This is a genomic window from Microbacterium laevaniformans (assembly GCF_016907555.1).
GTDB lineage: Bacteria > Actinomycetota > Actinomycetes > Actinomycetales > Microbacteriaceae > Microbacterium > Microbacterium laevaniformans.
In genome coordinates this window covers 2838564-2953906 of record NZ_JAFBCE010000001.1, presented here as the reverse complement: position 1 = coordinate 2953906, position 115343 = coordinate 2838564, and the positions used below count along the sequence as shown (strand labels likewise).

Here is a 115343-nt window from a genome sequence, read left to right as displayed (position 1 = left end):
TGCCGGAGAGCGCGCGGCGGCGGTCGCGCACGCCGTCGGGAGATCGGCGGGCGGCGGCGGGGAAAGACACAGTCATAGCGGGAATCGGCTCCTGTGCGATGCCTGACCGCACGATCAGCTGTGATTCTAGGGTCCTCGCGCTGTGGGCATCCCGTGACCGGCCGCGATCGCCGCGATCCGTCGCGTCGCCGATTGCCGCGAACCGCGCCGGCGTGCGTGAGGATGGGTTGCTGTGGAGCCCACCCTGAACCCCGACCCCGCCCTCATCGCCGCGCTGCGCAGCGACCTGAGCGCTGCCGGCTACCGCGCCGACGCCGTGCGCTCGGTCTGGGGCCCGGTCGCCGACACCGCCGTCGGCCACGGCCTGCACGGACCCGCCCTGGCGGCCCTGGCCCCGCGCACCGATGCGCTCGCCACTCTCGCGCGCCTGCTGTTCCTCGGGGTAAGGACCGACCGTGACGCCGTCGCACGCGCGCTGCCGACGCTCGGGGCGCACGGGCTGGTCAACCTCGGCTTCGCGCGCATCGACGGGGATGCCGTGGTGCCGTCGGTGCTCGTGCGTCCTCAGGACGCGGCGGGTGCGTCGCACGACACGGTCCGCTGGTGGATCGCGAGCGACCTCGACGAGGCCGCACTGGGCGGAGCGCTGCCCACGGGCCACGTCCTGGGTGTGGGGGGCGCCTCCCTCACCCTTGCCGGTCTGCAGCTGACGACGCCGGCCCGCCGGGTCCTCGACGTCGGCACGGGCTGCGGCATCCAGGCCCTGCGCGCCCACCTCGCCCTGTCGGACCCGTCCGCCCCGCACACCGGGGCGCCGACGGATGCCGAGGCGCCGATCGTCGCCACGGACGTCTCCGGCCGTGCGCTCCTGTTCACCCGCATCAACGCGCTCCTCAACGACGCGGAGGGTATCGAGACCCGCCTCGGCAGTCTCTTCGAACCCGTCGCGGGTGAGCAGTTCGACCGCGTCGTGTCGAACCCGCCGTTCGTCATCACGCCGCGCGTCGCGGGCGTGCCGGAGTACGAGTACCGCGACGCCGGATACGCCGGCGACGACCTCGTCGCGGCGTTCGTGTCGGGGGTCGGCGCGGTGCTCGCACCCGGCGGCACCGCGCAGCTGCTGGGCAAGTGGGAGTACCGCGCGGGCCAGGATGGGCTGCAGCGCGTGCGCGAGTGGGTCGCCGCCTCACCGGTGCCGCTGGAGGCCTGGGTGATCGAGCGGGAGCGCCTCGACCCTCTCGCCTACGCCGAACTCTGGGTACGCGACGGCGGCACCGCGCCGGGGACGGCGGGCTACGGCGCGCTCGTCGACGCGTGGCTCGCCGACTTCGCCGCCCGCGAGGTCGATGCGGTCGGGTTCGGCTACCTGCTGCTGCGGCGCCCGGCATCCGCGATTCCCGCGCTGGCCCGCTACGAGCGCATCACGCACCCGTTGCCCGAGGACGGCGCCCTCGGTGCGCACCTGGGCGCCGCGCTCGCCGCCTTCGATGCTCTCGAGGAGTTCGACGACGCGGCCCTCGCCGCCGCCCGCACGATCGTCGCCGACGACGTCACCGAGGCGCGTCATCATCTGCCCGGCGCCGAAGCCCCGAGCGTCATCGAACTGCGCCAGGGCGGCGGTCTCGGGCGCACCCTCGAGGTCGACCCCGCCCTCGCCGCTCTCGTCGGGGCCTCCGACGGTGAGCTCACCGTCGGCCAGCTCTCCGATGCGATCGCGGAGCTGCTCGAAGTGGATGCCGCGGCCCTGCGCGCCGATCTGCTGCCGCGGGTGCGCGAGCTCGTCTTCATCGGGATGCTGCGGCTGGCGTGACCCCGGGGGCGGCGAGGGTGCGCCGGTAGGCTGGAAACCATGCTCAACATGGCCGAAGGCCTCGACCGGCTCGGGTCGCTCGCGACCTCGCCGATCATGGCGACCCTCGGCGCCGCGTTCGCCCAGGCCGGGTTCGAACTGGCAATCGTCGGCGGTCCGGTGCGCGACGCGCTGCTGGGTCGCCCGACCCACGACCTCGACCTCACCACCAATGCCCGCCCCGACGACATCCTGCGGATCGTCAAGCCGCTCGCGACCGCGACGTGGGACATCGGTCGGGCGTTCGGCACGATCGGCGCAAAGATGCCGGGCCCGGCCGGCACCTCCGAGCAGGTCGAGATCACCACCTACCGCGCCGACAGCTACGACGGGCTCACACGCAAGCCCACCGTCGCGTTCGGCGACCGCCTGGAGGACGACCTCGCCCGCCGCGACTTCACGGTCGGCGCGATGGCACTGCGGCTGCCCGTGCCCGCCCTCGTCGACCCGACCGGCGGCGTCGAGGATCTCATCGCGGGCGTCCTGCGCACCCCGGGCGACCCCGACGTCAGCTTCGGCGACGATCCCCTCCGCATGCTGCGCGCCGCCCGGTTCGCCAGTCAGCTCGAGTTCGATGTCGCGCCGGCGACCCTCGAGGCCATGGAGCGCCTGCGCGCGACGATCGCGATCGTGAGCCCCGAGCGGGTGCAGGCCGAGCTCGTGAAGCTCCTCGCCACCGACGATCCGGTGCGCGGCATCCGCATCCTCGTCGAGACGGGGCTGATGGGCGAGATCCTCCCCGAGGTGCCCGCACTGCGCCTCGAAGTCGACGAGCACCATCACCACAAGGACGTCTACGAGCACTCGCTCACGGTCCTGCGCCAGGCCATCGAGCTGGAGCACGCCCGGCATCCGGGGGCGGCGCCCGATACGACGCTGCGCCTGGCCGCGCTGCTGCACGACATCGGCAAGCCCGCGACGCGCAAGCTCGAGCCGGGCGGCGGTGTCAGCTTCCACCACCACGACGTCAAGGGTGCGCGCCTGGCGCGCAAGCGCCTGCAGGCGCTGCGCTTCGACGGCGATACGATCGCCGCGGTCACGCAGCTCATCGAGCAGCACCTGCGCTTCTTCGGGTACGCCGAGGGCGCCTGGACCGACTCGGCGGTGCGGCGCTACGTGCGGGATGCCGGTGATCAGCTCGAGCGGCTCCACATCCTCACCCGCGCCGACGTGACCACCCGCAACGCGAAGAAGGCCACGCGGCTGCGCCGCGCGTACGACGACATCGAGTGGCGCATCGACGAGCTCGCCTCGCAGGAGGAGCTCGCCGCCATCCGTCCCGAGCTCGACGGCAACCGGATCCAGGAGATCCTCGGCATCCCGCCCGGCCGCGAGGTCGGCGAGGCGTACCGCTTCCTGCTGGAGGTGCGCCTGGACGAGGGCCCGATCGGCGCGGACGCCGCCGAGCAGCGCCTGCGTGCCTGGTGGGACGCCCGCTGACCCCTCTTCCCCTCCGCGAGCCGCCACGTTCGTGTCGAGCCGACATGCTCCGGCGCGTCGAATCTTGGCGGCTCGGGGCAATCTTGGCGGCTCGCGATCTAGACTGACGGCACCTCCTCACCGTCGAACGGAGTCGCCGTGCCCTCGCCGTGGTCATCGCGCCGCGAGGTCTCGCCAGAGACGTCGCGTCTGCTGATCGAGCGCGCGCACGAAGAGCTGGTCGGGGGCAACGTCGGCGATCCGCGGCTCGGTCAGATCCGCCCGCTCGTGCAGGACTCCTGGCGCCGCTCGCTCGCGCACCTCGTGGGTGCCGAGGGGCTTCCGCCGCTCGACCTCGGCGACGATGAGCTCGAGGCGTATCGGCGGGCGCATCCTCTTTCGGCGGCGATGGACATGATCCGCGCCCTGCTGCTGCCGGGTGGGGAGAGCGATTCGGGAGTCGTGGTCGCCGTGGGGGATGCCGTCGGACGCCTGTTATGGGTGGAGGGCGACCGCCGGGTGCGCAGCCTCACGGGAGACATGGGCTTCGTCGCGGGCGCGAACTGGTCGGAGGAGGCGGTGGGCACCTCGGCGCCCGGCACCGCGCTGGCCGTCGGACGCTCCGTGCAGATCCACGGTGCCGAGCACTACAACCGGCTCGTGCAGCCCTGGTCGTGCACGGCGGCGCTGGTCTACGACCCCGAGACGCGCCAGGTACTCGGCGTCATCGATGTCACGGGCGACAGCGATGCCGCCACACCGCAGGCGCAGCTGCTCGTCGACGCGACGGCGCGCGCCGTCGAATCCGAGCTGCTCGTCGGCAGGCTCCGCGCCCGCGCCCAACCTCCCGCGCCGCGGCGGACGCAGCGGCCCGCGGTGGCAGCGGCGACCGCGACGACGATGCTGCGCGTGCTCGGCCGCGACCGTGCGCTCCTCGACGTCGCCGGACCCGACAGCGCCACGGTGACCGAGTTGTCGGCCCGGCACGCCGAGATCCTCCTCATGCTCGCCGTGCATCGCGAGGGGCTGTCGGCCGAGCGGCTCGGACAGCTCGTCTACGGCGAGGATGCCGCGGAGGGAACGCTGAGGCCGGAACTCGTCCGCCTCCGCAAAGTGCTGGAGCGGGTCGCGCCGCACCTGGTCCCGGCATCCCGGCCCTACCGCCTCACCGCAGAGCTGCACACCGACGCCCACCAGGTGGTCGCGTTGCTCGGACGCGGCGCCCACCGGGTGGCGCTCGCCGCCTACCGCGGACGGGTGCTTCCCGACTCGGTCGCGCCGGGGGTGGAGGAGTTCCGCGACTCGGTGCGGCTCGCCCTGCGCGACGCACTGCTCACGGAGGCATCGGTCGACGTGCTGCTCGCCTACGCCGACACCGATGACGGAGCCGACGACGCCGAGGTCCTGCGTCTGGCCCTCGAGATGCTGCCGGCCCGCTCTCCCCGCCGCGCCGGTCTCGTCGCGCGGATCGAGAAGCTCGAGGCATGAGCGCCCGCGGCGCTCGGTGGCGGCGCTTGGTGGCGGCGCTCGTAACTCCGCCTGAGCGCGGGTGGTGGTGGGCTGGGGGCGCGGGGCGGTTGGTTGAGGCGGAGTTGCGCGCGGCGGCGTCCGACCCGACCCCGGCGCGACAGGGTCGGGCGAGGATGCCAGGATGGGCGCAGACGCCGTCACCGGCGCCGAGGGAGGATCGACATGACCGACGACGCGCCCACCCCCGACCTCGTGCGCCTCGCCGCCGTGCACGGCATCGCGACGGAGTACTGGTCGTTCTTCGGCGATCGGGTGCAGGTCCCGGCATCCACCCTCCGCGCGGTGCTCGCGGCCATGCGCGTCGACGCCTCGTCGGATGCCGCGGTCACGGCATCCCTCATCGCCGAGGAGGAGCGGGTGTGGCGTGAACTGCTGCCTGCCTCGTTCGTGACGCGCGCCGGCGTCGGCGTGCTGTGGGTGCACGTCTTCGACGGGCACGACGTGACCGTGACGGTGGCTCTCGAGGACGGGTCGGAGCGCGTGCTCACGATCCCCGAGCAGCGCCCGGCCGCGCGGCTGGTGGACGGCATCCTGCGGTGGCGGGTCGAGCTGCCGGTACCCGACGACCTGCCGCTGGGGTGGCACACCGTGCGTGCGGAGCAGCGCCCGTTCGGCGGCGCCGAGGCCGACCGCACGGCATCCGCTCCCTTCGTGATCACGCCCGATCGCCTCGGCGACCCGCCCGCCCGTGGCGGGCGTACGCGCGGCTGGGGCCTCATGGCGCAGCTGTACTCCGTCCGCTCCCGGGCATCGTGGGGCCTCGGCGACTTCGCCGATCTCGCCGACCTCGCGGCGATCGCGGGCGAGCGCGGCGCCGACTTCCTGCTGATCAACCCCGTGCACGCGGCGGAGGTGACCAGTCCGATCGAGCCGTCGCCGTACCGCCCCGCGACCCGCCGCTTCGTGGCCCCGCTGTACGTGCGTCCCGAAGACATCCGCGAGGTCGCCTACCTGACGCCCACCGAGCGCGCCGTCGTCGAGGCCGCCCGCGGCCCCGTCGCAGCGATGAACGACGACGCGGACCGCATCGATCGCGACGCGGTCTGGGCCGCGAAGCGACTCGGCCTCGACGCGATCTTCGCGGTGCCGCTGACGCCGTCGCGCCGCGCCGAGCTCGATGCCTTCGCCGCGCGCGAGGGACAGCCGCTGCAGGACTTCGCCCTGTGGTGCGCGCTCGAGGAGCACTACCTCGGTCGCGAGAGGCCGGCCGAGGTCGACGACATCCGCTCCCCGCTGGTCGCCGAGCTGCGCACGCGCCTGGCCGACCGGGTCGCGTTCCACGTGTGGCTGCAGTGGATCGCCGACCAGCAGGTCGCCGATGCGCAGGCCGCAGCCAAGGCGGCGGGCATGGCGATCGGTGTCATGCACGACCTGGCCGTCGGGGTGCACCCGCAGGGGTCGGACGCGTGGTCGCTGCGGGAGATGTACGCGACCGGCATGGCGGTCGGCGCGCCGCCCGACATGTACAACCAGCAGGGCCAGACCTGGAATCAGCCGCCGTGGCTGCCGCGCGCGCTCGCCGAGGCCGGGTACGCCCCGCTGCGCGACATGATCCGCACGCTCCTGCGCCACGCCGGCGCGCTGCGCATCGACCACGTGATCGGGCTGTTCCGCCTGTGGTGGATCCCCGAGGGGCTGAGTCCCGCCGCGGGCACGTACGTCCGCTACGACCACGAGGCGATGATCGGCGTGCTGCTGCTCGAGGCCGACCGCGCCGGGGCCGTGCTCATCGGCGAGGACCTCGGCAACGTCGAGCCGTGGGTGCGCGAGTACCTGTCGGCGCGCGGCGTGCTGGGCACCTCGGTGCTGTGGTTCGAGCGCGAGGGCGACGGCTTCCGTCCGCCGGAGCAGTACCGCCGATCGCTGCTGGCCACCGTCAACACGCACGACCTGCCCCCGACCGCGGGGTACCTGGCCGACGAGCACGTCGCCCTTCGCGCACGACTCGGTCTGCTGACGCGTACGGTCGAGGAGGAGCTGGCCGACGCGGATGCCGAGCGGGCGACCATGCTGGCACTGCTGCGGGAGCGCGGCCTGCTGGGCGCAGACCCGAGCGAGGCGGAGGTCATCGCGGCGCTGAACGTGCTGATCACGGCATCCCCCTCGCAGCTGCTCGGGGTGGCGCTGGTGGATGCCGTCGGGGAGCGCCGGGCGCAGAACCAGCCCGGAACCGACCGCGAGTACCCGAACTGGCAGATCCCGCTCGCGGGACCGGACGGTCGTGCCGTGCTGCTGGACGAGCTCGCGGACGACTCGCGGTTCGACGCGCTCACGCGCGCCGTCGACGCCCACCTCTGACGAGCGGCTGGGGCGCTGGCCGGGGACCGGGCCCCGGAGCGGTGGGCGCGAGGGTGCCGATGAGCACCCCGACCACGACGAGCGCGAGGCCGACGATCTGCGCGGGACCGAACGGCTCGTGCGCGACGACGACGCCCAGGAGCACACCGGTCACGGGATTGAGCAGCCCGATCACGCCGACGACCGCGCCGGGCAGCCGCGACAGCCCGGTGAACCACGCGGCGTAGGCGACCGCCGTGGCGACGAGGATGATGTACGCGAACCCGAGCAGCGCCGGTCCATCGAGGGGCGGCGGTGCACCCTCCACGATGATCGCGACCGGCGCCACGACGAGGGAGCCGGCGATGAGCTGCCACGCCGTCATCGTCAGGGGTGGCACGTCCGCTCCCCACCGCGTCGTCAGTACGAAGCCGAGCGATGAGGAGAGCATCGCCACGATGGATGCCGCGATGCCCCACCCGTCGGCATCCCCTCCGCCGGGCTGCAGCATGATGACCACGCCGACGATGCCGAGCGACGCGCCGAGCGCCGCCCGGAGCGCCGGCCGCTGCCGCAGCAGCACCCAGCTGAGCAGCAGCAGCGCCGCCGCCGAGGTGGACATGATCGTCGCGGCCAGACTCGTCGCGAGGCGCTGTGCGGCGACGTAGACGAGCACGTTGAGGCCCCCGACGGTGAGACCGCCGAGCACGACCGAGCGCCACCACCACGCGCCGCGCGGCAGTCGCCGGGTGACGAGCAGCACGAGAAGCCCCGCCGGCAGGCACCGGATGACCGCGCCCCACAGCGCCGCGTCGGGCGGCAGCACATGACGCGTCACGAAGTAGGTGCTCCCCCAGGCGACGGAGGCGATCGCCGTCACGAGAACCCATCGCAGCCTTTTATCTTCCACGGAAGAGAATATAGCTTCCGCGGAAGGTAAAGTCGACGGCGTGCAGGATCACGTCGACCTCGTCCAGGAGCAGTGGCGCCGCGAGCGTCCCGATCTCGATCCGTCGCCGCAGGGCGTGATCGGCCGTCTTCATCGTCTTGCCGCGGCGCTGACGGCGGAGCTGACCGCCGTCTACGCGCAGTTCGGGCTGAGCGAGGCGGAGTTCGACCTCCTGGCATCCCTTCGCCGCGCCGGTGCGCCGTACGAGCTGCCGGCGGGCGAACTGGCCGACCACACGATGGTCACCACCGGCGGGCTCACCAAGCGTGTCGACCGCCTGATCGAGCGCGGCCTCGTCGTCCGCACGGATGCCGAGGACGATCGCCGCCGGCGCCTCGTGCGCCTCACCCCCGAGGGCGTCGAGCTCATCGACCGCGCGTTCACGGCCCACCTCGCCAACGAGCACCGCCTTCTCGCGCTCCTGCACGCGGGCGACGCCGCCGCCCTGCGCGACGCCTCCCGCCGCTGGCTCGCCGCCCTCGGCCACGACTGACCCGGCATCCCGCCCCACCCCCACCCCCACCGCGAGAAACCACTCTCGCGCCGAGAAACACCCCACGCAGGGGTTTCTCGGCACGCAACGTGTTTCTCGCGGCGGATGCCGGGGCGCAAGCCACGCGGATGCCGCGGCGCCAGCCGCCCATGCAACGGGATGCAACGTTGCGGTGCGTACCGTCGGCGCATCCGAACGCGGCGGGGATGCCGCGGACCATGCACTGTCGAAGGAGACACCATGACCATCGTCGAAGAGGGCGTCTCGAGCGTCTACGCCGCTCCGGGCCAGCGCGGGGCGATCGCCGAGTACCGTCCGCGGTACGGGCACTACATCGGCGGCGAGTTCGTCGAACCGATCAAGGGCCAGTACTTCGAGAACATCACCCCCGTCACGGGCAAGCCGTTCACGGAGGTCGGCCGCGGTACCGCGGAAGACATCGACCGCGCCGTCGACGTCGCCTGGAAGGCGTTCGAGTCGTGGAAGAAGACCACCCCGGCCGACCGCGCGAACATCCTCAACAAGATCGCCGACCGCATCGAGGCGAACCTCGAGAAGATCGCCGTCGCCGAGACGTGGGAGAACGGCAAGCCGGTCCGTGAGACGCTCGCCGCCGACATCCCGCTGGCGATCGACCACTTCCGCTACTTCGCCGGCGTGCTGCGCGCCCAGGAGGGCACGCTCAGCCAGATCGACGAAGACACCGTCGCATATCACTTCCACGAACCGCTGGGTGTCGTCGGCCAGATCATCCCGTGGAACTTCCCGCTGCTGATGGCCACCTGGAAGCTCGCGCCCGCGCTCGCCGCCGGCAACTGCGTCGTGCTGAAGCCGGCTGAGCAGACCCCGGCATCCATCCTGTTCCTCTTCGACATCATCGGCGACCTGCTGCCGGCCGGTGTCGTGAACATCGTCAACGGGTTCGGTATCGAGGCGGGCGCGCCGCTCGCCCAGCACAAGCGCATCCGCAAGGTCGCGTTCACGGGAGAGACCACGACCGGTCGGCTGATCATGCAGTACGCGTCGCAGAACCTCATCCCGGTGACGCTGGAGCTCGGCGGCAAGAGCGCGAACATCTTCTTCGAGGACGTCGCCCGTCAGAAGGACGCCTACTACGACAAGGCGCTGGAGGGCTTCACGTTCTTCGCGCTGAACCAGGGCGAGGTCTGCACCTGCCCGTCGCGGGCGCTCATCCAGCGCTCGATCTACGACCAGTTCCTCGGCGACGGCCTCGAGCGCGTCGGCAAGATCATCCAGGGAAACCCCCTCGACCCCGCCACCATGATCGGTGCGCAGGCCTCGAACGACCAGCTCGAGAAGATCCTCAGCTACATCGAGATCGGCAAGGCCGAGGGCGCGAAGCTGCTCGCCGGCGGGGAGCGGGTGGACCTCGGCGGCGAGCTCAGCGGTGGCTACTACGTGGCACCGACGGTGTTCGAGGGACAGAACTCGATGCGCATCTTCCAGGAGGAGATCTTCGGTCCCGTCGTCTCGGTGACCAGCTTCGCCGGCTTCGACGACGCCATCCACACCGCCAACGACACCCTCTACGGCCTGGGTGCGGGCGTGTGGAGCCGGTCGGCCGACACGATGTACCGCGCCGGTCGCCGCATCGAGGCCGGTCGCGTGTGGACGAACACCTATCACCAGTACCCGGCGCACGCCGCGTTCGGCGGGTACAAGCAGTCGGGCATCGGCCGCGAGAACCACCTCAAGATGCTCGATCACTACCAGCAGACCAAGAACCTGCTCGTGTCCTACGCCGAAGGGCCGATGGGCTTCTTCTGAGTCGAGACACATCGGCGAGACACGACCTGCCGCCCCAGACGCCCGTGCGTTTCGGGCGGCAGGTCGTGTCTCGGCAGAGAAAGGGGTCGGTCATGACGGCCACACTCAGCAGGGTCGCGGTGACGGATGCCGCGGCATCCCTCCTGCGTCAGCTCACGGCGCAGCACGGCAAGCTCATGTTCCACCAGTCCGGCGGATGCTGCGACGGCAGCGCACCCATGTGCTACCCCGTCGGGATGTTCCTCACCGGGCCGTCGGACGTGAAACTCGGCGACCTCGACGTGGGGCTGGACGACCCCATCGAGGTCTTCATCTCCGCATCGCAGTTCGAGTACTGGAAGTACACGCACCTCACGATCGACGTCGTTCCGGGCCGCGGCGCGGGCTTCAGCGTCGAGGGGCCGACCGGCATGCGCTTCCTCATCCGCTCGCGGATGCTGGACGACGCCGAACTCGACCACTTCGGCCTGCGCTGACGGCGGCCCGCCGCCGCGCCGCGAACCGCCCCGCGAACCGCGAGACACCACGCGTGCACCGAGACACCGGTGCACAGCGCGTGTCTGGGTGCGCAGCGCGTGTCTCGCGGTGAGGGGGGAGGCGCCGGATGCCGCGGCTAGAGCCAGCCGTTCTCGTCGGCGACCCGCACGGCGTCGGCGCGGTTGCGGGCACCCGTCTTGCCGATCGCCATGGAGAGATGGTTGCGCACCGTGCCCTCGCTCAGGTGCAGCATCTGCGCGATGTCGGCGATCGAGCCGCCTGTCCGGGCCACCGCGAGCACATCGGTCTCGCGGGCCGTCAGGGGAGACTCGCCCTGCGCGAGCGAGTCGGCGGCGAGGGCGGGATCGACGACCCGCAGCCCCTGCGCCACCCGTCGGACGGCGTCGGCGAGCTGTGCCGCGGGCGTGTCCTTCACGACGAAGCCGGACGCTCCCGCCCGCATCGCACGCGTCAGATACCCCGGCCGCCCGAAGGTGGTCACGATGAGCGTCCGGCAGGTCGGCAGGGCGCTGCGCAGCGCGGATGCCGCCGCGATCCCGTCCATCCCCGGCATCTCGATGTCGAGCAGGGCGACGTCCGCAGCCGATCGCACGGCGGCATCCACGACCTCGTCACCGCGACCCACCTCGGCGACCACCTCGATGTCGGGTTCGAGACCGAGCAGGGCCGACAGGGCGCCGCGCACGAGTGCCTGATCGTCGGCGATGAGCAGGCGGATCACAGCGTCGCCTTCAGGAGGAACCCGCCGAGGTCGCTGCGCCCGATCGTGAGCCGGCCGCCGGCGCTCTCGACGCGCTCTCGGATGCCGACGAGCCCGTTGCCGCCGACGGCCTCGTCCGCCCTCGGTCCGACGCCGTCGTCGCAGATCGCGACGGCGCGAGCGGTCAGCTCGATGCGGCAGCGCGAGGCCTGCGCGTGCCGGATGACGTTCGTGACGCCCTCGCGCACGACCCATCCCGCGAGCTCCCGCCTGTCCGCCGGCAGCATGTCGGTCGAGCCGGGCAGCTGCGCCTCGATGCCCGCCGCCTCGAGCGCCGCCCGTGCCGCGGCAAGCTCACCGGAGATGCTGACTCCGCGGTAGCCGGCGACGGTGGCGCGCACATCGGTCAGCGCGCCGCGGGCGAGCTGCTCGACCTCGGCGATCTCCGTACGGGCGCGCTCGGGATCGACGTCGATGAGGCGCCCGGCCAGTTCGGTCTTGACGGTGATGACGGTGAGCGAGTGCCCGAGGATGTCGTGCAGATCGCGGGCGACCCGGCTGCGCTCGCGCTCGACCGCCATCGTCGCCATCTGATCGCGCGTCGCACGCAACTCGTTCATCGCGGCGATGTTGCGGGCGAAGGCGGCCATCATGGCGGAGATGGAGATGAGTATCGCGGGGATCCAGAGGATGTCCTCGTTCCAGCCGTTCAGCGCGACGCCGGCGAGGAGGGATGCCGCGCCGAGGGCGAACAGCAGCAGCCAGGTGAGGCGCAGCGGCAGCACCGCCATGCCCACCAGCACGCCGACGTACGTCCACAGGCCGCGCACCTCCCACCCCGCCCAGGGGAACAGCGAGAAGGAGAACACGAAGAGCGCGGCGGCTGGCAGCAGCCGATGCCGCGTCGCGCGGGGTGCCCACGCGAGCGGGGCGCCCACGAGGAACCCGACCGCGAAGACCGCCAGCAGCGTCAGCGGGACGATCGCCCGTACCGGCCCGTCGGCGGTGAGGATCGGGATGAAGGTGAGCAGCCAGATCATCGACAGCGCCGACCCCGTGTACCAGCGCACGGCGCCGCGCCCGGTGAGGATCCCCTTCACCGTGCGCGGCGACGTGCCGTCGGTCGGCTGGATGTTCCAGCGCGGTTCGCCGAAGTCGTGCGACGGGCCGCCGCCGGTGAGTGCGGTCACGGATCTCACTGTAGGACGCGCGGCTCACACGCGCTTCGTGTCGCGCCGGAACGCCCACGTCGTGCCGGCGACGAACAGCACGAGCCAGACGAGCGCGTTGACCAGCCACATCGCGTCGAAGCTCTCGCCGGTCAGCGGTGAGCGGACGAGCTCGCCGATGCCGTAGACGGGCGTGAACTTCGCGATCGTCTGCATGAAGTCGGGCATGCTGCTGAGCGGGTAGAACAGGCCGCCGAGGAACGACAGGAAGACGACGATCAGACTCGTCACCTGCGCGGCGTTCTCACTCGGCATGAGGTAGCCGACGAACAGCCCGAGGGTCGTGAAGACGGCGCTCGCGAGCACCCAGCCGACCAGTCCCGTGCCGATCCACTGCCCGGCGCTGAGCTGGATGCCGCTGATCGCGCCGGCCGCATATGTGGCGACGACCGCGAGAAGGCCCAGCACCATGCCCGCGATCATCTTGATGATGATGTTGACGAGCGGGTTCAGCGGGGTCAGCCGCAGCTGCCGGCTCCAGCCTTGCGTGCGTTCCAGGGCGACGGCCGCGCCGGTCTGCGTGGCCGACATCATGGCGCCGTACATCGCCATCGACACCATGATGTACGCCGCGACCGACACGCCGCCGTCGGCGACGGGCGTCGCCGTGAGCTGCTCGTCGCGGAGGGGAAGGCCGATGATGACGTACATCATGACGGGGAAGGCGATCGTGAAGAACAGCGTCCGGCGATTGCGCAGGCGCCGTCTGAGCTCGATGCCCAGATAGGTCAGATTGAAGCCGCCGAGCGGAGGGACGCGGCGGTCGAGGGTGACCCGGTCGGCCGACAGCGCGGACGTCGCGGAGGATGCGGTGCTCATGCGGAGGCTCCTTCGGAGGTGAGGGCGAGGAAGACGCTCTCGAGGTTCTGGGACGTGATCTCGACGTCGCGGGCCGCCGTCTCGGTGAGGAGGTGGCGGGCGACGGCATCCGAGTTCTTCGTGTGGATGCTGATGCGGTCGCCGGCGAACTCGACGTCGTCGACGCCGGGAAGGCCGGCGAGCCGCGCCGGGTCGGCGCCGGGCAGGGTGGCGCGGACGATGCGACCGGAGACGAGGTTCTTGATCTCGGCGGTGGAGCCGTCGGCGACGATGCGCCCGCGGCTCATCAGCACGATGCGGTCGGCGTACTCATCGGCCTCGTCGAGGTAATGCGTCGCGAACAGCACCGTGCGCCCGCGGGCGGCATCGGCGCGGATCGCGCTCCAGAAGGCGCGGCGCCCCTCGACGTCCATGCCGGTCGTGGGCTCGTCGAGGATCAGCAGTCCGGGGTCGCTGAGCAGCGCCATCGCGAAGCGCAGTCGCTGCTGCTGGCCGCCCGAGCACAGGCCGACCCGGCGGCTCCTCAGGTCGCTGATGCCCGCGCGCTGCATGACCTCCTCGATCGGACGCGTGTCGGCGAACAGGCTCGCCGTGAGCGCGAGCGTCTCGCGCACCGTGATGTCCTTCAGCAGGCCGCCGGTCTGCAACACCGCCGAGACGAGGCCGTGCGAGATGGCCGCGCGCGGGCTCTCGCCGAACACGCGCACCGCGCCCCCGTCGGGGTCCGACAGGCCCAGCAGCATGTCGATGGTCGTCGTCTTGCCGGCGCCGTTCGGGCCCAGGAAGGCGACGATCTCGCCCGGGCGCACCCGCAGATCGACGCTCTCCACCGCTCGGACACTGCCGAAGCTCTTGCGCAGGCCCGCGGCATCCACCGCGAGCAGTCCCTGGTTCTCATCCATGTCTCCGACTCTGCCCGCGCGCCGGCCTGTGCACCGCACACGGCCGTCACGACTGCGCCATGACATTCGTCACGGCCGAAAACTCGTCGGCGTACTCGCGTGACGAATGGTCGGTTTCGCACTCTCTACCGGTGGAGCGCAAGGAGGAGACATGACTGCTTCGGGAGGCGCGGCACTGCGGCGCGTGACGATCGTCGACCCACCGCGTGCCCGCAGGGCGCACGCGCGCGAGCTGTTGGCGGGCCGGCTGGGCATGCGCGTGGTCGCCCTCACCGCCGACGCCCCCGACCATGTCGTCCGGACGTTGATGGATGCCGGGGTGGAGGGCATCGTGTCCTCGCGGGAGTCCGAGGGTATCGTGCTGGCGGTCGTCGATGCGGTCCGCCGGGGTGCGCGCGCCCGGTCGCCCCATGCGCGCGCGAAGCTCGACGCGCTCGCCGTGCGCCCCGCTCTGAGCGCGCAGGAGGCCCGGCTCGTCATCCACACCAACTCGGAGCTCGCGCAGGCCGCGCGCGACGACGGCCTGCTCCCGCCGGAACACGCGAGCGCACGCGATCACTGACGCGGCGCGATGGACGCTCCTGCGCGAGAGACCCGCCTCAGGCGCGGTGGTCTCCGGTTTCATTCCTGTTACAAAAAGCGCGATCACGAGGCAGGCCGGCGATGTGCACGAAAGGATAGCGACCTGAGCTTCGCCTGTCCGGCGGGGCCGACCGACATACAGCAGAGGTACTCACATATGGCACTGCACTTCAGTTCGCCGGGCTCCGCCCGCGCCCGCACCGCTCTGGCAGCGGGCGCGCTCGCCGTCTCCGCGCTGCTCCTGGCCGGCTGCGCCGGCGGAGGGTCCACGGGCGGGTCGACCGATGGCGCGGCATCCGGGCCCATCATCATCGGCACGACCGACAAGGTCACCACGCTCGACCCGGCCGGCTCGTACGACAACGGCTCGCTCGCCGTGCAGACCCAGGTCTTCCCCTACCTGGTGAACACCGACTACAACTCCAACAAGGTCGTCCCCGACCTCGCCGAGTCCGCCGAGTTCACCTCACCCAACGAGTACACGGTGAAGCTGCCCGCGGGTCTGAAGTGGGCCAACGGCCACGACCTGACCTCCTCGGACGTCAAGTTCTCGTTCGACCGCAACCTGAAGATCGCCGACCCCAACGGCGCGTCGAGCCTGCTCTACAACCTTGACAGCGTCTCGACGCCGGATGCCACGACCGTCGTCTTCAAGCTCAAGACCGACAACGACCAGGTCTTCCCCTTCATCCTCACGTCCTTCCCCGGCGCGATCGTCGACGAAGAGGTGTTCTCGGCCGACGCCGTCACGCCCGACCAGGACATCGTGAAGGCCGACGCCTTCGGCGGCCCCTACTCGATCACGAAGTGGGACTTCAACAAGACGGTCGAGTTCACGCCCAACAAGAACTACAAGGGTCTGCTCGCCGCGCCGAGCAACTCGGGCGCCATCCTCAGCTACTTCGCCGAGTCGTCCAACCTGAAGCTGGCCGTCCAGCAGGGCGACGTCGACGTGGCCTACCGCAGCCTGTCGTCGACCGACGTGGCCGACCTGTCGGGCAACGACAAGGTCAAGGTCGTCGAGGGTCCGGGTGGCGAGATCCGCTACATCGTCTTCAACTTCAACACGCAGCCGTACGGTGCGACGACCGCAGAGGCCGACCCGGCCAAGGCGCTCGCCGTCCGCCAGGCGGTGGCCGATCTGATCGACCGCAAGACGATCTCCGACCAGGTCTACAAGGGCACCTACACCCCGCTCTACTCGTACGTTCCGGCCGGCTTCGCGGGCGCGACCGACGCCCTGAAGGGTCTCTACGGCGACGGCAACGGAGGCCCCAGCGCCGACAAGGCGAAGGCGGCGCTGGCCGCGGCCGGTGTGACGACTCCCGTCGCGCTGAGCCTGCAGTACAGCCCGGACCACTACGGTCCGTCGTCGGGTGACGAGTACGCGCTGGTGAAGCAGCAGCTCGAGAAGGACGGTCTGTTCACCGTCAACCTGCAGTCGACCGAGTGGGTGCAGTACTCCAAGGACCGCACCGCCGACGTCTACCCGGCCTACCAGCTCGGCTGGTTCCCGGACTACTCCGACGCCGACAACTACCTGACGCCGTTCTTCCTGGAGAAGAACTTCCTGGGCAACCACTACGTCAACCCGGAGGTCAACGACCTGATCCTCAAGCAGGCCGTCGAACCGGATGCCGCCACGCGCACGTCCGACATCGAGAAGATCCAGGACCTCGTGGCCAAGGACCTCTCGACCGTCCCGCTGCTGCAGGGCGCTCAGGTCGCGGTGACCGGTGCCGACGTGAAGGGCGTCACGCTCGACGCGTCGTTCAAGCTCCGTTTCGCTCCGATCACGAAGTAACGCGTTCCGGGCGTTTCGACTCGTCGCTGCGCTCCTCACTCAACGACCGGGGGAATCACACCCCCGGTCGTTGAGCGAGCGCAGCGAGTCGAAACGCCCGTCATCCGTAGAGTAGGCATCTATGACCAGCACCGCCACGGCATCCTCCGTCGCCGAGCCGCCTCCCGCGCTGGAGGTCCGCAAGACCGGATCCGGCTCAGCCCTGGGCCGGTACATCCTCATTCGGTTCCTGCTGATCTTCCCGACCGTGCTGATCCTCGTGACGCTGGTCTTCTTCCTCATCCGCCTCACCGGCGACCCGATCACCGCCGCCCTCGGCGGACGCCTGCCGGCCGATCAGCTGGCCGAGCGCATCCACGAGGCCGGCTATGACCGACCGATCCTCGTGCAGTACGTCGAGTACCTCGGCCGCATCTTCACCTTCGACTTCGGCACGACCATCACCGACAACCAGCCGGTCGTGCAGGTCATCGCCACCTACGGCACCGCGACCCTCGAGCTCGTGTTCTATTCGCTCGTGATCGCGTTCATCGTCGGCATCCCGCTGGGCATGGTCGCGGCGGCGCTGCGTGACCGCTGGCCCGACGCGCTGCTGCGCGTGAGCGCCATCCTCTTCTACGCGACGCCCGTCTTCTTCGCGGGCCTGGTCGCCAAGCTCGTCTTCGGCGTCTGGCTCGGTTGGCTGCCCATCTCCGGACGCGCGAGCGTACGCACCGAGCTCGCCATCGGCCGCAACGGCGGCACCGGCATCTATCTCATCGACGCGATCGCCTCCGGCAACCCCGCCTACGTGCAGGACGTGCTGCTGCACGCGGTACTCCCCGCCCTCACGCTGGGTCTGCTCACCGCCGGCATCTTCCTGCGGCTCGTCCGCACGAACGTCATCGGCACCTTCAACATGCCCTACATCGATGCGGCCCGTTCGCGGGGCGTGCGCGAGGGGCGACTCGTGCGCACGCACGCGTACAAGCCTGCGCTCATCCCGATCATCACGGTCATCGGCCTGCAGATCGCGCTCATGCTCGGCGGTGCCGTGCTGACCGAGACGACCTTCGAGTGGAAGGGTCTCGGCTTCCAGCTCGCCGCCTACCTCGGCTCGCGCGACTTCGTCGCCGTGCAGGGAATCGTCGCGATGATCGCGATCATCGTCGCGGTCACCAACTTCGTCGTCGACATCATCGCCGCGTTCATCGACCCTCGGGTCCGGTACTGAGGAGGGATGCCGACATGACCAAGCCTCGCCTCATCGACCGGATGCCGGTCGTCCACCAACTGCGCCAGAGCGTCGGCCTGCAGCGCGGCATGCTCGTCGCGGGCCTCGTGCTGACCGGTGTCTTCGTGGTGTGTGCGGTCTTCGCGCCGCTGCTCGCCCCGTACGGCTACGCGCAGTTGAGTGGCCCCGACGGCAACTTCGGCGCCCAGCAGCCGCCGAGCGCGGCGCACCTGCTCGGTACGACCGTCGGCGGCTACGACGTGCTGTCGCGCGTCATCTGGGGCGCGCAGACCGCGCTGATGGTCGTGATCGTGGCGATTGCGATGTCGGTGTTCCTCGGCATCCTGCTGGGTCTCGTCTCCGGCTACCTCGGCGGCTGGGTCGACCGCGCTCTGGTGGTCGTCGCCGACGCGATCTACGCGTTCCCGACGCTGCTGCTCGCGATCGTCGTGGCCATCGCGATCAACAACGGACAGTCCGGGCTGTGGCCCGGGATCATGGCGGCCGCGGCCTCCATCACCGTCGTGTTCATCCCGCAGTACTTCCGGGTCGTGCGCGCCGAGGTGGTGCGGGTCAAGACGGAGGCCTTCGTCGAATCGGCGAAGGTGATCGGTGCCTCGACGCCGCGCATCATGTTCCGCCACGTGCTGCGCAACTCCACGCGCACGTTGCCGCTGATCGTGACCCTCAATGCGTCGGAGGCCATCGCCACCCTCGCCGCTCTCGGCTTCCTCGGCTTCGGCATCCAGCCGACCGTGGCCGCCGAGTGGGGTTACGACCTCAACAAGTCGATCAGCGACGTCGCCGCGGGCATCTGGTGGACCGCGGTTCCCCCGGGGCTCGCGATCGTGCTGACGGTGCTGGGTATCACGCTGATCGGCGAGAGCCTCAACGACCTCGCCGACCCGCGCCTGCGCGCGCGGCGTCGCGCAGGGGCGGCGAAGAAGACACCGACACCGGCGGATGCCGTCGCGGCGAGCCAGCCGGCGTTCCGCGAGATGATGGGAGAGGTGGAGTGATGGCTGCGGCCTCTTCCGACGCACGCGCCGTCGACATCCGTGACCTGGACGTCACCTTCGCGACCGACGGTGGCGACGTGCACGCCGTGCGCGGTGTGAGCCTGGACGTGCGCCCCGGCGAGGTGCTCGCGATCGTCGGCGAGTCGGGCAGCGGCAAGACTGTCACCGCCCGCAGCATCCTGGGCCTGCTGCCCGAGACGGCGCTGACGCAGGGTGCCGTCGTGCTCGACGGCACCGATGTCATCGGCCTCGACCGCGAGGCGATGCGCCGGGTGCGCGGCACGAAGGCGGCGATGATCTTCCAGGAGCCCTCGACCGCCCTGAACCCTGTCTTCACCGTGGGGTGGCAGCTGGCCGAGGGTCTGCGTGCCCACGGGAAGTACTCGAAGAAGCAGGCGCGCGAGCGCGCGATCGAGATGCTCGGCCGTGTCGGCATCCCCGATCCCGAGCGGCGCGTCGACGACTACCCGCACCAGTTCTCCGGCGGGCAGAAGCAGCGCATCGTCATCGCCACGGCGCTGGCGCTCGATCCGACCGTGATCATCGCCGACGAGCCGACCACGGCGCTCGATGTCACGGTGCAGGCCGAGATCCTCGATCTGCTCCGGCGCCTGCGCGACGAAGACGGCACCGCGATCGTGCTGATCACGCACAACATGGGCGTCGTGGCCGACCTCGCCGACCGCGTCGCGGTCATGCTGAATGGCGAGGTCGTCGAGACGGCGCCCGCCCTGGAACTGTTCGCCGCCCCGCAGAACGACTACACGAAGCGGCTGCTGGCCGCCGTGCCGCGCCTGGAGATCGTCGACCGGCAGCTGCCGGCGGGAGTGGCCGAGGCGGCGCCGGTCGTGGTGGCGGAGGATCTCGTCATCGAGTACGCCGGGCGTCTGCGTCGTGCCGGCTTCCGTGCCGTCGACCACGTGAGCTTCTCGATCGCGCCGGGCGAGGTCGTGGGCCTGGTCGGCGAGAGCGGATCGGGAAAGACGACGATCGGCCGTGCGATCGCCGGGCTCACACCCGTGACCGGCGGCTCGCTGCGGGTGCTCGGGGTCGAGATGAACGGGGTCAAGGAGCGCACGTTCCGGCCCCACCGCAAGGACCTCGGGTTCGTGTTCCAGGATCCGGCGACGAGCTTCAACCCGCTGCTGACGATCGCGCAGAACGTCGCCGAGCCGTTGGTCGTGCACGGCGGCGCTCGGGATGCCGCGGATGCCCGCGACCGCGTCGATGAGCTGCTCGAGGCCGTGCAGCTGCCGAAGGCGTTCGGCGACCGGTTCCCGCACGAGCTGTCGGGCGGGCAGCGCCAGCGGGCATCGCTCGCCCGCGGTCTCGCCCTCGACCCGAAGCTGCTCATCGCCGACGAGCCCACGAGCGCGCTCGACGTGTCGGTGCAGGCTCGCGTGCTGGAACTGTTCGGTGAGCTGCAGGAGCGGTTCGGGTTCGCGACCCTGTTCATCACGCACGATCTCGCGGTGGTCGACATGCTCGCCCACCGGGTCGTGGTGCTGCACACGGGCACGATCGCCGAGACCGGACCGACCGCGCGGGTGCTCGGCGACCCCCAGGACGACTACACCCGCAAGCTCATCGCGTCGCTGCCGGTGCCCGATCCGGTGGAGCAGGCCGCGCGCCGCGAGGCCTGGCGCGCCGCCCGCGGCTGAGCTGCGCTGCGCCTGCGGGCTGCGGCCTGCGGCCTGCGGCCTGCGGGCTGCGCCACCGGAGGAGATTTCGCTCCGGGAGGATCGATCGGGCCACGGCATCCTCCCGACGTGAAATCTCCTCCCGAACAGCCGGCGTCCGGCGGACACCGCAGCGCGCTCGCGCTCGTGCAGGACACTCCGGCAGAGGTGGATGCCGCGTATGCCGCCCCCCGCCGTCGCCTGACCGGCGCCGCACACCGTTTCACGTGCAACGGCGGTCTCAGTTCGACAGGTTCTCGATGATCGACGCGAACACACCCAGCGGGCCGAACAGCATCAGCAGCAGTGCGGCGCCGATCACGATGATCGCGGCCCATGGCACCCGACGTCGCAGCCGGCGGCCCTCGGGTGCGACGCCGGGAGGTGGACCCAGGGATGCCGCGGGCGCCGCGAACGGCAGTGCCGCCGATCCCGCCGCGTCACGCGCGGGGACGGCCGCGCCGGTCGCCGGTGCGGCCAGGCGCTCGTCGCGCCAGCGCTCCCACTGTGCGAGCTTGTCCAGCAGCGCTGCGACGACGGAGAACAGCCAGGCCCAGGTGGCCGGGTCGAGCGTGGACGCCTCGCGCGGCGTGTAGAGGAAGAGCCAGTCGTCGACGATCTCGATGTCGAGGGCGGCAGCGTGGTCGACGAATCGCGCCATGATGTCGGGCGTGAAGAGGTAGAGCGCGTCGGCCTCGTAGCCGGACGGGCAGTAGAGCGTGAAGGTGCGGTCGAAGTCGCCCTCCAGACTCAGCCGCTGTGACCCGTCGAGCGCGGCCGGCAGGTTGGAGCCGAACAGGCTGTTGTTGCCGACGGCATCCAGCACGATGTTGGGCAGCGGGGTCGACAGCTTGACGGCGACGTAGCCCCACCGATGCGTCGACTCGTTCTTGCCCGAGCCCGTGCGGTACACATAATTGCCGAACTCCACGAAGCGCGGCCGCTCGCCGCGGACCACGTCGCTCGCGATGCGCCCGTGTCCGATGCCGAACACCATTCCCCGCAGCGGTGGGTTCGACACCGACGGGTACCAGGTCATCGCGTTGGCCCGCGCGAAGCGGTCGAGGCGCCACCACCGCTCCCCCGTGCGGGCGCCGAACATGCGCACCAGCGCGGTCGCGAGCACCGCGACCACACCGACGACCACGAGGATCGGCGCGATCATGAGGGGCGAGAACCCGCCCCCGGATGCCGTCATCATGCCGCCCACGACACCGATCACCGTCGACCCGAAGACGAAGAGCACGGCCACGACGGCGAGCACGGCGAAGACGGCCCGCGACGCGACGTTCGGCGCCGGTGCCCGTCCGCTCGCGCGCAGGTCGCGGACGTAGGCGCGCACGGTCGCCCGATCGGCAGGCTCGATGAGCGGTCGCGCGTCGAAGGCTGAGGATGCCGCGGGCGTGCTCATATCGCCACGCTACCCGGGCGAGCTTTCAGGGCGCCGTCAGGGCGTCCTCGTCGCGATAACGGCCTCGCAACTCTTTCTCGACGGCGACCCCCGGAAGGCCCACGCCCACCACGATCAGCCCCAGCAGGAGGGCGATCGCCCCGACGAGGTACGCCGCCCAGGCGCCGTCGACGAAGCTCAACCGCGCCGCCTCGAGGATCTGCGCCGCGTAGGCGGGGTTGTTGGCGGCCACGTGGGCGGCCGATGCGTACGACGCCTGCAGGGCGCGGGTGACGTCGTCGGAGACAGAGGCGGCCTCGGGAGAGGCGGCGATGAGGCCGGCGAACACGTGCGAGAACCCGCCGGCGAGCACGGCGCCGAGCAGCGCCTGCATCACGGCGCCGCCGAGGTCGGTCTGCAGATCGCTGGTCGCCGAGGCCATGCCCGCGCGGCGCACCGGGGTGCTGCTGGTCAGGGAGCGGGATGCCGCGGTCATCACGAACGAGGCTCCCCCGCCGACCAGGGCGAACGCGAGGCCGACGACGACCGGCGGTGTGGTCTCGTTCCATGCGAGCACCGTGCCGAAGGCGGCGATGAGCACGACGTAGCCGACGATCATCGCCGTTCGCGTGCCGCGTTCGACGAGGACCGCTGCCAGCGGTGCGCAGACGAGCAGCGCGATCGCGGCGGGGATGAGCGCGATGCCCGCCTGCAGCGCGTCGTAGCCGAGGATGTTCTGCAGGTACTGCTGGCCCACGAACATCGCCCCCACGAGCGCGCCGAAGGCGAGAGTTCCCGCGACGGCCGGCACCCAGAACAGGCGTCGCCGCGCGATCGACAGGTCGTAGAGGGGCGCGGCGACCCGCAGCTGGCGCGCCGCGAAGGCGGCGATCAGCACCGCCGCCGCGACGATCAGGCCCACCCCCACGCCCGTCTCCCCCGGGGCGAAGACGACGCCGAGACCGAGCACCAGCGCGGCCACGGCGATGACCGACAGGATGCCGCCGAGATGATCGACCGGCTCGTCGGACTCCGCCACGCCCCGCGGAATCGACCGTGCGGCGAGGAGCAGCGCCACGACGGCGACCGGCACGGGCAGCAGCAGGGCGAGGCGCCAGCCGAAGGCGACGACGAGCGCACCCGAGATCACCGAACCGGCGACCGTGGCCACGGCGCCGGTCGCCGTCCACAGGGCGATCGCGCGGACGCGCGCCGGCCCCTCGGCCCAGAGGGCGGTGATGAGGGCGAGCGTCGTCGGAAAGGCGCAGCCCGCAGCGATGCCGGTGAGCACGCGCGCTCCCATGAGGAACTCGATCGTCGGGGCGAGGCTTGCCGCGGTGCCGGCGATGAGCAGGCCGATCAGCCCGATGCACAGCAGTCGCACCCGGCCGTAGCGGTCGCCGAGGGCGCCGGCGTACAGCACGGTGATCGCGAGTCCGAGGCCCGTGCCGAGCGCGACGAGGTTGAGTGTCGTCTGGGGGGCGTCGAAGGTGCCGGCGATGTCGGGCAGGGCGACGCTGGCGCCGCCGGTGGTCAGATTGCAGACCGCTGCGGCCATCAGCAGCGCGGTCAGGACCGCGCCTGCGCGCGCGGGAACGTGCGTGCCCGGCATCCACCGTCCTTCCGTCGCCCCCGTCGTCCATGAGCGTAGCGGTCGTCGGGTAGACTGTTGTGGTTGCCCGTCTGCGTTCCGTTCCGGAACAACGCTCGGGCACGTGCATCAACCCTCCTGATGCCGGGAAATGCCCGGCATCCGTTCTAGTCCGAAGGAGGTGGGTTAGTGACGCACTCACACCAGTACGAGCTCATGGTCATCCTCGACCCCGAGATCGACGAGCGTCAGGTCGCCCCCAAGCTCGACGGGTTCCTCAAGGTGATCACCGCAGACGGTGGCTCCATCGAGAACGTCGACGTCTGGGGCAAGCGTCGCCTGGCGTACGAGATCCAGAAGAAGAACGAGGGCATCTACGCCGTCGTCAACTTCACCGCCACGAGCGAGGCCACGCAGGAGCTCGACCGTCAGCTCAAGCTGAACGAGCAGATCATGCGTACCAAGGTCCTGCGTGCCGAGGAGGCGATCGCTCAGGTCGCCGCCGAGAAGGAGCGCGCCGAGGCCAAGGCCGCCCGCAAGGCAGCGAAGGCGTAAGGACGATGGCCGGCGAGACCGTCATCACCGTCGTGGGAAACCTCACGGCAGACCCCGAGCTGCGCTACACGCAGAACGGCCTGCCCGTCGCGAACTTCACGATCGCGTCGACGCCGCGCAACTTCGACCGTCAGGCCAACGAGTGGAAGGACGGCGAAGCGCTGTTCCTCCGCGCGTCGGTGTGGCGCGAGTTCGCCGAGCACGTCGCCGGTTCGCTGACGAAGGGTTCCCGTGTCATCGCGACCGGTCGGTTGAAGCAGCGTTCCTACCAGGACCGCGAGGGCAACAACCGGACCGCGATCGAGCTGGAGGTCGACGAGATCGGCCCCTCGCTGCGGTATGCCACGGCTCAGGTCACGCGTGCCGCGTCCGGCGGAGGCAACTTCGGAGGCGGCCAGCAGTCGCGTCCGCAGCAGCAGGTGCAGCAGGAGGAGCCGTGGGCCACTCCCGGCTCTGCTGCCCCCGACGCCTGGAGCGCACCCGGCGCCTACGGCGACGACACTCCTTTCTGATCGTCGCCGCCGGGGGTTGAGCGAGGCCCGCAGGGCCGAGTCGACACCCTCACGCAGAAAATCTTGGATGCCTCGGCATCCGCACACACCTAAGGAAAACAATGGCTGGAAAGGCTACCGGCGATCGCCGTAAGCCGCGGAAGGGCGCGAAGAACGCCGCTCCCGCGAAGGCGATCCGCGTCGGCGTCATCGACTACAAGGACGTCGCAACGCTTCGCAAGTTCATCTCGGAGCGCGGCAAGATCCGCGCCCGTCGTATCACCGGTGTCTCGGTGCAGGAGCAGCGTCTGATCGCCAAGGCGATCAAGAACGCGCGCGAAATGGCGCTCCTGCCTTACGCCGGCGCTGGCCGCTAAGGAGCACCCATCATGGCAAAGCTGATTCTCACGAACGAGGTTGCCGGGCTCGGAAGCGCCGGCGACGTCATCGAGGTCAAGAACGGGTACGCCCGCAACTACCTCATCCCTCAGGGCTTCGCTGTGGCGTGGACCCGCGGTGGCGAGAAGCAGGTGGCGTCGATCCGCGCCGCCCGTGACGCCCGCGCGATCCACGACCACGAAGAGGCCGTCGCGCTCAAGGACACCCTCGAGTCGAACAAGGTCAAGCTGTCGGTCAAGGCCGGCAAGGAAGGCCGCCTCTTCGGTTCGGTCAAGACCGCCGATGTGGCCGACGCCGTCAAGGCTGCCGGTCTCGGCGAGCTCGACAAGCGCAAGATCCACATCACCGCGCCGATCAAGGCCGTCGGTGAGCACGAGGCGACCGTGCGTCTGCGCGACGACCTCACCGCTGTGATCACCCTCCAGGTGGTCGCCGCCAAGTAAGACCCGCCGGGTTTCCCGGTCGTTGAGCGAGGCGCGCAGCGCCTCGTCGAAACGCCGCACGGATGCCGTGACCTCCCCCAAGGTGAGGTCACGGCATCCGTCGTTTACGCCCTGACGGTGCGGGGGCCGGCGCCAGGCACGGTCGCCGGCCCCCGCCGCCGGGGGTCATTCGGTGCGGCTGCGGCGGCGTGCGGTGAGCATCACCCCCAGCGCGAGAGCGGCGAGCCCTGCCAGCAGCGGCAGCAGGTTGAGGATGCCGCCGGTCGTGACGAGCGCCTTCACCGGGCCGCTCGCGGCCACCATGCCGGTGACCTCGGTGCCGCCGGTGGTCGACGTGCCGGGGTTGTCCGGGTTACCGGGGTTGCCGGGGTTTCCGGGGTTTCCGGGGTTGCCGGGGTTGCCGGGGTTGCCGGGGGTGCCGGTGGTCGGCCCCGTCGTCGTGGCATCGCCGACGATCGCGACGGCGTTGCCGCCGAGCGTGATCGGCGCGGTGATCGGCAGGCCGAGCTGCGTGCCGCCGAGGATGCTGCCGGGTCCACTGGTGGTGGAACCGCCCGTGGTCGTGCCGGAGGTGCCGGCGGGGGCCGTGGTGGTGGCGTTGGTGCTGTCAGCGTCGCCGAGGACGGAGATGGCGTTGCCGCCGGCGGTGATCGGTGCGGTGATCGGGGCGAGCACCTGGGTGCCGCCGAGGATGCCGTCGGCGCCGTCGGTGGTGGCGCCGCCCGTCGATCCGTTGCCGGTGCCGGCGGGGGCCGTGGTGGTGGCCTTGGTGGTCTCGGCGTCGCCGAGGACCGAGATGGCGTTGCCGCCCACGGTCACCGGCACGGCGACGTTCACGACGCCCTGGGTGCCGCCCAGGATGCTGTCGGAGCCGCTCGTGGTGGGTGCGGGAGCCGCCGGTGCCGCCGGCGCCGCTGCGGGTGCCTCAGCCGGCTGCGAGGTCGCGGCATCCGTGCTCTCGGCGTCACCGAGGACGGAGACGGCGTTGCCGCCAAGCGTCACCGGGAGGACGACGTCGATGAGGGCCTGGGTGCCCGAGCCGGCGCCGTCGGAGCCGCTCGTCGACGCGTCACCGCCGCCGACCGAGATCGACGGGGTCGAGGTCTGCGCGTCGGTGCTGGTGGCGTCGCCGAGCACCGAGATGCCGTTGCCGGCGACCGTGACGGGCACCGCGACGGAGATGAGCCCCTGGGTGCCCGACAGCAGACCGTCGTCACCCGTTGTCTCGGCCGCCTGGGCGACCGTTGCGCCGAAGAGCGTGATGCCTCCGGCCAGGAGCGTGCCCCACAGGGCGCTCTTGAGGTTGGTGTTCATGATGATTTCTCTCCTGAGAGTGTTGGGGGGTGTGCGCGCACAGCGCGCGGGATCGTGCCGCTCGGAAGGCGGCCGAACCCCCGTCAGTCAGGGGAGACGTCGGTGGCGAACACCGGCGCGGGGAGGGCAGAGTCGTCCTCCGGTCGGCGTCGCAGCACCCAGGCGCGGTGTGCAGCGAACAGACCGAAGGCGAGCACAGCGCCCGCGCCGAACGAGAATCCAGCTCCGCTGGAGAAGAACGAGATGGCGTCCAGGGTGGGACCGAGAAGTCCCCAGCCGCCGGGAGCGCCGGGAGGGACGGACCCGTTTCGGGCAAGAGCCCCCGCACCCGGAACGAACGAACTGACAGCGGTGCCGAGCGACATCGCGGCCGCGTTCGCGGTCGTCGTGACACCGTGCATCGCCTGGTCCCAGGTCGCCGAGAGCACGGCCAGTGCCGCATCGGTCGGCTCGAGTGCGTCGGTGGACGGAGGGAGGGGGGATGCCGGGCCACCGACAGGGGGGACGACGACGCTCGTGATGGGGGTCACGAGTTCGCCGACGACCGGACGTGAGCTCACGGCGTCGGTGACGGGGGCCGCGGCATCCACGATGGGCTTCACCGCGCCGGTGACCGGCGCGAGAACGGGTGCGAGGGGGCTGACGATCTCGCCGACCGCCGAGCCGACGGGGGCGACGACCTGGCCGACCGGTGCGAGCGGCTCGAGGACGGGGGCGACGGAGTCGACGATGCCGCCCACCGGCCGAGCGACCCTCTCGACGACGGGGGCGACGGTCTCGGCGACGGGAGAGAGGATCTCTGCGACCGGGTCGAGGACGGGTGTGGTCACCTTCGAAAGCGTGCTGGAGACACCGCCCACGAGGGAGCCGAGGGGATTGTCGGTGTCGTCGGCGGCGTGGGCCGACGGACCGGAGAAGAGCGAGATGGCGAACCAGGCGAACGCGGCTCCGACGCCGAGCGCGCCCAGCATCGCCCATCGCCGTGTCGACTCGGTGGTCGATCGTCCGCGGCGCAGCGGGGGGACTGCGATTGTTGCCATGTTCACCTCCCACGACGACGATGTGTCGGGATGCCGGCGCACGCCGACACCCATGGAGTGCCTGGAACAGAGAAGATACGCCGATATATCACTCGCGTCCAGACCCCTGTCGCGAAACTTCCGACGCGCCGGGGCGGACATCTCGACTTGACAAGGGCGCATTCATCCCCATGGTTGTCCCCAACCCTCACCCACAGCGTCAACCTTCAAGCGGTACTTCAACCACATTGCGCATCCACAGGTTGTGAATCAGGAAAATCCTGGTCAGAGGATGTTTCTGTCAGTGAATCTTGAGGTTGCTCGGCGTGTTTCCACAGGTGCTGTGCACAGGGTGTCCGGCGTTTCGCGCACATCATCCACAGAGTTATCCACAGGCCTGTTTGCGACTGTCGGAACCCGTGCCTAACGTGACGTGTGGTCTCGCGGCGGGACCGGTCATCGAGCGTGTGAAGGGGGCTGCATGTCGATCGCGGACATCTCCGAGGATCGCTTCGGTGGACCCCTGGAGAGCCGCGGCCCCGAGCGCACGCCGCCGCACGACCTGCTCGCCGAACAGAGCACGCTGGGCGGCATGCTGCTGTCGAGCGACGCCGTCGCCGATGTGATCGAGGCGCTGCGCGGCACCGACTTCTACGTGCCCAAGCACGAGCTGATCTTCGAGGCGATCCTCTCGCTGTACTCGCACGGCGAGCCCACCGATGTCGTCGCCGTGACCGACGAACTCATCAAGACGGGTGACCTGCAGCGCTCGGGCGGTGCCGACTACCTGCACTCGCTGACTTCGATCGTGCCGACCGCGGCCAACGCCGCCTACTACGCATCGATCGTGCGCGAGCGGGCGCTGCTGCGAAGGCTGGTGGAGGCCGGCACCCGCATCGTGCAGATGGGCTACAACGGTCAGGGCGATGCCCTCGACCTGGTCAACAACGCGCAGGCGGAGATCTACTCGGTCACCGGCGCGGAGCAGGCCGAAGACTACGTGCCGCTGCAGATCGCGGTGGATGCCGCGGTCGAGGAGATCGAGGCGGCGCGCGGGCGTGACGGTCAGATGACCGGCATCCCGACCGGCTTCTCCGGGCTGGACCAGCTGACCAACGGTCTGCACCCGGGGCAGATGATCATCATCGCCGCGCGCCCCGCCATGGGTAAGTCGACGCTCGCGCTCGACTTCGCCCGCGCCGCGGCGATCAAGGCGCAGATGCCGACGATCTTCTTCTCGCTGGAGATGGGTCGCAGTGAGATCGCGATGCGTCTGATGAGCGCCGAGGGCGCGATTCCCCTGCAGAGCATGCGCAAGGGCACGCTCGACTCCCGCGACTGGACGACGATCGCGGCGACCCGCGGTCGCATCAACGACGCGCCGCTCTATATCGACGACAGCCCGAACATGACGCTCGTGGAGATCCGCGCGAAGTGCCGCAAGCTCAAGCAGCGCGTGGGTCTGAAGATGGTGGTCATCGACTACCTGCAGCTGATGACGTCGGGCAAGCGGGTCGAGAGCCGTCAGCAGGAGGTCTCGGAGTTCTCGCGTGCGCTGAAGCTTCTGGCCAAGGAGCTGCAGGTGCCGGTGATCGCCCTGTCGCAGCTGAACCGTGGTCCTGAGCAGCGCGCCGACAAGAAGCCCGCCCTGAGCGACCTGCGTGAGTCGGGCTCGATCGAGCAGGATGCCGACATGGTGGTGCTGCTGCACCGCGAGGCCGCCTACGAGAAGGACAGCCCCCGCGCCGGCGAGGCCGACCTGATCGTCGCCAAGCACCGTAACGGCCCCACCGACACGATCACCGTCGCCTTCCAGGGCCACTTCTCGCGCTTCACGGATATGGCCCCGGGGGACTTCGGTTAGTTGTAGGTTCCGGCTGAGTCTTGCAGTTTCCGGACCGATCCTGCAGTGCGGTTGCAGTACCGCAGGATCGTGCGGAATCGCATTCGGGGCACTGCGAACTCAGGCTCGCTGATCCCAGAGGTCGGTGATGGTGCCCGATTGGAGTGCATCGGCCTCGCCCTCGATTGCGACGGCCGTCTCCCAGACCAGGCTTGGGCGCCTCTCGTACATCGCGACTCGGTCCGGTGTCACTTCGCCGGTCCGCCGGACAAGACCTGCGCGGATGAGTCGCGTGATGAGGTTGTGAATCGTGCTTGCGGGGAGGCCTGTCGCGCCCGACACCTGCGGTGCGGAAAAGCGGCCGTCTTCGGCTCGTCCGATCGTCGCCATGACGGCGAGCATGTGCGAACTGCCGAAGAGATTCTTCGACACATCCCTATGCTCAAGCGCGATCTGGCCCACGTGCTGAGTTTCTCACACCCGACTGATGTCGGGCCAGAATGCGACGCTTCGAGTGAATCTGCTCGTATCTCAGTATTTCCATGAGGCCAGGGCTTCTCGGTCGTTCGGCTTCGATGCTCGCCGCCGGAATCTGGTGCTTCTGAGGCGGGCGAACTATCGCTATCTTCGTTCGGGAATACAGAATCGAGGATTCCGGATGACTTCGAAGAACATCGCCTTGACAACCCTCCATGTCCGCAGAGCGGACGAATCGGTCGAGGTCGCGCAGGTGTCGACGGTCGCGGCGGCGACCTTCTCTTCACACAAACCGTGGCGGCGGTTTCGCTCGTATCGAGGCGCGACCCACTACTCCGGCAACTACTGGTGCGCCACTATGGCTGAACCCGTCGAGTATGAGTCACGGCTCGAGCTTGCCAACCTGATTGAACTGGACTTCGATCCTCAGGTTCAGTGGGTGCGAGCTCAGCCGTTTCTGATGTCGGGCGTTGATGGGAAGCGCATCCGGCGCCACATCCCCGACTACCTGGTGAAGTTCGCGAGTGGCGAGTACTGCGTGATCGACGTCAAGCCAGCCGCCCTGCTCGATCACCCCAAAGTACGAGAGTCACTGACGTGGTCTCGAACGGTCATCGATGCTGTCGGCTGGGAGTACCGCATCCTCTCCGAGCCGACACCGGCTCGCCACGCGAACATCCGCTTCCTCTCGGGCTACCGACGCCCATTCCAGTTCCGCGCCGCAGAGCTGGCGGCGATCGCGAGCGTCGTCGAGCAGCCAATGACGATTCGTGCGACCGTGGCGGAAGCGGCCGAGATTGTTCAGGGAGCCGAGTACGCACGGTCGACCTTGTTCCACCTGCTGTGGACGGGACGACTGAACACCGACCTGGAGCTGCCTCTTCACGACAGCTCGATCCTGACGAGCGCGACGTGACCAACCAGCCCGCCACAGTTGTTCTGCGGATCGGCGCGAAGGTCATCTGGGATGGCGCGTTGTGCGAGATCGTCGAGTTCGCGGGAGGATCCGTCGTTCTGAGAAGTGCGAAGGGCGCACACTTCCGCATTCGGTTCGTGGAATTGCTTATTCCCGCTGTCGAGGGCGGACGCGCACGCCTCGCCACGTTCGAGAGCTCATCGGCGGCTTCACCGGTCGTGGTCTGGCAGGAACTATCCGGAGCGGAGCTCGAGAGGGTGCGGACGCGTGCTGATCACATTCGCGAGCTGCTGACGGGCTACCGATCAGGCAGCCCCGCTTTCCCGCGCGCTGGAGAACCGCAGCCGCAGTATGCCCCTGACGCGTCGATGACGAGCCGAGTTCAGGCCAAGGCTCGAGAACTTGGCGTCGGAGAGCGGACGATCTGGGACTGGAAGAAGCGATACGAGGACGAAGACGAAGTAGGACTCGCACGCAGAACTCCGCTGCCTGGAGCGAGCGGCGCGAGGGAGGTCGACCCGCGTTGGCTCGACATGGCTCGGACGATTCTTCGCGAGCAGCACGATGGGCCCCGCATACCGACGAACATTCTCATGCAACGGATCGAGGCAAGACTCGAGCGCGTCCACGGTCCCGGTGTTGTGCGGATCCCCTCGAAATCCGCCCAGTACGAAAAGCTCCGCCAGATGAGTGATGGCCGCAACATTCTTGAGGGCAGCACCAAGGGCAAACGCTCGATCGCGAACAGGCCGAAAGGCGGATATGGACGGCTTGCACCGGGTCGCCCTGGAGAGTACGTGCTGCTCGACTCGACACGGCTTGATGTGTTCGCATTCGATGAGCGGACCGGCCGGTGGCTCAACAGCGAATTGACCGTTGCGATCGACTTGTACTCGCGCGCGATCATCGGCCTTCGGGTGGTTCCCACGACGCGATCTCTGGATGTTGCCGGTGTCCTGCTCGAGGCGATGCTACCCGTCGATATCGCCGAGACGCGACCAGCCTTGGCCGTCGACCCCTATGTGGGGGTGCCGGACACGCTCATCATTCACGATGAACACATCGACGTCGCACGCTTTCGCCGAGCGATGATCCCTGACGCGATCGTCGTGGACCACGGCAAGCCTTTCGTGTCCGAGCACGTGCTGAACGTGTGTGCCCGACTCGGCATTTCGGTTCAGCCCGCTCGCGTGTACATGCCGACGGACAAGGCAGCGGTCGAGCGATTCTTCAAGACTCTCACGTCGCTACTGGCTAACCTGCCCGGCTACAAAGGCCCAGATCTCAGTGCTCGTGGCCGGTCACCTGAAGACGAGTCGGTATACACCTTCTCAGAACTGGAAGAAATCATCCGCGAATGGGTGGCCACGGTGTACCACCGGTCGCCGCACAGCGGACTTTTCGATCCGCTCTTTCCGGGCGTGGAGCTGAGCCCTCAGCAACGGTACGAACAGGGGATCGCTCACGCTGGCACATTGCGGATGCCGAAGGACCGCAACGTCATGCTCGAGATGCTGCCGGTGATCTATCGGAAGTTCAACCACTACGGCGTACAGAACGACAACCTCGTGTACACGAGCGACATCGTGACGAAATATCGCGACCTTGAACGAAAGCTCCACACCGAGCAGAAGCGGAAGTGGCCCTTCTCGGTGAACCCCGATGACCTGCGCTACCTGTACTTCCATGACCCGGACGACGGTGTGTGGCACACCCTCACCTGGAACCGCATCAGCGAGATCAATCTGCCATTCAGCATCGACGCCTTGGACTTCGCAAAGAAGCTCGTGCTCTCAGGCGGGGAGGATGCCGCAGACATCGCTGCCGCGATGAACAGTCTTCTCGCCAAGTGGGGGGCGGGCAAGGAACTGACCCCGACGGAGCGCCGCGCGTCAGCCCGACTTGCTGTGGCTCAACGGCGAGCAGAATCACCTACCCAGGTGACCTCGCTCGACCTGGCGCAGACCTTGTTAGCGGAGCATAGGAACGGTCAACCGACGCTCGCGGCAGAACTCGTAGGGGCGCCACTGTCGACACTCGCACTCACTGCGCCCGAGGCGGCGGGGGACGACGACCTGGACGAGGAACTCGATCCGACCGAGGAGGACCACGATCAGTCGGACTTCTACGCCACCGCGCTGGAGGACCTGTGAGCAGCGCGCAGTACAGTACGGCGACGTACGAAGGCTGGCAGCGTTTCTGCGAGCGACCGGGCCCCGCAGAGCCACCACGGATGTCGATCGCCGAACTCGAAAAACTGAGCGAACGGGATCGCGAGCGCTACAACGAGTCGAGACGCGTGTGGCACGGCAACATTCTGCTGCGCACGCCTCAAGTCGATGCGGTGCATGAGCAGCTTCACGACCTCCTCGACAGCAACGTGCAGGAGCCTGGTTTCGTGCGACCCGCCGCCGCGATCGACTCACCCCCCTCGTTGGGCAAATCCACCACTCTTGATGCATTCGGTCGAGCGTTCTTCCTCAAGCAGGTGCGCACGCTAGGCCCGCATGTTGACGAGGGCGGCGATGTGCTGCGGATCCCCGTGTGCAAGATTCCATTGCCCGGCGAAGTCACGATCAAGGGACTGCACCTGCAGATCCACCGGTTCTACGCGCACCCCGCTGCGGCGGCAGCCGCTTACGGACGCATGCCAAGCCGAGATCTTGCTGCGTCGGCAGCAGAGTGTGTGAGGCGCCATGAGACCAGGCTTCTTCTCGTCGACGACATACACTTCCTCAAACCCAACACCGAAAACGGGGAGAAGGTCGCCAACGAGCTGAAATGGCTCGCGAACGAGTATCCCGCAACTTTCGTGTTCGCGGGCGTCGGCCTCGAGGGCCATGGCTTGTTCTCCGAGGGGCGCGACCGAAAGAGCCTCGCGCTCGCGCAGACAGGTCGCCGATGGATGCAGCTCGAGGTCAACCCGTTCGACCTGACCGCGCCGCGCGGTGACCGGGTGTGGGAAGCCACACTCCTGGCCATCGAGAAGAAGCTTGTACTCGCGCGAATGAAGCCGGGGATGCTCACCGACCTGCATGACTACCTTTTCATCAGGTCCACCGGAGTGATCGGGTCGCTGATGCAACTTATCCGGCTTGGTTCAGCAAGAGCGATTCGTACCGGCCGCGAGCGGCTCGACGAGGAGCTTCTCGAGGAAATCAAGATCGACGCTGCGGGTCAGGCTGCGCAAGGAATCACAGCCGCGCAGCTTGCGAGACACCGTTTGCATCACCCACTGCGCGGTCGGGTGAAGAAGAAATGACACAGGAAGTCCGTCGCCTGCCGCTCGTCATCCGTCCGCTGCCGGACGAACCTTTCGACTCCTGGTTCGAGGCGATGGCACACGCGCATGACGCCACAGTCTGCGAGATGGCCATCGCTCTCGGGCTGCTCGGGGAGGACGGAACCTGGAGAGGGGGTGGGGTAACCGCCGCGTGGGCCATCAGGCTTGACGCGGGGCAGGCCTCAACCCTCGAGGCTGCTACCGGCATCGCCGCCGAAGAGTTCCATCAGATGACGCGTGTGCGTTTCTGGCAGTTCGGGGCGCGCCACGCCCGAAACGGCTCTCTCAGCGGCGGCGCCCCTGTCGCCGGGAATGGTGGCCGGTTCTGTCCAGAGTGCCTGGCGGACGACGGGGGGCGCTGGCGGATGTCCTGGCAGCTGCCCACGGGCTTCGCGTGCTTACGTCACCGCCGCTTGCTCGCTGATACCTGCGCGGCGTGTGGACTGCCGCCGAGACGCCGAGGCCACCCAGGGAACCTGATCCCACGACCCGGTCACTGTCACAACCGTGCATCTGGAACAGCGGTGCGCGACAAACGATGCCGAGGGGACCTCACGGCGGACGCGCATCGCATCGAGGTCGGCGGCGCCGTTCTGGATGCTCAGCGCACCGTGTTCCGAACTCTGTCATCGGGACGCGCGTCGTTTGGCATCTACGCGCAGATGCCCCAGCCCGCCCTGGTCGTTCTGGATGACCTCAGACTCCTTGCCCGCCTGGGCCGCAACATCGCTCAAGAGCAAGCCGACCTCGTCAGCACCGACGCCAATCTTCCGCTCGCGATGAGATTCCAGGCGGAGACACCTCTCGGCGACTGGACCAAGGGACGGCCAGAGAGGGCCGCGAGCATCGCCGTCGGCGTGACGCTGGCCATTGAGGCGCTGCAGGATCGCGAGAGTGCACTACGCCTCCTCAACGGCCGGCTATCCGCATACACGACGTACTCCCCACATACGCCGCAACTCCAGGAACTCATGGCGGCTTCGCTGGGCCGACGGCGGAGGCCCACCGCAGTGCTCCAGTCCGCAAGTATCCCGGCAGCCGACCCGGCTGCAACGGCACGCAAACTGCCGATCATGCTCTGGGACGCGTGGGCGCGTCGACTCGTTCCTCGCAGGACAAACCGGGAGATCGCTGCGACCGCCCTGTCAGCGGCGGTGACGCTCGCGGGTACACCGCTCACCCACGCGGCCGCTCTTCAGTACCTGGATCCGCAGGCCCCGAGCGGACAGGTCACCCAAGTCATGCGGCAACTGGGGCAGAGCCCCTCGGAGAGCGGCACGATCGTAGCACTCATCAGACTGGCAGAGCATCTCGCTCAGACTGACGTGCCCATCGACTACTCCAGACGACGAGCGCTTGACTGCGAAGGCTTGCTCCCCCGCGACCAGTGGGTCGCGATCTGCCGGGAATGCAATGTTCATCCCGGAAGCGCGCGGCGGTATGTGACCGCCAAGCACTACCTGTTTCAGCGAATCACTGGGAGCCCACTGCTCCACGCCCCGACGGCCTGGCGCGACAGGCTCACAGTGAACGACCGAGAGGTCGGCGAGTTCGGCAGCAGCATTCCAGCGTTGGTCAGAGCTGCACTCACTCGGGTGGGTCGTGAGTTCCTCGCGACGAACGACATCCAAGAGCCACTGGAATGGCAACCCAGTCACGAACTTGTCGCCGATCTCGACCTTCCTCCCGCGCCCGCGGGTGAGGAGGTCATCTGGCCCGTGGCCCGACCCGCGCGCGACATCGCGGCGCCTACCGCGCGCGCGATGCAACGTGCCTACCGTGCGGGCGCCACCATGCGCGAGCTCAGCGAACAGGCGGGTCTCTCGCGTCAGACAATCGCCCGTGTGCTGCATGACATTGACACCGACAGCCGCATCGGGCGGCCGCGCGAGTTCCACTTCGATCCGGACTGGTTGCGCGACCGATACATCGCAGACAAACTCACAATCGCTCAGATCGCTGACCAGGCGGGCTGCTCGACGACACTCATCCGCAGGAGCCTCCGGAAGGCCGGCATCGAAGCCCGAGATCGTGGCACTGGAAGCACGGTTGCCATGATGCATCCGCACCCGCTCGCGGGTGACTCTTCGCTCCTCCGGAAAGTGCTCATCGGTCGAAACGGGGTGCAACGCGCGCAACGCTATCTCGCGGCTGTCGGACAACCTTCGATGCGCGCCGCCGCCTCATCCCTCGGAGCACCCGTAGGAACCGTCCGGGCTCAACTCAAGAGAATCGCACATGACGCGGGCGGCCCACTCTTTCAGGCTGCCGTCCGGGGCGGACCTCTTACTCTCACGGCGCGAGGCGAGACGCTTGCGACCGAGCTACGCCGCGCATTCCGCTCGGGCGACCAGTGTTACGGCGCATGCGATGAGTCAGTTGACGATGCCTCACAGAGCCGAGTGTGACGCATCGGTTCGTGAAGGAATGTGGATCGTGTACCGAGTCATGTTCGATAGGCGATCGCCGCGCACCCTGCTCCGTCCGGCCGACTCATCAGTTCGGTCGATTGGACAACCGAGCTGGCCGGCCTCCCGATCGCCCGCAGACCTGGCTCCCGCGCGAAACTGGCCCGACCCCGAGCCGGTGGTCTTCGACTTCAGCGACTGGGACCTGTGATCGTCGCGTGGCGATCAACCCAGGCGGCGGGCGTGAGACGAACTATCGGCTCTGACCGAGGTGAAGATCGATCGCGGTCAGGAGATCCTCGAGAGCGAACCGAAGCGCGTTGTAACCCCGTGCGTAGAAGAAGACATCCATCTCGTCCACGGGCGCGTCATCGCATGCGGTGATGACAGCGCGCGCCTCGCGGATTGAGGCCGTCAACGTTGGGCTTGTGTCTGGACAGTGGTTGACCTCCTCGGAGAGGCTCGGCCTACCGATGGTGGCGTGGATCCGCGCCTGGAGACGCTGCAACCGCTCAGCCCGGTCCCGCGTTGCCATGATCCGGATCGCCTGGTGGAGCAAAGCGTTGCGGTCGCCACCGGTGTGGATGCCTGCCAGGCGGTCAAACTCGAGCACATCATCGGACTCGAGGACGAACTCGACGGATTTCCCGGTCATGCTCGTCTCCTCGTCGTGCCGTCAGGTGGCCTCGCGCCAGACTCATCCGCCGCCGGCTGCAGGTCGCGCCGCACCGCCCCGACATCGTCGATGTCTAGAACGAGCAGGGTCCCGTGGGTCACTGCAGCCACTTCATGCCACAGGCTGTTTCCCAGCGTTCAACCGCACTCTTGCCGATCTCGGAATCGTCGCGGATGAAGCCCCGTGACCCTCCCAGACGAAGCCCGCGCGGTCGTCGTACCAGGCGAGCGTGTAGTTCTCGCCGGTCTCGGGGTCGGTGATGCGAGTGAGATCCTCGCTGAGCACCGCGGGCTCGTGGTCGAGGTCGTACTGACTGCAGCTGCCGTTGACGTATCGGATCGAGTCGCCCTGGATTATCCAGGCGGAGCTGATCCCACTCGTTTCGGCGATCTTGATGTAGTTCCCATCGACGCTCGACGCGCTCGAGCAGCCGGCGAGCGAGGCAGTAGTCCCGCTGGCGACCAAGATCATCGCGCACACGGCGCGGATGGGCCGGAACGAGTGCACCTCGCGGGTCGCGGTCATGGGCGTCAGGTCGAGCCATCCGAATCCTTGGCTCACAGTGCCAAGGATTGCTGCGCGTCGACGCGTTCCTTTCGTCAGCGTGGCGGACATGGAGCACACGCCGCTGCGGCAAGGCTCGCCGCCAATGATACTCATAAGTACGTCGACTGATGAGTATCAGGTTGTCACGCTCGAACGGTGGACAAGCGTGGCCCGCTGAACAGGACGCTCGGGGAGAACCTCCGACTGCTCCGTCACGCGCGCGGCCGCTCGCAACAAGAGTTTGCGCACGACCTGGGCTACGACAGGACCTATCTCAGCTCTGTCGAGCGCGGTGAACGGAACTTGACCCTCGACTCGGTATCGAAACTCGCGGACCAGCTCGGCGTCGAGCCGCTCGACCTACTGCAGGACGTCCGCCCGTCGTAGCGGCAGCTACTTGAGGACGCATCGGGCGATGGCACCGACGCCTCACTCGACGCTGCTGCATCCCGCGATTCAGTGGGCGATCCGATGGTCGCGGATGGTCGTGTACGCCTTGAGAACGGCGTCGCTGTGGAGCAGCGGACTCTGTCCCCACTTCGTCGGTGGGAAGGTGAACCGTTGACCGGCGAGTCCGATCTGCAGCTCCATCCTGTGCTCGCGGGCTTGTTTGTCCGTGCCCTCAAAGTAGTTGTGAGTTGTGCGAGACACCGGCAGCACGCTGCCGCAGGCTCGTCGAGCCGCGTATTTCGTGGAGCGAGGGCGCTCGAACGGGTGCTGAGGCCAAAATTCGCGGCTGGCGACCACGCCGGAACCGCTGAAACCGGACATTGTCGGCGCGCCTCGGTAGCCTTAGGGACGTACGCATATCAGCGTGGCGCGGATGTCACAGCGGCCTGCTCCCACACCCGCCTAACAGTGGAGAGCACCGACCGATGACGAGTTCTGACGCCGCCGACAGCGACTTCGCCCTCGGCAAGCTGCGGACAACAGCCAGCCACACCATCAGCATTCCGCACCTCGTCGAGCTGCTCCATGCAGTACCCAAGGACGCGTCCGCGGAGCAATACCGAGAAGCGGTCGTCGACAGCAATATCCTCGGGCGCCCAACCCATGCTGGTCGCCAGCGTTCGTTCCGCCACCTGCGCGAGCTGTACCTCCTGGATCCGGCTCGCCCGGAGTTCACAGCGTTGCGGCACTTCTGGGACATCGATCCGTCGTCGCACCCGCTCTTGGCCGGGTTGCTGGCCTTCATACGCGACGAGGTGCTCCGGGCCTCGTTCACCGCGATCGCGGACCTCCCGGTGGGCTCGGGCGTGACATCGGCAGACCTCACCGCTGCTGTCGCCGCACAGTTCGGCAACGAGATGTCGGAGTCAACCCTCGGAAAGACTGGCCGTAACACGGGGGCATGCTGGACCCAGACCGGTCATCTCGCCGGTCGCTCCAAGAAGGTGCGCACCGAGGTGGAGGCCCGCCCGGCGGCCATCGCGTACGCGGCTTACCTGGGGTACCTCGCCGGCGGGCGCGGCCTCGGCGTCTTCGATAACCCGTGGTCGAAGATTCTGGGGCTCGCTCCCGGACGCACCCTGGAGGCGCTGCGGGACGCGCATACCCAGGGCCTCCTCGACCTGCTCGTCGCGGGCAACGTGGTTGACGTGTCATTCCCGGCCCTCGGCGGTGCCGCATGAGCCGTGTCTCCGATCTCGTCGATGCGTACAAGGCCGAGTTGTCCCTGACCTGGAAGGACAACGTCTCAGGTGGCGAGAGAGTGTGGATGCTTGTCTACCCGCCGGACCTTGAGCGCCAGATCCTCCACTCGCTCCCGAGCATGGAGCTGGCGACCATCCAAGCGGGTCGGCGGTGGGTCGTCATCGACGTCACCGACGACTTCGGTCGCTGGTTGTCATCACACCGTCACGCTGAGGCGTTCTACGAGGAGCCGAGCGATCTCACGCAATCGATCCTGGACCAGTTCGAGACCACACTGGTCAGCCGCATCCGTGAAGCCCTTGAAGCGGCTCCAATGAACGCCGTCGTGGCGCTCGTCGGCATCGGCTCGATCTTCCCGTTCCTGCGAGCGTCGAGCGTGATCAAGTCCGTCGACTCCGCGGTGACCGGACGCCTCCTTGTGCTCTTCCCCGGGCTACACGACCCGGATACTCATTCATTCCGCTTGCTCGACGCGCGCGATGGGTTCAACTACCGCGCTCGCGTCATCGATCCGCAGAAGGACCTCGCGTGACGACCAACAACAACCTCTTCGTCCGGCCTCCGCTGAGCTTCGAGATTCCGAACGACGGTGTCACCAACGTCGACCGGCCCGAGGACTCCAACCAGTGGGACGTCCTCAAGTACGAGCTGGAAAGTTTCGTCTGCGAGGGCGAGTACGAGCACGGCCTGCAGCGCATTCTCGACTCCTACACCCGTCACCGGAACCGTACGACGCAGCCCGCCGTGTGGGTCTCGGGCTTCTACGGCAGCGGCAAGTCCCATCTCGTCCGTGTGCTCCAGCATCTGTGGGCCGACACGAAGTTCCCGAACGGTGCGACCGCGCGTGGTCTGACGAACATCCCCCGGGGCATCCAGGACCAGCTGACGGAGCTGACGACGCTCGGCCGTCGGGATGGTGCCGCTCCCTGGGCGGCTGCGGGTGCGCTTGACCGCAGCGGCGACACCCTCAACTCGGTGTTTCTCTCGATCGTCCTCGGCGCGGCAGGGCTTCCGACGCGCGTCGCGCCTGCCCAAGTGGCGCTGTGGCTCGCGGGGAACGGTCACCTCGACGCCGTCCGCGACCACGTGACTGCCAGCGGCGGTGACCTCGTCGAAGAGCTGGGCGAGTACAACCTCAGCACGCTGCTCGCGAACGCGATCCTCGCCGCGGACCCGCAGTTCGCCGCGTCGGCCAAGGATGTTCGCGCCGCGCTGCGCAGCCAGTTCCCGCCAGACACCCGCTTGTTCTCCACCGACGAGACGATCGCGCTGCTCAAGAAGATCCTTGAGTACGTCGGCAGCGGCCAGATCCCGCCGTCGCTGATCGTCCTCGACGAGGTGCAGCAGTACATCAGCGGCGACGGCGGCCGGGCGATGGAGGTGCAGAACCTCGTCGAGTCCGTGTCGCGTGAACTGAACGGCCGGGTGCTCCTCGTTGCCACGGGCCAGCAGGAGCTGACGGCCGATTCGACGCTTCAGAAGATCCAGGACCGCTTCACCGTCAAGGTCGTGCTCAAGAATCAGGATGTCGACGCCGTCGTGCGCCGCGTCCTCCTAAGCAAGGAGCCTGCCAAGAAGCCCGGTCTCGACAGCACGTTGTCGTCGGTCGCCGGACAGATTTCCCGCCAGCTCATCGGGAGCAAGATTCAGCACACCGCGTCCGACGACAAGGACCTGGCCGAGGACTACCCGCTGCTCCCGGTGCGTCGCCGGTTCTGGGAGAGTGTGCTCCGCCAGGCCGATGCCGGCCGCGCTGGTCAGTTGCGCTCCCAGCTCCGCATCGTTCATGAGGCGAACCGCAAGGTCGCGCCCGAGTCGGTGGGCACCGTGGTCGGTGCCGACTTCCTGTATGCGCAGAAGAACGAAGACCTCAACGGCGCGGGTCTGCTCCTCAAGGAGACGCAGACGCTCATCCACGAGCAGGGGCAGAAGGATCCCCTGCGAGGCCGCATCCTCGGCCTCATCCACCTCATCGGTCTGCTTCCGACGTCGGGCCACGGCGACATCGGCGTGCGGGCGACGGCGGACCACCTCGTCGATCTCCTCGTCGAGGATCTCGCCCACGACGGCGACCGGCTTAGGCAGCAGGTGCCCGTTGTGCTCGAAGCCCTCGCTGAGGAGGGTGTGCTCCAGCAGGACGGCGAGGAGTTCCGCCTTCAGACCAAGGCGGGCCGCGAGTGGGACGAGGCCTTGCGCAGGCACCACGCGCAGGTCACCGACAGCGAGGTGAGCACCGAGCGCGACTCCCTGCTGCTAGCGGAGGTCAGCCGGGCCCTGCCCGCGACGATCCAGCAGGGTCGCGCCAAGGAATCGCGCAAGCTCGCGCTGCACGCCGACGCCTCGCTCCCGCCGGACTCCGAGGCAATCCCGGTGTGGCTCCGCTCCGAATGGGACGAGGGCATCACCGCGAAGCAGTTCGACGAAGCCGCCCGCAGCCTCGGTGTCGACTCACCGATCGTCCTCGTCCACCTTCCCCGCGTCCAGGCCCCGGCATTCGCGGCGGCTGTCCGCAACAAGATCGCCGCACAACGCGTGATCGACCAGCAGGGAATCCCGCAAGACGACGAGGGCAAGCAGGCCCGAAGCGCGATGCAGACTCGCCTCCACCGCGCGACGGACCAAGTGAACGCCCACGTCCGCGACGTGATCTCCAAGGCCAACGTGCTCCTCGGCGGCGGAACAGCACCCAACGGGCTATCCCTCCGCGAACGCATCGAGACCGCCGCTCAGGATGCCGCGGCCCGCCTGTTCCCGCGGTTCTCCGAAGCCGACGACAACCGGTGGCCGCAGGTCATCGCGCGGGTCCGGAGCGGATCGGCAGCCGACGCCCTCAAGGCCGTCCAGCACGACGCCGACCCCGAGCAGCACCGGGTCGTCAAGGAAGTCCTGAGCCACGTCGGTCCGGCTGGCACCGCCGCGAGCGACGTCGAGAAGGCCGTCACCTCGAAACCCCTCGGCTGGCCGCGGGACGCGCTCATGGCCTCGCTCGGGGTGCTCCTCGACACCGGAGTGGTCCGCGCGACGCTTAACGGGAGCGACGCCACCACGGCCGACGTGCTCAAGCAGACGCGCCTCGGCAATGTGCAGCTCCGCCGCGAAGTCACGGTTCTCAAGCCCGCCGAGAAGATTCAGGCTCGCCAGGTGCTGAGCACCCTCGGATTCCCGACCGACAACGATGGGCTTGTCTCGGCCGTGGAACACGCCGTCAAGTCACTCGTCGACCGCGCGAGGGACGTAAGTGGGCCTGCCCCCCTCCCGGACATCACCGTGCCCGGCGAGATTCAGGTGATCCTGAACACGTCGGGCAACGACCGCGTGCACGCGCTTCTTGCCGCGAAGAGCGATCTCACGACATTCAGTGACCGGCTCGAGACACTGGAACGGAGGCTAAAGAGCCGGACGGCCTCGCTCGAACTGGCGCGTTTGCTTGCGACGTCGGCCGCAGGCCTGGAGCGCGCATCCGCGGCCCGTGGCCGGCTCGACGCACTGGCCGCGAGCCGCCATCTCCTCGCCGACGCCGACCCCGTCGCCCCAATTGTCAAGGAACTCGCCGACGCACTGCGTGACGCGATCCACGACGCAGCGGTGGCGCTACGCGACGCTCGGGCGACGGCTGTGGCGAGCCTCCAACAGCAGCCCGCATGGACGGCTCTCAACGGGGCGCAGCGCGAGGCTTTCCTCACGGAACACCACCTCGGCACCGAGGCGGAGCCGAACCTTGCCGACCCATCGGCTGTGCTCGCAGCCGCGCAGGCGAGGCCGCTCCAGGGATGGACCGCCGAGCTCGATGCGATCCCGCAGCGGGTCTCACGGGCGCTCGAGTCGGCTATTCAGCTGACGACGCCCGCGGCGAAGACGACTACGGTGCGGGTGTCGACGGCGAGCCTGAGCAACGCGGACGACGTTGAGCGGTATATCGATGACCTGCGCAATCGGCTTCTCGCTGCCTTGAACAGTGGCAACGACACCGTTGTGGTGAAGGGCTGACCATGACCACGGCAACGACCACGTTCCTGAACTCTGATCAGCGGCGCTTCCTCGACACCCAGACTCAACGCGCCCGTGCGGCTGCGCAGCGTGCGGCCGAGGATGCCTTGCGCGCCCTCGCGGTGGCCGAGCTGAGTCGTCCGGGCTACCTCAACGAGGAGCAGAACAAGCTTCGCCTTGCGCTCCGCGACAAGGCGCGGCAGCTCGGCGACGAGACCGCGCGCGCTGGCGCACCGCTCACCAACCTGATCCACGACGTCGCCTATGAGCAGTGGCATCGCTTGCTGTTCGCGCGCTTCCTGGAAGTCAACGGCCTGCTCCGGCACCCGGAGTACCGTGACGTCCCGTTGTCATTGGAGGACTGCGGCGATCTCGCGTCCGAGCTTGGCGAGCCGGACGCGTGGGCCGTTGCCGCGCGGTTCGCGTCTGAGATCTTGCCCGGCGTGTTCCGCCTCACCGACCCTGCGGTACAAGTCCGGTTCGCAGCCGAACACCGCAACGCGCTGGAGCGCCTACTCCTTGACATTCCTTCTGAGGTGTTCACGACGGAGGATGCGCTCGGCTGGGTATATCAGTTCTGGCAGACGGCCGAGAAGAAGCGGGTCAACGACTCGGGCGTGAAGATCGGCGGGGCCGATCTGTCTCCCGTCACACAGTTGTTCACCGAGAACTACATGGTGCGGTTCCTGCTGGAGAACTCACTTGGAGCATGGTGGGCCGCCCGCCACCCCGACTCCTCACTCGTCGACGGCTGGGAGTACCTGCGCCTGAATGAGGACGGCGCCCCGGCCGCGGGCATATTCGGTGAATGGCCCGAGCGCGCCGCCGATGTGACGGTGATGGACCCCTGCTGCGGCTCAGGCCACTTCCTCGTGGCCATGTTCGGGATGCTCTGGCGCATGCGCGCCGAGGAGGAGGGCCTTACGCCGGCAGACGCGCAGGACGCAGTCCTCCGCGATAACCTCCACGGCCTCGAACTGGACCCCCGCTGCACTCAGATCGCCACCTTCAACGTCGCGCTCGAGGCATGGAAGCAGGGTGGGTTCCGTGAGATCCCTGCTCCACAGATCGCTTGTTCTGGCGTTCCGGTGCGCGCGGCTCGCTCGGAATGGGAAGCGCTTGCGGGCGACGACGAGCAGCTTCGACAAGCGATGCGTGGCCTCCACTCGCTGTTTCGCAACGCTGACAGCCTGGGATCTCTCATCGACCCGCGTCCTGCGGATTACCGCGATGGGCTTTTTGGCCGCGATCTGACTGTTGGCGTTTCTGCGGAACGAGTGCGTAGCGTTCTCGCGACGGCCCTCCGAGAGGAGAGCCAGGACGCTACAGTTCTCGGTCATGCTGCTGACGACGTTATGCACGCAGCCGGCCTACTTGGCCGGAACTACACCCTGGTTGCGACCAACCCGCCGTATCTGAGCACACAACGGATGGACGAGGCCACGGCCGAGTTCATCGCTGATCGGTTCCCGCGTTCGAGTACAGAACTTGCGACGGCGATGCTTGAGCGGTATCTCCCCGCGGCGACGGGAACCATCGCGGCGGTCATGCCGATGAACTGGCTCTTCCTGAAGTCGTTCAGTTCACTGCGCGTGCACCTGCTCGACCACTCTGGATGGAACGTTGTTGCCCCGCTTGGGGCGGGTGCCTTCCAGACGATCACCGGCCAGGTTGTGCAGTCAGCGCTGGTGCTGCTATCCGCCCATCGTTCGCAAGACATGCTGTTCGTTGATGCCCGCCCGCCGACTTCAGTGGATGCCAAAGCGGAAGCGCTGAGGGACGGTGAGATTGACTTGGTCACATTCGCTGCTTTGCGCAAGAACCCGGGATCTGTGCTCGACGCGAGCGCGCTGGGGAAGAGCCTGCTGTCGAGCTACGCAACCAGTTGGCAAGGCCTCGTCACGATGGATACGTCGCAGTACGTGCTGCACTTCTGGGAAATCAGCGGAGACCCGTCTGTGTGGGAGCGATACGTGACTGCGCCCTCTAGGACGGGGCCTAGTACGGGAAGGCAGTACTTCCTCCGCTGGGATTCTGGGCACGGTCGGCTCCAGTCGTCGAAGGCGCACAACTACAATCCTTCGGCGGTTCTCGGAAGGCGCGGGGTACTCGTTGGTCAGTCGAGCCTTCGAGCCACTCTCTACAACGGCGAGATGTTCAATGACGCTTCGGCACCGGTAATCCCGTCCAACCCAGATGACCTGGGCGCCATCTGGCAGTATCTGCAGTCTCCTGAGTACGCTGAGGCAGTTCGTCGCGTGAACTCAAAAGTCGTGGTGAACCCGGGATACCTCATCAAGGTTCCGTTCGATCGCGCGCGTTGGCAGCAGGTCGCTGAAGAGGTGGACGCCATCGGTTCAAGCGCGACCAGCGACCCGACGCAGTGGTCGTTCCTCGGGGATCCGGTCGGCTCTGACCATCCGCTTCAAGTCGCAGTTGCGCGACTTCTTGGATACCGATGGCCAGATCAGGCAGAGGACGACTTGGAAGCCCTCGAGGATCACGACGGCATCGCGGCCATGGCCTCTCTTCCCGGCGAACCCGACCTTCCTGCGCGGCTCCGGGGACTCCTTGCAATTGCGTACGGCGCGGAGTGGTCTAGCGCGACCGAGAGAAGGCTGGTGGTCGACGCTGGCGGCAAGAACGGGCGGCTCGAGGATTGGCTCCGCGACAAGTTCTTCGCCCAGCATGTGAAGGTCTTCGACAACCGACCGTTCCTATGGCACATCTGGGACGGCCGTAAGGACGGGTTCTCGGCGATCGTCAACTATCACAAGCTTGACCGGCGGACGCTGGAGAAGCTGACCTTCACATCCCTCGGCTCCTGGATCGACCGGCAGAAGCACGAGACCCGCGCCGAAAGGCCTGGTGCAGATGCTCGTCTTGCCGCCGCTGAAGACCTCCAGCGCAGGCTCCAGCTCATCCTCGAAGGGGCACCGCCGTATGACATCTACGTACGTTGGAAGCCGGCGTCCCAGCAGCCGATCGGCTGGGAACCGGACATCGATGATGGCGTCCGCCTCAACATCCGCCCGTTCGTGACCGCCGGCGTTCTCCGGTCGAAGGTCAATGTCCACTGGAGGAAGGACCGCGGGACGAACCTCGACGGCTCAGAACGGCACAACGATTTGCACGTGACCCTTGAGGAGCGCCGCGCTGCCCGGCGCAAGGCGGAGGCTGCCGAATGACGCTCGTCCGTGCCGTCGTCGCCAAAGCGCTCCGTGACGCCGCCGCCTTCAACGCGGGCGCGAACTCCGCGCCCGCTGCCGTGCTGTGGGCCGACCCCGACCGCGCCTGGGAACCGGTGATCCGCAGCCTCCAGGAGGCGGTGCCAATCCTCGTCCTCGGTGAGTACGACCTCGCAATCGCGCAGGGCCCGGCGCTCTGGCTTCGAGCTGTGCTCGCTTCGCCAGATGCAGCAGAACTCCCGCCGCACCTTGCCGAGCCCGATGAGCGCAACCCATGGGTGATCTACCTGCCCGGGATCAGCCGAGGCTCCGTCGTCGAGGCGTCTACACTCGACGATTCGCTCGCGCCCCTCGCCGAGGTCGCGACCCGCTCCAACTGGTGGCCCTCAGCCATCGGCCAGACCCCGTGGACGCCGCACTCGTTCCTCGCATCCAAGCAGGGTGCCGGGCTCGACCTCGCCGGGGACGCCTCAACAAAAGCCGCACTCGGGGAAGTGCTCGACAAGCTGCTCCTCGAAGACGTCGATGACCTCAAACGCAAAGGGAGGCTCGACTCCGCCCGGCTGCGACACCTCGTCCTCGACGACCACGTCCGCACCCTCCTCGACTGGATCGATGATCCCGAAGCCACGCGAGCCTCGCTCACCGGCGTGCGGTGGAAGGCGCTCGTCGCGTCCTGCAAGGACACCTACGGCTTCAGCCCCGAAAAGGACGGCACACTCACCGCGGCCAGCAAGCTCGGAAGCCGCGCCGGAGAGTGGAACGCGGTATGGCAGCGATTCGCCGAGAACCCCGGGCGTTACCCGAACATCCCTGGCCTTCTAGACCAGGCGCGTCCGTCCGTCGTGCCGCTCTTCGGAGACACCGATCCCCACCCTGACTCCTGGCCCTCGTGGAATCGCGACCAGGAGGAGGCGCTGCGGAGCGCGCTTGGCGCGCTCACGACTCACCCAGACCCGCGCAGCCGGGTCGTGGAACTCGCTGCGGTGCACTCGCCACGGGAAGAGAACGTCTGGGCCGTGCTTAGGCAGGCGCCGCTCGCGCGGGCCGTCGGACACCTTGCCGAGCTCGCTGATCGTGTTGCTACCGCGTCGTCAGCGTCAGACCTCGAGGCTCAGGTCGCGTGGTACGGCAACGAAGGGCACACGGTCGACGACCTCGCATTGCGGGCTATCGCATCGGCGAAGACCGCACAGGACCGGACCGCGGTCGCCGCGGCGCTGGGAGCGCTCTACGACTCCTGGGTTGACGAGTCAGCGCGAGCATTCCAGAAGGCCGCAGTAGCTGGCTACCCCGGGAAGACGGGCCTGGACATAGCTGCGGCCACTGCCGTCGTCTACGTCGACGCGCTGCGCTTCGACCTCGCTACACGCGTGGCTCGGCGGTTGTCGCCGCTCGTCGTCGCCGTCGAGACACGACTGGCCGCATTCCCCAGCGTCACTCCAACCGGGCAGCCGGCGGTCGCTCCCGTCGCAATCACCGTAGGTGGCGGAACGGCCTTCGACGCGGCCGACGACCAGGGCCGATCTCTCAAAGGTGCGATCCTGCGCTCGGCACTCGCGAGCGCGAACGTTCAGTTCCTTGAGTGGGACGCCGCCGAGATCGGAGACCCGGCTGGGAAGGCATGGACGCAGACAAACTCGATCGACTCGCTCGGCCACTCGCACGGGCACGCTCTTGCCGACCTCGTCGACCAGCAACTCGACCTCGTGGCCGAGCGCGTGCGCGGGCTGCTCGACGCGGGCTGGCGGAGGGTCGTCATCGTCACCGATCACGGATTCCTGCTGCCTGGCCAGCCAGCGCAGAAGGTCACCCTGCCGTTGCAGGTCACGGAAGGCGACACGGCACGCAAGCCGCGTGTGGCCCGGTTGAAGGCGGCGGCGGCGCGCCCGGACTTCCCGATCTTGCCCTGGACGTGGGACTCTTCGGTCGACATGGTGAGCGCGCCGGGAACCGCGGCGTTCGAGGCCGGCCGCCTCTACGAGCACGGTGGATTGAGTCTCCAGGAGTGCGTGATTCCCGTCGTCACGGTGACGCGCGGCGATACGGCCGCAGCACCTGTGCAGATCGAGGCGGTCCGGTGGACCGGACAACGATGCCGGATCGACTACGGGCCTGCCGAGGCCGAGGTTGTCGCCGAGGTCCGGCTCCGCCCCGCCGACGCGTCGAGCACGGTCGGCGGCCCGAAGTCACCGACGGAGCCCGGCGAGGTCAAGGTCCTCGTCGATGAGGAAGTTGCCCCGAGCGGAACCGTCGCATGGGTCGTCCTGCTCGACCCGGCCGGTGCGGTTCTAGCCCAGACACAGACGACGGTGGGAGGCACCGAATGACCGACGCGATCAAACTCGACGAGATCGATGAGACCGCGGCCGCGGCATTCGAGGGCTATGTCGTTCGAAAGGACCTCGCGCAGCAGTTCAAGGGCGCGTATCCGGTCCCAACGTACGTCGGCGAGTTTCTGATCGGACGCTACTGCGCTACGACGGATCCTGAAGAGATCGAAGAGGGACTCCAGGTCGTGCGACGACTCCTTGCCGACCGCACCGTGCGGGCGGGCGAGGAGGAACTGTTCAAGTCGCGTGCTCGCGAGCGCATGACCATCAAGCTCATTGACCTCGTCAAGGCCCGCCTCGACGCGAAGTCGAACGCGTACGTCGCAGAGCTGCCGAGTCTCGGACTGAAGGACGTCCGCATTGACGACGCCGTCGTGCGCGACAACGAGCGCATGCTGACCGGGGGCTTCTACGCGGAGGTCGACCTGTTCTACGACGCCGCGATCGCGGAGGAGAACAACGGCAAGCCCTTCGCCATCGGGTCGCTGCGCCCGATCCAGCTCTCGACCCGCGACTCGCTCTCGCGATTGGCCGAAGGCCGCTCGCGGTTCACGACTGAGCAGTGGAAGCATCTCCTGCTTCGGTCGGTGGGCTTCGAGCCCACGCAGCTCAGCGAGCGCGAGCAGGATGTCCTGCTGCTGCGCATGGTCCCGTTCGTGCAACGGAACTTCAACATGGTCGAGCTCGGGCCTCGCGGTACCGGCAAGTCTCACCTGTTCCAGCAGGTCTCGCCCTACGCACACCTGATCTCTGGGGGTAAGGCCACGGTTGCACGGATGTTCGTCAACAACGCCACCGGACAGCGGGGCCTCGTTGCGCAGTACGACGTCGTGTGCTTCGACGAGGTCTCGGGTGTCTCCTTCGATCAGAAGGACGGCGTCAACATCATGAAGGGCTACATGGAGTCGGGCGAGTTCTCCCGAGGCCGTGAGTCGATCCGCGCCGACGGCTCGATCGTGCTCGTCGGCAACTTCGACGTCGACGTCGCCCACCAGCAGCGCATTGGTCACCTGCTGTCGCCGCTGCCACCGGAGATGCGCGACGACACGGCGTTCATGGACCGCATCCACGCGTACTTGCCCGGCTGGGATGTCCCTAAGCTCAACCCGACGTACTTCACCCACCACTTCGGTCTCGTCAGCGACTTCCTCTCTGAGTGCTGGTCGCGTCTGCGAGATCAGTCGCGCCTCGCGTCCATCCAGGGGCGGGTCAACTACTCCGACGCACTGTCGGGGCGTGACCTGTCGGCGGTCAACAAGACCGTCGATGGCTTGCTCAAGCTTCTGTACCCTGACGCGGAGTCCGCCATCTCCGACGAGGATCTCGAATGGGCGGTGCGCATCGCCCTCGAGTGCCGCCGCCGGGTCAAGGAGCAGCAGCGCCGCATCGGCGCGGCCGAGTTCCGCAACACTCAGTTCGGCTACCGTCTCGGCGAGGGAGTCGAGCAGTTCGTCTCGACGCCTGAGCTGGCGAGTCCTGACTCGATTGGCCTCGACCCGCTGCCACCCGGCCAGGTGTGGGCAATCTCCGAAGGTAGCGGCGATGTTGGCCCGGGGTTATATCGGATCGAGGCGGCCGATACGCCCGGCTCGGGCGCACGCGGGCTGCTCAACCAGGCCGCGCCCGCCACGCTCCGCGAGAGCTTCAAGGTCGCCGAGCAGAATCTCATCGCCCAGGCCAGACAACTCGTAGGCGATCGTGACCCCCGCGAGCACAATCTCACCGCGCAGGTCCGCGCACTCGACGCCGCCAAGACCGGCGCCGGCCTCGGCCTCCCGATCCTCCTCGCACTCGCCTCGGCCATGCTCCAACGGTCGGTTCGTGGTGGTCTCATCGCGGTCGGCAACCTGTCGTTGGGTGGCGGGATCGAGACCGTGTTGAATGCCGCAGCACTCGCTGAACACGCGATGGAGAAGGGCGCGTCGGCGCTTCTGTTGCCCGTATCTGCGCGTCGGCAACTCCTTGACGTCAGCGACGAGGTTGCCACGAAGGTCTCCTTCGTCTTCTACAGCGACGCCCAGGACGCACTCGTGAAAGCGCTCGACGAATGAGCGATGTTGTAGCTGGTTGGATCGAAGCTTCAGGCCAATTCACCACGCGTCGATCGAGAGGAGCACCCGTTGTCTGATCTTCAAAGCACCGGTCACCGCGATATCGCCGAGTTGCACTTCGAGGTGCATCCGTCCGTGCTCTTCAAGCTGGGCGAAGACCTGATCACCGACGATGCCCAGGCGCTTGTCGAGCTGATCAAGAACTCCTATGACGCCGACGCACAGACGGTTCGCGTCGAGATCGATACCGAGCACTGGTACGACCGCGTGAGTGGCGAGCAGCTTGAGACAGACATGGCATCCCCCGCGGGTGCTGTCAGGGGCAGACTCACGGTGCAAGACGATGGACACGGGATGAGCCTCGATGCGATCAAGCGGGGCTGGCTTACTGTGTCGAACAGTGAGAAGCGCGTCTTTAAGTCGAAGGGTCTCACAACGGCGCGCGACCGCACACCACTGGGGGACAAGGGTCTCGGGCGACTCGGTGTCCAGCGGTTGGGGCACCTCGTTGGGCTTACTACTGTGGCGGCTGAACCAGGCGGCCAAGCGCGTCATGAACTCATGATCGACTGGGCGTCCTTCTTTGACGCGGAGAACCTTTCCTCGGTCCTGCTCGCTGTTTCCTCAGAGCCCGCCCTCGGGGCCAGGACGGGCAGCACAGTCTCCGTGCTCGGGCTGAAGAACCGCGGCTATTGGGAGGGAACTGGGGAGCTCGACCTTCAGAAGCAGCTCGTGTCCATACTCTCCCCGTATGAGAACGCTGCCGGGCTTCGGGTGTTCATCAAGATCAACGGCGCCGAGGTGGACATGCGACGTGAAGCGCGTCGGCTGCTCGACGCTGCGCCCAACATCCTGCAGTTCAGCTTCAGGGACGGCATTCTCGAGATCGGCGCGAAGACCCAGGTCAGCGCGCTCCGTGGCCAATCGGCAGTCCAGAGCGCGACCTTCCAGCAGTTGATTTCACCGGACAACGGACACGCGTTCGCCGAATGGCTGCTATCAGAGCACGCATCGCGCGCGAAAGCTGTGGGTGCGGAACTGGGCGACGACAAGTACTTCCTGCGATTTCAACGGAAGTTGGCCTTCGATGACGCGGTGGATCCAAGGTTCAACGCGGGCGATCCAGGGCCCTTCAGCGGGGAGCTAAGCTCCTTCACCTACGGGAGGGCGGAAGACTCCGCGCTGGACAGCGCCAGTGAGTTGCGCGACTTTGCCCGGAGCGTCGCCGGTATCCGGGTGTTCCGGGACGGGTTCGGGATCCGCCTGGACGACGACTGGCTTGGTCTGTCGGCTCAACAGACCACTGCAACGTCGTTCTATGGACTCCGGCCACTCAACACGGCCGGCTTCGTCAACCTCTCTGCGCGGGACAACGCGGCCCTCGAGGAGACCTCCAGCCGTGAGGCTTTTCGCGACACACCCGCTTGGCGCGGTTTCTTCCAACTCATGATCCAGGTAGTCAAGTTCGCCCGCGAGACCCAGGAACTCGTCCGTCGAAACTGGACTATCTACGCGCGTGAACACACGACGCCCTCTGAGCTCAGTGATACCGCGACTCCGAGTGACATCGGTGGACACATCGTGGCTCGCGCCTCGGAAGCCCTGAAGTCGCGATCACGTGCGCAGAGTGCGCGGCGCACTCTCAACTCCTTGGATCGCATTGTCGAGGATCTGAGCACGTCGGCACAGGACTCGGCACTGTCGATGTGGACGGATCCGAAGCTCAGGGAGGCGGTCGACAAGGCGGCCTCCCAGATCAGCGACGCTCAGTCCCAACTTGTCAGCGCGCTCGGCGAAGTTGACTCCATCCTCGGAGTGCTCGACGATCTTCGGGGCGCCGCCGCTCTGTTGGAGGAGAAGCTCACCCTCGCCGAAGAGCGAATCTCCAACGCATGGGAGTCGGTGGCACTGGGGCTTAGCGCTGAGATCCTCGCGCACGAGGTCGATCAGATCTCAGACAGGCTCCGTGGAAGGAGCCACCAGATCCTGGACTACTTGCGAAAGCAGCAACCGATCGACACTCGAACTGTCGCCTACGTCGAGCATGTCCGCGCATCTTCTGCGGAACTCACCAGGCAGGTTGCTCGCCTCAACCCCGCACTTCGATTCCGGCGAGAAACGCGGTCGACCCACCTTGTGAGCGAACTGATCCTCAGTGCTGCTGAGTTCCACGGTCCGCGGCTGAAAGCCGCGCGAATCAATCTCGCCATGGAGACTGTGCAGGACTTCAGAATCCGTGTGAACGAGGGCAAGTTCATGCAGGTAATCGACAACCTGATCCGAAACAGTGAGTACTGGGTGACGAGGCACCTGCTCCAGAAGCACATCGAGACGGGCGAGATCACGGTCACCATTGATTCACCGCGCGTGATCGTCAGCGACAACGGACCAGGCGTTCAACCGTCTGTCGAGGACACACTCTTCGAACCGTTCATCACCATGAAACCTATGACTGAGGGGCGCGGTCTGGGACTGTTCGTAGTTTCCCAGCTTCTCGACTCCGAAGGAGGCTCGATCGCACTGGGCGAGCACCGAAACAAGGGCGGGCGGCCCGACACGTTCGAAGTGGACCTACGGGGCTTGCTCGAAGGAGATGCCAACCCAGCGGGGAGCGCGGAATGACCGACGACGTACTCGCCGAGTTGTCCGCCACCTTGCCAACGGATTCGGCGCCGGACGACCTCGCGACCGCGAAGGAACGCATCGGCATGGTTCTCGGCGCACTTGGCATCGAGGCGGTGATCTCGGTCGACGACGCCCATTTCATCGGTGGAACTGGTAGCGCTCAGGAAGTCACCGAGGCAATGGCCGGTGTTCCCGCCCTGCTAACAGCGGCAGCGGACCTGCTGGGCACTACCGGGGTTCGAGGGTTTACACAGATCGACGAAGAAGATCCGAACGCGGTCGCGGACTTCGTGAACCAGCAGTGGGGCGGGTTCCCTACTGAGGTGCAGGAACAGTTACTCGCGCTCACCAGGACCGCCGCGCAAGATGACACCGATGCGGTCGAGCAGGGGCAGATTGCTGATGATCTCCAGGCTCACCTTGTTCTGCAACAGCTGTTCGACGGGAGCGTCGATTATCTGCCGATGTCACTCAATGAATGGACAGCGGGCTGGCGCGATCGTCTGGCGGACGGACGCCGCTATCTGGTGCTCATCGACCGAACCTTCACCCGCGAACGGGAAGGAGCAGATGACCTCGGAGAGGCGCTCCTTGCCGAACTCCTCGATGACGGCCGAGACAACGTTTGGGCCGGTCTGTTAACTCGTCATGCCGCTGACGAACAGGCCGAGCGGACGCTTACAGATCAACTGCGCGGCAGATACACGGCACACGCGCACAAGATCGCCGCGATCGGCAAGTTTCGTGCTCGCGCCGTGTCACTCCTTCCCGCCGGGCTTCGGGCGCTCCTTCTGGTTCAGGAACTGGACGCCTACCGCAAGCTCACCCTCGACGCACTTCAGGAGGCAGCCGACACAGCGAGGAAGAAGTTCACTGATCTCAGCGACTACGCGATCGTTGAGGCTTTCGCCGCTGCGCAGCATGAAGGCACTTTCGAACTTGACCAGGCCGTGCGGCTGGCGCAGAAGGTCCACTCCAGAACAATCGTCGAACGGCTCCGTGACCATGCCTTCGCCTCGCAGCCCCTTGCCGCCCTGCAGGGCACATCGATCGGCGCCTTTCAGAACGCAGAGCGTGATCAGGCCGAGATCAGGGCCCTGCTGCGCGAGGACGTCTTCGAACCGATCGACCGCGTGAACCAGCTCGGCCTGCCGATCGAGGTCGGTGACATCTTCGAGTTCAAACCCCTCAAGGGAAGCGCGCAGCCCAGGTACTACATCTTGCTCGGCCAATCTTGCGACCTATCTGTGCGCGGCGAGGGTAAGCGGGCGCCGGAGCTCAGATCAGTGACGCTCTCAGCCCTCACCCGACTCGCTGCCGGAACGGGAGGCACGCCCACCAAGCATGAGCTTGGGTTTCTGGAGCCTGACTCGGACCGGTCTTGGGCAGTCGACCTCCGGGCTGGCACAGACATCGTCGTGGCTATCGCTATCCTCGACGCCACCGTCTTCAATAGCAACGGCGAAAGCCTCCTCTCGCTGAGTTACAACGAGACACGCCCGATGGCGCACAGCTGGCTGAGGCGGCTCGAAGTCCTTCAGGGACGAGCGTCGAAGACGATCGACAAATTCAAAGAGATCTCCGACGACGTCACGGGTGTCACCCGGCGAAATGAGATCCTGAAGGCGCTTGCAGCACAACTCAGCGACGGCGTCACAGATCACAAGACTGGCGCCACAGTGGAGATCGACACCGCGAACATGCACATCCGCTATGGGGTTCGGCGCAGTGCTCGCATACGGACGGAGATTGCGCTTCGCGTCTCGGACGTCGCAACCCATTACCGCGGCCGGCCCGCCTTCGACGCCAGCTTCGTTAGGCCATAGGTCTCTTCCGGGACTTAGCGGGTCCGGATCGAGATCAGGATGTGCTCCGCGCTCATGGTCTTGCCACTCTGATTCATTGCTGCCATGCGCTTGCGCTTCTGCGGCAGGACCCGGTCGATGACAAGCACGGTCTCGTGCCCATGTAGTGCCAAGAACTCTTCGGTGATGCGGACAAGCGGTACCGCGTGCCCGCCCACACGTCGCTCCCCCAGTGTCCAGAAGCTGAATCCTCCGACCTTGAGCGGACGCGTCGCCCGCCGGAGTGCGACTTCGTAATCCTTCGAGAACGACAGCACCTTCTTCAACAGGTCTGGCCGGTGCTCGATGTGTGTCAGGAACTCCGCAAGCGACGCCGACTTTCCCTTGATGCTGTCGCGACTGCTGAGCGCACCGACCAAGGAACCACCGAGACTTAGCGTGTCGATCCGGGCCGTCGAAGAGAGTAGCTCCGGGTCGAACGCGCCCACGAGATCCTCTGAAGGGATCCAGCGGAGTGGAAGGTAGCTGTGCTGTCCGTAGGTCACGGTTGTGTCGTTGTCGCCGTAAGGCGGCGATGACATGATCGCGTCCGTCGAGGCGGGACCGATGATGTCGTTCAAGATCGACGAACGCTGGATCTCGACCGTTGGGTTAGCGATCGCCCCGTCGGTGTCTCTGGCTCGAACTCGTTCCCAGTGGTCCCCGGCACGCTTCGCGTTCGCCAAGCCGATTGTCTGGAACATGGTGATCGCCTGCGGCTTGCGGGTGGCGAGAACTTCCGGCGAGTAGGCGTGGAGCTTCACCGTGGAAGTTCGCGAATTCGACACCAGTCGGATGGTTTCCGCCATACACACCCAGAGGAAGCGTCGAAGCTCCCGATCTGAGACACTCTGGATCGCGACTCGCAACTGGGAGAGTTCCTTGCGAACTTCCGGTTGAAACCACTTGTCCACGTTCGGGAACGAGTAGTTGTCCGCCACCGTAGTGCGCGCACGCGAGACCACGGTGGTCACCGATGACTTGGCGTCCTCTTCGTGCGGCGGGCTGGACTTGACGGTGCTCAGCAGTGCAGCCATCGGGTTGATATCGACACCGTGGAAATCAAGGCCTCGGTATATCGACTCGAGCAGCACCGTTCCGGAGCCCATGAAGGGATCGTAGACGTGACGCACGGTGGGATCCGCGGCCAGGAGATCGTCGAGGAGGGCCCCTTGAAGTTCCGGGACCATCATCGCTGGGTACTGGAAAAACGCGTGGCTCCCGCCGCGCCGCGGAGAGTCGGTGAAATCCCAGTAGCCTGGGCTTTCTGATTCGCGCGCCCTGATGAGCGCCGCGAGACGCTCACGAGCGGACGTCGTAGAAGTCGCGGGAGCCTCGGCGGCCGAACTCATCCCGGCCCCCTTCCGTGGCTCGTTACCTCAGCATAGTTACCACTTGCTTCCGACGCTGAGCCGCACCACCTGGCGCTGCTCGATCCCTTCGACGGACCGAACAGACCTCAAGCCCAATCACAGTCGTCGAGCGGCACGGCACGGAGCACTTGATGCAACCGCTCCTCAAACGTCCCACCGGCTGTGCGCCCGTGGGCGTCGCTGACGTACTGATGCCAACGGGATGGGTGCCGCGGCCGATCGCCGACCTGCCACACAGCCACATGCCCACTCCTGCGCAGCTCTTCATGCAGCCACCGAAGCTGCGCCCGTAGCTGCGGACCCGATTCGCGGGAAGATGGGATGAGCCCGAAACCGACGAGCACCGCGTCGGCCTCGTACACGGCCTCCGTCAGCTCGCGTCGAGCGTCCTGCCAGCCCTCGGGCACCTTGCCGAGCAGCGCGATGTCGCGCGAGCTAGCGCTGGGCCACGCGAACAGGTTCGCGATTCGCGCACTCTTGAATCCAAGAACGTCGCGCGCCAGCGCTACCCGCTTCTCCGACCGGCCGCTTGGCTCGAACCGAGGGTTTGCCAGGATCGCAACCAACTGCTCCCGAGCGAAGTGGGTGGTTTCGCGCCGTGGGGGTCGTGTCATGATCTCCTCGGCTAAGACTGGACGGCAACCCACGATATCGCGACGGACGATGCGGGCAGAGCCGGGCATCGGTGACTAGCTTTGAGGAGAAGCTGTGAGAGTCGACAACCAGCTCCTGGCTCAGTGAGCCAAGAATCTCGGATCTCCGGTCGCCGTGTCCATGAAGATCGGGCACGAGGCCGAGCCGTGTGGCCCGCGTCAAGCAGGTCACACTCCTGAACGCGAGGTAGCAACCGCAGCGCGCCGGTCGAAGAGCATCGAAGCGGCTCGCTCCACAATTACTTTCGCGGAGTCGAGTAGAACGTCGCGGGCGCCGATCTGCGCAGCAAACTGGCCAACGGCCGCCCGCGCAGCGGGCGACTCGGCCACTGCAATTGCCCCCAACCCCAATCCCGCGCAAGTGAGTGCAACTGCGATCTTTCCGGTGCTCGACATAGTGAATCCCCATCTCTTGACTGTCTCGGGCGATCGATTCGCCCGACAACTCAAGTGAACTCGACGGGCTCCCGGCATCCAGGGCGCGTTCCGGGACGAACCCGGTTGATTCCCGGCGAGCCTGGTCGGGTTCCGGTCAGAGACGAGGCTTCACGTTACTCGGCACCCGCGTGCACGAGCGTCACGTCGACTGCCTGATCTCGTCCGTCGTCGCGTAAAGAGTGGTCGAATTCGATCATGGACCCGACCTTCAGATCACCGAGTCTCAGAGGGGGGCGTAGGAAGCTTGAGTGGAAGAAGATGTTATTTGGGAAGTCGGGGTGAGACGCAAACCCGAACTTTTCATTCAGCGTGACGACGGTGCCTCTAAGGGCGGCCGCGCGCGGGGCGGCTTCCTTGGGTGCATGGGATGGAGCGATGCAGGCTCGGTCTTCTGCCGACAACGTTGACAAAGCGCGGTCGACGTAGGTCCACGACTCCGACTGCGGAAGGTAGGGATCCTCCAGCACGGGCTTGAGTACGTCTGCCACCTGGTGTCGCTCCTCTGCACTTAGTTCCTTCGCCGCGACGGCGGCCTCAATGGTCGCAACCGCAGCCTCCGCAACAGAGCGCATGAGTTTGCTGTCGGTGGGGTCGGCGACATGGTCGACCACGCCTGACCGCACCGCCGCAATTGCGTGCTCGAGAGCATCCCTCGCACGCCCGGCTTTCAGATCGGCTTCGCTCCACTGCCGGTAGCACTCGACAAGCGAGGTTGCGGCGATCCTCCGGAACTTCGGCGATAGATCCTGCGTACGAGCCCATTCGATCAGGTTCAGAGCGTCCTGAAAGCGATGGTCCCAGGTGTAATACGTGCCCAGTTGCGTTGCTGACTCGTAGCGCTTGAAGAACGTATGCGCGACTTCCGCCCAATGGATTGCCTGGGGAAGGTCACGATCAGCGCGTCCAAGATGAACCGAGTAGAAGTACCCCACCCAGGCTCGCTCCTCTTCAGTCGCGCAGTTCGTGAGTGCTGCTTCGAAGTGCCGCGTGGCTCTTGCCGCCTGCCTATGGATGCTCGCGAAGTACGCCTCAATTCGGTCGACCTCAAAGTAGTCCGGTGACAGAGAACGGGCACGGGCAATGGTGGCGGCCGCATCGGCCCGAAGGCCAGACTTCTGTTCGCGCAGCGCGCGTCGCAGTAGATGGACCACGGGGGCGTCTCGCTCTGAGCGCTCCCGCACGTGATCCGTGTCGAAGAATCGCTCGCGACCCTCGATACGGGCCAACTGACGCTCGGCCCGATAGGCAGCCTCCCGCTGCAGCGCATCGTCGACCCACGCGCTGGCTGTATCCGCCGGCAGGAAAGCTCTCGCGGTGGAGGACAGCACGATGTGCCACACCTCGTCGACATCAGATGACTGAACCTGCGCGAGCAGTGATCCCTGTCGCAGATTCTGGACGCTGCGGCGCAGCGAATCGAAATCCGTCTCGGTGAGGATCTCGAGCTCTTCGAACGACACCGGACGATCGAGCCCCCGGATGACCGCGAGTAGGCGCTTCTCCGCTTCCGGCAACGTCTCGACGACATTTCCGACGCAGAATCGAAGCAGATCCTCTTGGTGCTGAAGCGTGAAATCGGGTGCAGCGCCGGATTCGACACTGAGGATATACCAGCGGATGGCCAGCGGCGAGTAGCGAAGGCGAGCGACGATTTCACGGAGTCCTTCGTCGCTCGGATCCAGCCGTGCCGACCGTGGGCGGGTGCTGGCGAAGCGCCGGAACAACAGCACTGCGCTGTCTGCGTCGAGCGGGCCGACTCGTTCGTCATCGATAGAGCCGAGTCCGACACCCACCCTGCTCGTGAACAGATAGGACACGGAACGCGGGAGAGCACCGACGAGGTTGCGCGGCTCCTGTCCCTGGGCTGTCTCGAGATTGTCGATGACCAGCAGTGCAGGGCGGCCGCCGAGGAGTCTCGCTAACTCGTTCGCGCTGCCGAGGAACGTGGGATCGATCGCCTCGCCGATCGCCTGAGCGACGCCATCCATGTCCCGGACTGCGCCGACGAGATCGGAGACTCCGGAAGCCGTGAGCTGCTCAGTCTTGAGCGACGTCCAGAGGATGATCTCGAACGGAGAATCGGGGTCGTCGACGAGGCGGTAGCAGGCCTCGAGCGCCAACGCGCTCTTGCCGATGCCACCTTCGCCGATCAGCGTCACCATTCCGGAGCGGCTCGTCTTGATCTTGTGAACGATGTCATCCAGCTGCTGCTCGCGCCCGAGCAGGCCGGTTTCGTCGAAGTCTGCAGAGGGGAGGTTGTGAAGGATCCGCTCGACCTGTCCCGAGCCCATTCTGGGCCGGGGCTGCCAGCCGGCATCAGAGGACAGCTGGCGGAGTGCGGCCTCGGTCTGCGCAAAGGCGCTGGATGTGAACCGCCGTGTGAACTGCTCCACGATCTCGAGATCATCGAACTGAAGTGGGCGGCCTCGCATGACGCGGTTGCGAATCGGCAAGAACCGGTCCCGCGCCGGACGCTCGCGTTGAAGCTCGCGGGCGACCTCGTCTGGCAAGGTCGCCGGCAGGTCGAGCAGATAGTCGTATGCCTCCTGCAGCGTCAGGTAAGCGGTCAGGCTGCGATACCCCCCCGTATCATCGCGGGTTCTACGCGCGGCCAGATCATCGAGCGCGGGGCCGAACACTTCGAACTCACTCAGATCGTTCAGCAGATACCGATCGATCGCCTGTCGCAGATCTTGCTCAAACGAGTCGACCGCGAAGTAGGCCCGAGCGCTTGACGTGATGATCCGGTCTGCCGGGGATTCTTCCCGTCCAGTGGATGCTTCGTCGAGCGGCTGCACCGCAACGTTGTCGCCGCGCGGATCGGGCTGCACCACTGCGATGATCGCTTTCGCGAGCTCGCGGAAGGCGTTCTCCTCAAGACCATTCTTCCGGACCGTCTCCGCGTAGCTGTTGTGGTGGTTGGCGAATCGTTCGCGACGCTCCTTCGACGTGTCACGCCTGTCATCCATGTTCAGGGCGATTCGGATGCCCTGCGCCCAGTGCGCCTCGCCGAGTGCCAGGGCGTCCTCCAGGAGCTCCTTCAGGTAGTTCCGGCGGTTGGCGTCATCGAGATCTGGTCTATAGAGGGCGAGAGCGGCCCGCAGGCTCGGAACCTTGTCTAGGGAAGTGGTGACGATCTTCGGCATGCCGCGAAGCCGAACCTCGCGAATGTCGTGGATGAGCGCGTCGACGTCCAATCAGTTCCTCCCACTCGCACGTCGGCTTCGTCGCCGACCGCTCCAGTCTGCCAGCCGGCACCGCATGCCCAGGTATCGACCGGGTGGCCCGAAGACTGCCCGGGTTCAGACCGGATCGCGCCCCGATCTGGCGACGTGCGCCGTGTTGTCTTGAGACATCGCCCAGGACGGGCCTCAACAGTAGGAGAACACCATGGCCATCCTTCTTCAGTCCTCGACATTGCTCCCACGTCGATCCGCTGGCGCACGGTTTTCGGCCGTGCCTCTCACGATCGGCATCGCGCTACTGCCGGCTCTCGTCAGGTTCGTTCGCACCGCCCGTGCCGTCGAGTCTTCGGATCTGCCGGCACCCGAACAGCAGGCCGCGCTCTTCGAGGGCACGCGGTGGTTCGAGGCGGGAGAGACGCACGTCACTTACCGAGGCGTCCTCGGCGAGCACCTTCAGGACGAGGACCAGATCACGATCGTCGACCCGCACGTGAAGTCGTTCCGTCAGATCCGCATGCTCGGCGAGCTGCTCGAGAGCCTCGCCCGTCCCGACGGCACCGAGGTTCACGTCCGCCTCGTGACAGGGCGGCCGTCGAATGGTCTCGAGTGGGAGATCGGTCAGGCCACGGCCTTGATGACGGTCAAGGAGGCCGCTGCGGAACGCGGTGTCCACCTCACCGTCGACTTCGCCGAGACGAATCATGATCGTTGGATCACGACGCCGCGCTGGACGATCATCCTCGGCAAGGGCATCGACTTCTAGGCTGCGCACACCTGCGGGAGCCGGCCAGAGCAGGATCGGATCATCGGGCAGAAGTTCGCTGTGACCTACATCCGCAACAATTGACGGTCCTTCAAGACGCTGTCGCGTCGGTGGACGGCCATCCCCGCATGGCTGGCGTAGGAATCTGCCATCTCGGGTGGAATCTCGAGATCGATTCCACTGCCAGAAGCCGTGGAATCCCGGCATCCTCCGCCATCTCGAACGGGAACCGACATTAGTGAAGGTTCTCGAGTGAGTTGACGGATTCTCAGGAGCGGTGTCGTGCACATGTCGGATACGACAGATGTGTGAGAACGACAGGTTTGACTGGCGAAGCGAAGGGTCTGAGTGACACGTGGGTCTGACTGAGTTGATGGCGGCCGTAGAGAGTGCGCTTGGCTTGAGCAGGGTGCAACCGATCGGATCCGGAGGGCAGAAGATCGTCGCTACTGCCGACTTCGGTGGACACCCCGCGATCGTGAAGATCGTGTTGATCCCTCCGGGACCGAACGGTGGGCCTTGACCCCGGATCGTGGACACGGTGTCATTTCGGTTATGCCGCTTCCGTGAGGGTAGCTGATCTCGCGGCCGCGTAGGTGTTCTCGTAGCTGTTCGGGGTGATCTGGCCGATCGCGGAGTGGCGTCGGCGCGTGTTGTATCGGTTCGTCCACCGGAACACGGCCCGGTAGGCGGTGGCTTGATCGGGGAACGCCGACGCGCCTTGGAGGAGCTCGCGTTTGAGCGCGGCGTTGAAGCTCTCGGCCAGCGAGTTGTCGGCGCTCGTGCCCACCGCGCCCATGGACTGGGTCACCTTGAGCTGCTCGCAGAGTGCTGCGTAGGCTTTCGACGCGTAGACCGAGCCGTGGTCGCTGTGGAACACTGCGCCGGCCAGCGATCCGCGGTCGCGGTGCGCGCCGCGGAGAGCGCCTTCGACGAGTTCGGTGCGCATGTGGTCGGCGACCTGCCAGCCGGCGAGCTTGCGCGACCCGAGGTCGATGCAGGTCGCCAGATACAGGTTGCTGCCGTCCGCGATGGGGAGGTAGGTGATATCGCCGACATACCTGCGGTTCGGCTCCCCGGTGCTGAAGTCCCGCCCGACCAGGTCGGGGAACTTCCGTCCGGACTGGTCCGGGATCGTGGTCTTCACCCGGCGGCGCAGTCGGATCCCCGCGAGCGCGTGTTCCCGCATCACCCGAGCGACCCGCTTATGATTCACCCGCCCGGCGGCGGGGACGCCGTCGTTGAGGTCGGCAGTGATCCTCGGTGCCCCGTAGGCGCGGTCACCACCCTGCGCGGGGTCCTGCAGCACCCGGATCCGTGCCGCCAACCGGGCGTCGTCCGCGGCTCGCGCGGCCCGTCCCGGGGCTGCGGCCAGCCACGCGTAGAACGAGGACCGGGCGATCTCGATGACCTCACACAACCGCTTCACGCCGTAGGCGTCCTTGTGGTCCTCGACGAACTGGAAGCGGTTCACCAGTTCGTCTCCGCAGCGAAATACTTCGCCGCCTGACGGAGGATGTCCCGCTCCGTCTCGAGCTTGACCTGCTCCGCTCTCGAGACCGCTAACTCGGCTTCCAACCGGATGATCCTCGCCGCCTGCGACTCCGACCGCACCGACACCGGCGGCGACACCGAACCGGCCGCAGCGGTCCCGGATCCGAGCTTGTCGACCCATTCCTTCAACGCACCACGGGAGATCCCCAAATCGGCCGCGATCGCTTTCAGCGTCGCGCCCGGCGTGGACTCGTACAAATCCACCGCACGCTGCCGGAACTCGTCCGTGTAGTTCTTCCTTGCCATCCCTCAGATTCTCGCTTCCCCAGCATCGTGCTGGAATCAGCGTGTCCAAGATCAGGGGTCAAGCCCCGGTGTCATGGCGCTCGAGCGAGCTCACCGTGAGGTTGAACTGCTCGCTGCCGTCGAATCCGATGCCGTCGTCAAAGTGTTGACCGACGCTGTCGAAATCGGGGACGCTCCGGATGCGGTCTGCTGGGTAGAGGAACTGCTCGAAGGCGATGACCTTGAGAACCATCTCGCATCCAAGTGGGATGAGGACGCGGTGTGGATGCTGGCGGAAGATCTCGCGACCGCACTCGCAGCGTGTCACGAGCAAGAGGTAGTTCATCGGGACCTGTCGCCGCGCAACATTCGACGGCTCCCCAACGGCCGATACGTCGTCATGGATCCGGGCCTTGCACGGCACCTCGCACGGGCTGCGATTACCGGCTACATGCAACCGGGAAGCCTCGGGTGGATGTCTCCCGAACATGTGCCGGGTGGTCGCGCCATCCCGGCAAGCGATGTCTTTTCAATTGGGGTTCTGCTGTTCTGTGCGCTGACGGCTGAGCTGCCGGTGCCGTACGCCTACGACGACCCCGACTACTTCCGGCGCCTTGCGCACGATCAGGCTCCGTCGGTGCGAACTCTCCGACCGGATATCTCGGATGCACTCGTCCGACTCGTTGACCGCTGCTTGGACCGCCAGGCGGCAAGGCGTTTTCTCGATGGGGAAGAACTGCTCACAGAGATTCGCGCGACTCGGGGAGGCAACTGATGGCTGGTGTACTGATCCACGATGGTCGTCGAATCGGTCACCGGTCGTGGACGGTGTCCGCCGTAGATCAGGGATTCGCTGCGGGTGCCGTGCTCACACCGTTCTCAACTCCTCGCATCTCGCAGCCGCGACACCCGAACGCGCGCGAGGTCGCTGATGATGTGCGGAGCGTTGGCGGAGAGGTGCTGTTCGATGTGATGACGCATGCGAGGCAGCTGCCAACGACGAACAAGACTGACTTTTACGACGAATGGGAGCTTTGGGGGAACTCCGGGCGTGGATTGGCCACTCCCGCGATGAGACTCGAGCACGTTGAACGCGTCTTTCGATACCAGGGTTCGCTGGGCGTTCCGCTGCTGACGCCGACCCTCGCGCTCACCTCGCCGACATCACCTGAAGCGAATCATGTTCTGGAGACCGCGAGCCTGGCTCGCGGTTTGGATGCTGGGGCGTGGCAGTCGCTCGCAGGCACACACAGCTTTTGGGCCTCAGGGCCAGAGCTTGATGCGTTCGTCGGCACACTTGCCGGACTGCGCGCGCCTGCGTGGGTGCTTACCCTCACGAACCTCGTTGTGACCGACGGTGTGCCCGATTTCGGCAACTCCGAAGCGCACCTCGGTTTCGTGCGGACGGTGCACTCGCTCTCCCTTCGCTCGCGGGTGATTATCGCCCACGCGGACTATATGGGGCTGCCCGCCGTTGCAGCGGGGGCCGACACGGTCGGCAGTGGATGGGATCGCGGACAGAGATTCTTCGATCCGTTGAGCTTCCGCTTCGATTCAAATCCTGGGCCGCGCATTCCTGCCTCGGGGCTTGACCCCTGATCTTGGACACGCTGATTCCAGCACGATGCTGGGGAAGCGAGAATCTGAGGGATGGCAAGGAAGAACTACACGGACGAGTTCCGGCAGCGTGCGGTGGATTTGTACGAGTCCACGCCGGGCGCGACGCTGAAAGCGATCGCGGCCGATTTGGGGATCTCCCGTGGTGCGTTGAAGGAATGGGTCGACAAGCTCGGATCCGGGACCGCTGCGGCCGGTTCGGTGTCGCCGCCGGTGTCGGTGCGGTCGGAGTCGCAGGCGGCGAGGATCATCCGGTTGGAAGCCGAGTTAGCGGTCTCGAGAGCGGAGCAGGTCAAGCTCGAGACGGAGCGGGACATCCTCCGTCAGGCGGCGAAGTATTTCGCTGCGGAGACGAACTGGTGAACCGCTTCCAGTTCGTCGAGGACCACAAGGACGCCTACGGCGTGAAGCGGTTGTGTGAGGTCATCGAGATCGCCCGGTCCTCGTTCTACGCGTGGCTGGCCGCAGCCCCGGGACGGGCCGCGCGAGCCGCGGACGACGCCCGGTTGGCGGCACGGATCCGGGTGCTGCAGGACCCCGCGCAGGGTGGTGACCGCGCCTACGGGGCACCGAGGATCACTGCCGACCTCAACGACGGCGTCCCCGCCGCCGGGCGGGTGAATCATAAGCGGGTCGCTCGGGTGGGGCTTGACCCCTGATCTTGGACACGCTGATTCCAGCACGATGCTGGGGAAGCGAGAATCTGAGGGATGGCAAGGAAGAACTACACGGACGAGTTCCGGCAGCGTGCGGTGGATTTGTACGAGTCCACGCCGGGCGCGACGCTGAAAGCGATCGCGGCCGATTTGGGGATCTCCCGTGGTGCGTTGAAGGAATGGGTCGACAAGCTCGGATCCGGGACCGCTGCGGCCGGTTCGGTGTCGCCGCCGGTGTCGGTGCGGTCGGAGTCGCAGGCGGCGAGGATCATCCGGTTGGAAGCCGAGTTAGCGGTCTCGAGAGCGGAGCAGGTCAAGCTCGAGACGGAGCGGGACATCCTCCGTCAGGCGGCGAAGTATTTCGCTGCGGAGACGAACTGGTGAACCGCTTCCAGTTCGTCGAGGACCACAAGGACGCCTACGGCGTGAAGCGGTTGTGTGAGGTCATCGAGATCGCCCGGTCCTCGTTCTACGCGTGGCTGGCCGCAGCCCCGGGACGGGCCGCGCGAGCCGCGGACGACGCCCGGTTGGCGGCACGGATCCGGGTGCTGCAGGACCCCGCGCAGGGTGGTGACCGCGCCTACGGGGCACCGAGGATCACTGCCGACCTCAACGACGGCGTCCCCGCCGCCGGGCGGGTGAATCATAAGCGGGTCGCTCGGGTGATGCGGGAACACGCGCTCGCGGGGATCCGACTGCGCCGCCGGGTGAAGACCACGATCCCGGACCAGTCCGGACGGAAGTTCCCCGACCTGGTCGGGCGGGACTTCAGCACCGGGGAGCCGAACCGCAGGTATGTCGGCGATATCACCTACCTCCCCATCGCGGACGGCAGCAACCTGTATCTGGCGACCTGCATCGACCTCGGGTCGCGCAAGCTCGCCGGCTGGCAGGTCGCCGACCACATGCGCACCGAACTCGTCGAAGGCGCTCTCCGCGGCGCGCACCGCGACCGCGGATCGCTGGCCGGCGCAGTGTTCCACAGCGACCACGGCTCGGTCTACGCGTCGAAAGCCTACGCAGCACTCTGCGAGCAGCTCAAGGTGACCCAGTCCATGGGCGCGGTGGGCACGAGCGCCGACAACTCGCTGGCCGAGAGCTTCAACGCCGCGCTCAAACGCGAGCTCCTCCAAGGCGCGTCGGCGTTCCCCGATCAAGCCACCGCCTACCGGGCCGTGTTCCGGTGGACGAACCGATACAACACGCGCCGACGCCACTCCGCGATCGGCCAGATCACCCCGAACAGCTACGAGAACACCTACGCGGCCGCGAGATCAGCTACCCTCACGGAAGCGGCATAACCGAAATGACACCGTGTCCACGATCCGGGGTCAAGGCCCGGTGATGCGGGAACACGCGCTCGCGGGGATCCGACTGCGCCGCCGGGTGAAGACCACGATCCCGGACCAGTCCGGACGGAAGTTCCCCGACCTGGTCGGGCGGGACTTCAGCACCGGGGAGCCGAACCGCAGGTATGTCGGCGATATCACCTACCTCCCCATCGCGGACGGCAGCAACCTGTATCTGGCGACCTGCATCGACCTCGGGTCGCGCAAGCTCGCCGGCTGGCAGGTCGCCGACCACATGCGCACCGAACTCGTCGAAGGCGCTCTCCGCGGCGCGCACCGCGACCGCGGATCGCTGGCCGGCGCAGTGTTCCACAGCGACCACGGCTCGGTCTACGCGTCGAAAGCCTACGCAGCACTCTGCGAGCAGCTCAAGGTGACCCAGTCCATGGGCGCGGTGGGCACGAGCGCCGACAACTCGCTGGCCGAGAGCTTCAACGCCGCGCTCAAACGCGAGCTCCTCCAAGGCGCGTCGGCGTTCCCCGATCAAGCCACCGCCTACCGGGCCGTGTTCCGGTGGACGAACCGATACAACACGCGCCGACGCCACTCCGCGATCGGCCAGATCACCCCGAACAGCTACGAGAACACCTACGCGGCCGCGAGATCAGCTACCCTCACGGAAGCGGCATAACCGAAATGACACCGTGTCCACGATCCGGGGTCAAGGCCCCTCGTACGTAACGCAGGGCGGGTTGCACGCGGTGCTGCGACGCGACGCCGCTGAGGCCATAGAGCGCTGGAATCCCTCCCGGGCGCATGCCATTCGCGGAGGGGCCATGCCAGCGAGCGACAACGTGGAGCGAATGCATCACCTCGACCAGCTCAACCGTGTCGTACGCGACGTCAGCGCGATCACAGGCCGATCGAGTCGCGTCGCGGAGATGCGTCAACGGTATGCAACCGCAGCCAGCGACTTCGACGACATCATGCGGAACGTGCCAGGCATCGTGCGACAGAACGACAAGCGCGCGTGGTGTGAGGACCCGGACACGCTTGTCGAGACCTACGCGACCGCAGAGGGACTCTAGGCAGAGTCGGTCCGACGAAGCGACGCCCCGATGTCCGACGAGAGCTGTTCGGAGAGGGCAAGTCGACGGCCCGGATCGGGACGACCGATCACCGGCCGCACGATCCATGAATCGCCGATAGCCAGGCCGATTCGCAACGCTCGGAATCGGGCGCGGACCGCTGTCAGGTTCGGAGGCTCGACGAGCAGCACGACGCCGGCAGCATCGGCCCAGGACGCGTATCGCATCGCCTGCGAAAGGCCCTTTCTCCAGTCATCGACCTTTGCCTCCAAAGCATAGGATCGCCCGATCGGGTCAAAGCCGTGCCGTCGCCGGTATCCGTTTCCGACCTGCTCAGCCGCGCCGGCGCGGCAGAGTGCCCTGAGCCGAGTCAACGCCTGACGATCGGTCATCCCAACCGCCCTAGCGACGTTCGCTGCGGTCCTCGTCAAACGCGGAGACAATCTCGCGAGCACCGCGCTGTCTGCCTCTGACGTGATGTACGGCGCGCCGAGTTCGGTGCGTTCGATGAACTTGTCAGCGACGCGCGTGACTGCCAGCAGATCCACGACACCACGCGCGCCTCGGAACTCGGGCGCCAATACCAGTCCCTCCGCTGCGCCAGGCAACCGCAGAGCGATCGATCGAAGTGAGGGCTCAAGATCGCGCTCGCGCACCGGAGCGAAGCGCCTGCCACGCTGCGCGGATTCGCTCAACTCGGTGACAGTGAGGCCCGGCGAGAACATCCGTTCAGCGTAGTCGCGCCGACGGCCGTCAGCTGGCGAGCTCGGCGAGGTCGTCGTCGACGCCGTCGGCGTACTTCTTCATCGCGTCCCAGATGTGGGTGCGGCGGGCGCGGTAGATCTTGGCTTTGCCGTCGGGACCGCGCCCGAGGTATTCGATCTGGCCGGCGTCGGTGAGTCGGTGGATGAGCGGGTGCACGACACTTCCGAGAAGTCCCGTGCCTTCGATGATCTGCTTCGGGGAGAAGGTCTCATCGCCGCCCAGGGAGGCGATCTCGAGCATGACGGTCGACATGTGACTGTTGCCGAAGAGCGCCTTCGACTTCTCGGGAGTGTAGGGGTCGGCCATGGTCATGCCCCGAGTGTCCCACAGGTCGTCACGATGATCTCCTCTGCACGCCGCGTAGCACCTCGACCGCGGGCACCGCGTCGTGGCTACTCCTGCCTATCCCTGACAGGTCAATCTTGGACTGTCTCATATATCGATAGCCAGTGAATACGACATTCATCGGTTTCGTCCCGCCGTTGAAGCGCAAGACGCGTCTTACGTTTTGACAAGAGTCAGAACGTGCAACAAGTTGTACGTTTTATTGTATCCGTCCCGTATGTCGGGGATCGGTCGCCTGGGATGAGGATTGCCGCATGTTGAGCCGCCGCTTGAGAGTCGAACGGGCCGGCTGGTCGCGTTGCCCGCGGCGCGTGGGTGTTGAGACCGGCTGCTGATGAACGTCGGGACGTCGACGATCCGGATCCGCAAGCGGGATTCTCTGGTCGACGTCGTGGAGCTGGCTCACGCTCGGTTGGCGTTGTTCGATGCGGCGATCCCGTGGAGGACCTTCCGCTGGTATCGCAAGCAGCAGCACATGTCCGGGTCTTACTGGTCGACGACGATGCAGGATCCGGTGGGGTACGAGTCGCGACTGGAGTACGCGAACCTGCTCCTGCTCGACTTCGACCCCCGCGTGACGTGGATCCTCTCCCAACCGTTCCTGATGCAAGGCGATGATCGCGGGAAAACGCGCAAGCACATCCCCGACTACCTCGTCGCCCACGCAGACCACTCTGTGTGCGTGGTCGATGTGAAGCCCGAGGCGAAGCTCGGGCTACCTGCCGTGCGCGACTCACTGGATTGGTCGCGACGCGTGATCGAACGACACGGGTGGGAGTACCGCGTTCTCACCGAGCCCCACCCAGTCATGTTCACCAACGTGCAGTTCCTTGCCGGCTATCGGCGAGAGTTCCAGTTCCGTGCCGATGAGGTCCGCGCCGCTGTGCGTGCCTTCACCGGTCCAATGACGTTCGGAGAAGCGGTCCGCACCGTGACGCCGATCGCGGGCGACGCCCAGTTCGCTCGTTCCCTCGTGCTGCATCTGCTGTGGAAGCGACAGTTGCGCACGGACCTGTCCTATCCGCTGAGCACCACTCACCTGTTGGAGAAGCAATGAGCATTCCAGAGCACCCTCGCCCCGGTCACACTTTCACTCATGCTGGCGTCGAGGCGATCATCGTCAAGATCATCGGCTCCACCGTCATCGTCCGCGACTCGAACGGACACACGCATTGCCTATGGGCCGACGCCGTGATGAGTGCTGGCGATGCCCTCCCATCCATTGATTCCGAATCCTCGGCACCACCTGCCCCGACGCCGGCGAAGCCCTCATCCGTCGATGCGGGCCCTGTTGGAATCGAGCTGCAGAGCGACAAGGTGCGCGTGGAGGCGCACTTCCGCGACGTGGATGAGTACATAAAAGCGGCGGCCGGGCGGGGACCGACCGACCTGCACGAACTGGGGATGCCCGCCGTCCTTGCGCACCCGTTCCGGTTCCTCCCGTCCGACTGCCCGGACGCGGCCTGAGCGGGCGCGGAGCATAGACATGAGTGCTACATGGACCCTCCGGGCCGGGACCGATCTCATCTACGACGGGGAGGCGTGCACGATCACCGAGATTGCCGATGGTGCGATCGTCGTGCGTGACCGAACCGGTCGACACCGCCGTCTCCGAATGATCGACGTCCTCCGTCCTGCGCAGGAGGGTGGGCTGGCTCGCATCCCAGGGCGCCCGTCGGCGGGGCCGTCGCCGACGCCGATCGCCGTGTTGTGGTCGGATGCGACGGGCTCGGCCCAGGCGACCGCCGCCGAGCGCGCCGACCATGTCCGGGAGGTCCTCACGGGATACAAGTCCGGTACACCGGGCATTGCCCGCGAAGGCGAGCCTCGGCTGGAGTTTCACCCGCAGCTGGCACTCCGCAAACGTCAGCAGGCGAAGGCCGACGAGCTCGGGGTATCGCCTCGCACGATCGAGCGATGGGTCGCCCGGTACCGGGACGTCGGCGAAGCGGGGCTCGTTGACACCCGCAACGCGCAGCCGGGGATGGGATTGAAGAACTTCGATCCGCGCTGGATCGACGCCGCGCAGACGGTCCTCGACGAGCAGGCGCTGGAGTCGAAGGTCCAGAAGCGCATCATCCTGGCTCGCATCCAGGCGCGAGTCGAGCGCCTCCACGGGCCGGACGTGGTCCGGATCCCGTCGACCGCCAGCGGGTACCGGGCGCTCAGCGAGCTGGATCGGGGCCGGGGCACCTTCTCGGGGCCGACGAAATCCAAGAGGTCGATCGCGAACCGCCCGCCGGCACCGTTTGGGCGCCTCACCGCAAGCTATCCGGGAGACGTCGTTCTCCTCGACACGACACCGTTGAACGTGTTCGCGGTCGCACCGGTTACCGGGAAGTGGGTGTGCGCAGACCTCACCGTCGCCATTGATGTGTACTCGCGCTGCATCCTCGGGCTGCGCCTCACCCCAGGGTCGACGGAGTCCATCGACGTCGCGGGTGTCCTCTTCGAGGCCATGCAGCCCTTCGACGTGCCGTCCGGGTGGGGCAGCGCAGCGCGTTGGCCGTTTCACGGGCTGCCGCACACGCTGCTCGTCGATCCGACGAAGACGCAGGTGTCCCGATTCACCCGCGCAGGCGTCCTTCCCAACACGATCGTCGTGGACCATGGTCGACCGTTCCTGTCGGAGCACGTGACCAGCGCATGCGCGGCTCGGCATCTCGATCCAGCCAGCGCGGATCTACCAACCCACCGACAAGAGCCCCGTCGAACGGTTCTTCCGCACCCTCGACTCACTGCTTCAGGAACTGCCCGGATACAAAGGTGCGGACGTCGCCGGCCGCGGCGACGACGTCGAAGCGGAAGCCGTGTACACGGTGCCGCAGCTCGAGCAGATCATCCGCGAATGGGTCGCCACCGTCTACCACATGCGCCCGCACGACTCGCTCGGCGACCCGAACCTGCCGGGCGTCCACGTGAGCCCCGCCCAGAAGTACGACCAGGGACTCGCAGTCGCCGGCCAGATGCGGATGCCTGTCGACCGGAGCGTTCTCCTCGAGCTGCTCCCCGTCGTCAAACGGCAGTTCAACAACTACGGCGTCGAGATCCACAAGCTGCGCTACACGGGAGACTCGGTCGCGAAGTACCGCAACCGTGCCCGGTCGCTCCACCGCGACAAGGGCACGGAGTGGCCGTTCGTGGTCAACCCCGACGACCTGACGCAGATCTACTTCCACGACCCCGAGGACGGCACCTGGCACACCCTGGAGTGGGAGCACAAGGGAGCCTTCGACACGCCGTTCAGCCTCGACGCTCTGGAGTACGCGAAGAAGATCGCGATCCGCCAGGGCCGCCCCTCCCAGGTCGACGACCTCGCCGCGCAGCTGCTCGAAGACTGGGGCGCGGGCCGCGCACTCACCCCGTCGGAGCGGCGGATGAGTTCCCGAATGGCCGCGCAGCTCAACGAGAAGGACCCCGCGGCCGACGGAGTGTGGTCGCTGCGCACCGTGCAGCGGATGCTCGAGGCCGAACTGAACCCCACCACCGACCTCGGCCAGGAACTCACCGGCGAGGTCCGCGACCCACGCAAACGCGTCGACATCCCCGAAACCGGGGACGACGACGACGAGGACGACATCGACGAGCCCACGATCCGATCCGACTACCACTTCGAGCCGATGGAGATGATCCAATGACCACCACATTCTCAGGCGAGATTGACGCGCCTTGCCGGCAGCGGAGCCTGTCCACCTACGAGGGATGGAAGGACTTCGCCGAACGCCCCCCGCGCGAGAAGCCCACGTCGCTGACCCCGGAGCAGCTCGGAGCGCTCGGCCCGGACGAGTTCGCGCGGTACAACGCGGAGCGTCGGGCGTGGCACGCGAACATCCTGCTCCGCACTCGGCAGGTCCATGGCGTGCACCTGCAGCTGGGCGACATCCTGGACAGCAACCTGCAGGACTCCGACCGGGTCAAATCCGCTGCCGCCCTCGACGCCCCGCCGGCCCTCGGGAAGTCGACGGTGGTCAACACGTTCGGGCGTGACTTCCACCGGCAGCGGATCGCAGAGGTGGGCGAGTACCTCGACGAGGATCGCGACATCCTCCACCTCCCGGTCTGCCACATCACCGTCCCAGGGCGGCTCACGATCAAGGGCCTGCACATGATGATCCTCGGGTTCTACGCGCACCCCGCGACCGCCGGCATCCTGCACCGTTCGATGGCCGGCCGGGATCTGGCGCGGGCAGCCGCGGACTGCATCGAACGGCACGACACCCGTCTGGTGATCATCGACGATCTGCACTTCATCCAGATGCGCACCCGTGACGGTGTCGAGGTCGCGAACCAGCTGAAGTGGCTGTCCAACGAGTACAGCGCCACCTTCCTGTTCGCCGGTGTCGCGCTCCGCGAACGCGGCCTCGTCGGCGAGGGCGCGACCGGGAAGGAAGCGGCGATGGCGCAGACGTTCCGGCGTTGGACCGTGCTCAGCCTCGACCCGTACAGCCGCAGACCCGCCAGGAGTGGGACAGCCTGCTCTGGCACATCGAACAGGCCCTCGTGCTCGCGGATGCACACGAGGGGATGCTCGTCGACATGTCGCGGTACCTGTTCGCCCGCACCACCGGCAACATCGGCTCGCTCATGGACCTCATCCGCCGCGGCGCGTCCCGCGCCATCCGCACCGGCGTCGAGCGAATCGACCGGCAGCTCCTCGACGACATCCGCATCGACGAGGGAGCCGAAACGGAGCGCCCCGAGCTGCAGGCCAAGCACGACCGGGAGGATCGGGCACGCCGTGAGCGGCGTCGGCGCCGCCTGACGAGCGACGGCGCCGAAGATGCCGGTGAGGAGGCGGCCTGATGAGCGAGACGTCCGGTACCGTGCGTGTCCTCCCGTTCCGGGTCCGCCCCTTGCCGGATGAGCCGTTCGACTCCTGGCTGGAGGCCTCCGCGGCCGCGAACCGCGCGACTGTCGCGGAGATGGCGTGCGCGCTCGGCCTGGTGGAGCAGGAGGGCGGCCGGGCGGTGTCGGCGACGTCGTGGATGGCCGCGCAGTGGGCGACCGAGCTCACCGATGAGCAGACGTCACGGCTGGAGCGGTCGACGGGGATCCCGGCGGCGCAGTTCCAGGAGATGACGCGGATGCGGTTCGCGCGGCACGCGATCCGCTACACCCGCCAGGGGAGGATCAGCTTCCGCTGCCCCGTCGGCGGGATGGCGGGACGGTACTGCCCCGAGTGCCTCGCGGACTCCGGCGGGAGGTGGCGGATGTCGTGGCAGTTCCCGTTCACCTTCGCGTGCGTGAGGCACCGCCGCATCCTCGCCGACACATGCCCGGTGTGCCACAAGCCACCGCGCCACACCGGTCACCCGCTCGCCGGGATCCCACATCCCGGGCACTGCCACAATCCCGTCGCCGGTGCCGGGACAGGGCCGATCGCGAGCCGCTGCCGCGGCGACCTCACCGCGCATCCCGAACGAATCGCCGCGCCCGACGCGGCGCTCCACGCGCAACGCCGAATGATGCAGATCCTCTCCACCGGCGAGGGCCGGTTCGGGATCTACGCGGACGCCCCGCAACCCGCGATCACCGTCCTCGAAGACATCCGCCTCCTCACCCGCGCCGCAGGAGTTACGCTCTGCGATGGCGGCGACCTAGACATGCCGGAGCTGGGAACGGGGCTCCTCGAAGTGGTGCCCCGGGATAAGCATGCGTGGACGTGGGCCGGACCTCCGACCGCGGCCGGCGGTGCGGTCGGGACGACGGTCGCGATCGCCGCCCTCGAGGACGCCGACCGTGCCGTTCGGCTCTTGGCTGGGCGCCTCGCGGTGAGCACGTCGTACACCGGTCAGACGCCGCAGCTGCAGAGACTGATCGCCGCGTCCCTCGGCCGCACCCGACGACCGACGCTGTTCCTACAAGCTGCGCCAGCCTCGGACGTAAACCCGGAAGAGCGGGCACGGAAGGTGCCCGCACAACTCTGGGATGAATGGACGAACGCGCTCACCCCACGCCGCATCAACAGCGACGTCGCCGCCTCCGCGCTGGCCGCGGCCGTCGTGTTCACCGGCACCCGTCTGACCCACTCCGCGGCCCTCGCCCTCCTGGACTCGACGGCGCCCATTCGTCAGGTCACTCATGTGATGCGCGAGTTCGGGAGGCCGGGCGCGGAGACGCCCGCCCTCGCGGCGATCCTCAACCTCGCCGCCTACCTCGACAGCCACGAGACACCGATCGACTACGCACGCCGCCGCAGACTCGACTGCACTGAACTCCTTCCCGAAGAGGAATGGCAACAGCTCTGCGCCCGACTGAATGTCCAACCCGGCTCCGGCGCCCGACACCGCCATGCGCGCGCCCACCTCTACCGGGCCATCACAGGCAACTCGATGCGACGCGCACCGGAAGCATGGGACGCGGCCGGGATATCTCCGCGGACGGTCACGACGTTCACGAAGACGCTGCCGGACACCGTGCGCCGCGAGCTGAACGATATCGGCCGCGCCTTCCTGCTCAGCCGAGGGATCGACGAGCCACTCAGCTGGGCGCCCCCGCTGTCGACGCACATCGAACCCGCCGTCCGCAGCGACCCCGTCGGTGAGTGGGCGACGGCCAGACCCGTCCGTGGCGCCCTCGACACACCATCTCGCAGCCGCGAACTCATCGCCCAATACGGTGAGGGCGCGACCACCTATGAGCTCGCACGGCGGACGGGAGTATCGCGGCAGACGGTGTCGCGTGTGCTCGCCGACGGCAACAGCACCCTCCGCCGCGGACGGCCCACCACGTTCGTCATCGACGAGGCTTGGCTGCGCGAGCGGTACGAGAAGGAAGGGATGACGCTGCGACAGATCGCGGCGCTCGTCGGCTGCAGCGCTCCCACGATCGCGCACCGCATCCAAGCGGCAGGCATCACGATGCGACCCGGCCCACACGACCGCACCCCTCACCCACTGGCCGGCCGGTCACGGCTCCTCCAGCGCGCCCTCGTCGGCCGCCACCCCATCGAACGCGCGCGCCGATTCCTCATCGCCACACAGCACGACAACGTGCGCGCCGCCGCGGCGACCATCCGCACGACCCAAAGCTCACTGAGCGCCCAGCTCGCAAGCCTCGGCGCCGACGTCGGCGGGGGCCTGTTCGTTGCCGCGGCACGCAACAGGCCGATGCGCCTCACCCCACTCGGCGAACGGCTCGCTCGCGAGCTCCATCGCGCCCTCGCCGCCGACCCCCATACCCAGACCACATCACCTACCGAAGAGAAGAAGGCATCATGACCGAGAAGAAGCGGACCTCCAGTCGTCTGCAACGGGCAGCACGGGAGCGCATGAAGGTGACAGGGGAGAAGTACACCGCGGCGCTGATGGCCGTGACGGAGGACGCCGGGTCACAGACTGAGCTCAGCTCCCCGCCGACCACACCCGCTGGTTCACTGCGCGCGTCCGTCGACCCCGAGGCGCGGCGGTGAGCCCCGGCTCTACCGAGGATGGCGAGCCGGTCCTCCAGCCCGACACGATGCAGTGGAACAACTCCGGGTGGACCGACAAGCCGTGGTCGGCACCTCACCTGGCCCCGCTGTTCACCGAGCTCACGTCAGCCGAGACCTCGCCGAGGTGGGCGCGCCGTGCAGTGAAGATCATCCATCGATACACCCGTGAGCACGGTGAACCGCCGACGTTCCGCGAGCTGTTCACCGAACTCGCCACCCAGGACCCCGACTACGCGGCGCATGAGGAGGCGTGGTCGTCGCGGGCGGTCCGGAGTCTTGTGATGGTGCATTGGTGCAGGCAGGGATGGGTGCGCTATCGGACCGAGACCCGCACTCTCCGATCTGGCCCGACCGCGAACGATCTGTTTCCGGCTACCCGTGCTGTTCGTCGTGAGGGAGCGCGTCGAGAAGCTCCTCGAGAACGATGACCAGCTCGTTGTATCCCTGCATGTAGAACAGCGCGTCTGACCCCGGTGTTTCGGCGCCGAAGAGATCGGCGAGCACCGTGCGCGCTTCCCGGGTCGCGGACTGCAGGCGCGTCTCGATGCCCGGGAGGCTGCGGATCCACTCGTCGATGACGGTGAAGCGGATGGGCGTGAAGTCGTGTGCGTCGATGCCGACGTGGAACTCGTGCCCGTGCGGGCCGTGATCGCGGGCATGCGTGTGACCGTGCAGCAGCGGAACACCATCGTCCCCGCGCGGCCGGTGCGTCGTAAGCCGGTCGGTGCCGTGCGAGTCGCCGCTGTATGGGTAGTGGGATGCCAGAATCCGGTACCCGCGCCGGGTGCCTTCGATGACCTCTGACAGGATCGTCCACCCGGCTGCTTCATAGAGGGGCGCGAACCGTTCGATCGCTTTCTTCGACTGCGTCGCCGGCGACACCCGGTCATGATTGCCGGGGACGAGGTACCGGCGACCGTTCAGTTGCGCGGTGAGAGCGATCGATTCCTCGATCGGCCCGAGCGCGACATCGCCGAGATGCAGCACCACATCTGTCGGGCCGACCGTCTCGTTCCAGCGGCGGATGAGCGCGGTGTTCATCTCGTCAACGGTGGTGAATGGACGTTCCGCGAGTTCGCTGATCCGAGCGTGGCTGAAATGCGTGTCCGCGGTGACGTAGTCAACTCGGTCGAAGTCGAACCACGGATACTCACTCACGGCTGGCGCTCCTCGCATATGACCGATGTCTTGCAGAATCTGGCGGTGTCTAGCGTTTCGGTAGACACCGCTAGATGTTCCTAGAGTTCGTTGAGATCGATCCCGAATTTCCGGGCAAGGTCGGAGAGCGGGACCTCCGCGCTGTCTGCGGGACGCTCCCGGACGATGCGGGCGATTTCCTCGTCCTCCGCCGCATCCTCCGCGGCCGCGACCGCTGCCAGCTCATCGATCAGGACATGAACCTGTGCGTCGTTGGCGGTCGCGCGGCGGCGAATCTCGGCGGCGGCATGGCCGAGGGTGTACATCCGCTCCCATGGGTGCTCGCCGTGGCGAGCGATGGCTACGGTGTCGCGGGTGTAGCTGCGCTCATCACCGGGGACAAGCCACCGTTCGGTGCCGTCCGAGGCGACGAAGAAGTCCACGTAGCAGTTCCCGCACGGCATCCGATAGACGCCGGGATGGGTGGGTGCGGACGCGGTGTTGCGCGCGATCATGTCGCTGATGATCCGCCCCCAGTCCGTGTTGCCGTCGGCGTGTGACATCGACCAGACCCTCCGTGTGGCTAACTAATCAGTCTTTCATGCCGGTGAAGTTGTGTCTACCGATTGGGTCCGAGCCTGCTCGAGTCGAGTGGTTGCTCTCGCTGAGGAAGTCTCGCCCGTCGTGAGCTGCGCGCCTCGCGACATCGCACGCCTCGAGCGGCTGAAAGCGGCCCCAGAAGACCTGATCGACATCCAGCGATGCGTGGCGTTAGTTGCGGGCATGGGCCTGGACGCCCTCTGGCCCGAGACCCAGCAAGGCCTAGCTGTACTTCCTCGGGAGGTTGTGAACGGGTGAGGTAGGCGAAGACCTCCGGGCAGGATGTGGGTTACCACACTCGCATCCTGACCACGGAGGTCTTCGTGTCTCACGCTAACGCGCCTTTGACGCCGGAAGGGCGTCGTCGTCTTGCTGTCCTCGTCGTGGATCGGGGCTGGTCGTTGCGGCGGGCAGCGGAACGGTTCCAGTGCTCGCCCGCGACGGCGAAACGGTGGGTCGACCGGTATCGGGCCGGGCTGCCGTTGACGGACCGCAGCTTCAGGCCGCAGACCTCGCCGAACCGGCTCCCGCGGAAGACGGAGCGGAGGATCGTGTCGTTGCGGTTCACCCGCCGGTGGGGTCCGCACCGGATCGCGTATCACCTGGGCCTTGCCCGCTCGACGGTCGGCCGGGTGCTGGCCAGGTATGGGATGCCGAAGCTCGTGAACATCGATCAGGCCACCGGGCTGCCAGTCCGCAAGCCGACGCCGAAGCGGTACGAGGTCGCAAGACCGGGCCAGCTGATCCACGTCGACATCAAGAAGCAGGGCCGGATCCCTGACGGCGGCGGCTGGCGCGCCTTCGGCCGCGGATCAGCGCAGGACCGTGCCGCGGGATCCGTCCGTGACAAGGCCGCACGGTCAGGAGCGGCCGGCTCCCGCGGCTACCGGTATCTGCACCACGCCGTCGACGACAACTCGAGAGTCGCGTACTCGGAGATCCTCGACGACGAACGCAAGGAGACCGCGGCAGGGTTCTGGACCCGCGCGAACGCGTTCTTCGCGAGCCTCGGAGTCACGGTCACCGCCGTGATGACAGACAACGGCGCGTGCTACCGGTCACACGCGTTCGCGGACGCGCTCGGCGACGGTGTGAAGCACAAGTGGACAAAGCCGTATCGGCCGCAGACCAACGGGAAGGTCGAACGCTTCAACCGCACCCTCGCCGCCGAATGGGCCTACGCCAAGCCCTACGCCAGCGAAGCAGAGCGAGCCGCGGCCTACGAGACCTGGCTGCATCACTACAATCACCACAGACCCCACACCGGGATCGGCGGCCAGACCCCCTCAGCCCGCGTTCACAACGTCACGGGGAAGTACACCTAGCGGCCGGTGGGAAGACGATCTCACTCGACGCGCCGGACCGATCGCATCTCGCTGGGTAGTCCACCTGCGGCACTTGAACCTGCTGCTGAAGGCGCGGTCGCCTCGGTGGGATGGCGGACGGCGACCGATAGATCGCGCCGTGTCATCGCAGCCGGGTGTCTGCAGCATGCAACAAACTGATCTGGCAACCCGGCTTCGCCGGTGATGCACAGCCCGTGGCAGACACAGCGGGCCAAGTGACCACGAGCGGAGAACAGATGGCGAAGATGCGAGTGCACGAGCTCGCCGCCGAACTGGGAGTCGACGCAAAGGCCGTCCTGGTCCGTCTGCGAGAACTTGGTGAGTTCGTCAAGAGCCCGTCTTCATCGATAGAAGCTCCAGTTGCTCGCAAGGTGAGGGCGTCGTTCGGTGCCCGACCCCCTCGACCCGGTTCGCCTCGGCCATCGCCGATGCGACGTGAGCACGTCGACCCGCATGTCGATCGGCCGGGATTCGATCCGACCGCACCATCCACTCGACAGTTCGGCTGGCGATCGGGCGCAGTGGCGCCGCCCCAGCACCCAGACCTGCTGGCAAACGTCGAGCGCGTTCGATACAAGTACCCGGTCCTGCGTGACCACATCGACGCTCTGCGAAGCCTCGGCTCCCAGGTGGTCTACGCGGGGTTCTGCCGTCAGGATGGCTTCAGGGACTGCGCGATCGTCCATGTGCGATTCAGTGGAGCGATCGAGGCCGGGTTTGGGTTTACCCGCGAGGTGATGATCTTCTACAGTCCGCATGAGGATCTCCAGGGCCGGACTTTCCAGGCTGCGGCCCGCGAGCTTGGTGGCGCCGATCGCTCCATCACTCCGGACATCTTCTTCATGTGGTCGCCCGATCGGCGTCTACAGATCAAACTGAACGACTGGTCGCGACCCGCGAAACTAGCGATCCCGCTCTTGATTGACGACGAAGACGAACTCTCGCTAATTACCCTTCTTCGCGACTACATCTACGCCCGAGACCTCTTCTACATGACGACTCCCGTGTATGGCGCGAGCTTCTTCGGCCGCAGGACACTGCTGCAGTCGATGCGTGACGACGTGTTCAACCAGCGAGTCACAGGCGTCTTCGGACTGCGGAAGTCGGGCAAGACGAGCATCCTCATGCAGCTGAAGGAGGAGTTGCAAGAGGACAAAGTGGTGACCGTCCTCATGGACCTGGAGGCCTTCCCGTCTCCGCCGGAAGACCCCACCGACGACATCGTCAGCGATCTGCGTCGACGACTGATTGCTGAACTCAAATCTCACAAGCTGCGCACCCAAGAGATTTCGCAGCTGCAGGAACGCCCGAGCATCCTCGACCTGAAGAACGCTCTCCAGGCGATACTCAAGCACCTCCACAAAGACGGGCATAGGATCCTGCTCCTCCTGGACGAGATCGAGTACTTGACCCCAGCGGATCGCATCGATATCGCTGAAGGCGACATGCCGCGCATTGCGCAGCTGCTATCGGCGCTCAGGAGCATCGTGCAGGAGTCTGAGAACTTCACCTTCGTGCTGTCCGGCCTTACAAGCGCCATCATTGAAGGTGGACGACTGTATGGTCGACCGAATCCCCTCTTCTCTTGGGCGAAGGCCGTGTACGTCAAGCCGCTCGAGCGAGAAGAGGCGGACGACCTCGCGAGCACCGTCGGCGGCAAGATGGGCATCCAGATCGAACCCGGTGCGCTCGAGGCACTCCACGAGGCGTCCGGTGGTCACGCCTATCTGTATCGAAATCTGAGCTCAGCCGTCGTGCAGCACCTTCCGACCGACGTCTTCCAACGTACGATGACTCGCGCTTCCGTGCTCACAGAACTTGATGATTGGAAGAGTCGCGTCCAAGGCAACATTGAGGAGATGGTCCAACACGTCAAGCGCTACTACGCGAACGAGGCCGTCATGCTGGACGTGCTGATGGACAGTCCAGCCGACTTCAAGGAACTCGCATCCAGCGAGCACGTCGCAGTTCGTCGGCTGAAGGACCTGGGCCTGATCCACGAACAGGATGGCGAGTTCGAAGTCAGCGTGATCCTGGAGCTCGTATGAGCGCGACCGACTACTCCGACTGGATTCTGGGCGTTCACCGAAAAGCGGAGCAACTCCGTGTCGTGTTCCTGCAGCTGGGCTCGAGCAACGAGCCAGCCCGCCGTGCTCTGACGGCTTCGCAGGTGAACGTGACGCGCGTCCGGGACTACTTGCAGCAAGACGGCCCACCTACCACCGGAACAGTCGTGATCGACGAGATGGAGTCGCTCACGATGCAGAGTGAGGCCACTCAGATGGGTGCGCTACGCGAGCGCGTCTTCAGCGACGTCGAGGCCGGCGGCAGGGTCATCCTCCTCTCCCGGGCGCCTCGGATTGCTTTCCCTCCAGTGGTCGGGAGTTCGCTCCTTGACGACGCCAGCCTGGCGCATGCTCCGGTCGTCAAGAGCACAGGCGCTCACGAGTGGCCAACGTGCGTTGAAGACGGCGCCTCCCCGGCCGAAGTACTGTGCCGGACGCTGACAGAACTCGGTACGAATCTGTGTGCGTCTCTCGATCGTGTCGTGTACGAGAACCTGCTGGTTGGTCAGAGCGCGCTGGGCCTGCTCAACGCGAGGGAGCTCGAGGCGCTGGATGGTTCCAGCCTCACAGCGCCCAACGGTGCGACCCGGACATGGAACTTTCCGAAGCATCTCGGGCCGCTCAAGAAGGCGCTCGACGAGGTCCTCGCGGATGCCCTCGAGCCTCAACAGCAGCTCGCCGAGGTGAGTTCGGGACTCTGGAAGATAGAGCGCATCATCCGACGCGAAGTGCGTCGCCGAGCAATCGCCGCATGGGCGGAGAACTGGCGCATGCAGTGCCTGAACGGCGACCTTCCCGGCAAGGTGCTCGAGCGAGCGAGCGAATCGGCATACCTAGGCGCCACGTCGGTCAAGCAATTGCGCGATCCTCTCGAATGGCTCTCACTCGGGGAGTTGCTCCAACTGAAGGACCGTTCCCAAATCGGCGACTTGGGGCTGAGCGCCGCTCACTGGCGACAGTTCAGCGCGCAGATCATGCCGATTCGGAATCGTCTGGCACACATGCGCAGTCTTCGACCCGAGGACGCCGCGGACGTCGTCAAATGGCAGCGGGTGCTCGAAATGCGACTCCCCACCAATTGAGACGAGCGCACTGCGAGGAGCGCACGCCCGGTCAGTAGGCTCTCGGTATCGGGTGAGGAGAATCGAATGGCGGAGAGCACCGCTGCCGATGAGGACGTCAACAAGTCCGACCGGCGACTCGGGCGCGCTGTGACGCGGGTTCATCAAGCCTCGCGCACAATCGACCCGGCTCTCAGACCCAGACTCGAGTCACTACTTCACGCAGGCGAAGCGATGGACTTCGTTGCCCGCATCCATGGATTCTCCGACGGGGCTTGACCCCTGATCTTGGACACGCTGATTCCAGCACGATGCTGGGGAAGCGAGAATCTGAGGGATGGCAAGGAAGAACTACACGGACGAGTTCCGGCAGCGTGCGGTGGATTTGTACGAGTCCACGCCGGGCGCGACGCTGAAAGCGATCGCGGCCGATTTGGGGATCTCCCGTGGTGCGTTGAAGGAATGGGTCGACAAGCTCGGATCCGGGACCGCTGCGGCCGGTTCGGTGTCGCCGCCGGTGTCGGTGCGGTCGGAGTCGCAGGCGGCGAGGATCATCCGGTTGGAAGCCGAGTTAGCGGTCTCGAGAGCGGAGCAGGTCAAGCTCGAGACGGAGCGGGACATCCTCCGTCAGGCGGCGAAGTATTTCGCTGCGGAGACGAACTGGTGAACCGCTTCCAGTTCGTCGAGGACCACAAGGACGCCTACGGCGTGAAGCGGTTGTGTGAGGTCATCGAGATCGCCCGGTCCTCGTTCTACGCGTGGCTGGCCGCAGCCCCGGGACGGGCCGCGCGAGCCGCGGACGACGCCCGGTTGGCGGCACGGATCCGGGTGCTGCAGGACCCCGCGCAGGGTGGTGACCGCGCCTACGGGGCACCGAGGATCACTGCCGACCTCAACGACGGCGTCCCCGCCGCCGGGCGGGTGAATCATAAGCGGGTCGCTCGGGTGATGCGGGAACACGCGCTCGCGGGGATCCGACTGCGCCGCCGGGTGAAGACCACGATCCCGGACCAGTCCGGACGGAAGTTCCCCGACCTGGTCGGGCGGGACTTCAGCACCGGGGAGCCGAACCGCAGGTATGTCGGCGATATCACCTACCTCCCCATCGCGGACGGCAGCAACCTGTATCTGGCGACCTGCATCGACCTCGGGTCGCGCAAGCTCGCCGGCTGGCAGGTCGCCGACCACATGCGCACCGAACTCGTCGAAGGCGCTCTCCGCGGCGCGCACCGCGACCGCGGATCGCTGGCCGGCGCAGTGTTCCACAGCGACCACGGCTCGGTCTACGCGTCGAAAGCCTACGCAGCACTCTGCGAGCAGCTCAAGGTGACCCAGTCCATGGGCGCGGTGGGCACGAGCGCCGACAACTCGCTGGCCGAGAGCTTCAACGCCGCGCTCAAACGCGAGCTCCTCCAAGGCGCGTCGGCGTTCCCCGATCAAGCCACCGCCTACCGGGCCGTGTTCCGGTGGACGAACCGATACAACACGCGCCGACGCCACTCCGCGATCGGCCAGATCACCCCGAACAGCTACGAGAACACCTACGCGGCCGCGAGATCAGCTACCCTCACGGAAGCGGCATAACCGAAATGACACCGTGTCCACGATCCGGGGTCAAGGCCCGACCCCTTGAGCGCATCCGCTCTCGAGTCTTTCGCTGTTCAGGCAGGAATTGGAAGGCAATCACTTCACTCGACCGTGCTGCCGGCACTGAAGGCGGCCAATGTTGCAGACTTCGTGCTGGACACACAAGGCGTTGTAATCGAGGTACAAGAGTTTCTGGGCGTAACCGGGAACCTCATAGAACAGTCCTACCGCGTTCTACAGCAGCTCAACCCCACCATCGATGAGATCGCAACTTTGCACTCGATCGAAGTCGCATCGTTCGCCCCGTTGACGACCACCCAACATCTCGACCAACTCCACCGCCGAGGATTCAACGACCAAGTCACCGAAACCGGTCTGAACCTTGCACTGGCGACAGGCCTCACAAAGCGCGTTAACTCCGTCGATCTCGCCGAGGACGTAATTTTCAGCCCTTACGTGTGGGAGTCAGGACAGATTGAGATCGCGTCGTTCCTCCGTGGCCTTCCCCCGGGCGAGCGCGACGCGCTTCTCGGCATATGTGAACAGGCAGCGCAACACCCCGGCCTCGCACTTCCACTCCTCACTCAACCGACCCCCGGCGTGTTCGGCGCCGCGCAGAAGGTGGGACTCGTCCAGGCCGCCACCGTCAAGTCGACGGGAGGATCCGGAGCGCAGACGTACGTCTTTTCACCGACTCTAGAGTCGGAGGACGACCGGCTCACAACCACTGAGGCGCTGAACCAGCGCAAGCTCTTTGTCGCGCACATGCTCTTCGGGCATGAACGAGCAGAACGTAGCGGCGGTCGAATACACGATCCTGTCGTTCTCGTGCGGGCGCTCCTAAACCGCGGGAGCGTTGGGCCCGCGAGCAACATCAGCACCGACTACCACCTACTTGAGGCGCACGGTATCGTTCGCGTCCGCGAAACGGACCACGGCCGAGCGTACCTCGAACTTGTGAAGGAGGAGATCGTCGAAGGCGGGCTTGCGTGGCTTCAGAACACATCAACGTCCGCAGGCACGACGGACCCGACGGTGAACCTCCTCCGCGCTCCAGGCGAGTTCACCAACCCGGAGCAAACACGTGCGGGCGCGGGCGACCTCGGAGCCGCTGACGAGATCGCGAGATCAGCGATCCTCGAGTTGAGAAGGGAATTGCAACGTGCCACCCGTCAAGACCGACCCGCTAACCCCCGGTGATCGACTCGAATGCCGCGTAGGCCAAGTGTGGTTCTGGGAGGGATACTTCACTCGGGTAGGCATCGACCTCATCAGTTACTACGGCGCGGAGCTCATTCAAGTCACCGACCTGGACCTACTCGCCATCGGGCTTGGTCCCGGGCTCGAGACTCACCGGACCATTGGCGAGTCCAAGAGCGGGACGGGGAAGAGCGCGCCGAAACCACTCGACCGTATTGTGTGGCTACGCGGACTGCAAGAGTTGGTAGGCGCAGAGCGAGCGGAACTGACTGTTGCCTCGAGCGTGACGCCCAGAACCCGCGAGTTGGGCCGCCATTCCCGCGTCAGCGTCGAATCGATCAACGACCTTCAGGCGCGAGAGGCCGCACTGAATCTCTCGAAACTCACAGATCTTGGGGCCCACGGACCCAACGCCCTGCTTCTGCGGCGCTCAGTCAAAGTAATCAGCAAGGACGATCCCACGCTCGGACCCGCGTTCAAGTTCCTCACTTCCACCGTGTGGTTCCTCGATCCGTTCGCTGCACTGAAGCAGAGCCTGGGTCTACTTGAGACGCTCTGCCATCGCTGGACGCCCGGCGTCAAGGATGACGAACAGCTCGCGGTGCGGTGGCTCATTTCGGAGACCCTCAGTATCTGGGTACTCAACCTCGTAAACATCGTGGGATTTGTCCGCCCGATGGATCCGAGTGCATTCACAAGCTTTCTCCGCGAACGCCTCGCAGACGGAGTTGTGCCCGCTCAACGCATGCGCCAGTTGTCGCGCGACTTCGACAAGTTCATCAGTGGACTGCTCGCTGCGGCGAAGGCCTCGCCCGAGGTGCGGACCGAGGCCATGGGCGCATTTGAGCCCTCACCGCCGGATTGGGCTGACTCTGCTGCAGAACTCGCGATCCGACTAGGTCGTCAGCCCGCGCTCCGAGATTTGCCTCGACAGTTTGATCTCGTCGTTCACGAGCGGCTAGCTCGCGGGCGAGATATCTCGGAAGCTGCGGAGGCTCAGCTTCGACTCAATGATCCAGCGGCAAGATCAAGCGTGAGCCTCATTGCAGCGTTCCTGCGGAGCTTTGGCTCTCTGAAGGACGACCTCAGCGAGCTACTAATCGCAGGGTTCGCTAAGCCTGTGCAGGCGCCGCGCGAGCCTGTGCCTCAGCACGAGACCGAAGCGACTGCTCTCACATTGCCCGGCCTCGACGCTGCTGACAGCGTTGCCGAGGACTGACTGGTGACGTCCCCTGTGGTGGTGTCAGTTCCCGCGGGACGAGGGCTCGAGGTTCGGCTTCAGCACACTCAAGATCACGTCGACTGAGCTGTCGACATCCAGCGCGACGGTGTTGATGACGACGTTGTTGGCTTCCGATTCGAGATGCGAGTGTACGGCCGCGTCGTACTGGACGAAGTATCCGCGATTGACCTCCTCGCCCAGCCGGTCCTTCCGTGACTGCGCCGGTCTGCGCGACGATCGGCTCCAGCATGTGTCGAAGTCGGCTTGACAGATGAGGGTGATCGCGTCGCGGTAGTGGTGCTTGATCTCATTGATTGAGGGAGCGAACGGTTCCTGCAGCACGTTGAGGTAGCCGAACCAGGCGACGAGGCTGATGACACCCCGGTCGCACACGACAACGTCATGACTCTCCAAAGCGCGCGTTACCAATGCCATGCGTTCGACCTCGACGGCGATGCGAAGATGCATCTCAGCCCGCGGATCGGGACGCATATCTTCGCGCTCGAGAATCGCAGCGATGTCACGCAGTTCTGGCTCCGACTTGCGCCCGATGACGCGGATCGATCGCGACGGCAGGCGCCGGTGCAGCGCTTCGATCAGCGTGGACTTTCCTGATCCGTCGTAGCCTTCGATGACCAGAAGCTGCCCGCCAACGGGCGCACTCGCCAACTCTGCCATGAGACGCTCCTCTCAGTCTTGCCATTGTGGTTGGTAGTCGAGTTGCCGAGCGATGTCCTCACGCACGGCGCCCGGGTCGATCAGGAGCCGGAAGTAAGAGCCCAACGCAATGTCATAGGCGCCGTCGGCATGTGTGTCCACCCGCCAGTTCCGCACCCCGATGTTCGCGATGATGTTCATAGAGCTGTAGTGGCTGACGATGACCAGTTGCTCGTCATCGGTGTCGAGCACGTCGAAGAGGCCACCGGCGACTCTGCGCACTTGCGCGTGGATGCTCTCCTCGCCGTAGCGCGGGTTCAGGAATCTCTGACGGTAGGTCAGCTCGAGGTACTCAGGATGACGCTCCCGGATGTAGCTCTCGGTCGCGTCCTCGAATATGCCGGAGTGGAAAGCGCGGAACGCGGAGATTGGGGCCACGGGTGAATCCGGGAAGATGAACGCGGCCGTTTGCATGCATCGTGTGAGCGGAGACGACACGATCGTCGAAGACGCGGCGTCTTGCAGCTCGAGCCGCGAGCGCATCAGTTGCGACTCGAACCCGTCGGCGAGCGGCGCGTCGTAGAGACGACCCCAGACGCCCTCTTGCGCTCTGGTGCTCGTCCCGTGCCGCACCAGCACCAGCTCCATTGTCTTCGACCCCACGGCGCACCTCCTTTTAGGCCTGTCTCGGAGTGGGTGCGCCCGTGTCAAGTGGACGGCTGATCGTGACGTCCGGGTGGAAGCGTCCCCCGGCGGACGCGGACATCCTCAGCTTCACGCTTTGCGAAGACGGACGATGCTTGGCGATCGTCTGCAGTGCGAGCACGGAGAAGAACCCCGCGGGCACCCACGGTGACAGGCTTCCAGTGGCCGCGGACGCGGCCGCGCTGCCTGCTGCGACGTAGAACGCCTGTACCACGCCCGGCACACGCTCCACCATCCTCGCCAGGTCGGAGACGGTGTCGATCATTCGCGGGCGCAGCCCGAGCACGTTGGGCTGGCCGACCTGTTTGCGGATCTCGATCGAATAGCGCTTAAGTGTCTCGACGAGTTCGCCCTTCTTGCGGCGATCGGTCGGCGAAGACCTCCACTTTCCCGGGCCTTGACCCCGGATCGTGGACACGGTGTCATTTCGGTTATGCCGCTTCCGTGAGGGTAGCTGATCTCGCGGCCGCGTAGGTGTTCTCGTAGCTGTTCGGGGTGATCTGGCCGATCGCGGAGTGGCGTCGGCGCGTGTTGTATCGGTTCGTCCACCGGAACACGGCCCGGTAGGCGGTGGCTTGATCGGGGAACGCCGACGCGCCTTGGAGGAGCTCGCGTTTGAGCGCGGCGTTGAAGCTCTCGGCCAGCGAGTTGTCGGCGCTCGTGCCCACCGCGCCCATGGACTGGGTCACCTTGAGCTGCTCGCAGAGTGCTGCGTAGGCTTTCGACGCGTAGACCGAGCCGTGGTCGCTGTGGAACACTGCGCCGGCCAGCGATCCGCGGTCGCGGTGCGCGCCGCGGAGAGCGCCTTCGACGAGTTCGGTGCGCATGTGGTCGGCGACCTGCCAGCCGGCGAGCTTGCGCGACCCGAGGTCGATGCAGGTCGCCAGATACAGGTTGCTGCCGTCCGCGATGGGGAGGTAGGTGATATCGCCGACATACCTGCGGTTCGGCTCCCCGGTGCTGAAGTCCCGCCCGACCAGGTCGGGGAACTTCCGTCCGGACTGGTCCGGGATCGTGGTCTTCACCCGGCGGCGCAGTCGGATCCCCGCGAGCGCGTGTTCCCGCATCACCCGAGCGACCCGCTTATGATTCACCCGCCCGGCGGCGGGGACGCCGTCGTTGAGGTCGGCAGTGATCCTCGGTGCCCCGTAGGCGCGGTCACCACCCTGCGCGGGGTCCTGCAGCACCCGGATCCGTGCCGCCAACCGGGCGTCGTCCGCGGCTCGCGCGGCCCGTCCCGGGGCTGCGGCCAGCCACGCGTAGAACGAGGACCGGGCGATCTCGATGACCTCACACAACCGCTTCACGCCGTAGGCGTCCTTGTGGTCCTCGACGAACTGGAAGCGGTTCACCAGTTCGTCTCCGCAGCGAAATACTTCGCCGCCTGACGGAGGATGTCCCGCTCCGTCTCGAGCTTGACCTGCTCCGCTCTCGAGACCGCTAACTCGGCTTCCAACCGGATGATCCTCGCCGCCTGCGACTCCGACCGCACCGACACCGGCGGCGACACCGAACCGGCCGCAGCGGTCCCGGATCCGAGCTTGTCGACCCATTCCTTCAACGCACCACGGGAGATCCCCAAATCGGCCGCGATCGCTTTCAGCGTCGCGCCCGGCGTGGACTCGTACAAATCCACCGCACGCTGCCGGAACTCGTCCGTGTAGTTCTTCCTTGCCATCCCTCAGATTCTCGCTTCCCCAGCATCGTGCTGGAATCAGCGTGTCCAAGATCAGGGGTCAAGCCCCCCCAGTGACTCGAAGTAGCGCTGGCATGAGTCGCTTCGCCGGATCGCGGTCAGGACGTCGCCGCTCACCGTGCGGAGATGCTCGATACGAGGAAGATGAATCGTCGTGTCGTACTCGCTGCCATCGGGAATGTCCCCCTCGTCAGGGGAGAGGATGTCGTCGCGCCACAGATCCATTGCGGCAACGAAGTGCGTCCAGCCCGGGCTCCCCGCCGCCGTCAGCAGCGTGTCAGCAAGGCTCCTGTTGTAAAGCTCGCAGGCACACGTGTAGTAGGCGCGGAGATCGCGCTCTGCGCCTGGTCCGATCCGCGTCCGCGCGAGCAGGAGCAGTTCATCGACACTCGAGATCCGCTCGCAATCAGGTCCGAAGAGGCGTTCACCCGATACCTGGATCAGCTGGCTCAGGAGCAGTCCTTTGGTGCCGAGAAGGTCAGCTGACCGCTCGGTCGCGGTGCGCAGCTCGTCGCCGATCCACTCCCTGCTGCGATTCCAGAAGCCGGTGAAGTCGTCGGGGTCGACCCGCAGCTCGAGGAGCGGCGCATGCTCGGTCGTCATGTAGCGCCGGAATGCGTAGTGGAACGCCCGTGAGTTCGACGACGAAGACCACGGCACGGATGTGAACGGCGTGCCGCCCAGTCGCTCCGCGATGTCGGCTGCCCGACTGTCGAAGCCCCGACGATCGGAGCCTCGCATCTCGTCGAGCAGCTGGGACAGCGAGGCCCCCTCCCGCCGGAAGTACGGCTGGATGTAGCCGTGCCGGAGCCCAGACTCGATCCACGAATCACGCCCGCGGTAGCGCCGGAGATGCTCGCTGATGCCCGCACTCTGCAGAAAGTAGTGGTCGGGAATTGCGATAGTGGGCTGGAGGAGCAGGTTGTAGTAGAGGCTGCGATCGAAGACGTCCTGCGGGACGGCGAACTGGTAGAAGCCGTGGGCGGCGGTGAGCAGAGTGGCGGGGCTGTCTGTGGCCATGTGCATCACCTCCCGCTTGCTCTTGACGGTTGAGTCTATTTTTATGTTTGTATAGTTGTCAACACTCGAGTGCAAGTGACTGTACCGTCGTGTGAATAGCGAGTATCGTGTGCACAGTGTTCCCCGATGCCATGATGCTGATGCCGGTGGCGGTACCGGCGCCCACCGAAGGGCGGCGTGCAACCGCGACTGCAGATCGGCTAGCCCGCAACGCCGCGATGCTGTTCGGCGTCCCGTTCGAGGAGAATCCCCTTGGTCATGTACAGCTCACCCGGTTCGACGAGCTGACGCTGCAGGCCTTGAGTCAGGGGGCGCTCGAGCCCGACAACGGCAGCGACAAACGGATTGCCACCGCGACGCTCAATCGGTTTCGCCCGAATCGCAAGGCGGGCGCCCTGCTCGCGGGGGCGGAGACGCTCTTCGCGCCGCTTGTGCCTGTGTTCAACGAGGTGATTCGTACTACGGGACTGACTGAGCGCAACGTGCCGCTGATACTCGAAGTGCGCGCCGCGATCTGGGCGATACTCGTGCTCGAGTGCTACAAGTCCCAGCCGGCACTCTTTGTCGCCGCCGCTACGTCTCGCAACGTTCAGCGTTCACTTTCCCACTCATGGGCCCCGTATGAAGTCCGCCATGGCGCGCTGGGCGGTGACGAGCTTCCGAGTCTTGGAGCAGACCAGTCCACAACCCTGAGCATTCTGGATCACACCGTTCAGTTCGTAATGACTGGCGACACCGATCGCCCTGATCTCGACGAGATATCAGACGTCGAGAGCGATCGGCCCCGCATGGGCGAGGACGCCAGCGAAAAGTTTCTTCGTGAAGACCTGATCTCGCGTTGGCTGAAGCACATGCTCGATTCGCCCGACCGCGGCTTCGCGTGGCTCGGCCCTCACAACGGCTCGCGGCGGATGCGCGCCTTCATTTCACCCCTGGGCTGCATCAACGCCTTCATCGATGAGATCGCAGAGACTGATCTCCTCGCGTGCGATATGGAACTAATGCTGCCGCGGATTCCGTCGGCCGGTGAACTGCGGCGCTTGTCGCTGACGGCGCAGCGCGCGACGATCTGGGTCATCCTGCAAGTTCACCGAATGCTACGCGACAACGCTCGCTTCAACCCCGCCACGGCGGCAGCTGACGATCCAGACTCCAGCGTCAAGCTTCGGGTAGTCAGCGAGTCCGAGCGGCTCGCCGTTCTCGCGGAAGCCGTTCTCGCACCCGACGACCCACTCGTGTCATGGGCGCGCGCAAAGTGGCGCAACAAGGTGATCGCGCAGGCCCTGGAGCGAGATTCGGTAGAAGCTGTTGCGCAGACTCACCTGCTCCGCGATGACATCGAGCAGATGAAGGCCCTCGCGAGGTCGGGCATTGTCGACGAAGGGTCTATCGCAGAGTTCGTCCGCTCGCTATCGCCGATCGTAAACTCTGTCGCCGACGATGCGAAGGAGCGAGGTGACAATGACACGAGCGCACAGCTGCGGCACGACCTCGCAAGCGACTGGCATGTGTTCTTCGAGTCGCTGAACGTGAACCCACGAACTTTGCTCGCCAAGTCGGAGTCCTCGACGCGGCACGCGCTGCCCGAATTGCTCGCCCCCCATCTACACAACTACGCGGGATATCTCTCACGGAGCGACGCCGATGACGATATCGAGCTCAGCATCCTGCTGCAGCGCGACGTCGTCGTACCCGCCCGACGAGCAGCCAGCCGCATGCACGGGACCACGACCGGCCTTCGCGTAGCACTTCAGGTGCTTGTGCGTGCGCTCTGCGTCCAGCATGATCGGACGGGTTCACCGGAACGCCAGCGCCATCTCGCGAGAGAGGCTGCTGAAATGACAGCCCAGATCATAGATGTCAGCCCGTGGACACTTGCGGGGGAGGGAGAGCTTCGTTCGGGGCAGGTGAACACGCTCACGGCAATCGTCACGGGCATCGTGGTTGCCGCCGAGCACAATATCGCTCTGCCGAATGTCGACCTCGACTGTGCACGGAAGCTCGCCGAGCGTGCGCATCGGGAGCTAGAGCGTCGTCGTAGCGGTGGCGAGATGTTCGGCCGCCTCGAGCAGCTCAATCGGCTTCGCACACGCCTCGAGATGGTGCCAACACCGATGACATGAGCTCACGCCCGCAACGGAGGTGCGCGCGCTGGCCTCCCACGAGATCGGCGTGTAGGAATCCGCCATTCCGCGTGGAATCCTGAACCCGAAACCGCTGCCAACTACCGTGGAATCCCGTCACTCTCCGCCATCTCGAGCGGGAACCTACAACATAGATGACGGATACGGGTCTGTCGAGAACGGCGAGCAGTGGGGTGAGGAAGACGGCCGAGAGATCATCTTCGAGACGCCAGCGTAAGCAGCAACCTTCGTCCCTACGCTTGTCCGATAGACGATCCGCTTGCAGGCGTCTATGTGCTGTGGTCGGAGGGGCCGGCAGCCGCGCGGTATCCACATCGGCTGGTTGCGAGACCTCAAGGCGGTGTGCGCGTCGAGCGCTACCCAGGTCGACGCGGCTCGGAGGCACGGAGCATCGATCGAGTTGCGAATGGGCCGGCTGCGACGGGGGTACCAGCGCAGAATCCCCCTAGGGTGGTCAAATGTCGACGACCTCCGCACGCCGCCGCGCGATCGGGGCGTCCGCGACCCTCTTGAGTGGCCCCGTCGATCTGCTCGACTTCCTTATTCCGCTCTGGGGGGGCGCGGTGCTCGGGCTCAGTACGTCTGTGGTCGGATGGCTGGTGGCCGCGGAGCTGGTGGTATCGGTGCTCATGCGACCGGTTGCCGGGTATCTCGCCGATTCGCGACCGCGCACCCGAGTCGCAGCGGTCGGAGCGTTCCTCTACAGCGCCAGCTGCGTGCTCTACGCGTTCGCAGATACGCCCGGGATGGCGTTCGTCGCGGCTGCCGTCGGCGGCGTCGCCGGCCCCCTGTTCTGGATCTCGCTGCGCGCCATCGCCGCCGAATACCTGTCGGACGACTCGGGGACGTTTGCAGGGCTGATGTCCTCCGAGGCCCTCGGATCCTGGATCTTCTGGGCGCCCGCGATGTTTCTCCTTGCATCCTACGGATACTCGGCCGTCTTCATCGGACTCGCCGCCGCGGCGATCGCCGCCGCGGTGCGCCTTCTGTTCGTGCCGAAGGAACCGCTCGTCGTGCGGGAAGAGTTCGCGGGCGGAACACGCGGACATGTCCGTCGACTCGCACCGCTCTTGGCGCTCGGCGTCTTCGTCACCGCCGCCGAGGCGGGCGTGGGTCTGGCGCTGCTCCTGCAGCTGCAAGCCCTGAACCTTCAGGTCTGGCAGATCGCGCTCGTTTACCTGCCGGGCGGTATCGCGCTCACGATTCTCCCGCGCCTCCTGCACGGTCTCGTCGAGCGATGGGGTCGCAAACCCGGCTACGCCGCCGCGTCCATCGCGTCTGCGGGGAGCGCAGCTGCGCTGGCGGTCTCCCCTCCAGTGATCGTCATAGCCGCGCTGTGGGTCTTCGTGTGTGCCGCGTTGGGCCTCCTCTACCCTCTGCAGAAGACCCTCGTCTCGGAGGCGAGCGGCGACCGCGTCGCCCGCGGGATGAGTCTGCAGGCGAACGCCGACACGATCGGCGCCGCGATCGGGGTGGTCGCTGCAGGCGCGTTGATCGCCGGTGGCTGGTGGGCTCCGGCGTACCTCGTGTTCTCCGCTGTCATCGCGAGCGGTACGGTCCTCGGCCCCTGGGCCATCGATCGCATAGGTCGGGATCGCCCACTGGCCGAGACTGCGGAGCAGTGACATGGCGAGCATCTGAGCGATCGCGTCGGCGACACATTTATTTCGATGGTGTCGCGGATGCTGGTAGCTTTCAGGGGTCCGTGCAGGAGTTTCGAGGAGGTGGTACCCGTGAACGAATCGACGTGGGTGCTCCCCACGGGAGTCACGGTCGGGCGATAGGTCGCCCGGGAGCGCCGCATCCTTGCAGCACTCCCGGAAGGCACGACCATGCACTTCACCTCCGAAACCCGCCTTGACCAGGGACCCATCGAACGCGAGTTCACCCTCGGCGACATTCCCGGCATCCTCTGGACACCACCCACCGCGTCGACGGCCGGCCCCGTTCCGCTCATCCTGTTGGGTCAGCCCGGCGGGCTCGGGCTACGGCGCATGCACCCCCGTCTGGAGGTCCGAGCACGCAGCGCCGCCGCACAGGGTTTCGCCTCGGTTGCTCTCGAACTGCCAGGTGCCGGAGACCGGCACCCGCTGCCGGGCGCGGAACAAGCCCGTGCCGACCTCGTGCGCGCGATCTCGGTGGGCGAGCGTCCCGATGACGACATCATCGACCGGCTCATCCTTCCCATCGTGGAGCGGGCAGTGCCGGAGTGGCAGGCCGCACTCGACGCAGTGCTTGGGCTTCCGGAGATCGGGGATCGGGTCGCCATCTCCGGCGGGGTCATCGCGGTCGCCGTGCGCCTGGCCGCGACCGATCGGCGCATTGCAGCCGCGGGCCTGTTCGCCGGAAGCTACGTGCCGCGATCGACCATGGACGAAGCGCGACGGATCACGATCCCCCTCCATGGGCTGCTGCAATGGGATGACGAGGGCAACGATCGACAGATGGCGCTCGATCTCTTCGATGCCTTCGCATCGACCGAGAAGACCCTCTACGCCAACATGGGCGGACACACCGGCGTCCCCTCATTCGCCAGCGAAGATGCCGCGCGCTTCTTCGCCCGCCATCTCGACTCGACAGGTGATTGATGTCCACCACGGATCGAGGACTGTAGGAATCTGCCGTTTCGCGTGGAACCTCGAACTCGAGATCACTGCCATTTGCCGTGGAATCCCGGCATCCTCCGCCATCTCGAGCGGGAACCTACAGTTGTGGACGAAAGGATTGATAGGTGGGCGACACCCCCATCAGTTGGCTCTCTGATCTCAACGCGAAGTACACGCCGAGCTCGACCCAGTTCGACGCGGCCCGAGGGCATCGCGCGTCCATCGAGTCGCGACTAGACAGCGACCTTGGCGTGCGCGAGATGTTCGAGATTGGATCGCTACGACACGGGACCGGCGTTTGGATCTACAGCGATGCGGATTACCTGGTGTCGCTCAAGGGGATCCGCCCGGAGTCGATCTGGACCATGCTCGAGAAGGTGAAGAGCAGCCTCGAGACGCGATTTCCGAGCACCACAATCAGCACGCGTCGACCCGCCGTGGTGTGCAAGTTCTCGGATGGAACCGTCGAAGTCGTGCCGGGCTACCCGGCAACGACCGGCTACTGGATCGCGCATCCTTCCGGGGGGTGGATGCTCACACATCCCAAGGACCACAACGCGTACGTCAACGGGGTGAATAGTCGGCACAGTGGGGCCGTCAAGAAGCTGGCGCGCGAACTGAAGGTCTGGAAGTACAAGCGGAACGTTCCAATCTCTTCGTGCTACCTGGAGATGCGGGCCGCGAAGTACATGGACGGGCAGAACACATATTCGGCGGTCTGGGATCTCCATGGCGCGCTGAAGCATCTCCAGGACGTCGGGCTGGCCGCGATGAACGATCCGACCGGACTGGGTTCGCGTTTCACCGCGTGCTCATCCGACACGAACAAGGCGGACGCTCTCTCGAAACTGAACACCGCAGTGACGCGTGCGGGTCGCGCCAAGGCCCACTGGGCCGCCGGCGAGAGTGCCGAGTCGATCGACGATCTCAAGCTCCTGTTCAACCAATGACGGCTTCGCACGCGGGCCGTGACTATACGCCGCCAACGAGCGCCACGATGCGCGAGCGGCAGAATCACACGGACGCACTCCGCTTGCTGATCGCGCAACGTCGCATCTACAACGTCGCGAAGCGATGGCAGTCCGCTCGATGGGTCGGCGTGATGATCATTGGCGTCGCGGCGCCCGTGCTGGCCATCGTCGTCCCGCAGGCAGCGGTCGTCGTCGGTGCCGTCGCGGGAGCTTGGCTCTTCTTCGGACGGACAGCATTCGCGTGGGGTGAGACCCTGAAGATGGGGAGGGCAGCTGCGGTCCAGGAGGACTTCGACCGCTACGTCTTTGCCATGCCCGTGACGATTGCCCGAACGACAGCGCCAACCCGCGAGGACATCGCCGCCATAGCCGGAGATCGTGCGCAGACTCTCACCATCGCGCGACGTGAGAAACTTCTCGACTGGTATCCGATAAGTCTCGGCGCGTCGGGGGCCACGTCGGTCGCCGTATCCCAGCGAGCAAACGCTGCGTACTCCGATCGTCTACTTCGTGCCACCGTGGCCGTCTGGGCCGTGTGGCAGCGAGATGACCTCGATCGCCGAGGCCGCTCGCTGCGTGACGCTTGGCGCAGGATGCTCGCCGATCACCCGCATACGGAGCTCGCATCGGATCGTCCGCGTCCGGCGCGGCAGACTTTCGGTGGGGTGCTCCACGAGCAGACGCTCATCGAAGGCGACGAATGGACGCGACTCCGCACCGCAGGAGCAGCGCTGGGAGCCACCTCCTACGCTACTTCGCTCGCGATGTTCGCAGCCGTGGTCGCCGCCTGGACGCGTCAGGACGACTTGCTCATCGGATCCCCGGTGGACCTCCGCACCGACCCACGACTCGAAGGCTCGATCGGCTACTACGTCAACATGCTCCCGATGCGGCTTCCCGTGTCGTGGTCGGCGTCCGTCGCCGACCACATCGTCGGAGTGCGTGATGTGGTGCTCGAGGCGCTTGACCACCGAGAGCTCCCGTTCGCCGATATCGTGTCGGCGGTAAACCCTCCGCGCGACCCCTCCCGGAGCCCGCTCGTCCAGATCGAGTTCGCATACGAGGCGGCTGCGACGCTACCAGACGAGTGGGACGGCATCCGCTGGGAGCACGGAAAGATCCACGACGGCGGCTCTCGGTTCGACCTGTCGGTGATCGCTCGCGAGAGCGCCGGGGGTCTGCTGGCGAGCATTGAATATAACCCTGATCTCTACGACGAGACGACGATTGCCTCCTTTGCGACGGCGTTCTCGCTCGCGCTCCGGCACGCGAGCCGTGATGTCAATGACACGCTCGCGGCTTTGCAACTCGTGGACGACGTCGAGGGGATCGTCGAACTGGAAGCGGAGCCCGCTGCACGTCCAGCTCCAGCGGAGGCAGCGATCACCCGGATCCTCAAGCACGTCGAGACCCGACCGGGAGCTCCAGCGATTGTCGGAGACGACGAGTCGCTGACGTACGGCGATCTCGGTGAGCGGGTCCGTTCGACGGCGGCGTGGCTACACGCTCAGGGCGTCATGGAGGGCGACCGCGTGCTGGTGGCGGCACCGCAGGGTGCACGGTTCGTCGTCGCGGTCCTCGCGACGCACCTGGTGGGGGCGGCGTTCGTGCCGTTCGATCTCGCATGGCCGAGCGGTCGTCGGCAGGCTGTCGCAGACCTCGCGGATGCGCGCGCCGTGCTCGTGGACGCGAGACTTGACGACGAGACCGGTTTCAGTGCACCCGTCGCTGAGATCGCGACAGTCTGGGCCGAGACTGCGTCGTCGTCGGTCGACGTCGTGCCGGGCGACGACGCGTACGTGCTCTTCACCTCGGGCACGACCGGCACACCCAAGGGAGTGGCGGTCGGTCAGGGTGCTCTGGCACACTTCACCCGCGAGATCGTGGGGGCCTATCGCATCGATCGGGACGATGTGGTGCTCGCCTTCGCCCGACCGACGTTCGATGTGGCGGTCTTCGACCTGTTCGCGACCTTAGCGGCGGGCGCAGCTATGGCAATTCCTTCGGTGAGCCAGCGTATGGATCCCGCGGAGCTCATGAGCCTCATGCAACGGCATCACGTGACGGTCGCCGAGCTCCCGCCGGCCCTTATGCCGCAGCTCGCACCGGCAGCACTGCCCGAGTTGCGGTTGGTGAGCGTCGGAGGAGAGGCATTTGACGGAGCGCTCATCGGATCGTGGGGCGTCCACGGCCGGGAGTTCTGGAACGGCTACGGACCTACCGAGACCACGGTCGCCGTCACCTTGTTTCGGTGCGAGGTGCCATGGCGGGGGAACCCGCCAATTGGTCGGCCGATCCCCGGTGTCACTGCCGTCATCGTCGACGACGAGTGCAGGGTGCTGCCGCGTGGCGCAGTGGGTAAGCTGCTCATCGCAGGCCCTACTCTGGCGGACGGCTACCTCGGTGATGCGGCCACCACGGCGCAGGCGTTCGTGACGCTCGAACTGGGAAACAGCAGCCGGCGCTACTTCCGCACGGGCGACCTGTGCAGGTGGGACGGGGACGGTCAACTCCGATTCCTGGGGAGGAGGGACGATCAGGCGAAAGTGAACGGCTTCCGCATTGAGCTGGCAGAGATCGAGGGGGCGCTGCGGCAGGCGCCTGAGGTGTCCGATGCTGCGGTCGCCATCCAGGCCGTCGAGGGCGCCGGCGCGCGAATCGTGGGGTGGATTCAGAGCGCAGCGCCAGGCGCCGTTAAGGTCGCTCTGGACCACGCGAGCTCCCTGCTGCCCGAATACTCTGTCCCCGCCGCGCTCACGGTCGTGCAGGCGATCGAGCGAACCGCTAACGGCAAGGTGGCGCGTGACGCCATGTTGCGACGCCACCCAGTCTCCGTGCACCCCACCGCTGCCGGTCGGGCGCTCAGCGAGACGGAGCAGCGCGTCCACGACGAGGTGTTCGTAGCCGTCCTCGGGGAGGGGTCGCTCGACCCCGACGTGAGCTTTTTTCGGCTCGGAGGAAACTCGCTGCAGGCGACCCGAGTCGTCGCCCTGCTGCGCGAACGCCTCGGCGTGGCTGTGAGTGTCGCCGACTTCTTCGCGGGGTCCTCTATCGCCGCCGTCGCAGCGGGGGTAGAGAAGGACGAGGCGCGCGGATGACGGGCGCTCAGGACCACACGTCCGCCTACGAGCTCGAGCGCCTGCTCACCGCCCTCGACGGCCAAGCCGTCGACGAGCTGTTCGCTCAGCTGTCGACGATGACGCTGCCATTCCTGCCGATCCATCACGAGATCGTCGAGCGTCAACGTGCGCAGATCCGGTTAGGTACGGACCAGCTGCACTTCGCATTCCGCATCGTGGGCCCGCTCGACCCCCTCAGGGTGCTCGCGGCGCAGCGAATTCTCGTCGAACGGCATGATGCGCTCCGGCTCGTCGCCGCGCATGGCATGGACAGCTTCGTGCTCCATGCGGACGGCGACTGGCCGCTTGCGCGCGGGACCGTCTCGGACGTCGACCAGGAGACGGCGGAACGATTGCTCCGCGATGCTCGGGCCGCGCCCCTTGCGCTACTGCCCGGCGCGTCGCTAGCGAGGTCGACGCTGCATCGGATGGACGCCGAGCACCACATCCTCGTCTGGTCGTTCTCGCATGCGGTTGTGGACGGGTGGTCGTTGGGGACGCTGTGGGACGACTTCGTCGTCGCCTACCGCGGCGGATCGGAGTCGCCAGCCGCAGGCTCGTATGCGGACTTCCTCGGGCGACAGCGTGTCGTGGAGCCGCCGCCGAGCGCAGCCCACCTCGAGGCGCAGGCCGCACCCGGCACGCTGGAGGTGCGTATCGATGAGTCCGCCAGGGCACGCATCGAGGAGCACTGCAGGCGAGTAGACACGACGCCCTATCTTGTGCTCCTAGACTCCCTCCTCCGGGCGATAGAGGAGTGCGAGATCGTTTCGCCGGATGTCCGCGTCTGGAGTCCGCATGCCGGGCGCGACTCGGTCGACGATGCGGCTGCCGTTGGAATGTTCGTGCGCGTGGTGGATGTTGGTGGGCTCGGTGCACTCGTGCGCGCGGCAGACCATGAAGGCGCGCACGCTCGAACCGTGCTGGCACGGCTGCTGCAGCCAGCCGCAGGCGCGTGGTCTCCGATGCCCGAAGACGGCGTGCTCTTCGTCCTGCAAAACGCCCCGGGTGGCGCTGAGGCACTCCCCGACTGCACCGTAGATGTCATGCGTGACCGGTCGCAGCCCGAGATGGCACCCGTCTTCGAATTCTACGCCCGCAGCGGCTCGAGGTTCCTGCTGTCACTGACCCTCGGATATCGCGGTACGGGGCTCGTCGGACTCCTCGAGTACGACGGACGGCGACTACCGGCTGCGGCCGTCGACGAGGTCGCCGCCGCATTCCAGCGCAGGCTGGCCGCGATCTCATGATCCGCATCGACCCTCTCGGGTCGCGATCCAGCGAACTTGCGCGGTCCGGCGACTGTATCGTGCTCCCCCCCGCGTTGGCCGCACCGTCGTACCTGCAGGCGATCGCCGAGACGATGCCGGCGTCGGTCGACGTCTTCGGGGTGTGCTCGCCAGGGCGAGGTGCGCTCGAAGACCTTCCCCCGCACTCCGACGTCGAGGAGCTCGTACAAACGCTGAGGGCGTTCATGGCGTCGAGGGCGCGCCCCACCGTGCTCCTGGGACACAGCCTGGGAGCATTGCACGCGCTGGCCGTTGCCGCCGACGATGCGCTCCGGTCGGACGGCACGGTCGTCGCAGTCGTCGTCGCTGCCGCCGACCCTCCGGGCAGCCCGGTGCGGCACGTGACCCCTGAGAGTCTGATCCGCGTCGCCGGGCTCGAGGAGTTCGACGCCCCCGGGATGGTCGGCGATCATCTCCGCGCCTTGGCCGCATCCGACCTCGCGGTCGCGGGCCGTGAGGGCGCTAGGAGAGCTGCGGAGCGTTGCGCTTCGGGTCGGATCTGCGAGGACGGTAGAGCTTGGTTCCGCGCGGGAACGCTCTGCCGATGTCGATCAGGAGCGGGTCGATGCCCTTGTACCTCTCCGCGAGAGCGGGGTGGGCTGCGGTGATGTGCACGTCCGCGTCTACCTCGTCGACGGCCGCTACGAGCTGCGGGTGCATCGACTCGATGAGCGCGAGCGCGCCGCCCTTCGGGGCGCGCATGCTCCGGCAGAAGTTGTGATCCCCGCCACTGACGGCAGCGAGTGGGTGTGTGAGCGCTCGGTTTGTGTGGGCCGATAACGATGGTGATATCAACCGATCAACGCACCACCCGTGCCGTCGAGCGTATCCGCGTCAGTTCGACTCGCGGCGGAGCTCGCGGTAGATGGTGGTGCGGGACACGTCGAACAGTTCCGCGAGTTCGGCTTGGGTGTGCTTGCCTGCGGCGGCGAGGTCGAGCAGATGTTTCCGCTTTGCCTTGCTCAGGGTGGGTTGGCGGCCGCGGAGCTTACCGGCGGCTTTGGCGATCTGCATGCCCTCCCGCGTGCGGGCCCGGATGAGGTCGGCTTCGAACTCCGCAACCATGCCGAGGACGTTGAACAACAGCCGGCCTACCGGATCGTTCGGGTCGTAGACGGAACCGCCGATGCTCAGCGCGACGCCCTTGCTCGTCAGTTCGTCGGCGATGTCCCGCGCGTCCGGCAGCGACCGCGCGAGCCGGTCGAGCTTCGTCACCACGAGCGTGTCGCCCTCCCGCACCGCAGCGAGGGCCTGGGCCAGGCCCGGCCGGTCCCGGTTACGGCCCGTCAATCCGTGATCGACGTAGACGAGCTTCGGGCTCACACCGAGCGCTGCGAGCCCCTCACGCTGCGCCGCGACGTCCTGCCCGGCGGTCGAGACCCGCGCGTACCCGACCTTCGCTCCGCTCACTGGACCAGTGTTGCAGATACGGCACCGTCACCGCGCAATAATTCGTGCGGGCTATACGCGCATCCGTAGCCCAATGTTGACGCGGCTTCTTTTCATCCGAGGGGTGGAGCGGTGAACGACCGGCTATCGCGCGCAGGCTCCGAGCCGCTGTAGCTTCGTGGAATGGGTGAGGCGCGGCGTGCAGTGACGGTCGAGGACGGCACGACGATCTCGTATTCGGTCTTCGACGGGGCGGACCCGGCGGTCGTGATCTTGCACGGACTGGCAGGCAGCGGCCGCGAATTCATCCCGACCGCTCACGCGCTGGCCCCTCGGAGAGTGCTCCTGATTGACCAGCGCGGCCACGGGCTGTCCACACGCATGCCGGCTGAAGTGTCGCGCGCGGCGTTCGTCAACGACGTTGCCCGGGTCATCGAGGCAGAGGGAGCGCAGCCGGTGGACCTCATCGGCCAGTCGATGGGAGCCCACACGGCAATGCTCGTCGCGGCCGCGCACCCAGACTTGGTTAACCGCCTCGTGCTCCTAGAAGGCAACGAAGGCGGCGGGTCGGCGGAAGAACACGCCGCGCTCGGCGACTACTTCCGCTCCTGGGAGACCCCCTTCTCCAGCCGGGAGGAGGCGCGCGAATTGCTCGGCGGTGGCCCGCTGGCGCGAGCGTGGGCGGCGGACCTGGAGGAGCGCGAGGACGGCCTGTACCCGCGGTTCGCCGCCGACGTGATGGTTCGCGCCATCTCCGAGGTGGCGGTGCCACGTTGGAGCGAGTGGGAGAGCATCACCGTGCCCACGCTCGTGGTCTACGCCGACGGCGGCATGTTCACCGAAGGGCAGAAAGCCGAGTTTGTCGCCCGTGGCAAGAACGCCAAACGAGCCGACCTCACCGGCGCGACGCACGATGCGCACCTGGACGCATTCGACCAATGGTCCGTCGCGCTACGTGGATTTCTTATCGCACGCTGACCGATCCCTTCGCGCGTAGTCAGGTCATGAGCGCGTCGAGGAGTCGGTCGTGGCTGGTGTCCCAGCCGAGCACCCGGCGGGGCCGTGTGTTGATCTTTTCCGCGATCCGGTCCAGATCGGTCTGGGTGAAGCGGGTCAGGTCGGCCTGTTTCGGCAGGTACTGCCGCAGCAGTCGGTTCGTGTTCTCGTTCGAGCCGCGCTGCCATGGGGAACGCGGGTCGCAGAAGAACACGTCGATGCCCAGCGTTTGGGCGATGCGTTCGTGCTCGGACATCTCGCGGCCGCGGTCCCACGTCAGCGTCCGCAGCAGCTCCTTCGGAAGGGTTCGGAGGTTCTGGACCAGGGCGGCGCGCACGTCCGGCCCCTTGATCCCCGGCAGTCGCACGAGCCGGACCGTGCGCGTCGACCGTTCCACGAGCGTCGCGACCGCGCTCGGCCGTGCACCCATCACAAGATCGCCCTCCCAATGCCCCACCTCGTCCCGGTCCTCGACCTGGGCTGGTCGGTCGTGGATGGAGAGCATGTTCCGTAACCGGCCGCGCCCCTGCTTGGTCTTCCGTGCGAGGCGCGACATCCGCACCGGCCGTCCGGAGCGCAGGTGCGACGTCAACACGGACGGGAGAGCATGCCGGGTCGAGACATAGAGGTGGCGGTAGATCGCTTCGTGCGAGATCCACCACTCGGGCTCGTCGGGGAAGCTGCGCCGCAGCCAGGCAGCGATCTGCTCCGGCGACCAATCGTCCGTGAGCTTCAACCGCACCAACTCACGCAGCCCCTCGTGCCGGTCCAGCTTCGACGCCTTCGGCCGGCGAGCCCGCTCCCACGTCGCCGCATCGGCATTCGCGGCCCGGTATGCGTCCCGGCCTCCGTTGCGCGCGATTTCTCGTGACACCGAAGACGCCGAGCGACCGATCCTCGACGCGATCGCCCGAGCGGACTCGCCTGCGGCGATGCCCCGCGATATCTCCTCGCGCTCCACAAGCGAGAGTCTCAGAGCAGCACGACTCCGAGGCAACGGTCGGATGCCGCCCGTGAGCGCCAGGTGCCTTCGCACTGCCGCGGGGCCGCAACGGACGGCGCGCGCGATCATCCGCGCCGGTTCCCCGGCCCGCCATCTGTCCCAGATCGCGTCCTGTTGTTCCAATGTCAACGCCGAGCTCACGCGCCGCCTCTCCGATCGTCCGCATCATCCCAGGGGTGGTGCGTTGATCGGTTGAGACCGCCATCGTTTTCGGCGGGTGGTGTTGGGGCGATCGGTGCGAGGGCGCACCGCACCTCAAATGCCGAGTTGGATGACCTCGCTGTGCTCCTCGCCGTTTGCGTACGAGACGAGCTCTATCTCGTTGACGGTCTCGCGAACTGGATGCCTGAACTCCTGAACTCGTGCGGACTCGATCGCCTTCCAGTCCTCGCTCGACAGTGTCTTGCCGTAGGCCACGGACATGTGGAAAGTCCAGTCATCGAGAGGCAGCTCACCGAGGCGGTGGAAATCGGTCTGATCTAACAGGTCGGTCAAGGTTGCGTAGGCGGCGACGAGAGAGTGAGTGCGAGCAAGTCGAAGGATAAGGATCTGCCACGGCTCAGGGAATGAATCGACGGCGTCGCCGATGATTTCGATCGGCTGTTGCTGGGAAGCCCAACTGCGGACCAGCGCCGTGAGCTCGCCACGGCGTGTTGGCTCGTAGAAACCTCGAAGCGTCACGTGCCCCGTGTGCGGGTGCGGGAGTCCAGCCAGAGCCAACGCGTCGTTCTGCTCCGTCGCATAGCGATCCGCCACCTCTGAATTTGGGCGAAGCACCAGGTACTGCTGCCCGTCGAGAGATTCGAGTTGCTCCGGGGTCTTCATGAACGGTGGGCGCATACGACGACGATACCCAGAGTCCCTGCGGCATGAGATCTTCTTACGTGCTTCGGTTGCGATGACACTACTGCGCGGGAACGCTCCGGTCGTTGCCTAGGGCGTGTTGATCAAGAAGGTGCGGGGTGGCCAGCCGCCGCGAGTTGCGCGGGAGAATGGGCGTGTGAAGATCCAGGTGCTGCATATCGAGGATTGCCCGAATTGGCAGGAGGCGGGCGATCGAGTACGGCTGGTGCTCGACTCGATCGGACGGGGCGATGTTCCGGTGGAGTTCGTGTTGATCCGCACCGAGGCTGAGGCGGTGAGCTCTGGTTTCGCGGGCTCGCCCACGATTCTTCTGGACGGTCAGGACTTGTTCCCGTCCCAGGGGAACACTGCCGACTTGGCGTGCAGGGTCTATCTGACCGAGCGCGGCTTTGCGGGTGCGCCGACGGTGGGACAGCTTGAGCGCACGCTGCAGGAGCGCGAAGCGCTCAGCGGAGATCGGTCTTGATCCAGATCAGCGCCGCGGCGAGGCTGACGGCGGCTCGGTAGTTGCGGGCGAGTTTGTCCGAGCGCATCGCGATGCCGCGCCACTGCTTGAGACGGTTGAAGCAGCGTTCTACGACGTTGCGTCCCTTGTAGCGTTCCTTCTGCTTGTCGCCGAAAGCGATCGGCCGGCCCGGCTTCTTGCGGCGGTGCGCGATCTGGTCGTCCCGCTCGGGGATGGTCGCCGCGATCCTCCGGTCGCGGAGCCAGGCGCGGTTCGCCCTTGAGGGGTACCCCTTGTCGGCGAGCACCCGGTCGGGGCGGGTGCGGGGGCGGCCCTTCCCGTCGCGGGGAACGCGGATGTTCTCCAGCACCGCGCTCATCATCGTGGTGTCGTTGATGTTCCCGGCGGTGATCATCATGCTCAGCGGCCGGCCGCGGCCGTCGCAGACCAGGTGCAGTTTGGTCGTCAGCCCGCCGCGGGAGCGTCCGATCCCGTGATCAGGCGGCTCGGACCACGGATTCTTGTGATTCGGCACAGCCCCCTGTGTCCCGGGCGAGGGTCGCGCCGTGCTGATGCACGCGCGCGATCGTGGAGTCGATCGAGACGACCCAGTCGATTTCCCCAGCGGCGTCGGCCTGCTTCTGCACCTCGGTGAGCAGCTTCTGCCAGGTGCCGTCCCCGGCCCACCGGTTGAACCGCTTGTAGATCGAGTTCCACTTCCCGAACCGTTCCGGAACGTCACGCCACGGCGCACCGGTCCGGTACTTCCACGCCATCCCCTCGATAGCGAGCCGGTGATCCGTCCACGGCCGCGACCGACCGGTCACCGTCGGCATCAACGGCTCCATCACGGCCCACACCTCGTCAGAGATCTCCTGTCGCGTCACCGTTCAAGACTCACCCACCGAGGAGCGGAACCTCTTGATCAACACGCCCTAGGGGGTAGACCCCGGGGGGGGGGTGGCCTCACGGTCACCCCGCGGCATAGAACCGTTTCACACACAGAGCGTTTGACGTTTGAGGGTTCTCAGGGGGTCCACAACCCAGAGGAGTGTGGCGATGAACACCCCGCCCAGCGACGGCTTCCGGAACACGGCAGCGAACAACCAGGCGACACCCCACCCGCCCATTCGTGCGCGATCTCGCAGTCGCGGCGGGCGGGTGCCCGTCAGGTCCGGGAGGCTCACGACGTCAGTCGGGCGAGCAGGCGGCGCTGCTTCGGTTGGAGCTCCTGGAGGCGTAACCTCAGCGGGGGCTCCCCCGCCGGCAGAACCACCCACACACTGCCGATCGTGGTGCCTGCCGGGTTCAGTTCTAGGCGCGCCCCATCCTCCTCACGCTCCCAGCTGACCTCCGTCGTCAGCTCGGCGATGTACCGCGCCCGCTTCGTCCGAACCTCAGCTCGCTGTGCGAGCACCGGCACAGCCCGAGGCCGGCGGGTCTTGTTCGTGAGCACGACGGGCACCTCCCATACCTGCTCCAGCACACGATCCTCCGACAGCACCGGCGCGATCACTTCGATCCGTATGCCGCCGATGTTGGTGGGTAGCGATGGAGACTGCTGGGCACGCAGCAGGAGCCATGCCGCTGCGCCGAGGATGATCGCTGCAACCAGGAGCAGCGGCCACGATTCGCCTGGCATCACTGCTCCGATCTCTGCAGCAGGAGAGGCCACAGGCGGTCGATGTTCGCGCGCTTCGATGACTCAGGCATGACGTGTCCCGAGCAGAGCGGCCACCCGGTCGGCGGCGTCGTTGGGGTGTATCCAGGCGGGTAGCTGTCGGTCGAGATCCGACTGGGTGAGGCCGTATTGTTCCATCTGCCAGGTGATCTGGATGCGGCCGTTAGCGTCGTAGATCGGCCGGCCGTCATCCCACGTCACGTATGGTGCTTCGCGGCGCCGCTCCTCCTCCGAGCTCAGCGGAGAAGTCAACTCTTCGACGTCCAGGATCAGCGCCCGCCGGGCGTGGAGCCCGACGGCCGGGAAGTCGGGATCGGTGTCCACGTTCCCGATCGGCTGCACGCGGTAGAGCGCACCGGCCCCTCGGCATCTGAGCGCGATCGACGCGAACACTCGGGCGAGTTCTCGATCCGTGGTGAAGTACACCCGATCGGCTCGTGCCTCGTCCATGTACAGGGCGCTGTGACCTGGCGCACCGGCGGCCTGGGCGGTGGGTGGGAGGATCTCATCTCCGACCGCGAGCCCCCCGATCCCGCCGTGCCAGAACTCTGCACCGGCGAGTCGATCGCGTGCCACTTTCCGCGCGGCTTTCGCGGCTCGTGCCTTCCCCATCGCTACTCCAATCTCGGGCCTCTGAAATCGACAGCTAGTTGTACTGACCGGGGACGTTAGTCGACGCTTGCGGTGCTGGTAGAACTCGCGTCAGGGCCGCGGCATCGCCGGTGACATCCACGCCCTGCGCGATAGCGGCGGGCAGAGGCATTGCGCCTTGTAGGAGGGCAACCAGTACCGGCCCGGGGCCTGTAACACCCGCCAGGGGGCTGACATCGCGCTGGCAAGGGTCCACCGTGATGGTCCCGTCGGCGGCGGTGAGGTCGAAGCCGTCGTCGAAGGTGCCGAACCGGATCAGGATCGGTGGCTCGTCCGGTCTGTGATCCGCGAGGAGGAAGCGTGCCGGTTGGCTGAGCCAGTGCATCTGGAAGATCGCATCACTCGGCGCGTCTGGAACCGTCGGTGCACCCCACTTCAGAAGCTCGCGCAGCACTCCGTCCAGGGCCCGGCCACGCTCGGTAAGCCGATACGTTGGCGTGCCCGGGGTTCCTGGGGCGGGCTCGCGGGCGACGACACCGTTGGTCTCGAGGTCCCGCAGACGCTGGGTGAGCAGGTTTGTCGCGACGCCAGGCAGGCCGCGCTGGACTTCGCCAAAGCGCAATGCGCCCCCGATCAGCAGCTCACGCACGATCAGGAGAGTCCACCGGTCACCGACGACATCCAGGGCGCGAGCGATCGAGCAGAGCTGTCCGTAGGACTTCACCTGAACCCCCTTGACTTTATCAAGTGCCTGCTTGAAAGTATCAAGCACCATTTTCACACCAAGGAGAGCCATGCCCGCCACCCTGTCTTCTGCCTCACCTCAGACCCTCAAGGACTATTACCGGATCCTCGAGTCCGGCATCGACAGTTACCAGGATGGGGCTGACCTACGGCCTCTGCTGGGTGACCACCTCGACTTCACGGGCTCCCTCGCTGGACACCTCCCCGACGCCACCGATGGCTTCCTGGGCGGGGTTGCCGGTTTCATTGCGACGGTCAAGCAGATCGAGATCATCCACGACGTGCACGGCCCTAACGGCTCCGCCGTGCTCTATACGGCGACCATGCCCGGCGGTCCCATGACCTTCGCGGAGTTCTTCACCTTCGACGGCGGACGCATCGCGTCCTTGAACCTTCACTACAGCGGCCCCGAGTACATCGAGAAGGGTGGACGATGACAGCACAGAAGGACCTGGTCGAGCGAGTTCGTGACGCGCTAAGAGCTCGCAACCCTCGTGAGGTGTCGATGTTCGGGGGAGTGTCGTTCATGGTCGAGGACCGGATGGTCGTCGCCGCTCGTCGGGAAGGGACACTCCTGCTACGCATCGACCCCACTGACGCAGAAGACCTACTCGCCCGCCCTGGTGCTCACCCTGCGCTCATGGGCGCAGACCGCCCCATGGGTGACGGCTGGATCTGCGTCGAGCAGGCCGCACTCCAGGGACCTGGGCTCGAGTCCTGGCTCGAGCCAGCACTCACCTTCCATGCAGCGCAAGGCGCCGAGTAGAGATCTCTACTCCAACTCCATCATCCGGTGGCCGGTCGCAAACGCGGCCGGCCACCGATCTATCTCAGGAGGCACTTTGAGGCATCGCAATGCCGCGCTGACCCCACGTCATCGTCTACGAGTCGCACGCCTCGTCATCGAGGAAGGATGGCCGATCAGCGAAGTCGCTGCCCGCTTCCAGGTGTCGTGGCTGACCGTGAAGCGGTGGGTCGACCGCTACCTTGCTGGCGAGCCGATGCAGGACCGGTCGTCACGGCCGAAATCTTCGCCGAACAAGACGAGCAAGAAGACGACAAAACGGTGCGTGAGCCTACGAATGCGCCTGAGGGAAGGGCCTGTTCAACTCGCAGCCCGACTCGGCATCGCCCCGGCCACGGTCCACCGCATCCTTACGACCGCGCGCATGAATCGACTTTCCTACGTCGACCTTGCCACCGGCGAGCCGATCCGCCGATACGAACACGACCACCCTGGCTCGCTCGTGCACGTGGAGAAGCTCGGGAACATCCCCGACGGTGGGGGCTGGCGATACGTCGGGCGACGTCAAGGATCGAGGAATCGTGCCGTCACTCCCGGCAAGCCGAAGAACAAGTGGCGCAACCCCAAGCTCGGGTATGCGTTCGTGCACACCATCATCGATGACCACTCGCGCGTCGCCTACACCGAGGTTCACAACGACGAATCCGCTGTCACCGCCGTCGGAGTCCTGCATCGAGCGGTCGAGTGGTTCGCCGACCGAGGGGTCGCTATTGAGCGCATCTTGTCCGATAACGGTGGTGCGTACCGTTCTCACCTGTGGCGAGACACGTGCGAGGCTCTATCGATCACTCCGAAGCGAACGCGGCCATACCGCCCACAGACCAACGGCAAGGCCGAGCGATTCCACCGCACCATGGCCGACGGCTGGGCGTATGCGCGCTGCTACACGAGCGAGAACGAACGCCGCGATGCCCTCGCCGACTGGCTCCACGAGTACAACCAGCACCGACCACACACCGCCTGCGGAGGCCAGCCGCCCTTCTCACGATTGATCAACGTCCCCGGTCAGTACAACTAGCTCGTCGAGCCACGGGCTGAGCATGCCGACTCGGTTCTCACCCAGGTGCAGGATCTGTGCCGCCTCGCAGTACAGCTCGTCGGCGAAGTCTCGGGCGTCGAGTCGGTCGGCCAGCACTGCGGCGTTCTGCCAGAACACCTGGTCGACGATGTAGTCGCCGTCGAGGTAGAGCGTGGTGACGGTGAATGACCCTTCAAGTTCGCTCCCGCAAAGCGTGTTCGCAGCCAGGGCGACGACGTCGCCGACTCTGACCGGATGAGCGCCGAACTCGCTGAAGGTGATCGCAGAGCCGGCGCGGACGAACACCAACTGGACGCAGTCGAAGGCGACGGGCGCCACAGGCGCGTACATCGTCCTGCTGCGGGCGAGGATGGGTGAGAACTCGGGAGTACCGGTGCTGTCAGGTCCTCCGCGTCGGTTCCGCTCGCCTGACATCGTGGCGTCGCTGGTTTAGCTGGTCACCGCTCGAGGTCTTCCCTGGTTTGGTCACGCGCGGGCGGTGTACTCCGCGACGGTCGCATAGAGACCGGGGTGTGCCTGAGCGATCGCGGCGGTGCGCTGGGCGTATTCGGCTGCGGCAGGGTCGGCTTGGGTCGCTCGCACGTCGTCTGCGCTGTGCCATCGCGCGATGTTGATGACCCGCCGTTGGTCGGCGCTGGCGATGATCGTGACGGAGATGAAGCCGGGCCGGTGGGAGATGACCTTCTCGCTGCCCTCTTTGAGGATGTCGATGACGGCCTGCTGCTGTTCTGGTTCGACGTCGATGATGTTGACGAACGTGACGGGATTGGGCATGGGTGGCGCTTCCTTTCAGGTGTGCGTGAGAACTCGGCGTGCAAGCTGGTGCCGCGACTCCGGGCAGTCGTCGGGGTGGATGGCGTGCTGATCGTGGTGCCGTCCGTGGCTGTGGAGTCGAACCGGATGGGGCTCACGCGGCGGTCCAGACGGCAGTGGCGCCGGCCTGAGCCACGAGAGCGAGGGTGATCAGGGACGCGCCAGCGGCGATGACCAGCAAGGTCGAAGCGATCCGTGAGAGGACCGATGGCTCTCGGCCGGGGCGGAGGACCCACCACACGGTGATCAGGACGAGGGTAAGCATGGCCCCGGTGGCGTAGAAGAGGTTCGCGCTGCCCAGCGCGTGCTCGTTCGCTGCGGCTGCTTCCGCCGATGTCGCTGTCTGCTCCACGTGTTCCAGGAGCGCTGGCCCTTCGCTGGATGCCCAGATGACCGCGGTGACGGCGGCGACGTTGGCGAGGATGGTCGGCAGGCGCATTCGCGCCCGGCTTCTCGTCGACAGCGCGTAGACGCAGGTGAGGATGCTGGCGAGGGGCACCAGGGCGATGGTCAGGTAGACGACCGCGATGTGGCTGGGCACGGTGGAGGCTCCTCAATCCCGTAGGGGGCGGCCGTCGGCGTTGGTCAAGGGAGCGGCATGCGGTAGACCGCTCGACAGGGGCGGTGCGGTCGGAGGCGTGATCATGGCGAGTTTCGCTTCTTCGTGAGTCTGGACGCTTGGGTCTATTGGCGGGCGAGGTGCTGGCCCCAGCTCTGGGCGGCGTTGACCTGTCCTGGACGCAGGGGGCCTTTGAGCCCTCTGACCGTGAAGCTCTTGGTCTCGGCAGCGGCAGCCAGTCCTCGGCGGGCGAGGGTTCGGGCGGCGGCCTTGGCCGCCGAGCCGCTGAACCAGCTCTTGCTGGTGACCGTGTCGAAGACCGCGACCTTCACCCCGTCCCGCAGCTGCACGGTGTCGACCCATTCCTGCGCACCGGTCGCACCGTGCTTGGCTCCGGCCGCGATGGCCTTCTGCCGGGTCGCAGTCGTGGACAGGCCCCGGTTGTGCGTGGGCGCTCCGAGAACCACCAGGTCGACGCCTGCGGGCACCTCGGCGAGCGCGTCCTCGACGTTGAGCATCTGCACGCGTCCGCCCTGCTGCGACAGGCCCTGCGCGATCGCATCCGCGATCGTCCGAGTGTTGCCGAACCACGATTCGACGACCAGTAGAACCTCCACGTGCCCACCATCCATTCGTACTCTCAATGTCTTTGACGGTACTCAGAGTACCACTGTCGGTACTCGAAGAGCTAGACTTGCTTCATGGCTGGAACGCGGATGAGTGACCGGGAGACGGAGCGGCGCATGCTCGACGCCGCAGTCGCGCTCGTGCACGAGCAGGGCATCTCGACCGGGCTGGAGTCGATCCCGTTCGACGAGGTAGTCCGGCAGGCGGGAGTCTCACGCACGTCCGCCTACCGGCGCTGGCCCAAACGCGATCACTTCTACGGCGATGTCCTGCTGGAGCTGGCCGGCGGCACCACGCTCCCTGCCCCCGAGGCCAGCATCGTCGGGCCGGCGGCGGACGTCGTCCTCGAACACGCTGCGCGCCTGGGGTCTCCGGAGGGGCACCGCGACCTCGTCGTCGAGCTGCTGCGGGTGTCCATCGGCGCGGACTACCGGGTTGTCAGCACCTCACCGCAGTGGCGCACGTTCACCGTCCTGCTGGCCAGTCATCAGGGCATCACCGACCCGCAGGTGCGCGATGAGGTCACCGCCGCCCTCGCCAGTGCGGAACGTCGGGTGACGGATGCTCGGGCGCGTGCGTACGCGCAGTTCACCGGTCTGCTCGGCTACCGGCTCGTCGCTCCACTGGCCGGACCGGACGGCTTCGAGCTGATGAGCCGAGCAGCCGGCGCCACCATGTCCGGCCTGCTCACCCGACTGACCCTGGGAGAAAATGCCACCGACACCCCACGCCCCATGCGCGCTTTCGGCAGCACACAGCCGGCGCAATGGGACTCGGCTGTATACATGGTCGCCTCAACGGTCCTGGCCTACATCGAACCCGACCCCGGCGTGCAGTGGACCCACACCCGCGTCGACGACCTCGTTACCGCGCTCACGAACTACGTCTCCTCGGTCTGACGCCGTGGACACCGTCATCACAGCGCACCGCGGGGCAGTGAGCGCCCCTACAGGTCCCCAGGAGGCTTCATGAGTGATCCTGCGAGCTTCTACACTGGACTGGTCGCGGAGGTGTACTCGGCGTTGAAGGCTGAGACATTCGATCCGAGTCGATACGCGGACTTCGTCCGGTCGCACGGTGAACCGGCCCTCGAAGTCGGCTGCGGTGCCGGTCAACCGATGCTCCAGCTGGTCAGCGAGGGACTCGATGTCGACGGCGTCGACTCCTCACCCGACATGATCGAGCAGGCGCGACTGGCGGCGGGCACGCAAGGGCTGGACGTCCGGCTTCACGTCGCGCGGATGGAAGAGATGGACCTCGGACGGTCCTACCGGTCGGTATACCTGGCCGGGCCCACCTTCGAGCTGCTACCGCACGACGACGCGGCCCTGCGAGCCCTCAAGTCCTTCCGCCGCCACCTCGCCACCGACGGCACGATCATGGTGCCGCTGTGGGTCGCCGGCCCGACGCCCCGGGAGCAGTTTGGCGTGGCGCGCGAGACTATCGATCACCGCGGTGACCTGCTGCGCTACACGCCGGTGTCGGAGGACTACAACCAGAACGCTCGAACCCGCCGCACCACGGTGACCTACGAACGTGTGCCCCGGTCGGGTCCACCCCAGCGCGCTGACCGCGAGTGGGTGATCCACTGGCAGACGCGGCAGACAATCACCGCGCTCGCCTCGCGGGCAGGCCTGACCGTCCGGAGCGTGGAGCCGTCGGACACCGCCGCAGAGGGTGAGCCGGGTGAGGAGTTCACCGTGTACTTGACGCACTCCCCAAGCAGCTGAGGCCGGCGAGACCAGCGGGCCCCGCGCACTCCTCCGCGGTGCGGCGCGCGTTCATCCGAGGCACCGACAGCCTCACTCGCTGCCGCCGGCACCGTCGTCCGACGGGTGGACGCCAAGGCCGAGTCGCGGGCACGGCGTGGGGTATATCGCGGTCAGGACCGCGTACGCCCAGATCCCGAATCGCGGATTCCCAAGTCGGCTGTCGACACCGGCTTCGCCCGTTCTGCAGCCGCGGTGGTCCAGACCCTCGCTGGTCCCGTATTCCTGATCATGACCCGCTCCCTCGAAAGGTGAGCTTGCGGCGCCTTCCTTCGGGCCGGAACCGAGTGCCCTGACCCTACAGGCGGCCGCGCTTCGCCAGAGTCGTCTCTGTCGTGGCGCCCAGCCGAACCGTATCCCTATTCGCCCTCGCCGATGACATGCTCGTGAGGTTGCACAACCGGCTCCGTGCCGATGGTCCACACCT

At 66.7% G+C, this 115343-nt stretch carries 99 protein-coding genes and 4 pseudogenes (2 of these 103 cut by a window edge); 63 read left to right on the top strand and 40 right to left on the bottom strand.

Annotated features, from left to right (window positions below; translation table 11 throughout):
- Positions 1-76 carry the start of a DUF6049 family protein gene (locus JOE53_RS14180; protein WP_204948106.1) on the bottom strand. Its footprint begins 2111 nt before the window's first position, so 76 of the gene's 2187 nt are visible here — the first part of the coding sequence; its start codon is at positions 74-76; the stop codon falls past the left edge of the window.
- A gap of 156 nt (positions 77-232) precedes the next feature.
- Here JOE53_RS14180 and JOE53_RS14175 point away from each other — a divergent pair, with 156 nt between their 5' ends.
- From JOE53_RS14175 to malQ, 4 genes are all read left to right on the top strand, one after another.
- Complete coding sequence (locus JOE53_RS14175; RefSeq protein WP_204948105.1) at positions 233-1810, top strand: DUF7059 domain-containing protein; 1578 nt, start codon at positions 233-235, stop codon at positions 1808-1810.
- A 39-nt stretch (positions 1811-1849) separates the two neighbouring features.
- Entirely contained in the window at positions 1850-3289 is a 1440-nt protein-coding gene (locus tag JOE53_RS14170) for a CCA tRNA nucleotidyltransferase (protein ID WP_204948104.1), read from the top strand.
- Positions 3290-3427: 138 nt separating this feature from the next.
- On the top strand, positions 3428-4756 hold the full coding sequence (locus JOE53_RS14165; protein ID WP_204948103.1) for a GAF domain-containing protein: 1329 nt from the start codon (positions 3428-3430) through the stop codon (positions 4754-4756).
- A 204-nt stretch (positions 4757-4960) separates the two neighbouring features.
- Positions 4961-7096 carry a 4-alpha-glucanotransferase gene (malQ, locus tag JOE53_RS14160; protein WP_204948102.1) on the top strand — a complete coding sequence of 712 codons (2136 nt, stop codon included), beginning with the start codon at positions 4961-4963 and terminating at the stop codon, positions 7094-7096.
- On the opposite strand, the gene JOE53_RS14155 is transcribed toward malQ, so the two are convergent.
- Complete coding sequence (locus tag JOE53_RS14155; protein WP_271171111.1) at positions 7068-7985, bottom strand: DMT family transporter; 918 nt, start codon at positions 7983-7985, stop codon at positions 7068-7070. The genes malQ and JOE53_RS14155 overlap by 29 nt on opposite strands.
- A gap of 40 nt (positions 7986-8025) precedes the next feature.
- Here JOE53_RS14155 and JOE53_RS14150 point away from each other — a divergent pair, with 40 nt between their 5' ends.
- The 3 genes from JOE53_RS14150 (at position 8026) to JOE53_RS14140 (ending at position 10781) form a co-directional block, all read left to right on the top strand.
- Positions 8026-8517 (top strand): MarR family winged helix-turn-helix transcriptional regulator, encoded by a 492-nt coding sequence (locus tag JOE53_RS14150; RefSeq protein WP_204948101.1) that lies wholly within the window; start codon positions 8026-8028, stop codon positions 8515-8517.
- Between the two features lie 240 nt (positions 8518-8757).
- Positions 8758-10305 (top strand): acetaldehyde dehydrogenase ExaC, encoded by a 1548-nt coding sequence (gene exaC / locus JOE53_RS14145; RefSeq protein WP_204948100.1) that lies wholly within the window; start codon positions 8758-8760, stop codon positions 10303-10305.
- Between the two features lie 92 nt (positions 10306-10397).
- Positions 10398-10781: a DUF779 domain-containing protein gene (locus JOE53_RS14140; RefSeq protein WP_036288904.1), complete on the top strand. Its 384-nt coding sequence runs from the start codon at positions 10398-10400 to the stop codon at positions 10779-10781.
- Between the two features lie 137 nt (positions 10782-10918).
- Here JOE53_RS14140 and JOE53_RS14135 read toward each other — a convergent pair whose 3' ends face one another.
- Genes JOE53_RS14135 through JOE53_RS14120 form a run of 4 tightly spaced genes read right to left on the bottom strand, consistent with a single transcriptional unit; the run spans position 10919 to position 14453 of the window.
- Positions 10919-11524 (bottom strand): response regulator transcription factor, encoded by a 606-nt coding sequence (locus JOE53_RS14135; protein WP_036288907.1) that lies wholly within the window; start codon positions 11522-11524, stop codon positions 10919-10921.
- Positions 11521-12693, bottom strand: coding sequence for a sensor histidine kinase (locus JOE53_RS15155; RefSeq protein WP_051498823.1), 1173 nt, complete (start codon positions 12691-12693; stop codon positions 11521-11523). The genes JOE53_RS14135 and JOE53_RS15155 overlap by 4 nt, the downstream gene beginning before the upstream one ends.
- A gap of 24 nt (positions 12694-12717) precedes the next feature.
- Positions 12718-13551 carry an ABC transporter permease gene (locus tag JOE53_RS14125; RefSeq protein ID WP_204948099.1) on the bottom strand — a complete coding sequence of 278 codons (834 nt, stop codon included), beginning with the start codon at positions 13549-13551 and terminating at the stop codon, positions 12718-12720.
- Positions 13548-14453, bottom strand: a complete 906-nt coding sequence (locus JOE53_RS14120) for an ABC transporter ATP-binding protein (protein ID WP_036288913.1) — start codon at positions 14451-14453, stop codon at positions 13548-13550. The genes JOE53_RS14125 and JOE53_RS14120 overlap by 4 nt, the downstream gene beginning before the upstream one ends.
- Before the next feature lie 151 nt (positions 14454-14604).
- Here JOE53_RS14120 and JOE53_RS14115 point away from each other — a divergent pair, with 151 nt between their 5' ends.
- The 5 genes from JOE53_RS14115 (at position 14605) to JOE53_RS14095 (ending at position 20732) form a co-directional block, all read left to right on the top strand.
- On the top strand, positions 14605-15015 hold the full coding sequence (locus JOE53_RS14115) for a response regulator transcription factor (protein WP_204948098.1): 411 nt from the start codon (positions 14605-14607) through the stop codon (positions 15013-15015).
- Between the two features lie 177 nt (positions 15016-15192).
- Positions 15193-16839 carry an ABC transporter substrate-binding protein gene (locus JOE53_RS14110; RefSeq protein ID WP_204948097.1) on the top strand — a complete coding sequence of 549 codons (1647 nt, stop codon included), beginning with the start codon at positions 15193-15195 and terminating at the stop codon, positions 16837-16839.
- A gap of 121 nt (positions 16840-16960) precedes the next feature.
- A complete protein-coding gene (locus JOE53_RS14105) occupies positions 16961-18052 on the top strand; it encodes an ABC transporter permease (protein WP_204948096.1) in 1092 nt (363 codons plus the stop codon).
- A 14-nt stretch (positions 18053-18066) separates the two neighbouring features.
- Positions 18067-19071 carry an ABC transporter permease gene (locus tag JOE53_RS14100; RefSeq protein WP_204948095.1) on the top strand — a complete coding sequence of 335 codons (1005 nt, stop codon included), beginning with the start codon at positions 18067-18069 and terminating at the stop codon, positions 19069-19071.
- Positions 19071-20732 (top strand): dipeptide ABC transporter ATP-binding protein, encoded by a 1662-nt coding sequence (locus tag JOE53_RS14095; RefSeq protein WP_061683324.1) that lies wholly within the window; start codon positions 19071-19073, stop codon positions 20730-20732. The genes JOE53_RS14100 and JOE53_RS14095 overlap by 1 nt, the downstream gene beginning before the upstream one ends.
- A 259-nt stretch (positions 20733-20991) precedes the next feature.
- Here JOE53_RS14095 and JOE53_RS14090 read toward each other — a convergent pair whose 3' ends face one another.
- Together JOE53_RS14090 and JOE53_RS14085 are read right to left on the bottom strand one after the other, a co-directional pair.
- The gene (locus JOE53_RS14090) at positions 20992-22161 is read right to left on the bottom strand and encodes a hypothetical protein (protein WP_204948094.1); all 1170 of its coding nucleotides are present in this window, start codon (positions 22159-22161) and stop codon (positions 20992-20994) included.
- A gap of 25 nt (positions 22162-22186) precedes the next feature.
- Entirely contained in the window at positions 22187-23752 is a 1566-nt protein-coding gene (locus tag JOE53_RS14085) for an MFS transporter (RefSeq protein WP_204948093.1), read from the bottom strand.
- A gap of 195 nt (positions 23753-23947) precedes the next feature.
- Between JOE53_RS14085 and rpsF the strand changes: the two genes are divergently transcribed.
- The 4 genes from rpsF to rplI all read left to right on the top strand — a co-directional run bounded on the left by rpsF (position 23948) and on the right by rplI (position 25619).
- The gene (gene rpsF / locus JOE53_RS14080; protein ID WP_036282987.1) at positions 23948-24286 is read left to right on the top strand and encodes a 30S ribosomal protein S6; all 339 of its coding nucleotides are present in this window, start codon (positions 23948-23950) and stop codon (positions 24284-24286) included.
- Positions 24287-24291: 5 nt separating this feature from the next.
- Positions 24292-24798: a single-stranded DNA-binding protein gene (locus tag JOE53_RS14075; RefSeq protein ID WP_005054611.1), complete on the top strand. Its 507-nt coding sequence runs from the start codon at positions 24292-24294 to the stop codon at positions 24796-24798.
- Between the two features lie 101 nt (positions 24799-24899).
- On the top strand, positions 24900-25154 hold the full coding sequence (gene rpsR / locus JOE53_RS14070; protein WP_005054609.1) for a 30S ribosomal protein S18: 255 nt from the start codon (positions 24900-24902) through the stop codon (positions 25152-25154).
- A 12-nt stretch (positions 25155-25166) separates the two neighbouring features.
- Positions 25167-25619, top strand: coding sequence for a 50S ribosomal protein L9 (gene rplI / locus JOE53_RS14065; protein WP_036288929.1), 453 nt, complete (start codon positions 25167-25169; stop codon positions 25617-25619).
- 165 nt (positions 25620-25784) lie between these two features.
- On the opposite strand, the gene JOE53_RS14060 is transcribed toward rplI, so the two are convergent.
- Positions 25785-26933 (bottom strand): hypothetical protein, encoded by a 1149-nt coding sequence (locus tag JOE53_RS14060; RefSeq protein WP_204948092.1) that lies wholly within the window; start codon positions 26931-26933, stop codon positions 25785-25787.
- 83 nt (positions 26934-27016) lie between these two features.
- The gene (locus JOE53_RS14055; RefSeq protein WP_204948091.1) at positions 27017-27973 is read right to left on the bottom strand and encodes a hypothetical protein; all 957 of its coding nucleotides are present in this window, start codon (positions 27971-27973) and stop codon (positions 27017-27019) included.
- A 460-nt stretch (positions 27974-28433) separates the two neighbouring features.
- Between JOE53_RS14055 and dnaB the strand changes: the two genes are divergently transcribed.
- The gene (gene dnaB / locus JOE53_RS14050; protein ID WP_204948090.1) at positions 28434-29816 is read left to right on the top strand and encodes a replicative DNA helicase; all 1383 of its coding nucleotides are present in this window, start codon (positions 28434-28436) and stop codon (positions 29814-29816) included.
- Positions 29817-29915: 99 nt separating this feature from the next.
- On the opposite strand, the gene JOE53_RS14045 is transcribed toward dnaB, so the two are convergent.
- Complete coding sequence (locus JOE53_RS14045; protein WP_204948089.1) at positions 29916-30257, bottom strand: helix-turn-helix domain-containing protein; 342 nt, start codon at positions 30255-30257, stop codon at positions 29916-29918.
- Positions 30258-30309: 52 nt separating this feature from the next.
- Between JOE53_RS14045 and JOE53_RS14040 the strand changes: the two genes are divergently transcribed.
- From JOE53_RS14040 to JOE53_RS14025, 4 genes are all read left to right on the top strand, one after another.
- Positions 30310-31188: a TnsA-like heteromeric transposase endonuclease subunit gene (locus JOE53_RS14040; RefSeq protein WP_204948088.1), complete on the top strand. Its 879-nt coding sequence runs from the start codon at positions 30310-30312 to the stop codon at positions 31186-31188.
- Entirely contained in the window at positions 31185-33341 is a 2157-nt protein-coding gene (locus JOE53_RS14035) for a DDE-type integrase/transposase/recombinase (protein ID WP_204948087.1), read from the top strand. The genes JOE53_RS14040 and JOE53_RS14035 overlap by 4 nt, the downstream gene beginning before the upstream one ends.
- 80 nt (positions 33342-33421) lie before the next feature.
- A complete protein-coding gene (locus JOE53_RS14030) occupies positions 33422-34450 on the top strand; it encodes a TniB family NTP-binding protein (protein ID WP_204948086.1) in 1029 nt (342 codons plus the stop codon).
- Complete coding sequence (locus JOE53_RS14025; RefSeq protein WP_204948085.1) at positions 34447-36879, top strand: TniQ family protein; 2433 nt, start codon at positions 34447-34449, stop codon at positions 36877-36879. The genes JOE53_RS14030 and JOE53_RS14025 overlap by 4 nt, the downstream gene beginning before the upstream one ends.
- A gap of 253 nt (positions 36880-37132) precedes the next feature.
- Here JOE53_RS14025 and JOE53_RS14020 read toward each other — a convergent pair whose 3' ends face one another.
- Entirely contained in the window at positions 37133-37534 is a 402-nt protein-coding gene (locus JOE53_RS14020) for a hypothetical protein (RefSeq protein WP_204948084.1), read from the bottom strand.
- Between the two features lie 132 nt (positions 37535-37666).
- Entirely contained in the window at positions 37667-38026 is a 360-nt protein-coding gene (locus JOE53_RS14015; protein WP_204948083.1) for a hypothetical protein, read from the bottom strand.
- A 231-nt stretch (positions 38027-38257) separates the two neighbouring features.
- Between JOE53_RS14015 and JOE53_RS14010 the strand changes: the two genes are divergently transcribed.
- Entirely contained in the window at positions 38258-38488 is a 231-nt protein-coding gene (locus JOE53_RS14010) for a helix-turn-helix domain-containing protein (RefSeq protein WP_204948082.1), read from the top strand.
- A gap of 69 nt (positions 38489-38557) precedes the next feature.
- Here the strand turns inward: JOE53_RS14010 and JOE53_RS15040 are convergent, their stop codons facing one another.
- The gene (locus JOE53_RS15040) at positions 38558-38692 is read right to left on the bottom strand and encodes a hypothetical protein (protein ID WP_267911503.1); all 135 of its coding nucleotides are present in this window, start codon (positions 38690-38692) and stop codon (positions 38558-38560) included.
- Between the two features lie 284 nt (positions 38693-38976).
- Here JOE53_RS15040 and JOE53_RS14005 point away from each other — a divergent pair, with 284 nt between their 5' ends.
- From JOE53_RS14005 to JOE53_RS13970, 8 genes are all read left to right on the top strand, one after another.
- Complete coding sequence (locus JOE53_RS14005) at positions 38977-39732, top strand: hypothetical protein (RefSeq protein WP_204948081.1); 756 nt, start codon at positions 38977-38979, stop codon at positions 39730-39732.
- Positions 39729-40286, top strand: coding sequence for a BREX protein BrxB domain-containing protein (locus JOE53_RS14000; RefSeq protein WP_204948080.1), 558 nt, complete (start codon positions 39729-39731; stop codon positions 40284-40286). Before JOE53_RS14005 ends, JOE53_RS14000 begins: the two co-directional genes overlap by 4 nt.
- The gene (brxC, locus tag JOE53_RS13995) at positions 40283-43741 is read left to right on the top strand and encodes a BREX system P-loop protein BrxC (RefSeq protein WP_204948079.1); all 3459 of its coding nucleotides are present in this window, start codon (positions 40283-40285) and stop codon (positions 43739-43741) included. Before JOE53_RS14000 ends, brxC begins: the two co-directional genes overlap by 4 nt.
- Positions 43742-43743: 2 nt before the next feature.
- Positions 43744-46929, top strand: a complete 3186-nt coding sequence (locus JOE53_RS13990; RefSeq protein ID WP_204948078.1) for a BREX-1 system adenine-specific DNA-methyltransferase PglX — start codon at positions 43744-43746, stop codon at positions 46927-46929.
- Positions 46926-49259: a BREX-1 system phosphatase PglZ type B gene (gene pglZ / locus JOE53_RS13985; protein ID WP_204948077.1), complete on the top strand. Its 2334-nt coding sequence runs from the start codon at positions 46926-46928 to the stop codon at positions 49257-49259. The genes JOE53_RS13990 and pglZ overlap by 4 nt, the downstream gene beginning before the upstream one ends.
- Complete coding sequence (gene brxL / locus JOE53_RS13980; RefSeq protein WP_204948076.1) at positions 49256-51313, top strand: protease Lon-related BREX system protein BrxL; 2058 nt, start codon at positions 49256-49258, stop codon at positions 51311-51313. Before pglZ ends, brxL begins: the two co-directional genes overlap by 4 nt.
- Before the next feature lie 69 nt (positions 51314-51382).
- Entirely contained in the window at positions 51383-53935 is a 2553-nt protein-coding gene (locus tag JOE53_RS13975; protein ID WP_204948075.1) for a sensor histidine kinase, read from the top strand.
- Complete coding sequence (locus JOE53_RS13970) at positions 53932-55764, top strand: hypothetical protein (RefSeq protein WP_204948074.1); 1833 nt, start codon at positions 53932-53934, stop codon at positions 55762-55764. The genes JOE53_RS13975 and JOE53_RS13970 overlap by 4 nt, the downstream gene beginning before the upstream one ends.
- A 14-nt stretch (positions 55765-55778) precedes the next feature.
- On the opposite strand, the gene JOE53_RS13965 is transcribed toward JOE53_RS13970, so the two are convergent.
- The 3 genes from JOE53_RS13965 to JOE53_RS13955 all read right to left on the bottom strand — a co-directional run bounded on the left by JOE53_RS13965 (position 55779) and on the right by JOE53_RS13955 (position 61443).
- Positions 55779-57134, bottom strand: a complete 1356-nt coding sequence (locus JOE53_RS13965; RefSeq protein WP_204948073.1) for a hypothetical protein — start codon at positions 57132-57134, stop codon at positions 55779-55781.
- 107 nt (positions 57135-57241) lie between these two features.
- The gene (locus JOE53_RS13960) at positions 57242-57838 is read right to left on the bottom strand and encodes a DUF1643 domain-containing protein (protein ID WP_204948072.1); all 597 of its coding nucleotides are present in this window, start codon (positions 57836-57838) and stop codon (positions 57242-57244) included.
- 521 nt (positions 57839-58359) lie between these two features.
- The gene (locus JOE53_RS13955) at positions 58360-61443 is read right to left on the bottom strand and encodes an AAA family ATPase (RefSeq protein WP_204948071.1); all 3084 of its coding nucleotides are present in this window, start codon (positions 61441-61443) and stop codon (positions 58360-58362) included.
- Positions 61444-61636: 193 nt separating this feature from the next.
- Between JOE53_RS13955 and JOE53_RS13950 the strand changes: the two genes are divergently transcribed.
- Entirely contained in the window at positions 61637-62194 is a 558-nt protein-coding gene (locus tag JOE53_RS13950) for an MIT C-terminal domain-containing protein (RefSeq protein WP_204948070.1), read from the top strand.
- 553 nt (positions 62195-62747) lie between these two features.
- Here the strand turns inward: JOE53_RS13950 and JOE53_RS13945 are convergent.
- Positions 62748-63994, bottom strand: a protein-coding gene (locus JOE53_RS13945; protein WP_204946851.1) for an IS3 family transposase whose coding sequence is annotated in 2 segments (ribosomal slippage) — positions 62748-63682 and positions 63682-63994 — 1248 coding nt in all. Because the reading frame shifts where the segments join, the coding sequence is not laid out codon by codon here.
- Between the two features lie 73 nt (positions 63995-64067).
- On the opposite strand from JOE53_RS13945, the gene JOE53_RS13940 reads away from it, so the two are divergent.
- The 5 genes and pseudogenes from JOE53_RS13940 to JOE53_RS13915 all read left to right on the top strand — a co-directional run.
- A complete protein-coding gene (locus tag JOE53_RS13940; RefSeq protein ID WP_204948069.1) occupies positions 64068-64748 on the top strand; it encodes a serine/threonine protein kinase in 681 nt (226 codons plus the stop codon).
- Entirely contained in the window at positions 64748-65572 is an 825-nt protein-coding gene (locus JOE53_RS13935) for a hypothetical protein (protein WP_204948068.1), read from the top strand. Before JOE53_RS13940 ends, JOE53_RS13935 begins: the two co-directional genes overlap by 1 nt.
- Before the next feature lie 51 nt (positions 65573-65623).
- Positions 65624-66234, top strand: a pseudogene (locus tag JOE53_RS14880) (transposase); the annotation flags it as partial.
- A gap of 66 nt (positions 66235-66300) precedes the next feature.
- A protein-coding gene (locus JOE53_RS13920) for an IS3 family transposase (protein ID WP_204946851.1) occupies positions 66301-67547 on the top strand; the annotation gives its coding sequence in 2 pieces (ribosomal slippage) (positions 66301-66613 and positions 66613-67547; 1248 coding nt in all).
- 40 nt (positions 67548-67587) lie between these two features.
- Positions 67588-68226: pseudogene (locus JOE53_RS13915) on the top strand (IS3 family transposase); the annotation flags it as partial.
- Between the two features lie 393 nt (positions 68227-68619).
- Here JOE53_RS13915 and JOE53_RS13910 read toward each other — a convergent pair.
- Together JOE53_RS13910 and JOE53_RS13905 are read right to left on the bottom strand one after the other, a co-directional pair.
- Positions 68620-69348, bottom strand: coding sequence for a hypothetical protein (locus JOE53_RS13910; protein ID WP_204948065.1), 729 nt, complete (start codon positions 69346-69348; stop codon positions 68620-68622).
- Between the two features lie 28 nt (positions 69349-69376).
- A complete protein-coding gene (locus tag JOE53_RS13905; RefSeq protein WP_204948064.1) occupies positions 69377-69700 on the bottom strand; it encodes a hypothetical protein in 324 nt (107 codons plus the stop codon).
- Positions 69701-70067: 367 nt separating this feature from the next.
- On the opposite strand from JOE53_RS13905, the gene JOE53_RS13900 reads away from it, so the two are divergent.
- The 7 genes and pseudogenes from JOE53_RS13900 to JOE53_RS13875 all read left to right on the top strand — a co-directional run bounded on the left by JOE53_RS13900 (position 70068) and on the right by JOE53_RS13875 (position 77144).
- Positions 70068-70790 (top strand): TnsA-like heteromeric transposase endonuclease subunit, encoded by a 723-nt coding sequence (locus JOE53_RS13900; RefSeq protein WP_204948063.1) that lies wholly within the window; start codon positions 70068-70070, stop codon positions 70788-70790.
- Entirely contained in the window at positions 70787-71200 is a 414-nt protein-coding gene (locus JOE53_RS13895) for a hypothetical protein (RefSeq protein WP_204948062.1), read from the top strand. The genes JOE53_RS13900 and JOE53_RS13895 overlap by 4 nt, the downstream gene beginning before the upstream one ends.
- Positions 71201-72543: 1343 nt before the next feature.
- Positions 72544-73371 (top strand): hypothetical protein, encoded by an 828-nt coding sequence (locus tag JOE53_RS14875; RefSeq protein WP_233449592.1) that lies wholly within the window; start codon positions 72544-72546, stop codon positions 73369-73371.
- Positions 73368-74015 (top strand): annotated as a pseudogene (locus JOE53_RS15225) (hypothetical protein); the annotation flags it as partial. The gene JOE53_RS14875 and the pseudogene JOE53_RS15225, both read left to right, overlap by 4 nt.
- A 134-nt stretch (positions 74016-74149) precedes the next feature.
- Positions 74150-74536 (top strand): hypothetical protein, encoded by a 387-nt coding sequence (locus JOE53_RS14865; RefSeq protein WP_233449590.1) that lies wholly within the window; start codon positions 74150-74152, stop codon positions 74534-74536.
- Positions 74536-76953, top strand: coding sequence for a TniQ family protein (locus JOE53_RS13880; RefSeq protein WP_204948061.1), 2418 nt, complete (start codon positions 74536-74538; stop codon positions 76951-76953). Before JOE53_RS14865 ends, JOE53_RS13880 begins: the two co-directional genes overlap by 1 nt.
- On the top strand, positions 76950-77144 hold the full coding sequence (locus tag JOE53_RS13875) for a hypothetical protein (RefSeq protein WP_101305229.1): 195 nt from the start codon (positions 76950-76952) through the stop codon (positions 77142-77144). Before JOE53_RS13880 ends, JOE53_RS13875 begins: the two co-directional genes overlap by 4 nt.
- A 393-nt stretch (positions 77145-77537) precedes the next feature.
- On the opposite strand, the gene JOE53_RS13870 is transcribed toward JOE53_RS13875, so the two are convergent.
- Entirely contained in the window at positions 77538-78323 is a 786-nt protein-coding gene (locus tag JOE53_RS13870) for a metallophosphoesterase (protein WP_204948060.1), read from the bottom strand.
- An 80-nt stretch (positions 78324-78403) separates the two neighbouring features.
- Positions 78404-78817, bottom strand: coding sequence for a zinc ABC transporter ATPase (locus JOE53_RS13865; protein WP_233449588.1), 414 nt, complete (start codon positions 78815-78817; stop codon positions 78404-78406).
- 408 nt (positions 78818-79225) lie between these two features.
- Here JOE53_RS13865 and JOE53_RS13860 point away from each other — a divergent pair, with 408 nt between their 5' ends.
- The 6 genes from JOE53_RS13860 (at position 79226) to JOE53_RS13835 (ending at position 87381) form a co-directional block, all read left to right on the top strand.
- Positions 79226-80227: an IS481 family transposase gene (locus tag JOE53_RS13860; RefSeq protein WP_204948058.1), complete on the top strand. Its 1002-nt coding sequence runs from the start codon at positions 79226-79228 to the stop codon at positions 80225-80227.
- A gap of 215 nt (positions 80228-80442) precedes the next feature.
- Positions 80443-82296 carry a translation initiation factor IF-2 N-terminal domain-containing protein gene (locus tag JOE53_RS14855; RefSeq protein WP_204948057.1) on the top strand — a complete coding sequence of 618 codons (1854 nt, stop codon included), beginning with the start codon at positions 80443-80445 and terminating at the stop codon, positions 82294-82296.
- Complete coding sequence (locus JOE53_RS13850; protein WP_204948056.1) at positions 82293-83396, top strand: hypothetical protein; 1104 nt, start codon at positions 82293-82295, stop codon at positions 83394-83396. Before JOE53_RS14855 ends, JOE53_RS13850 begins: the two co-directional genes overlap by 4 nt.
- Before the next feature lie 316 nt (positions 83397-83712).
- A protein-coding gene (locus JOE53_RS13845) for an IS3 family transposase (RefSeq protein WP_204946851.1) occupies positions 83713-84959 on the top strand; the annotation gives its coding sequence in 2 pieces (ribosomal slippage) (positions 83713-84025 and positions 84025-84959; 1248 coding nt in all).
- Between the two features lie 114 nt (positions 84960-85073).
- Complete coding sequence (locus tag JOE53_RS13840) at positions 85074-86162, top strand: hypothetical protein (RefSeq protein ID WP_325168509.1); 1089 nt, start codon at positions 85074-85076, stop codon at positions 86160-86162.
- Positions 86125-87381, top strand: coding sequence for a hypothetical protein (locus JOE53_RS13835; protein WP_204948054.1), 1257 nt, complete (start codon positions 86125-86127; stop codon positions 87379-87381). Before JOE53_RS13840 ends, JOE53_RS13835 begins: the two co-directional genes overlap by 38 nt.
- A gap of 24 nt (positions 87382-87405) precedes the next feature.
- On the opposite strand, the gene JOE53_RS13830 is transcribed toward JOE53_RS13835, so the two are convergent.
- The 5 genes from JOE53_RS13830 to JOE53_RS13810 all read right to left on the bottom strand — a co-directional run bounded on the left by JOE53_RS13830 (position 87406) and on the right by JOE53_RS13810 (position 91537).
- Entirely contained in the window at positions 87406-88053 is a 648-nt protein-coding gene (locus tag JOE53_RS13830; RefSeq protein ID WP_204948053.1) for an AAA family ATPase, read from the bottom strand.
- Between the two features lie 21 nt (positions 88054-88074).
- Positions 88075-88704 carry a histidine phosphatase family protein gene (locus tag JOE53_RS13825; RefSeq protein WP_204948052.1) on the bottom strand — a complete coding sequence of 210 codons (630 nt, stop codon included), beginning with the start codon at positions 88702-88704 and terminating at the stop codon, positions 88075-88077.
- A gap of 13 nt (positions 88705-88717) precedes the next feature.
- Positions 88718-89164: a hypothetical protein gene (locus JOE53_RS13820; protein ID WP_204948051.1), complete on the bottom strand. Its 447-nt coding sequence runs from the start codon at positions 89162-89164 to the stop codon at positions 88718-88720.
- A gap of 13 nt (positions 89165-89177) precedes the next feature.
- Positions 89178-90424 (bottom strand): IS3 family transposase gene (locus JOE53_RS13815; RefSeq protein WP_204946851.1). Its coding sequence is split into 2 segments (ribosomal slippage): positions 89178-90112 and positions 90112-90424, totalling 1248 coding nucleotides; the frame shifts between segments, so codons are not numbered across the junction.
- A 51-nt stretch (positions 90425-90475) separates the two neighbouring features.
- A complete protein-coding gene (locus tag JOE53_RS13810) occupies positions 90476-91537 on the bottom strand; it encodes a hypothetical protein (protein WP_204948050.1) in 1062 nt (353 codons plus the stop codon).
- Positions 91538-91578: 41 nt separating this feature from the next.
- Here JOE53_RS13810 and JOE53_RS13805 point away from each other — a divergent pair, with 41 nt between their 5' ends.
- The 7 genes and pseudogenes from JOE53_RS13805 to JOE53_RS15220 form a co-directional block, all read left to right on the top strand.
- On the top strand, positions 91579-93585 hold the full coding sequence (locus JOE53_RS13805; RefSeq protein ID WP_204948049.1) for a hypothetical protein: 2007 nt from the start codon (positions 91579-91581) through the stop codon (positions 93583-93585).
- A 479-nt stretch (positions 93586-94064) separates the two neighbouring features.
- On the top strand, positions 94065-95231 hold the full coding sequence (locus tag JOE53_RS13800) for an MFS transporter (RefSeq protein ID WP_045247062.1): 1167 nt from the start codon (positions 94065-94067) through the stop codon (positions 95229-95231).
- Between the two features lie 207 nt (positions 95232-95438).
- Positions 95439-96194 carry a dienelactone hydrolase family protein gene (locus JOE53_RS13795; protein WP_045247061.1) on the top strand — a complete coding sequence of 252 codons (756 nt, stop codon included), beginning with the start codon at positions 95439-95441 and terminating at the stop codon, positions 96192-96194.
- 143 nt (positions 96195-96337) lie between these two features.
- On the top strand, positions 96338-97162 hold the full coding sequence (locus JOE53_RS13790; RefSeq protein WP_271171088.1) for an SMODS domain-containing nucleotidyltransferase: 825 nt from the start codon (positions 96338-96340) through the stop codon (positions 97160-97162).
- The gene (locus JOE53_RS13785; RefSeq protein WP_325168508.1) at positions 97159-100281 is read left to right on the top strand and encodes an amino acid adenylation domain-containing protein; all 3123 of its coding nucleotides are present in this window, start codon (positions 97159-97161) and stop codon (positions 100279-100281) included. The genes JOE53_RS13790 and JOE53_RS13785 overlap by 4 nt, the downstream gene beginning before the upstream one ends.
- On the top strand, positions 100278-101552 hold the full coding sequence (locus JOE53_RS13780; protein WP_204948047.1) for a condensation domain-containing protein: 1275 nt from the start codon (positions 100278-100280) through the stop codon (positions 101550-101552). Before JOE53_RS13785 ends, JOE53_RS13780 begins: the two co-directional genes overlap by 4 nt.
- Positions 101549-101983, top strand: a pseudogene (locus JOE53_RS15220) (alpha/beta fold hydrolase); the annotation flags it as partial. The gene JOE53_RS13780 and the pseudogene JOE53_RS15220, both read left to right, overlap by 4 nt.
- A 70-nt stretch (positions 101984-102053) precedes the next feature.
- Here the strand turns inward: JOE53_RS15220 and JOE53_RS14850 are convergent.
- Both JOE53_RS14850 and JOE53_RS13770 read right to left on the bottom strand, forming a co-directional pair.
- Positions 102054-102293: a hypothetical protein gene (locus JOE53_RS14850; protein ID WP_233449587.1), complete on the bottom strand. Its 240-nt coding sequence runs from the start codon at positions 102291-102293 to the stop codon at positions 102054-102056.
- 132 nt (positions 102294-102425) lie between these two features.
- Positions 102426-103001, bottom strand: coding sequence for a recombinase family protein (locus JOE53_RS13770; RefSeq protein WP_204948045.1), 576 nt, complete (start codon positions 102999-103001; stop codon positions 102426-102428).
- Positions 103002-103184: 183 nt separating this feature from the next.
- Here JOE53_RS13770 and JOE53_RS13765 point away from each other — a divergent pair, with 183 nt between their 5' ends.
- Entirely contained in the window at positions 103185-103958 is a 774-nt protein-coding gene (locus JOE53_RS13765; RefSeq protein ID WP_271171089.1) for an alpha/beta fold hydrolase, read from the top strand.
- 19 nt (positions 103959-103977) lie between these two features.
- Here JOE53_RS13765 and JOE53_RS13760 read toward each other — a convergent pair whose 3' ends face one another.
- Entirely contained in the window at positions 103978-105120 is a 1143-nt protein-coding gene (locus JOE53_RS13760; RefSeq protein WP_425562601.1) for an IS30 family transposase, read from the bottom strand.
- 114 nt (positions 105121-105234) lie between these two features.
- A complete protein-coding gene (locus JOE53_RS13755; protein ID WP_233449586.1) occupies positions 105235-105804 on the bottom strand; it encodes a 2'-5' RNA ligase family protein in 570 nt (189 codons plus the stop codon).
- Between the two features lie 175 nt (positions 105805-105979).
- Between JOE53_RS13755 and JOE53_RS13750 the strand changes: the two genes are divergently transcribed.
- Positions 105980-106309 (top strand): hypothetical protein, encoded by a 330-nt coding sequence (locus JOE53_RS13750; RefSeq protein WP_026095586.1) that lies wholly within the window; start codon positions 105980-105982, stop codon positions 106307-106309.
- Here the strand turns inward: JOE53_RS13750 and JOE53_RS13745 are convergent.
- The 4 genes from JOE53_RS13745 to JOE53_RS13730 form a co-directional block, all read right to left on the bottom strand.
- Positions 106290-107136 (bottom strand): IS5 family transposase gene (locus tag JOE53_RS13745; protein ID WP_233449959.1). Its coding sequence is split into 2 segments (ribosomal slippage): positions 106290-106829 and positions 106831-107136, totalling 846 coding nucleotides; the frame shifts between segments, so codons are not numbered across the junction. The two genes, JOE53_RS13750 and JOE53_RS13745, sit on opposite strands and share 20 nt — an antisense overlap.
- 335 nt (positions 107137-107471) lie before the next feature.
- Positions 107472-107933 (bottom strand): hypothetical protein, encoded by a 462-nt coding sequence (locus tag JOE53_RS13740; RefSeq protein ID WP_204948042.1) that lies wholly within the window; start codon positions 107931-107933, stop codon positions 107472-107474.
- Positions 107934-107993: 60 nt separating this feature from the next.
- On the bottom strand, positions 107994-108545 hold the full coding sequence (locus JOE53_RS13735; protein WP_204948041.1) for a hypothetical protein: 552 nt from the start codon (positions 108543-108545) through the stop codon (positions 107994-107996).
- Between the two features lie 70 nt (positions 108546-108615).
- The gene (locus JOE53_RS13730) at positions 108616-109356 is read right to left on the bottom strand and encodes a winged helix-turn-helix transcriptional regulator (protein ID WP_233449585.1); all 741 of its coding nucleotides are present in this window, start codon (positions 109354-109356) and stop codon (positions 108616-108618) included.
- Here JOE53_RS13730 and JOE53_RS13725 point away from each other — a divergent pair.
- The 3 genes from JOE53_RS13725 (at position 109355) to JOE53_RS13715 (ending at position 111127) form a co-directional block, all read left to right on the top strand.
- On the top strand, positions 109355-109741 hold the full coding sequence (locus JOE53_RS13725; RefSeq protein ID WP_204948040.1) for a hypothetical protein: 387 nt from the start codon (positions 109355-109357) through the stop codon (positions 109739-109741). The genes JOE53_RS13730 and JOE53_RS13725 overlap by 2 nt on opposite strands.
- The gene (locus JOE53_RS13720; RefSeq protein ID WP_204948039.1) at positions 109738-110070 is read left to right on the top strand and encodes a TfoX/Sxy family protein; all 333 of its coding nucleotides are present in this window, start codon (positions 109738-109740) and stop codon (positions 110068-110070) included. Before JOE53_RS13725 ends, JOE53_RS13720 begins: the two co-directional genes overlap by 4 nt.
- Positions 110071-110146: 76 nt before the next feature.
- Complete coding sequence (locus tag JOE53_RS13715; RefSeq protein WP_204948038.1) at positions 110147-111127, top strand: IS481 family transposase; 981 nt, start codon at positions 110147-110149, stop codon at positions 111125-111127.
- Here JOE53_RS13715 and JOE53_RS13710 read toward each other — a convergent pair.
- From JOE53_RS13710 to JOE53_RS13695, 4 genes are all read right to left on the bottom strand, one after another.
- Complete coding sequence (locus JOE53_RS13710) at positions 111092-111466, bottom strand: hypothetical protein (RefSeq protein ID WP_204948037.1); 375 nt, start codon at positions 111464-111466, stop codon at positions 111092-111094. The two genes, JOE53_RS13715 and JOE53_RS13710, sit on opposite strands and share 36 nt — an antisense overlap.
- A 147-nt stretch (positions 111467-111613) precedes the next feature.
- Entirely contained in the window at positions 111614-111922 is a 309-nt protein-coding gene (locus tag JOE53_RS13705; protein WP_204948036.1) for an antibiotic biosynthesis monooxygenase, read from the bottom strand.
- Between the two features lie 133 nt (positions 111923-112055).
- Positions 112056-112502, bottom strand: a complete 447-nt coding sequence (locus JOE53_RS13700; RefSeq protein ID WP_204948035.1) for a hypothetical protein — start codon at positions 112500-112502, stop codon at positions 112056-112058.
- Positions 112503-112645: 143 nt separating this feature from the next.
- Entirely contained in the window at positions 112646-113137 is a 492-nt protein-coding gene (locus tag JOE53_RS13695; protein ID WP_204948034.1) for a flavodoxin domain-containing protein, read from the bottom strand.
- Positions 113138-113221: 84 nt separating this feature from the next.
- Between JOE53_RS13695 and JOE53_RS13690 the strand changes: the two genes are divergently transcribed.
- Complete coding sequence (locus JOE53_RS13690) at positions 113222-114046, top strand: TetR/AcrR family transcriptional regulator (RefSeq protein ID WP_204948033.1); 825 nt, start codon at positions 113222-113224, stop codon at positions 114044-114046.
- A 69-nt stretch (positions 114047-114115) separates the two neighbouring features.
- On the top strand, positions 114116-114877 hold the full coding sequence (locus tag JOE53_RS13685) for a class I SAM-dependent methyltransferase (RefSeq protein ID WP_204948032.1): 762 nt from the start codon (positions 114116-114118) through the stop codon (positions 114875-114877).
- A 398-nt stretch (positions 114878-115275) separates the two neighbouring features.
- On the opposite strand, the gene JOE53_RS13680 is transcribed toward JOE53_RS13685, so the two are convergent.
- Positions 115276-115343 carry the 3' end of an ester cyclase gene (locus JOE53_RS13680; protein ID WP_204948031.1) on the bottom strand. It continues 289 nt past the right edge of the window, so the window shows 68 of its 357 coding nt (coding positions 290-357); the start codon falls outside the window, past its right edge; it ends in the stop codon at positions 115276-115278.

What these genes read in the sequence shown, in the direction of transcription:
- JOE53_RS14170 (WP_204948104.1), top strand. Translation starts at nt 1,850, where the DNA reads ATGCTCAACATGGCCGAAGGCCTCGACCGGCTCGGGTCGCTCGCGACC.
- malQ (WP_204948102.1), top strand. Translation starts at nt 4,961, where the DNA reads ATGACCGACGACGCGCCCACCCCCGACCTCGTGCGCCTCGCCGCCGTG.
- exaC (WP_204948100.1), top strand. Translation starts at nt 8,758, where the DNA reads ATGACCATCGTCGAAGAGGGCGTCTCGAGCGTCTACGCCGCTCCGGGC.
- JOE53_RS14140 (WP_036288904.1), top strand. Translation starts at nt 10,398, where the DNA reads ATGACGGCCACACTCAGCAGGGTCGCGGTGACGGATGCCGCGGCATCC.
- JOE53_RS14125 (WP_204948099.1), bottom strand. Translation starts at nt 13,551, where the DNA reads ATGAGCACCGCATCCTCCGCGACGTCCGCGCTGTCGGCCGACCGGGTC.
- JOE53_RS14120 (WP_036288913.1), bottom strand. Translation starts at nt 14,453, where the DNA reads ATGGATGAGAACCAGGGACTGCTCGCGGTGGATGCCGCGGGCCTGCGC.
- JOE53_RS14115 (WP_204948098.1), top strand. Translation starts at nt 14,605, where the DNA reads ATGACTGCTTCGGGAGGCGCGGCACTGCGGCGCGTGACGATCGTCGAC.
- JOE53_RS14110 (WP_204948097.1), top strand. Translation starts at nt 15,193, where the DNA reads ATGGCACTGCACTTCAGTTCGCCGGGCTCCGCCCGCGCCCGCACCGCT.
- JOE53_RS14105 (WP_204948096.1), top strand. Translation starts at nt 16,961, where the DNA reads ATGACCAGCACCGCCACGGCATCCTCCGTCGCCGAGCCGCCTCCCGCG.
- JOE53_RS14100 (WP_204948095.1), top strand. Translation starts at nt 18,067, where the DNA reads ATGACCAAGCCTCGCCTCATCGACCGGATGCCGGTCGTCCACCAACTG.
- JOE53_RS14095 (WP_061683324.1), top strand. Translation starts at nt 19,071, where the DNA reads ATGGCTGCGGCCTCTTCCGACGCACGCGCCGTCGACATCCGTGACCTG.
- JOE53_RS14090 (WP_204948094.1), bottom strand. Translation starts at nt 22,161, where the DNA reads ATGAGCACGCCCGCGGCATCCTCAGCCTTCGACGCGCGACCGCTCATC.
- JOE53_RS14085 (WP_204948093.1), bottom strand. Translation starts at nt 23,752, where the DNA reads ATGCCGGGCACGCACGTTCCCGCGCGCGCAGGCGCGGTCCTGACCGCG.
- rpsF (WP_036282987.1), top strand. Translation starts at nt 23,948, where the DNA reads ATGGTCATCCTCGACCCCGAGATCGACGAGCGTCAGGTCGCCCCCAAG.
- JOE53_RS14075 (WP_005054611.1), top strand. Translation starts at nt 24,292, where the DNA reads ATGGCCGGCGAGACCGTCATCACCGTCGTGGGAAACCTCACGGCAGAC.
- rpsR (WP_005054609.1), top strand. Translation starts at nt 24,900, where the DNA reads ATGGCTGGAAAGGCTACCGGCGATCGCCGTAAGCCGCGGAAGGGCGCG.
- rplI (WP_036288929.1), top strand. Translation starts at nt 25,167, where the DNA reads ATGGCAAAGCTGATTCTCACGAACGAGGTTGCCGGGCTCGGAAGCGCC.
- JOE53_RS14060 (WP_204948092.1), bottom strand. Translation starts at nt 26,933, where the DNA reads ATGAACACCAACCTCAAGAGCGCCCTGTGGGGCACGCTCCTGGCCGGA.
- JOE53_RS14055 (WP_204948091.1), bottom strand. Translation starts at nt 27,973, where the DNA reads ATGGCAACAATCGCAGTCCCCCCGCTGCGCCGCGGACGATCGACCACC.
- dnaB (WP_204948090.1), top strand. Translation starts at nt 28,434, where the DNA reads ATGTCGATCGCGGACATCTCCGAGGATCGCTTCGGTGGACCCCTGGAG.
- JOE53_RS14030 (WP_204948086.1), top strand. Translation starts at nt 33,422, where the DNA reads ATGTCGATCGCCGAACTCGAAAAACTGAGCGAACGGGATCGCGAGCGC.
- JOE53_RS14025 (WP_204948085.1), top strand. Translation starts at nt 34,447, where the DNA reads ATGACACAGGAAGTCCGTCGCCTGCCGCTCGTCATCCGTCCGCTGCCG.
- JOE53_RS14020 (WP_204948084.1), bottom strand. Translation starts at nt 37,534, where the DNA reads ATGACCGGGAAATCCGTCGAGTTCGTCCTCGAGTCCGATGATGTGCTC.
- JOE53_RS14015 (WP_204948083.1), bottom strand. Translation starts at nt 38,026, where the DNA reads ATGATCTTGGTCGCCAGCGGGACTACTGCCTCGCTCGCCGGCTGCTCG.
- JOE53_RS15040 (WP_267911503.1), bottom strand. Translation starts at nt 38,692, where the DNA reads ATGGAGCTGCAGATCGGACTCGCCGGTCAACGGTTCACCTTCCCACCG.
- JOE53_RS14005 (WP_204948081.1), top strand. Translation starts at nt 38,977, where the DNA reads ATGACGAGTTCTGACGCCGCCGACAGCGACTTCGCCCTCGGCAAGCTG.
- JOE53_RS14000 (WP_204948080.1), top strand. Translation starts at nt 39,729, where the DNA reads ATGAGCCGTGTCTCCGATCTCGTCGATGCGTACAAGGCCGAGTTGTCC.
- JOE53_RS13990 (WP_204948078.1), top strand. Translation starts at nt 43,744, where the DNA reads ATGACCACGGCAACGACCACGTTCCTGAACTCTGATCAGCGGCGCTTC.
- pglZ (WP_204948077.1), top strand. Translation starts at nt 46,926, where the DNA reads ATGACGCTCGTCCGTGCCGTCGTCGCCAAAGCGCTCCGTGACGCCGCC.
- brxL (WP_204948076.1), top strand. Translation starts at nt 49,256, where the DNA reads ATGACCGACGCGATCAAACTCGACGAGATCGATGAGACCGCGGCCGCG.
- JOE53_RS13970 (WP_204948074.1), top strand. Translation starts at nt 53,932, where the DNA reads ATGACCGACGACGTACTCGCCGAGTTGTCCGCCACCTTGCCAACGGAT.
- JOE53_RS13965 (WP_204948073.1), bottom strand. Translation starts at nt 57,134, where the DNA reads ATGAGTTCGGCCGCCGAGGCTCCCGCGACTTCTACGACGTCCGCTCGT.
- JOE53_RS13960 (WP_204948072.1), bottom strand. Translation starts at nt 57,838, where the DNA reads ATGCCCGGCTCTGCCCGCATCGTCCGTCGCGATATCGTGGGTTGCCGT.
- JOE53_RS13950 (WP_204948070.1), top strand. Translation starts at nt 61,637, where the DNA reads ATGGCCATCCTTCTTCAGTCCTCGACATTGCTCCCACGTCGATCCGCT.
- JOE53_RS13940 (WP_204948069.1), top strand. Translation starts at nt 64,068, where the DNA reads ATGGCGCTCGAGCGAGCTCACCGTGAGGTTGAACTGCTCGCTGCCGTC.
- JOE53_RS13935 (WP_204948068.1), top strand. Translation starts at nt 64,748, where the DNA reads ATGGCTGGTGTACTGATCCACGATGGTCGTCGAATCGGTCACCGGTCG.
- JOE53_RS13910 (WP_204948065.1), bottom strand. Translation starts at nt 69,348, where the DNA reads ATGTTCTCGCCGGGCCTCACTGTCACCGAGTTGAGCGAATCCGCGCAG.
- JOE53_RS13905 (WP_204948064.1), bottom strand. Translation starts at nt 69,700, where the DNA reads ATGACCATGGCCGACCCCTACACTCCCGAGAAGTCGAAGGCGCTCTTC.
- JOE53_RS13900 (WP_204948063.1), top strand. Translation starts at nt 70,068, where the DNA reads ATGAACGTCGGGACGTCGACGATCCGGATCCGCAAGCGGGATTCTCTG.
- JOE53_RS13895 (WP_204948062.1), top strand. Translation starts at nt 70,787, where the DNA reads ATGAGCATTCCAGAGCACCCTCGCCCCGGTCACACTTTCACTCATGCT.
- JOE53_RS13880 (WP_204948061.1), top strand. Translation starts at nt 74,536, where the DNA reads ATGAGCGAGACGTCCGGTACCGTGCGTGTCCTCCCGTTCCGGGTCCGC.
- JOE53_RS13875 (WP_101305229.1), top strand. Translation starts at nt 76,950, where the DNA reads ATGACCGAGAAGAAGCGGACCTCCAGTCGTCTGCAACGGGCAGCACGG.
- JOE53_RS13865 (WP_233449588.1), bottom strand. Translation starts at nt 78,817, where the DNA reads ATGATCGCGCGCAACACCGCGTCCGCACCCACCCATCCCGGCGTCTAT.
- JOE53_RS13850 (WP_204948056.1), top strand. Translation starts at nt 82,293, where the DNA reads ATGAGCGCGACCGACTACTCCGACTGGATTCTGGGCGTTCACCGAAAA.
- JOE53_RS13800 (WP_045247062.1), top strand. Translation starts at nt 94,065, where the DNA reads ATGTCGACGACCTCCGCACGCCGCCGCGCGATCGGGGCGTCCGCGACC.
- JOE53_RS13795 (WP_045247061.1), top strand. Translation starts at nt 95,439, where the DNA reads ATGCACTTCACCTCCGAAACCCGCCTTGACCAGGGACCCATCGAACGC.
- JOE53_RS13785 (WP_325168508.1), top strand. Translation starts at nt 97,159, where the DNA reads ATGACGGCTTCGCACGCGGGCCGTGACTATACGCCGCCAACGAGCGCC.
- JOE53_RS13780 (WP_204948047.1), top strand. Translation starts at nt 100,278, where the DNA reads ATGACGGGCGCTCAGGACCACACGTCCGCCTACGAGCTCGAGCGCCTG.
- JOE53_RS14850 (WP_233449587.1), bottom strand. Translation starts at nt 102,293, where the DNA reads ATGCGCGCCCCGAAGGGCGGCGCGCTCGCGCTCATCGAGTCGATGCAC.
- JOE53_RS13755 (WP_233449586.1), bottom strand. Translation starts at nt 105,804, where the DNA reads ATGAAGACCCCGGAGCAACTCGAATCTCTCGACGGGCAGCAGTACCTG.
- JOE53_RS13725 (WP_204948040.1), top strand. Translation starts at nt 109,355, where the DNA reads ATGCCCGCCACCCTGTCTTCTGCCTCACCTCAGACCCTCAAGGACTAT.
- JOE53_RS13730 (WP_233449585.1), bottom strand. Translation starts at nt 109,356, where the DNA reads ATGGCTCTCCTTGGTGTGAAAATGGTGCTTGATACTTTCAAGCAGGCA.
- JOE53_RS13720 (WP_204948039.1), top strand. Translation starts at nt 109,738, where the DNA reads ATGACAGCACAGAAGGACCTGGTCGAGCGAGTTCGTGACGCGCTAAGA.
- JOE53_RS13705 (WP_204948036.1), bottom strand. Translation starts at nt 111,922, where the DNA reads ATGCCCAATCCCGTCACGTTCGTCAACATCATCGACGTCGAACCAGAA.
- JOE53_RS13690 (WP_204948033.1), top strand. Translation starts at nt 113,222, where the DNA reads ATGGCTGGAACGCGGATGAGTGACCGGGAGACGGAGCGGCGCATGCTC.
- JOE53_RS13685 (WP_204948032.1), top strand. Translation starts at nt 114,116, where the DNA reads ATGAGTGATCCTGCGAGCTTCTACACTGGACTGGTCGCGGAGGTGTAC.